Source organism: Bacteroides sp. AM54-2NS, assembly GCF_003602935.1.
Lineage (GTDB): Bacteria > Bacteroidota > Bacteroidia > Bacteroidales > Bacteroidaceae > Bacteroides > Bacteroides xylanisolvens.
The window spans coordinates 112,524-227,866 of sequence record NZ_QTMZ01000003.1 but is presented as its reverse complement, the minus strand read 5'-3'; the positions used below and the strand labels follow the sequence as shown (position 1 = coordinate 227,866).

Sequence of the window (115,343 nt, the reverse complement as noted above, 5' to 3'; positions counted from 1 at the left end):
TAGCCATCTCCTTCCACAGGGAACATTTCGGAGAAAGTAGTAGTATGCATTCCTTTGTTGTGGTAAGAAGAAATTTCGCCGGTCTTGGCTGCTATGCCCGGCAGTATGGAATTGATAAGAGTCGATTTGCCGACTCCCGAATGTCCGGAAAATAAAGTAATCTTGCCTTCCAGTGCTTTTTTGATTTCAGCCACTCCAGTGCCGCTCTTTGCGGAAACTTTGAAGCAAGGGTAGCCGATTTGTGTGTATAAGTTGATAAGTGCGTCCAGATAGCGGAGTTCATCTTCGTCGTAAGCATCTACCTTATTAAATACCAGTTTTACAGGGACGCGATAGGCCTCTGCGGATGCAAGAAAGCGATCAATAAAAATAGTGGAAGTTTCCGGATAATTGATGGTTACCACCAGCATACACTGGTCGAGATTGGCAGCAAGGATATGAGATTGTTTGGAAAGATTGGACGAGCGGCGGATGATGTAGTTCTTTCTATCTTCTATTTCACTGATAAAAGCAGTGCCTTCCTGATTAAGTATAATCCGGACACGATCACCCACTGCAACAGGATTAGTACTGCGAATCCCCTTCAACCGGAAATTCCCTTTGATTTTACATTCAATAGATTGTCCGTCATCGGTTTTCACCTGATACCAACTACCCGTGTTTTTGATTACTAATCCTTTCATATAAATTATAAATTAAAAATGAAGAATGAAGAATTCAGGCTGTGTTTCAACTGAATAATACAGCATTATAATTCCTCATTCTTCATTCTTAATTCTTCATTATTTTTTAGACGGTCATAATTTCTTTATCCTTTTCAGCCAGCATATCATCGATTTGTTTGATATACTTATCATGGATTTTTTGCAGTTTGGCTTCCGCATTCTTCTGCTCGTCTTCTGCCAATCCGTCTTTTACGGCCTTTTTCAGTGCGTCGATGCCGTCACGACGCGCGTTGCGTACGCTTACTTTAGCCGTTTCGCCTTCTCCTTTACACTGTTTTGCCAGTTGTTTACGACGTTCTTCCGTCAGGGGAGGGATGCCGATACGGATCATTTCTCCATTGTTTTCGGGCATGATACCGAGGTCAGAGTCGATGATTGCTTTTTCGATGACACGGAACATGCTTTTATCCCAAGGCTTGATTACGATACTGCGGGCGTCCGGAGTAGTAATTGCTGCTACATTGCTGATAGGTACCATACTTCCGTAAGAATCTACGCGGATACCATCTAATAAGCGTGCACTCGCTTTTCCGGCGCGGATATGTGCCAGTGCTTCTTCCAGATACATGATGGCCATATCCATCTTTTCTTGTGCATTGTCAAGGCAAGTCTTTACGTCTACCATATTTTTTGAGATTTAAAATTGCATTTTGATTGATTAAGTAGCAAAAGTATATTATTTTTTGTTCATCTGCAACAGCATACCCATCTTTTTTATGAGTGACTTGCCAATGATAATCAGGGTAACGGCGGTGATAATCATTAAAATACCCATCATTAAGCGGGGAGTCAGTTTTTCGTGAAACAGGAGAACACCGAAGAATAAAGCTGTCACCGGTTCCAAAGCACCCAATATTGCCGTTGGTGTAGAGCCTATATAATGGATGGCCAGTGCGGTACAGACCAGTGATACGGCAGTTGGCAGGATGGCGAGTGATAATACATCGGCCCAGAGCCAGGCAGACGGTATTACTTGCAGTTCCGTACAGAAATTTAAACGGACGATATAAACCGATAGTCCGAACAAAATGGCATAGAAGGTAAGTTTCGTGGTCGGCAGGTTTTTCAATGTCGAACGGTTTACACCTACTATATATATAGCATAAGAGAGAGAAGACAACAGAACAAAGATAATTCCCAAAGTCGATAGCGGTTTGTTGCCGTCTCCCTGATAAAGCAAGGCAATGCCTGAAAGTGCCAGCAGGATGGAGAAAACGGTAATGGCGGAAATCTTTTCCTTGAAGAATATTCCCATAATGACAGCTACCATCACCGGATAAACAAACAGAATCGTTGAAGCAATTCCGGCATCCATATAATTATAGCTCATAAACAAAAGCAGTGATGAAAAAGAGAATAACAATCCCATAATGACTAAGGGCAAAACGTCTGCCTTATGAAGTGCAAAAGACTGATGCTGCATTTTCATCAGAATACCCAATACGATTGTCGCAAAGAAGTACCGGTAGAATAAAACGGTATCGACACTCATTCCGGCTGCATAGAGCGGAAGTGCAAAAAGAGGATTCATACCGTAGCTCGCAGCGGCAATCGCTCCATAGATAAAACCTTTGGTTTTGTTAGTCATTGTTTTGCTTTTTTTAATGGCGTGCAAAAGTACGCAGTTCACCAATGATAAACAAGCGTTTAGGCGGTTGGTAGTATAATTTAATCTTTCGTATGCTAAAAACTATTTCTTAGTGAAGAGGATACTAATCTTGTTTATGCATAAAATTAATCGTCTGACAGTTGTTAAACTTGCGTCTGACTACTGTTGAACTTTCGTCTGACAACTGTCAGACGAAAAAGAATCAACTGTCAGACGACTAATTTTATTCGATCGGGAGATTAGTTATACGCAGTCTGAGGAATAATTAACAGGCAATAGTCAATCAGGTTTTTGCATAAACACTTGCATATATCTTGGATTTTCCCGAATATTGTATCCGAATTATCGAAAAACACAGATGACCAAAGCTAACTTTCTTGTTATTTATTGCCTGTTTATATCGGGACTTTGTTGCATGGCAAATGTGACAAAGGATATCAATATGCGTTTTAAAGACGTGAGGCAAGGACTTTCGCATCAAACGGTCAATTGTTTCTATCAGGATGAATTCGGATTTTTATGGATTGGTACTCAAGACGGACTGAACCGCTTTGACGGTCGTAAATTTGAAGTCTTCAAACCGGATAACGCCAATCCCTATTCAATCAATATAAATAATATCCGGCAGGTTTGCGGAAACAAGGAAGGATTGCTTTTTATCCGTAGTTTGCAGAGTGTGACTCTTTATGACATGCGTTTGAACCGCTTTAAGGTGTTGCGTGAAGGAGAAGTTGCAGGAATCTGCTATGCGCACGACGCATTGTGGATAGCTACCGGAAAAGAAATCTACCGTTATCGTGATCTCAACCAAGTGCCCGAGTTATTCTTTTCATTCCCTTCGGACGGAGAGGATATATTGATGAACAGTCTAATGGTTCGTCAGAATCAAACCGTGGTGGTGGGTACTTCTTCCAAGGGTATTTACTGTATCGATCAGGCTGCTCATATCACCCGTCATATTGATGTGGGGGCTGTTAATTCGATTACGAAAGACAGAGACGGGAGCATCTGGATAGCTACCAGAAATCGGGGACTTACCCGGTTGGAGGCAAATGGGGAGCTTACTCATTACAGATATAATAAAGTGGCTGATAATACAATCAACCATGATAATGTGCGTCATGTGACACAAGCCAATGATAGTCTTCTGTATATCGGAACTTACGCCGGTTTGCAGACTTTAAATCTCTCTACCGGAGAGTTTACGGATTATGAATATGACTTGAATGTGGAGGCAGCCGATATACGTTCCATCATTTCGATGCATTACGACACTTCGGGAACTTTATGGCTGGGCACTTTCTATCAGGGAATACAATATTATAATGTAGCGAATGATGCTTATCACTTTTACCGTTCGTCTACGGCTGTTGGCGGGCATTTGAATTCCTATATCATCAGTTCCATTGCCGAAGACTGTTCCGGGCGGATCTGGTTTGCAAGTGAAGGAAGTGGATTGAACTACTATGATAAATATGCCAAACGCTTTTTTCCGCTTAAACATTTATATGCTCAAGAGCTGTCTTTTAAGATTGTGAAGTCTTTGTATTATGAGAAAGAACCGGATTATCTTTGGGTAGCTTCGCTTTATCAGGGCATCAATCGGATTAACCTGTCGACCGGACATATAGAATCTATTACGGAAAATATCGATACTCCGGAAGGAAAAACAGTCGACAGGGCCTATAATCTGGTAAAAATGATAGAGTTTGCCGGTCATGATTCCTTATTGATAGCAGCCAAGGGTGGGCTGCTTGTATTGGATAAAAAACATCTCCGGTTGCATCATTTCGAACATCCTTCTTTAGCTTCCAGACATTTGTCGCAGGTTTGGGATATGACGTTTGATAAAGAAGGGGATTTATGGCTGACCACTTCTTTTGATTTGATACGGGTCAATTTGAAAGCGGGTACTTCCCGTAGTTATCCTTTCTCCCAAATAGCGCAGAGCACGGCACAGCATCACATTAATCATATTCTATGTGATAGAAAAGGACGTATATGGCTGGGATCGACGGGATCGGGAATTTATCTATTCGATAAGAAGAAAGACACCTTTGTAGGATACGGAGCGAAGCAGGGATTGGAGAATGGATTTATCACCGGATTGGTAGAGAGTCCGCTGGACGGTTCCATTTATGTGGCAACGAATGGCGGTTTCTCTAAATTCAATCTAGCCACTACCACATTCGAGAACTATAACAGGCAGAGTGATTTTCCCTTGAATAACGTGAATGACGGAGGGCTGTACATTACGTCCGACCACGATATTTATGTCTGTGGACTAGCAGGTATCGTTTCCATAGCCCAGGAGAAACTGAACAAGCAGTCTGTGGATTATAATGTGTTCGTAAAACGAGTGCTTGTGGATAATACGGAAATACAACCACTTGATTCGTTGGGACTTATCAAGGAAACGGTATTGTATGAACATCAATTAGTATTGCCGCCCAGGTATTCTTCCGTCACTTTTGAGATAGCGAGCAATACCCTGAATAATATTTCCAATATCGGTCTGGAATATAAACTTGAAGGATTTGATAACGAATATATGAGGCGGGAGATAATACGATGGTTACTTATACCAATCTTCATCCGGGGCGTTATACTTTTCATGTTCGTGGCGACCAGTTGCGCATTCACGACCAGGAAGCACCTTCTGCCAGTTTTGAGCTGATAGTGGAGGCGCCCGTTTATCAACGAGCATGGTTTATTTTGCTGATGATATTGGCAGGTATCCTTATTGCAGGTTATATTATCCGTATGTTCTGGATACGGAAAACCTTGCAACATTCTCTATTGGCCGAGAAACGGGAAAAAGAGTATATCGAAAATGTGAATCAGTCCAAACTACGTTTCTTTACCAATGTATCGCATGAGTTCCGTACTCCGTTAACGCTTATATCCAGTCAGCTTGAGATGCTCCTGATGCATAAAGACATGATCCCCGAGGTGTATAATAAAATTTTGGAGATTTATAAGAACTCCCGCCGGATGAATAATCTGGTGGATGAAGTGATTGATATCCGTAAGCAGGATCAGGGATATCTGAAATTGAAAATTTCCAAAGAGAATATTGTTGCGGTGATAGAGGAGATTTGTTGTTCTTTCTATAGTTATGCGCAGCTGAATAAGATCGATCTCCGCTTTTCTTCCACTTTCAAAGAAGCGGATTTGTATATTGACAAGACGCAGATAGAGAAAGTATTCTATAATCTATTGTCCAATGCTTTTAAATATACGAAGCCCGGTGACTGGATTTCTGTAGAATTGGTAGCGGAAGGAGAGAATGACATTGTGATTTCAGTCAATAATCTAGGTGTCGGTATCGAAAAGTCCAAGATCAAACATGTATTTGAACGGTTTTGGCAGGATGACTCGGCAACAACTACACAGACAGTCAAAGGATCGGGTATCGGGTTGGCAATGGCGAAAGGAATTGTGGAATTGCATCAGGGAACTATCGGAGTGGAAAGTGAGCCGAATGGAATAACGTCTTTTATCGTTACTCTTCACCGGGATGCAAATGTGAATGTGGAAGCATCTTCCTCTGCAGATGAACGCGTTGCCGGACATTATGTAATAGAGCCTCAAGAAATCTCGGAAATGGTGAAGCCGGATAAAACGGTGAAAATACTGATTGTGGAGGATAACCCGGAGATGCGTAAGGTGTTGGCACAGATTTTTGAACAAATATATGATGTATATACGGCTGCCGACGGGCAGGAAGGATTGGAGCAGGCTTCTTCACTACAACCACAGATGATTGTGAGTGATATTATGATGCCTGTTATGTCCGGCCTGGAGATGTGCGAGAAGTTGAAAAGCAATTTGCAGACCAGCCATATTCCTGTGGTATTGCTGACTGCCCGCAACCGGGAAGAACATACCTTAGAGGGCTTGCAGACGGGAGCGGATGATTATATCTCCAAACCTTTCAATATCAAGATATTGGTGGCCCGTTGCAACAATATCATCCAGACTCGTAAACTGCTCCAGCAGCGGTTTGCCCGGAATGATGAACCTAAAGTGGAAGACCTTCCGTTTAATCCGATCGATAAAAAGATGCTGATGGATGCTACCGCGATTGTGGAATCTTATATTGATAACGCAGACTTTGACGTAGCCACTTTTGCACGTGAGATGTGCATGAGCAGAACTTTGCTTTTCACCAAACTGAAAGCATTGACCGGACAGACCCCGAATGACTTTATTTTATCTTTGAGACTGAAAAAGGCAACAGAAAAATTAATCAATGATCCCAATGCCCTGATTGCTGATATAGCATTTGATTACGGTTTTTCTAATCCAAGTTATTTTATCCGATGTTTTAAGAATGCTTATGATATTACTCCGGCTGCTTACCGGAGGAAATACACAAACGCTTAATATATAGCGTCTTATGTATTTGTCTCCTGGTGAGAATTGTACTATTTGAACTTTTATACGGACGATTCTATTATTCGAAATCACTAATTATTTGGATTTTTGCACTGTAATCATTCAAATTATTACATAGTATGAAAAACATCGTAATTAAATGGGCTGTGTTCCTGACAGCCTTTCTTATCTCTTTAGAGGTTAGTGCTCAAAACGTCAGAGTTTCTGGAGTTGTGACAGACGCACTTGGACCAATCCCCGGAGCTAATATTATGGAGGAGGGGACTACTAACGGTACAGTGACGGATGTAAATGGAAAATATTCAATCAGCGTATCTGCAAAATCTACCCTTGTTTTCTCTTGTATAGGATATAAGGAACAGAAGATACGTGTCGGTACGAAAACGGTACTGAATGTGGATATGGTAGAAGAGTCGAAAATGCTCGATGAATTAGTCGTTGTCGGCTATGGCGTTCAGCGTAAAAGTGACGTGGCAACTTCGGTAGCCTCGGTCAAAGCGGATGAAATGAAAACCTTTCCTGCCGGCAATGTGGCTGATATGCTGCGTGGACGTGCCGCAGGTGTGAATGTAACGAGTAGTTCCGGACGTCCGGGATCGACTCCTTCGATCACTATTCGCGGTTCCCGTTCTATCAGTGCGGACAATGCTCCTTTATATATCATAAATGGTTCTCCTTCTAGTGCAACGGAGTTTAGCACGTTGAGTGCGGACGATATTGAGTCGGTTGAAATTCTGAAGGATGCTGCGTCGCAGGCTATTTATGGGGCACGTGCCAGTGACGGTGTGGTATTGGTAACTACCAAGCGCGGTAAAGCCGGAAAGGTGGAAGTCAGTTATAATGGTTATCTGGGTATCCAGTCTCTCTGGAGGAATTTTGATTTCTATTCTCCCGAAGAGTATATGCAGCTTCGCCGTGAAGCGAAGGCACATGATAAGGGAATTGTTGATGCACGTGAGATTTCGATAGCCGAGGCATTGGAAGACGAGGTTATGCAGCGGGTATGGGCCAGCGGAAAGTTTATCGACTGGGAAAAAGAAATGTTCAGAAATGCAATTTACCATAATCATGATGTCAGTGTACGTGGAGGAACAGAGAAAATCAAAGTATCGGCAGGTGCCAACTATTTTGACCAACAGGGAATGGTGGTTACCGGATCGGGATACCAGAAGTTTTCTTTAAGGTTGAATCTGGACTTTGAAATATCAAAGTGGATTAGTTTTGGCATCAATTCTTCTTATGCGATGACTAAACAGGATCGTGAGGATGGTAACTTTAATGATTTTATTACCAGTTCCCCATTGGCGGAAATATATGATGTGGATGGTAAATATACAAAGTATATCAACTCGGAAGGAAATTATAATCCTTTGTACCGTGCTCAACATTACGGACGTGAAGTTTCTCGTGATAATTACCGCCTGAACTTTTTTATGGATGTGAAGCCTTTCAAGGGATTCAATTATCGTCTGAATACTTCCGTTTATAATCAGACATCTGAAGACGGTTCCTATAAAGATTCCCAATATCCGGGAGGCGGAGGAACAGCTGTGCTCGACGAATCACGCACGCAGAACTGGCTGGTTGAGAATATTGTGACTTATAAAGTGCCTATCCGCAATAAGAAACATCAGTTGACGTTGACCGGTGTGCAGTCTGTCGACCATAATGGCTCGAAGTCTATCGGCTATTCAGTAGAGAATCTTCCGGTAGATAAAGATTGGAATTTCATTTCTCAAGGTGAGTTTACAGGCAAGCCCCGTCGTCAGTTTAATGAAAATAATCTGGTGTCGTTCATGGCTCGTGCACAGTATTCGCTTTTAGACCGTTATCTATTGAATGTGGCTGTTCGTCGCGACGGTTCCAGCCGTTTCGGAAAAGAAAATAAATGGGGTACATTCCCGTCAGCTGCTTTTGCCTGGCGTGTCAATCAGGAGAATTTCCTGAAAGATGTGTCGTGGATTGATAACCTGAAATTACGTGTCAGTTATGGTATTGTTGGTAATCAGAACGGTATCGGCAATTACACTACTTTGGGACTGGCTGATAATAAAGGATATGAGTTTGGAAATGTTTTTCAAATGGGATATTTGCCGGGCAAGGAACTGTCTAATCCAAACCTGAAATGGGAACAGTCTGCAACAGCTAACTTTGGTGTTGATTTTAGTTTCTTCAATGGGCGTCTGAATGGTACGGTTGAGTATTATAATACTCATACGAAGGATTTGTTGGTGAAACGTTCCCTGAATGCGTCACTCGGATATACTACCATGCTAGATAATCTGGGAAAGACGAAATCCAGTGGTATCGATCTTTCTTTAAATGGTGACGTGGTACGTACAAAGGAGTTTACCTGGACACTCGGAACTAATTTCAGCATGTATAAGAATGAAATTGTCCGTATTGACGATACTCTCGATGAGAACGGGAAACCGGCAAGTCAGGTAGCCCAGGGGTGGATTATCGGAGAACCGATCAATGTATACTATGATTATCTGATAGATGGAATTTTTCAGTATGATGATTTTGATATCACTCGTGATGGTACGGGAAATCTGGTCTATACACTGAAAAACACCTATGATAGTGATAATGACGGTGTGGCCGACAGTCCGATTAATTACGGTGGCGCTATTGAACCGGGAATGGTCAAGGTGCGTGATAACAACGGGGATGGAAAGATTACAGCTGATGACAGGGTACCTATCCGTAAAGATCCGAAGTTTACACTCTCTCTTTCTTCTACATGGAACTGGAAAGGATTTGACCTGTTCATGGACTGGTATGGAGTTTCCGGCAGAAAGATTAAGAACGGTTATTTGTACGAGTATAATTCCGGTGGTTCTTTACGTGGAAAATTGAATGGGGTGAAGGTGGATTATTGGACTCCGTTCAATCCTTCGAACAAATTCCCACGTCCTTCTTATAGTGCGGACCCTGCATATTTGAGTGCCATTGCCATTCAGGATGCTTCTTATATCCGTTTACGCACCTTACAACTGGGATATACTTTCCCCACCCGACTATTGAAGAATACTCCGATTCATAAATTACGATTGTATGCAACAGCTACTAACTTGCTGACATTTACGGAGTTTAAATCTTATAGTCCCGAACTGACTCCAGGGTCTTATCCGGAGTCCAGACAATATGTGTTTGGTGTCAATGTTTCATTCTAAAATAAAGAATCCTTATGAAAAAGTTAATATATACAGCCTTTGTCATTTGCGGAATGTTGACCGCTTCCTGCTCGGATTTATTAAATCTGGAATCAAAAACAGACGTGACGAATAATTATCTGTTCACTACTCCCGAAGGGTTGAATACTGCCGTTACAGGATTGTATTCCCTGGCACGTGAATTGCCGGGTGGAGCGGATAATAACGAATCTAATCTGTACATCGTTACCATGTGTGACTTTAATACGGATATTGCCATACTTAGAGCAGGTGTTTCTACCTCAATCGGACGTTTGAATACAAGTTTTACTCCAAGTACTGGAGATGTCAATAAGTTCTGGAAACATCACTATGGGATTATCGGAAAAGCAAATGAAATTATTGTAGCGGCAGAAGCCTTGGGACTGGATGATAGCGATGTATTGCACGCATGGAGTGAAGCGAAATTCTTCAGAGGACGGAGCTATTTTGAACTTTGGAAACGCTTTGACCGCCTTTATCTGAACGTCACTCCAACCACTGTCGATAATCTGAAACGGGAGTATAAACCGGCTTCTCATGAAGAACTGATGACACTGATGACGACTGATTTGGACGATGCAATGAAAGGTCTGGACTGGTCGCTTCCTCAAAATAACGGAAATGTATTGTATGGACGGGTAACGAAAGCGACTGCCAAACATGTCCGTGCACAGGTTGCCATGTGGGAATCGGATTGGGATACAGCCATTGAGGAATGTGAAGACATCTTTAAACAGGAGGGCATCTACTCGATGGAAAAGAAAGCCGAGAATGTATTTAATAGCGCAGATTTGAAATCCCCGGAAGTGTTGTGGAGTTTCCAATATTCACAAAACTTGGGTGGAGGAGGTTCCGGAACTCCGGTTGCCGGACATCGTATCTCTATTCAGACTACTACCCGAATCAATAAAATTGCAGGTTGTATCAATACGGCCGATCAGGGTGGATATGGTTGGGGACGTATTTATCCGAATACCTATTTATTGAGTTTGTATGATCAGGCTAAAGATACACGATACAATGAATTGTTTGTACACCGTTTCAAATACAATGATCCTACTTCTCCTAAATATGGCGAATTGATTCCCCTTGCGAAAAGTTCCAGTTATTGTGAGACGTTGCATTTCATGTCGAAAAAATACTTTGATCAGTGGACTATGGCCGATAATCCGGACCGGACAACGGGATTCAAGGATTTGATTGTCTATCGACTGGCTGAAACTTACTTAATGGCGGCAGAAGCGTATATGCGCCGTGACGGAGGAATGAGCACGGATGCTCTGCGCTGTTACAATAAAACATGGGAACGTGCCGGGAATGATAAATTTGCGGGACCTCTAACGCAAGATATTCTTTTGGATGAATATGCCCGTGAACTGAACTTCGAGGGAGTCCGCTGGCCTTTATTGAAACGTTTGGGGCTTTTGGGTGAAAGGGTGAAAGCGCATTATGGCGAGACAAAAGCTGAAAATCCTTATTTAGATAAAGATTATGCGGAATGTCGTACCAGTTTTGTAGTTGGAAAGCACGAATGTTGGCCTATCCCACAGGAGCAGATTGACTTGATGGGGAAAGAGAATTTTCCGCAGAATGAGAATTGGTATTAAGCGATTGATTATCTGTAAAACATGAATGAGTATGAAAAAAATAATATATCTGTTATTGATTTTAAATCTGGGGCTGCTTTCCTGTGTCGATGATGCGTCGGTACGTGTGATGCCTGAATTTAATTGTAAAGATACAAAAGTAAACCTGGCAAAAGCGGCGGGTTCTTCCGTCACATCGCTATTATATACTAATGTCGGTCAGGTTGTTGCTCAATATCAAGCGGAGTGGCTTTCTGTAGATGTAAACGCTAAAAGTGTAATATACACTGCCTTGACGCAGAATGACGGTGAGGATGCAAGGAGTACTGTCGTGAAACTGACTTGCGGTTCATATACAGTGGAAGTGACGGTTACACAGGATTCCAAAGAACCGGACCTTTCTTTGAAGGTAGGACAAAGTGTAGATGATGGTATCGGTATGATTTTCTGGGTGGATCCTTCGGACAAGATGGTAGGAAAAGCTGTATCTGTAAAACGTCAGGGAGGAAATCCTTTTGAGGCTTCTGTGATGTCTCATAATGCGCTTTCTACAGTGAATGGATATGCCAACACGGCTTTGTTTACTGCTCCTGCTGCAAATGATGCAGTGGCATACTGTCAGTCGTTGGGTGAGGGATGGTATCTGCCTGCACGTGATGAGTTATGGGAGTTGTTTGATGTTTACAACGGTATTGGACATGCTGATCCGGATTTTGCTTCGGTTGTACCTGATAAGTTGACGGAAGTAGAGAAAGCGGCACGTGCGGCATTTGATAAGATGTTGACCGATTTACAGGGTGATGTGATAAACGAGGCTGCCGGTTCGGGCAATGGGGAAAGCTATTGGTCGAGTACGGAAAATGCAGCAGGGGATAAGGCTTATTGGGTACGTTTCGGAAAGTCTGGTGCTGATGCAGGAAATAAAACAGCTACCAACCGTTTTGTGAGATGTATGCGCACAGTTGGTGATTATACTTATCCTGAAGAGCCGGCAACTCTGACGGTGGCTCCCAATCCTGTGACATTGGAAGGTGCTAACGAAGCGGAAGCAAATGTTACGTTGACATCCAATAAGAGTGTATTCAGCGTAGTGTTGGCAGATGATTCCTGGCTTTCATATACTATTTCAGGCACAACAGTTACGTTCAAGGCAAAATCAAAAAATACCACTGGTAATATTCGTACGACAATTGCTACAATAACAGCCGGTACTGGCGCAGCCGCAAAAGCAGTGGAGGTAACGGTGAATCAAAATGTAGCTGCCGAGGGAGACGCTTCCCTCGAATTGAGTACCAATACGGTGACTATTACGCCTGATGCGGTAGCAAAATCAGAGGTAATCACAATGATTTCTGATGAGACGGAATTTGCAATAAATATCACTGATGAATCTTGGGTGAAAGCGTATGTTGATGTAACAAATAAAACTCTTTATTTTTGGACATTATCTCCCAATCTGAATAGTTCTAACCGGGTAACGACTGCTACGGTAACAGCCGGAAGCGGAGCGAATGCACCTAAACAAGAGGTTACGATTACACAGAGAGGACTTTTAAGTTCCGAGTTTGCGGTGGGACAGGTAATTGCGGATAATGGTTCGTTAAAAGGAGGCATTGTGTTCTGGGTAGATGGAACTAATCGTGGTAAGGCTAAGATTATGTCGTTGGACAGAGAGAATTTGGCATGGTCTACAGCAGGCACTCCGGCTTCTACCGGAGTGGATTTATCCGGAGATGATGGATATACTAATACTATGGCGTTGGCTGCATTACCAAATGCATCGGAAATGCCTGCCATTAAGTTCTGTATGGACAAGGGGACAGGTTGGTATTGGTCGGGGAGAAAAGACTTGGAACAAATGTTTGAAACATATAATGGGACCACTGTAGCAAATGCAACAAATGATAATCCGAATGCGATTACTGATTTTGAAAAAGCCAATCGTGCAGCATGGGATCGGGTTGTCAGCAATGCGGGAGGAACTATTATGAATGAGGCTGCGTCATCTTCTACAGGAGATACATATTGGGCTTGTCGTGAGGCTTCGAATGGTGTGAATGGATTTTATGTACGTTTTGGAAAGCCTATATCTTGGAGCAGTGCAACCTCTAAAAAGAGTTCTTTAAGATATATTCGTGCAGTTCGTTCAATCTCGAAATAATGGTATTAGGTATGTATAAGGTATATAGAAAAATAATCTTAGCCTGCTTGTTATTGATTGTTGCCGGCACGGTCTGCGGTCAGCGTGTGACGCAAACGATCAACGATGGCTGGAAGTTCTCCCTCTTTGAGGGAGAAGCGTTCGCTGCTGACTTTGATGTGTCCGGTTGGACTGACGTTTCCATTCCTCATACTTGGAATGCAAAAGATGCAGAAGATGAAATCCCCGGTTATTTCCGGGGAAAAGGCTGGTACAGGAAAGCCGTGACAGTGGAGGAACTGATTGTCGGTCAAAGAGTTTATCTTTGTTTTGAAGGGGCCAATCAGGAGACAAATGTATTTGTGAATGGAAAGTTGGTAGGGAATCATAAAGGTGGTTATTCTGCTTTTACGTTTGATGTGACTGACTATGTTCATACCGGACGCAATCTGGTAGCAGTGAGTGTTGACAACTCTTATAATCCGGATATTGCTCCTCTTTCGGCAGACTTTACTTTCTTCGGCGGACTTTATCGGGATGTTTATCTGGTGTATACTTCGCCCGTGCAACTGTCTACCACCCATTATGCTTCCAGTGGAGTATATCTCAAAACTGTTGGAATAACAGACGCTCAAGCGGAAGTGTGTGCAAAAACATTCTTGTCCAATGCTTTGAAAAGTAATCAGGCATTGATTCTTGAAACGGAGATTTTGGATGCAGACGGTAATAGAGTGGCACTTTCCGCAAAGAAAGTGAATGTGAAGGCAGGAGAGAAGAATGTAGCCTTTGAAGCGTTGATGACTATTGCGCAACCCAAACGGTGGGATGTTGATTCTCCTTATTTATATAAGGTGTATAGCCGTTTGAAGAATAAAAAGGGAGAAGTTCTCGATTGCGTTGTTAATCCGCTGGGAATCCGTGAATATCATTTTGATGCGGAGAAAGGTTTTTTCCTGAACGGGAAATATCGGAAATTGATTGGTACCAGCCGGCATCAGGATTACAAAGGAATGGGGAATGCCTTGCGGGATGAAATGCATATCCGGGATATACAGTTGAGTAAGGATATGGGAAGTAATTTCCTGCGAGTGGCTCATTATCCGCAAGATCCGGTTGTGATGCAGATGTGTGATAAGTTGGGGCTGTTGACTTCGGTTGAAATTCCGATTGTAAATGCCATTACTCAAAGTAGGGCGTTTATGGACAACTGTGTGGAACAGGCTACGGAAATGGTTTATCAGAACTATAATTATCCGTCTGTCATCATTTGGGCTTACATGAATGAAGTGCTTTTGCGTCCTCCCTTTAATCCTGACAACAAGAAAGAACGGGCGGAATATATGAAGTCTCTTCATCAAATAGCTTCGGCTGTTGAGGCGCAGATCAGAAGTCTGGACTCGGAACGCTATACCATGTTGCCTTGTCATTCTGCTTCCCAAATCTATCAGGAAGCAGGGATTACTGATTGCCGATGTTATTGGGATTTAATCTTTATAATGGATGGTATGGTGGTAATTTGGACGGATTTGAAGAGAAACTGGAAGAACTTCACAAGGAGTTTCCTCATAAACCGTTGCTTATTACCGAATATGGGGCGGATGTAGATACTCGTATTCATTCTTTTTCGCCTGTGCGGTTTGATTTTAGTTGTGAGTTTGGCTCTGTCTATCATGAACATTATTTGCCTGAAATTCTAAAGAGGGATTATATCGTGGGGGCTATGGTCTGGAATTTGAATGATTTTTATTCCGAAGCCAGAAGAAATGCCATGCCTCACGTGAACAATAAAGGGTTGGTAAGTACGGATAGAGAACGTAAGGACGGATATTATCTTTATCAGGCTTATCTGAAAGAGTTACCTGTTCTGCATATTGCTTCTAAATCTTGGAAGAATAGGGCAGGAGCCAGTCGGGATGGAAAGAGTTGTACACAACTCTTGAAAGTTTATACTAACGCGGATAAGGTGGAGGTCTTTTTGAATGGAAAAAGTTTGGGAGTATATCCGGTAGCAGATAAGGTGGTTTCCGTGGACATTCCTTTTGTAAACGGAAAGAATGTGGTGGATGCTGTGATTGAAAAGGAGGGACGTGAATATCGTGACCAGTATGTTTGTGATTTTAAATGTGTCAATGTGAAGAATGGCTTTACGGAAATCAATGTACTACTGGGTGCTCGACGCTATTTTGAGGACCGGATAGCAGAGATGTGCTGGATACCCGAACAGGCTTATGCAGAAGGTTCATGGGGATATATTGGTGGGGAAGTGGCTCCGAACAAAACTCGTTACGGTTCTTTGCCGGCCAGCGATACAGATATACTGGGGACGGATCAGGATCCTGTCTTCCAGACACAGCGAGTAGGCATTGAAGCTTTTAAGGCAGATGTACCGGATGGTGTTTATGCTGTATATTTGTATTGGACAGAACTTACTTCTGAAAATAAAAGAGAGGCTTTGGTGTATAATTTAGGAAATGATGTAGTGAGGGAGGACTATATTAACCGGGTATTTTCTGTGGATATAAATGGAGTATCTGTTGCCAAACAAATGAATATTGCAGAAGAATACGGTTCCGAACGTGCGGTTATTAAGAAATATATTGTTCCGGTTTCACAAGGAAAGGGGCTTGTCGTTCGTTTTGGAGCGGTGGAATCTGTGCCTATTTTAAATGCAATACGAATCGTAAAAGAATATTAGATGATGAAAAATAGTATAGTTATATTGTTTTTACTGCTGTTATCCCAGTTTGGTTATGCGCAGGGAAGCACATTTAAGGTCACTGCCCGTCCGTGGGTGAAAGGACAGAAAAATCTGCCTTGGAAAGAGTATGATACTCGTACTATTGCTCAATTGGATGGGTTCAAACCTACTGGTAAAGTACGTGTGAATAAGTATGGAAGTGATTTGGATGCTCCCAGGCATCGGGCTACAGGATTTTTCAGGGTAGAACGTACCGGAGATCGATGGTGGATGATTGATCCCGATGGGTATCGGCATTTGCAGAAAGTGGTGGTAGGAGTACGTTTAGGTACTTCCGAACGCAATAAACAAGCAATGCTGGACAAATTCGGTACGGAAGAAAAATGGATCGAAGGAACGGCACGGATGATTCATTCGCTGGGCTTTTCCGGGGCCGGCTCCTGGAGTAATGAGGAAGCTATTGCCTCTTACAATGCCTCTCATAAGGAGGTACTGACTCGCTCAATCATTCTGAACCTGATGAGTGGATATGGGAAGAAACGAGGAGGAACTTATCAGTTACCTGGTAATACGGGATATCCTAATCAGTGTATTTTTGTTTTTGACCCGGAGTTCGAAACCTATTGCGATGAGATGGCACAAAAACTGGTCGCAAATAAAACGGATAAAAATATCATCGGCTATTTTTCGGATAATGAACTGCCGTTCGGGCCGAAGAATCTGGAGGGGTATCTGACTTTGAAGAATCCCAATGATCCGGGAAGATTGTATGCAGAATCCTGGTTGAAACAGCAGGGTATTACTTTGCAGCAAATTACGGACGAACATCGGGAAGAGTTTGCGGGGGTAGTAGCGGAACGATACTATAAAGTGGTGTCGGAAGCGATTCGGAAATATGATCCCAATCACCTTTATTTAGGTAGTCGTCTACATGGAAAACCTAAGTTTATCCGCCAGATTGTGGAAGCGGCAGGCAGGTATTGTGATGTCGTTGCTATTAACTACTATGGTGCATGGACACCGAGTGAGAAGACCATGAAGCATTGGGGCGAATGGGCTCAAAAACCTTTCATCATCACGGAATTTTATACGAAAGGAATGGATTCAGGGCTGGCAAACACAACAGGGGCAGGTTTCACCGTTCAAACCCAGCAGGAACGTGGATATGCCTACCAGCATTTTGTTTTGGGATTATTGGAAAGTGGGAATTGTGTCGGATGGCATTGGTTCCGTTATCAGGATAATGATCCGACAGCAAAAGGGGTAGATCCTTCGAATCTGGACTCTAACAAAGGGCTGGTAGATAATGAATACAATCTTTATAAACCGTTGGCTGATGCTATGAAAGAATTGAATATCAACGCTTATCGTTTGGCTGACTGGTTCGATCAACAATCAACTAATAATAAATAAAATACATACCATGAAAAAACTATTTATATTGGGAACTTTTCTGTTTATAAGTTCTATTCCTATGGTGTCTTGTACGGATGATGATGATAAAGATCCTAATTTTATGCCTCCTGACATAGTGATGGGAGGGGGAGATGTAGAATCGGAATATCCGGAAGATTTGCCTGCTCCCGGAGCTTCTGTGATGTATACTCCGTCATTAAATGCCAATATGTATCGCCCTATCAATGTTAAGTATTCCAGTGCTTATCCGCCTATATCTAGTTGGAAAACAGAGAATACACGTATTATTGCGTATATGGACGGGTATAAGCCGGCTATTAAAACGTTGAAAGCGTATCAGGAGTCGGTTAATAAATACGGAAGTTCGACTACGCTTCCGAAACAGGCGGCTACGGGAAGATTTTATACGAAGAAAATAGACGGACGTTGGTGGTTGGTTGATCCGGAAGGTTGTCTGCATCTGGAACGTAGTGCGACTTCTTTGCGTAAGGGAACTTCCAGTCGTAATAAAACGGCCTGGAATAGCAGGTTTGGAACTGATGAGAAATGGTTATCTACTACTCAACGTGAATTGAGTGAGATCGGCTTTCACGGTACAGGTGCCTTCTGTACAGGAACTTATTCACTGATTCAGACTCATAATGCTTCCAATCCGAGCAGTCCGTTAACTTTGGCGCCTTCATTTGCTTTTTTAAGTCAGTTCAAGAGTGCGAAGTCTTATAATTACCCTGGAGGAAGCGATGATAACGCAGCAGGTCTTGTGTTTTATAATGGATGGAGTGAATGGTGTGAATCATATTTGGCAGGTAGTGCTTTCGCAGATTATTTGCGTGATCCTAATGTGTTAGGTTTCTTTTCGGATAATGAGATAAACTTCTCTTCAAACAGTTCCCGGATTTTAGATCGTTTTCTGGCTATCAGTAACTCAAGTGATCCGGCTTATGTTGCGGCGAAAGCTTTTATGGATTCTAAAGGTATGCAAAGTGTGACGGATGACTTGAATAATGAGTTTGCCGGGATTGTAGCAGAGAAATATTATAAAGCAGTGAAAGAGGCAGTGAAGAAAGTAGATGATAAGTTGCTTTATCTGGGAACAAGATTACATGGAACTCCTAAATATATGGAAGGAGTAGTGAGAGCTGCCGGAAAATATTGTGATGTTATTTCTATCAACTATTATAGTCGTTGGAGTCCTGAACTGACAACAGCGATTGCTGATTGGGCTAATTGGGCGGACAAACCGTTTCTTGTAAGTGAGTTTTATACGAAAGGGGTGGAGGACTCTGATCTGAATAACCAGTCGGGAGCCGGATATTCTGTTCCTACACAAAACGAGAGAGCTTATGCTTATCAGCATTTTACATTAGGATTGCTTGAAGCTAAGAATTGTGTTGGCTGGCATTGGTTCAAATACCAGGATGATGATGGTACGGACAATTCGTCGAAACCTGCTAATAAAGGTCTTTATGATAATTCTTATCAACTCTTTCCTTATCTATCTTTCTTTGCCCGCGAATTGAATTTTAATGCGTATGATTTGATTCAGTATTTTGATAAATAGGTGTTTGTTTCTATATAATATTTGAGAGGAAAAACAAAGTGCGAATTTTACAGGATTAGTTTTGGTTAAAGCTATACTGCAAAATTCGCACTTCTTATTTTTTAATGAATAATCAATGTCTTATCAGATCAGAGTATCATCTGATAGACAAATGAATATCGGTAGTGAAAAATTAGTTATGTACTAACGTACCTATCTCTTCTCCACTGATAACCTTCTTTAAGTTGCCTACTGTGTCCATATCAAATACGACGATTGGCAGATTGTTTTCTTTACACATACAAGTCGCTGTCAAATCCATGACTTTCAAACCACGTTTCAGTACTTCATCGTATGTAATATCGTCGAATTTGGTAGCGGTAGGATCTTTCTCGGGGTCAGCTGTGTAAATACCATCTACACGAGTACCTTTCAGCATAACGTCTGCTTCGATTTCTATGCCTCTAAGTGAAGAACCGGTGTCAGTAGTAAAGAAAGGATTTCCCGTTCCAGCGGACATAATGACTACTTCGCCGTTCTCCATACATTCGATAGCTTTCCATTTACTGTAGAATTCACCGATAGGTCCATCCGGACTGCTGTCAACACACGTGCCTTTACACCGGTAGCCACAAGAGCAGAACTTAGAGCGAGACTGTTGATTACAGTAGCCAACATTCCCATTTGGTCTCCTTTCACGCGGTCGAAACCTTTATTGGCTCCGCTTAGTCCGCGAAATATATTGCCTCCTCCGATAACGATACCGATCTGTACCCCTTGTTCGTGGATTTCTTTGATTTGTTCAGCATATTCTGCCAGTCTTTTTTCATCAATGCCATATTGCTTTTCGCCCATTAAGCTCTCTCCACTAAGCTTTAGTAAGATTCTTTTATACTTTGCCATACCTTTTGCTTTTTATTGTTTGCCGCAAATATAGAGATAATTTATCGGATAGCCTCACCGGGATACGATTACTTTTTTCATTATTTGTCTTCCCAAAGGGGTTTGTATAATTCCCCGCAATGAAAGATAAACGAGAAAAGCCAGCCACAGGGCATGATTTCCTAAAAGGGGATGGAAAGCGTAATAGACTCCAAAGAAGCTGGCAGAGGCAACTAACATGGAGTAAAGCATTTGTCGGGTAGCAGTGGCACCGATGAAAATGCCATCCCATAAGAAAGCGGAGAAACCGGCTAACGGAATAATGAGTGCCCAGTAAAAATAAGTGTCTGAAGCGCTGATTACTGAAGTGTCATTGGTTAGTAATCCTAGGAATTCTTTTCCGCCAGCTGCATAGAGAATTGTGAATACCAGTGAAAGACCGAACCCCCAATAGAAAAGGTGATGTACTGTGTTACGTAAGCCTGTTTGGTTTTTGGCACCAATGTAACGGCCGGCCAGTGCTTCACCGGCATAAGCGAATCCGTCCATAATGTACGAAAACAAGGTAAATAATTGCATGAGCAAGGTGTTCACGGCTAATACGATTTCTCCTTGGGCGGCTCCTGCAGAGGTAAAAAACATAGTGACTATAACAAGGCAGAGGGTGCGGAAGAATATGTCCCGGTTGACTTGAAAGAAACGGTACATGGCTTGTTTCTGTATGATTTCTTTCCATACGATTCGTTTTTTAAGCGCACTATAGTAACGCATGTATAGCAGAATAGCCATGAAGAAACCTGCATATTGGGCAATTAAAGTCCCTGTTGCCACTCCTGCCACTTTCATGTCCAATAAGTAGACAAAACATAGACTGGCTACAATGTTGACAATATTTTGAGTAATAGCGATATGCATGGGAAAACGTGAATTCTGCATCCCGATAAACCAGCCGGCGAATCCATAAAGCCCTAATGTGGCTGGGCTCCCCAGATACAGATATAGAAATAGGTTGTTGCCAATTGCTTGACCTCCGGTGTGGTTTGTATCAGTGTAAATGCCAGTTTCAGAATAGGGTATTGGAGTATCAACAGGCAAAGTGCTATAAATAATCCTACTCCAACAGAACGTAGCAGTAACCGGGTGATTTCGTTTAAATCATGTTGACCGTACGCTTGTGAAGTCATTCCGCTTGTTCCCATGCGTAGGAATCCAAAAATCCAGTAGATAATGTTGAATAACATTCCCCCTACTGCAATGGCTCCAATGTACGCCGGAGAACCGAGATGTCCTACGATCGTGACATCGATAAGTCCCAGTAGCGGAACGGTAATATTCGATATAATCGATGGGATGGCTATCTGTAATATTCGTCTGTTTACGGAGGATTTTTTTTTATCTGTCATTGTATAAAAACACTTTTATCAATTTGATTGTTCTTTTCGCGAACAAAGGTACATTTTTTATTTTTTTATTGTATCTTTGTGTGTCACGAACTAAATAGCAATCAGATGGATTATGAGGACCTTAACTATTTTTCTTATCTCTTTATTTTCATTGCCGCTGGTGCTGAATGCGCAGTCGGTTGATGAGATGTTACAAAAAGTGTCTGCTGCCATTGAGGCAGGGCAGAATGGGCAGGCTGTGAGCTATTTCCGGCAGACTATCGCTCTGAATATAGACCGTACGGAAATGTATTATTGGACGAATGTAGACAAGAACAGTGAAATTAGCTCCAAACTGGCTACAGAATTAGCGCTTGCCTATAAAAAGAATCGGAATTACGATAAAGCCTATTTATTTTACAAGGAATTACTGCAAAAGACTCCTAATAATGTAGATTGTTTGGAAGCTTGCGCAGAAATGCAGGTATGTCGTGGGCAGGAGAAAGATGCTTTGCGTATGTACGAAAAAATATTGCAACTTGAGGCGGATAATCTGGCGGCTAATATCTTTTTAGGAAACTATTATTATTTGACAGCAGAACAGGAGAAGAAAAAGTTGGAGATGGATTATAAAAAACTTTCTTCTCCCACTAAAATGCAGTATGCCCGCTACCGGGATGGATTATCGAAGTTGTTCACTACCCGGTATGAGAAAGCGCGTAACTCTTTGCAGAAAGTGATTCTGCGTTTTCCATCAACAGAAGCTCAAAAGACATTGGATAAGATATTGAGGATAGAAAAAGAGGTGAATCGCTAAGCGGTTCACCTCTTTTCAATTATATTCAATTTGTTATTTTATAGTTCGTATTGGTAAATCCAAAGGCCCTTCATTAAGCGCTCGGGTATCAATGTCTCCTTTCTTCGGTCCGGGTATCAGAGGACTATAGGATAAGACATGTCTGATACGTTCACGTTGATTTTGAGTGAATTGGTTTGAATAACTAATAGCATAATCCATGATATTATAAGAGATAAACTCTATACCATCACATCCTGTTCGTTTTACCAAATTTTTAAATGTGTATTTTTCTCTCTCATTCTCATATATGTAATCACATTTGCTATCATACTCTTGTTTATTATAGCTTTTGGTATCTTTGCAATAATCCGTATCTTCACACGTGCCATTATCGGTTTCGGCAAAGACATGATGTAGTCCCAGGTAATGTCCTAATTCATGAGCTAGCGTGACAGCAATGTCTGCTGTACTATATTCTGTTGGAGTAGACTCTTCATTAATATATAGGCTATTAATGGAGACAGATAGTGGGAATTGTAAATTTGCTAATGTTAGATGAGAGTAGTCTGTTTCACCAAGCCCTTCTAAATAATGCTTGCCTGTAGTAGAAAAAGGAATATGAGAGATACCTAATGTTACTGAATTTGAATTCGGTTCAGTTGTAAAATTATAACCATAATGTTGATATATGAGTTTGGATCCCATAAGTATTTTACATATTTTCCCGAATTATCCTTCATAAAAGCTTCACAATCGATAGGGTATGACTCTGGCCATTGGATATATTCTACGCCAGGATTGGGTAATGTTTCTCCATTTTTATCTGTTGTTGCCAATGTAAAAGTAAGATTCATGTCTACACTGTTATTCTTGCTTTTATACAGACTGTTCACTTTGTCTAGTATATGGGATAAACGGCTTGAATTTACTTTTTGTAGAGAATTCTCATCTTCTTTATACAATACATGAAAGATTACAGGGAGTTCATAATGGTATTCTTCAGCCGTATTGGTAGAGCCATTTTGAATGATTTGAACAGTTTTGCTAACCTTATGACTTATGATAGTGACAGTTGCTGTTCTGGATTTGGATTCCAGATTTGCATTAATAGATAAGATTAACTTTCCATCGTTTTCTCCTTTTTGTGTATTGGGAATGCACCATTGTTTATTACTTGTAACAGTCCATGAGGAACTACAAGTAATATCTATCGTTAATGATTCACCGCTTGCGCTGATGTTATCAAACTTCGATTCTGATATATGCAATGTTGCAGAATCTGAATCATCGCATCCTATTAATATCCATAACAATGGAAGGAGGAAAATTAATTTTGTTTTCATAAATGAAAGAGTTTTATATAAAAACGCACGTTTCAAAGATAATGTTTTGATCTGGAATAGAATAGCTTATTTCAGTAAATATTCTACTTCCTTAAACATATACCCTCTTTTAATCAGCTTCTCATCTTCTAATATCAACTTTCCTTCAGGTTCTACACAAACGATTCGTGCAAGAAATTCTCCATTGGCATCTTTATATCGATGCATCCCTTCCCTTCTGAAAAGAGATTTTTCATATTGACAGGCTATTGATGTCGTATCGCCTTTTTTGAGCAAGCTATAATAAGATTGGATACGCAGCATGATATTTTTCAGTATTTCAAATAGATCATGCTCTTCTTCTGTGATTTGTAGCAGTGAAACGGGGTTAGGAGCAGAACTGTGAAATATCTCTTGATTAATATTGATTCCGATTCCTATAATGCTCTGACTGATATTCCGCCCCATCAGATCGTTTTCTATCAACATCCCACATATTTTTTTTTCTTTCCAATAAATATCATTCGGCCATTTGATAGAAATGTCGGTGGTATAGGTATCCAATTCTTCTTTAATAGCTAAAGATATAATCTGTGAAATAAGAAACTGACGTCGTGCTTCCAAAAACTCGGGGAAGATAACGGTGCTGAAAAGAAGATTCTTGCCAGGAGCTGATTCCCACGAATTTCCACGCTGTCCCCGACCGGAAGTCTGAAAATCGGCGACAACGACAGTTAATTCCTCCACCTTCTGTTCAGAACAGAGAGATTGCAGATAATTGTTGGTCGAGTTCGTCTCGTTGATATGAATCAATGGAACCGGGAATGTATCAGGGGAGGGCATCATATTCTGCGCGTAACTTTTTAGTAAATTTTTTGATTACCTCATCATAAGAGTGGTCAATAAGCTCTTTCATCAATTTATCATCTACGTCACTGTCAAAGCGGACACTATTCCAGTACTTTTTATTAAAATGATAAGCCCCTTCAATTCCCGAATAATGTTCACGCAATTCGATTGCTTTTTCCGGATCACATTTTAGTGCGATGTGATTAGCTTCTTCCAGGTCAATGAGAGCAAACATCTTGTTCATTACCTTTACAACCAGTGATACATCATCGAAAGGAAAAGATTCGGTGACTCCTTTCTTGTTCAAGCAGTATTCTCTGACAGTTTCTACATTCATAATGAATTAATAATTATAGTATGTTTTCATAATTGGTTATATCATAAATTAAAGCGCAGATTGCACGAATTTCACGGCTTTTATAATGATGAATATCTAAATCCACAGCTTTCTTTAATATAAAGGAGGATAAAACGCTTCCTCTATGTGTTCAACCTTGAAATTCCCGTCGTTGCCTACTACAGTGATGATATCGAAGCGTACAGGAGTGTCAATCTGAAACAATCTGATATAGGCATCTGCTGCACGTACTGTACGTTTTATTTTGGGTAAATCTACAGCATCTTCCGGGGCTGCAAACAGAGTGTCACTGCGCGTCTTCACTTCTACTACAATTAGTTCATTGTCTTTTGCAGCTACAATGTCCAGTTCGAAATGTCCTCTTCTCCAATTCCGGTCACGAATAAGATAACCTTTCTGCTCAAGATAAGCTACGGCGGCATTTTCTCCGGATTTTCCTAAATCATTATGTTCAGCCATCTTTTTTTGCAAATTTACTGCTTTTATTCTTTGTTTTTACAGAAGTAAAAGTAATTTTGCAGAAGATATGAGAAAAAGGAGTAAGAAGTGCCTGAAAATGCATGTCGAATGTACCAAAAGGGAACGACGGATGAGCATTTTATTGAGCGACGAAGAACAGCTGATTGTAGATCGTTATCTTGAGAAATATAAGATAACGAACAAGTCACGTTGGCTTCGTGAAACAATTCTCATGTTTATCCATAAGAATATGGAAGAAGATTATCCCACCCTTTTTGGTGAACATGATATGAGACGATAGTTGAAAATTAAAAATTAAAGAGGGGAATGCTGGACGATATTTACTTCATGAAACAAGCCTTGATAGAGGCAGGTAAGGCTGCCGAGCGAGGAGAAGTTCCCGTTGGAGCTGTCGTGGTTTGTAAAGAGCGGATTATTGCGCGTGCCTATAATCTCACAGAAACATTGAATGATGTAACGGCTCATGCTGAGATGCAGGCTATTACAGCTGCTGCCAACGTGCTTGGTGGTAAGTATTTGAACGAATGTACCTGTATGTCACCGTTGAGCCTTGCGTGATGTGCGCAGGGGCTATTGCTTGGGCACAAACAAGCAAGCTTGTGTTTGGTGCCGAAGATGAAAAACGCGGCTATCAGAAATATGCCGGTTCGGCTCTACATCCTAAAACAGTGGTTGTAAAAGGGATAATGGCTGACGAATGCGCTGCACTAATGAAAGAGTTTTTTGCAGCGAAACGGAAATGAAAGCAGTGTAATGGCTATTTGATTTCCTCAAAATCTACATATTCGCCATCATCCTGGGTGAATATTTTTTTATGTCTTTTCTCCGGAACATTCTCGGAATATATTTCTTCTTCATCATCATTTGAACGGCGATTCGTTTGGTTATAGCTTTGTTGGCTTGTACGTCCTGATTCCGTCTGTTTCGGGCGGGATGAAGAAGAACTACGTCCTAATCCGAAAATCGTTCTTAATATGAAGCCGACAATAGAAAGGCCAAATACGAAAATGGCAATGATAAAAATGAGTATGAATAAAAGTATATGCATCGGACTATGATTTTTATGTTGTTACTTTGATAAAACTCATAGTACAACAAACGTGCCAAGAGATTGTTTATTTACTTTTTCTTGTAAAAAGTGAAAGTAAAATATACCATACAATAATGGCGGCAAAACTGCTAATTCCAAGAAGTAGAAGAAGAGGAATGCAGATAATCAGGAATATAAAACTGATTTTGTTGTCATTCCATGACAGGTTTTTAAATTTCAAAGAAAACATCGGTATTTCTGATACCAGTAGTCCGGAAAACAGACAGACAAGTATAAGAAGGTAGACAGGATGGCAGTTGTCTGATATCAGGAAGTCATGTGCCCCTGCCACTAATGAGCCCCAAAACAGAGCATTGGCTGGTACTGGGAGTCCGACAAAAGAGCTGGTCTGCCGTGTGTCATTGTTGAATTTAGCCAGGCGCAAGGCAGAAAAAACAGAAATCAAGAATGCCAAATAGGTAGATAAGGAGCGATGAACTCCATATTTGCCGGATAGTACATTTCTTTGAACAAGGAGAATACGATCAGTGAGGGAGCAACTCCGAAGCTGACATCATCTGCCAATGAATCCAGGTCTTTTCCGATAATGGAATGTGCATTAAGTGCACGAGCCAACAATCCGTCAAAGAAATCAAAAATAGAACTTAAAGCGATGAAAAGTAGAGCCAGTTCATATTTTGCTTCAAAAGCCATGACGCAAGCAATACAACCGGAGAAAAGGTTCAGGCAGGTTACGGTATTCGGAATACTATTTTTAATAACGTTTGTCATTGTGACAGAATTATTTAAGTTTGGCGATAACCGTTTGGTTACCGGTCGTTAATTGTCCCATTTTGACACAAATCTCCGTGCCAATGGGTAAATACACATCCACGCGGGAACCGAATTTGATAAATCCCATGTGTTCGTCAATATAACATTCTTCTCCTACTTCAGCGTAGGTGACAATACGGCGTGCCACTGCTCCGGCGATTTGCCGGGTGAGTATTTCCACTCCTTCCGGAGTTTCGATCACTACCGTAGAACGTTCGTTTTCTGTGCTGGCTTTCGGCAGCCATGCTTTCATAAAATTGCCATTATGATGCGCTACCTTTTTAATAGTACCATCTACCGGATACCAGTTGGCATGTACATTCACGATGCTCATAAAAATAGATACCATTAAGCGGCGGTCATGGAAATATTCGTTTTCATCCACTTCTTCGATGACGACGATTTTTCCATCGGCGGGTGCTACGACAATCTTTTCAGTGTCCTGCCCGAAGAGACGGATCGGACATCGAAAGAAATTCACCATCAGCAGATAGACTGCTATACTCGCTACTGCTACCACATAAAAAGGTATTTTGCAATCGATTCCCCAATAAAGAGCTGCATTAATCAATAGCAATAGCAAAAAGCTTGCCCATAATATATGTGTTCCTTCGCGGTGAATACGTATTTTCTTCAATTTCTTTAGTCGGCCCATGAATGCTGTTTAATGATATTGTCTGCAAAAATATACTTAATTTAAAAAATCAGCAAGTAAATGGGCATAGAAATGCGAATGTTGATAACTTTTTGAGGATTATTTTTGTTTATAACCCAAGAGGTAGTAATTTTATGCCTTCAAATTAACTACTTATCATTATGCAGGATTTCGTTCATTTACATGTCCATACTCAATATTCTCTGTTGGATGGTCAGGCTAGTGTAGCTCGTCTGGTCGATAAAGCCATGCAAAATGGGATGAAGGGTATTGCCGTGACCGATCATGGAAATATGTTCGGTATTAAGGAATTTACGAACTACGTTAATAAAAAGAACAGCGGTCCGAAAGGTGAAGTTAAAGACCTGAAGAAGCGAATTGCGGGAATTGAGGCCGGCACAATAGAGTGCGCGGATAAAGAAGCCGAGATTGCTACTTGCAAAGCTAAGATAGTGGAAGCGGAAAACAAGCTTTTCAAACCTGTCATCGGTTGTGAAATGTATGTTGCGCGCCGCACTATGGACTTAAAAGAAGGTAAGCCCGACCAAAGTGGTTATCACTTGATTGTATTGGCTAAGAATGAAAAAGGTTATCATAATCTTATTAAATTAGTATCGCACGCATGGACACGCGGATATTATATGCGCCCGCGTACTGATCGTAGCGAACTGGAAAAATATCACGAAGGACTTATTGTTTGTTCGGCCTGTCTTGGTGGTGAAGTGCCGAAGCGGATTACTGCCGGGCAATTTGCAGAAGCCGAAGAAGCCATACAATGGTATAAGAACCTGTTTGGGGATGATTATTATCTGGAGATGCAGCGTCATAAAGCGACTGTTCCCCGTGCCAATCACGAATGTTATCCGTTGCAGGTAAATGTGAACAAATATCTGATTGAATATGCTAAGAAGTTCAATGTCAAACTAATTTGTACGAATGATGTTCACTTTGTAGATGAAGAGAATGCGGAAGCGCACGACCGTTTGATCTGTTTGAGTACCGGTAAGGATTTGGATGATCCTAGCCGTATGCTTTATACCAAACAGGAATGGATGAAAACACGCGAAGAGATGAACGAACTCTTTGCCGACGTTCCCGAAGCGTTGAGCAATACGCTGGAGATTCTTGACAAGGTAGAATATTACTCCATCGACCATGCACCTATCATGCCTACTTTTGCTATTCCCGAAGATTTTGGGACGGAAGAAGGCTATCGGGCGAAGTTTACGGAAAAAGACCTGTTTGATGAGTTTACTCAAGATGAGCACGGTAATGTGGTATTGAGTGAAGAGGATGCAAAAGCAAAAATCAAACGCTTGGGTGGCTATGATAAACTCTATCGTATTAAACTTGAAGGAGATTACTTGGCGAAACTAGCTTTTGACGGAGCTAAGAGAATTTATGGTGAACCTCTGTCGGAAGAAGTCAAAGAGCGAATGAACTTCGAACTGTATATCATGAAAACGATGGGTTTCCCAGGATACTTCTTGATTGTACAGGACTTTATCAATGCGGCACGTAAGGAATTGGGTGTGTCGGTCGGTCCGGGACGTGGTTCGGCTGCCGGTTCGGCGGTGGCCTATTGTCTGGGAATTACGAAAATCGACCCTATCCAGTACGATTTGCTGTTTGAGCGTTTCTTGAATCCGGACCGTATCTCCTTGCCCGATATCGATGTGGACTTTGATGATGACGGGCGTGGAGAGGTACTTCGTTGGGTAACGAATAAATATGGTCAGGAAAAAGTAGCTCATATCATCACTTATGGTACAATGGCTACCAAGTTAGCTATCAAGGATGTTGCCCGTGTGCAAAAGTTGCCTCTATCGGAGTCTGACCGATTGGCTAAATTAGTGCCGGATAAGATTCCTGATAAGAAACTGAACTTGCGGAATGCGATTGAATATGTTCCCGAACTACAAGCTGCGGAAGCATCATCCGATCCGTTGGTACGGGATACGATCAAGTACGCTAAGATGCTCGAAGGTAACGTACGTGGTACAGGTGTACATGCTTGTGGTACGATTATCTGTCGTGATGATATTACCGATTGGGTACCTGTCAGCACTGCTGATGATAAGGAAACGGGCGAAAAAATGCTTGTTACCCAGTATGAAGGTTCGGTGATTGAAGATACCGGATTGATTAAGATGGACTTCCTTGGTCTGAAAACTTTGTCTATTATCAAAGAGGCCGTTGAAAATATCCGTTTAAGCCGTAATGTTGAAGTAGATGTCGATGCGATAGACATCTGCGATCCGGCTACTTATAAATTATATAGTGACGGACGGACGATTGGTACATTCCAGTTTGAATCTGCCGGCATGCAGAAGTACCTGCGCGAATTGCAGCCTTCTACATTCGAAGATTTGATTGCCATGAATGCCCTTTATCGTCCGGGGCCGATGGATTATATACCTGATTTTATCGACCGTAAACATGGGCGTAAGCCGATTGAGTATGATATTCCGGTAATGGAGAAATACTTGAAGGATACGTATGGTATTACGGTTTATCAGGAACAGGTGATGCTTCTGTCGCGCTTATTGGCGGACTTTACCCGCGGTGAGTCTGATGCACTCCGTAAAGCGATGGGTAAGAAGCTGCGTGACAAGCTGGACCACATGAAACCTAAATTTATTGAAGGTGGGCGTAAGAACGGACACGACCCGAAAGTTCTTGAAAAAATCTGGACCGACTGGGAAAAGTTTGCGTCATACGCTTTCAATAAATCACATGCTACTTGTTATTCGTGGGTAGCTTACCAAACCGCTTATCTAAAAGCTAATTATCCTCCTGAATATATGGCTGCTGTGATGAGCCGAAGCTTGTCGAACATTACCGATATTACGAAACTGATGGACGAATGTAAGGCAATGGGTATTCAGACGCTGGGGCCGGATGTAAACGAAAGTAACCTGAAGTTACAGTAAACCATGATGGTAATATCCGTTTTGGACTAGGGGCTGTCAAAGGTGTAGGTGAAGCTGCTGTCCATAGTATTATGGAGGAACGTAGTAAGAATGGTCCTTTCCTCGGTATATTCGATTTTGTGCAACGTGTCAACCTGAATGCCTGCAACAAGAAGAATATGGAGTGTCTGGCATTAGCCGGAGGGTTTGATAGTTTCCCGGAACTGAAGCGGGAGCAATACTTTGCTGTAAATTCTAAGGGTGAAGTATTTCTGGAAACATTGATGCGCTATGGTAACCGCTATCAGGCAGATAAGGCAGCTGCTTTCAACTCTTTGTTCGGTGGTGAAAACGTTATTGATGTTGCAACTCCTGAAATTCCTCAAGGTGTAGAACGTTGGAGTGATCTTGATCGCTTGAACCGCGAACGTGATTTGGTAGGTATTTATCTTTCCGCTCATCCGTTGGATGAATTCTCTATCGTGTTGGAACACGTCTGCAATACCCGTATGGCAGATTTGGAAGATAAAGCTGCACTTGTTGGTCGTGAAATAACGATGGGAGGAATCGTGACTAGTGTTCGTCGCGGGGTCAGCAAGAATGGAAATCCGTATGGTATCGCCAAGATTGAAGATTATTCCGGTTCTACCGAAATCCCATTTTGGGGAAATGACTGGGTGACTTATCAGGGATACCTCAACGAAGGAACTTTCTTATATATTAAGGCTCGTTGCCAAGCCAAACAATGGCGGCAGGATGAATTGGAAGTGAAAATCACCTCTATGGAGCTTCTTCCCGATGTGAAAGAAGAACTGGTGCAGAAGATCACGATTATCATTCCTCTGTCAGTCTTGAACTCGGCTTTGGTTACTGAACTTGCCACTTTGACTAAGGAACATCCGGGAAATACGGAACTGTATTTTAAAGTGACGGATGATGCCGATGTAAGTCACATGTCAATTGATTTGATTTCCCGTCCGATCAAGCTTTCAGTGGGGCGGGATTTAATAACATATTTAAAGGAACGTCCCGAACTGGGATTTCATATAAATTGATTATATTTGTGGCGAGAATAAGCTAACGAAATAACGTTTAATAATTAATACTTAAAAAAATGGCTTTAGAAATTACAGACAGCAACTATAAAGAGGTTCTTGCAGAAGGAAAACCGGTTGTTGTAGATTTTTGGGCTCCTTGGTGTGGCCCATGCAAGATGGTGGCTCCTATCATTGAAGAATTGGCTGCGGAGTTTGAAGGACAAGTAATCATCGGTAAGTGCGATGTAGACGAAAATGGTGATATGGCTGCTGAATATGGTATCCGTAATATTCCTACTGTATTGTTTTTCAAAAACGGTGAAATAGTAGACAAACAGGTAGGTGCAGTTGGCAAACCGGTATTCGCAGAAAAGGTGAAGAAGCTTTTATAGTCGATAATACTTAATACTTATCACTTAATACTTAAAAAAAATGGGACTGGAAGACGATTTTTTATTAGCAGATGCCGATGACGAAAAGACCATCGAGTTTATCAAAAACTATCTGCCTCAAGAACTGAAAGAGAAGTTCTCGGACGATGAATTGTATTATTTTCTCGATTTAATCGACGAGTATTACTCTGAAAGTGGCATTCTCGACGCTCAACCCGATGAAGACGGCTATGTCAACATCGATTTGGAAGAGGTTGTGGCTTACATTGTAAAAGAAGCCAAAAAGGATGAAATAGGGGAATACGATCCTGAAGAAGTCCTCTTTGTGGTTCAGGGAGAAATGGAATACGGAAACTCTCTGGGACAGGTGGACTAAACGACGTCCGGTCTCATTGCAGATAAAATTAAGATAAGGGGTGTGCTCTGTGAGTATACCCCTTTTTTTTTGCGGGATTTTTCTCAAACAGTTTTATGCTATGAGAAAAAGTTCTCACTATAATGAGAAAAAATACTCATTGCTATGAGAATTAATTCTCACTACAGTGAGAATAATCCCTTGCCTGAATAGTCTGAAACAGCGTATTCTGGTTATATTTCTTCCAATGCATAATACTGATAATCGCGAAGTATCGTCTGAAGAAATTTCTCTTGATTACCTCACGGGGAGTAACGGAAAGTAATTCCTGTACTTTTTTGGCAAGTGCCGTGATACGTCTTGCCCGGTCTTTTTCGCTGGATTCCAAAGTCCGGGTAATTACATTCACTTGTTCGAGAGATAAATCAGCCGACTGGGGATATACCGGATGATAATTTTGGGTCAGATAGTCGAATTCATCCAGGCTGACATGTATCTTACGATAGTTTTTCTCTTTAATTACCATAGTGCCGGCAGCTAGATCCCCTAATCGTTGGTTGTTCTTATTCAATAAAACGACCAGAAGTCCAAGGCCACTTGTGATGGGACCATCAATTGGGAAAAGAAGCCATCGTAACAGATAAGAGCCGATGCTTGGAGTAGAACCGTCTACTTTTACGACACGGATATTGATGAGTTTTTTGCCAAAGCTCTGTCCGTGATTGAACATCTCGCAAAGAAAAGAATAACCGAGAATCGGTAAATAAACGACGCACAGAAAAAAGAACAAACTGAATCCTGACGGTAAACTTAATTTAGACAAGAGCGTAATAGTGGACAAGATGTAAAGCCCGATCAGAAAATAATCGATGATTAAAGCCATCAGTCGTTCGCCGATACTGGCGGGCGTTTGGCTGATACGAACGAATTGTCCGGTTATTATCGTAGATTCTGCCATTTCAGGTTAAACATTTTTAGGATTCCGTTGCAAATATATCATAATTCTCTTATTTTTGCTTCCGGTTTCGGACAAAACTTATCCGAAATCTATTGAAAAGCATGAAAGAAGTAACGTTTATTCGTCGGAACATTGAAAAATGGAAGGAGACAGAGAAAGTTGTGGAGCGGGCGGCAAGTCTGTCCCCCGACCAACTAGCCGATGCGTATACGGACTTGACAGCTGACCTGGCATTTGCCCAAACACATTTCCCAACTTCCCGTATTACTATTTATCTGAATAATCTGGCTTCAGCGTTGCACAACGAAATCTACCGCAATAAACGCGAGAAGTGGACACGGATTATTACCTTCTGGACACAGGAAGTGCCACGAACCATGCACGATGCACGGCGCGAATTACTGACCTCCTTTTTGATTTTTGTTGCCAGCGCATTAATCGGCGTATTATCAGCAGCGAATGACCCGGATTTTGTCCGGCTGATATTGGGAAACGGTTATGTGGATATGACACTCGACAATATTGCCAATGGGGAGCCGATGGCCGTATATAATGGTTCTTCCGAAGTACCGATGTTCTTGGGCATTACACTTAATAACGTGATGGTCTCTTTCAACTGCTTTGCAATGGGATTGCTGACCAGCTTTGGAACAGGGTATATGCTTCTCTCCAATGGTATCATGGTAGGAGCTTTTCAAACATTCTTTTATCAACACGATTTGTTGTGGGAATCCAGTCTTGCCATCTGGTTGCACGGAACGCTTGAAATCTGGGCGATTATCGTGGCCGGTGCCGCCGGATTGGCTTTGGGCAACGGCTGGCTGTTTCCCGGCACTTATTCCCGACTGGAATCTTTTAGGAGAGGAGCGAAGCGAGGCTTGAAAATAGTGATCGGCACTGTTCCGGTGTTCATTATGGCAGGCTTTATAGAAGGTTTTCTTACCCGGCACACAGAGCTTCCCGATGTGTTGAGGCTTGGCGTGATATTCACTTCTCTGGCATTTATTATATTCTACTATATTTATTTACCAAATAGAAAAAAACATGGAATCACAGAAACCTAAGATTGCGATGTACGTGAAACGTCCTTTCGGTGAGAAGTTGAACGCTTCTTTTGATTTTATAAAAGAGAATTGGAAACAATTGTTTAAGTATTCAACTTATCTGATACTCCCTATATGCTTAATTCAAGCCGCAAACTTTAGTGGTTTAATGGGAAGTATGACAGATATTACTGCTATGCAGGCCTCCGGAGGAATAAGTGATAATCCTTTAGCTGCTCTGGGACCTTCATTTGCACTGAATTATGCAGGAGTTATCTTTTTTTCATGTTTGGGAGCTTTGTTGATGACTTCCTTGATTTATGCGATGGTACGATTGTATAATGAACGGGAAGAACGCCTGAACGGGATTGTATTCGGCGATATAAAATCGTTGTTGCTCCGTAATATTAAAAGACTGTTTTTGATGGGGATCGCCTGCAGCTTTTTATTCATCTTTGCGGTGATCTTTATTGTCTTATTGGCTGTATTGACACCTTTCACACTCATTCTGACCATCCCGCTTTTATTCGCCTTTATGGTTCCTTTGGCATTAATGGCTCCCATCTACTTATTTGAAGACATTTCGTTGGGTGAGGCATTTGCAAAAACATTCCGGTTGGGATTTGCTACCTGGGGAGGCGTCTTTCTAATTTTAATTGTGATGGGGATTATTGCCAGTGTGTTACAAGGAATCGTTTCTATACCCTGGTATGTGATCTATATTGTAAAAATGATCTTTACGATGAGTGACGGAGGTGCAACCTCTTCATCAGTCGGACTGAACTTTGCGCAATATTTGTTCTCTATCCTGATGTTGTATGGTTCTTACTTATCGGCTATATTCGGTATCGTCGGTCTGGTTTATCAGTATGGTCATGCATCGGAAGTGGTGGACAGCATAACGGTAGAAAGTGATATTGACAATTTTGATAAACTCTAAACCAAACCTCTACTAGATGAATCTCACTTCCCCGGCTGATACACTAGTTTGTGATACGGCGCAGATTGCCCTCTGGCAGTCTGATCCGGCATACAACTATAACCGTGAACTGATTACTCCGGAGATGAATGTCTTTGAGTGGATCAGTCGGCAGTTTGGGGAGTTGTTGCGCAAAATATTCGGCAGTCATTTTGCTGAAGAGTATTCAGGCTTATTCTGGTATGTATTGCCATTCTTCTTTTGTTGCTGATTGTTTGGTTTGTCTATCGGAAACGCCCGGAATTGTTTATGGTCTCGCATAAAAATGTGTTGCCTTATACAGTTGAAGAAGACACCATTTACGGAGTAGATTTTCCGGGAGGGATTGCGGAAGCGCTTTCCCGTCAGAATTACCGGGAAGCAGTACGTTTGCTCTATCTGCAAACTTTGAAACAACTTAGTGACGCTGAACGTATTGACTGGCAACTTTATAAAACGCCTACCCAGTATATCAATGAAGTCCGGCTACCGGCTTTCAGGCAACTGACCAATCATTTCCTGCGGGTACGTTATGGCAACTTTGAGGCGACGGAAGAACTCTTCCGGACAATGCAGGTCTTGCAGGAAGAAATAGAGAAAGGAGGCGTCGCATGAAAGGAAGTCGCTGGTTCATTGTCTTTATTGTCGCTTTTCTATTCATCATGTTTGCAATAGAATATCATTTGCCGAAGAATTTTGTGTGGAAGCCCACTTTCGGACATCATGACGAGCAACCTTTCGGATGTGCAGTATTCGATAGCGTATTGTCTTCTTCTTTGCCACAGGGCTACACTTTTTCGAGGAAAAGCCTCTATCAATTGGAACAGGAAGATACGACGCAACGCAGAGGTATATTGGTTATCTCTGATAATTTGCGATTGTCGGACGTCGATGTAAACGCTCTGTTGAAAATGGCGGAACGCGGAGATAAGATCATGTTGGTGAGTACCTTGTTCGGCAGATATTTGGAAGATACCTTGCAGTTCAGGTCTTACTATTCTTACTTCAGTCCGATGGCTTTGAAGAAATATGCAACTTCATTTTTGAAAAAAGATAGCTTGCATTGGATAGGAGATTCGACGGTTTATCCCCGTCAGACTTTCTATTTTTATCCCCAGTTGTGTTCCTCTTATTTTTGGGGAGATTCACTTCCGGAAAGGGTGTTGGCACAAAGAGTTTTTGAGTCGAATGAGTTCCGGTATGAAACCGAGGCGGACTCGTTGACAACGGATAGTCTTGTTTATATGCCTGTAGCAATGTCCCGTCGGTGGGGGAAAGGAGAAGTTATTTTAGTTTCCACTCCTTTGATTTTTACCAATTACGGAATGTTGGACGGCAAAAATGCAACCTATATCTTCCGTTTGTTGTCGCAGATGGGGAAGCTTCCCATCGTTCGCACGGAGGGGTACATGAAAGAAATGGCACAGGTGCAGCAATCACCTTTCCGTTATTTTCTAGCACATGAACCGCTTCGTTGGGCTTTGTATCTGACGATGATTACCATCATACTCTTTATGATATTCACAGCGAAGAGGCGGCAACGGGTGATCCCTGTTATTCACGAGCCGGCCAATAAATCTCTTGAATTTACCGAACTGATAGGCACGCTTTACTTTCAGAAGAAAGACCACGCGGATTTGGTTCGCAAGAAGTTTTCCTATTTAGCCGAAGAACTTCGGAGAGAGATTCAAGTGGATATTGAAGAAGTGGCCGACGATGAACGCTCTTTCCACCGGATTGCCCGGAAAACCGGAATGGATGCCGGAGAGATTGCTAAATTTATCCGCGAAGTCAGACCCGTGATTTACGGAGGACGTGTTATTGATGCGGAGCAGATGAAGGTATATATCGATAAAATGAATGAAATAATCAATCATATCTAAAGAAGAAATTTATGGAAGAGAATACAGAACAGCGAGTAGATTTAACTCTCTTTTCCGAGAAGATACAAGAGTTGAAAGACCGGATTGCTTCCGTCATAGTAGGGCAGGAGCAGACAGTCGATTTGGTACTGACAGCGATTTTGGCGAATGGACACGTATTGATAGAAGGTGTTCCGGGAGTTGCGAAGACACTGTTGGCCCGTTTGACAGCTCGTCTGATTGATGCAGACTTCAGTCGTGTTCAGTTCACTCCGGACTTAATGCCGAGTGACGTATTAGGTACGACTGTGTTTAATATGAAAACCAACGGTTTTGATTTTCATCAGGGACCGATTTTTGCGGATATTGTATTGGTCGATGAAATCAACCGTGCTCCTGCCAAAACACAGGCTGCCTTGTTTGAGGTAATGGAAGAGCGCCAGATCAGTATTGATGGAACGACTCACCGGATGGGAGATCTTTATACGATTTTGGCTACCCAAAATCCGGTAGAGCAGGAGGGAACATACAAACTTCCCGAAGCACAGCTCGACCGTTTTCTGATGAAGATAACGATGGATTATCCTTCATTGGAAGAGGAAGTGAATATCCTGGAACGTCATCATACCAATGCCGCATTGGTGAAGTTGGACGACATCACTCCCGCTATTACCAAAGAAGAACTGTTGTCGCTTCGTGCTTTTATGAATCAGGTATTTGTAGACCGCACGTTGCTCCAATATATCGCATTGATTGTACAGCAGACCCGTACCAGTAAAGCTGTATATTTGGGAGCTTCTCCACGTGCATCTGTAGCCATGCTGCAATCGTCGAAAGCGTATGCTCTTTTGCAGGGACGTGATTTTGTGACACCGGAAGATATCAAGTTTGTAGCTCCTTATGTACTTCAGCACCGTCTGATCCTGACTGCGGAAGCTGAAATGGAAGGCTATTCACCGGTGAAAGTGACACAACGCTTAATTGATAAAGTGGAAGTACCAAAATGAAAAGATTTATGATTTATGAGTTCTGATTTATGATTTATGATTTGGGCTGCGCGTTGGATGTCTGACACTATTCATAACATAAATCGAAAAAATCATAAATCGTAAATTATAAACTGTACGTAAATTGTAAGTTGAAGAAATCGTAAACCCAAGAAATTATAAATCATAAATCATAAATCATTTGTTTCTAACTCGTCGTTTCTATATTGCCCTTGTCATAGTTATCCTGTTGTTGGGTAGCGGATATGTTTTTGCCCCGTTCTTTGTTATCGGGCAGTGGGCACTCTTTGTCTTGTTTTTGGTGGTACTGGCAGACGTATATTCTCTTTATCGTATTCGTGGAATCCGTGCTTTCCGCCAGTGTGCCGACCGTTTCTCTAATGGCGACGAAAATGAAGTAAGTATTCGGGTAGAAAGTAGTTATCCACATCCTGTATCTTTAGAAATCATAGATGAGATCCCTTTTATCTTTCAGAAACGTGATGTCGACTTTCAGGTGAAGCTTGGAGCAAACGAGGGAAAAACAGTTACCTATCGTCTTCGACCTACTCATCGTGGTGTTTACTCTTTCGGTCATATTAGAGTTTTTGTGACCGGAAAAATCGGCTTTATATCCCGGCGCTATACTTGTGCAGAACCTTTGGATATCAAAGTGTACCCGTCATATCTGATGCTGCATCAATATGAATTGTTGGCAATAAGTGATAATCTGACTGAATTGGGAATAAAGCGTATTCGCCGGGTTGGGCATCATACGGAGTTTGAGCAGATTAAAGAGTATGTAAAGGGGGATGATTACCGTACGATTAACTGGAAAGCAAGTGCCCGCCGGCATGAACTTATGGTGAATGTGTATCAGGACGAACGCTCACAGCAGATTTATAATGTGATCGATAAAGGTAGAGTGATGCAGCAAGCTTTCCGTGGAATGACCTTGCTGGATTATGCAATTAATGCTTCGCTGGTGCTTTCGTATGTTGCTATGCAGAAAGAAGATAAAGCCGGATTAGTGACTTTCGATGAACACTTCGATACTTTTGTGCCTGCTTCCAAGCAATCGGGATATATGCAGACATTGCTGGAAAGTCTTTATAGTCAGCAGACCACTTTCGGGGAGACAGACTTCTCGGCTCTTTGCGTTCATTTGAACAAACATGTCAGTAAGCGTAGCCTGCTGGTACTATATACTAACTTCTCGAGCATAGGAGGAATGAACCGTCAATTATCTTACCTGAAACAACTAAACCGCCAGCACCGTTTGCTCGTAGTCTTTTTTGAAGATGTCGATTTGAAGGAATATATCGCCCAACCGGCAAAAGATACGGAAAGCTACTATCGGCACGTGATTGCAGAAAAGTTCGCTTACGAGAAGCGGCTGATTGTATCTACTTTGAAACAACATGGCATCTATTCTTTATTAACTACACCGGAGAATCTTTCGATTGATGTGATTAATAAGTATCTGGAGATGAAGTCACGACAGTTGCTTTAGACATAAGAACAAAAGAACATATTTTTGTAGTCTTTTGTACTTATGTTCTTTTGTCTGAAAAAATGTCTCAAAGAGTGATGGCTTTCCGTGTTTCCACAAAGAAGAATATAGCCATTCCAATGATGATAATTCCCAGTATCCCATAGAAGAGTCTTGCCCGGTTGCGTCCTACATTCCGGACAATGGTTTGTGCGTTGCGCGTTGTAAAGAACCAGTCCCAGTTCAGCAATGACGCCAGCAGGGAGACGATTCCTGCCAGCGCAAAGATTCCTTGTACGATATATTGTCCGGTCATAGTCTGATCACTCTATTTCCGTCTTCCAGTTCTTCAATCGTTACTTTTACGGCATTTCCCGGAAGTAGTTCTTCTACCAGTTCCGGCCATTCGATAAAGCAGAGAGCACCACTGTAGAAATAGTCTTCGTAGCCCATGTCGTACACTTCACTTAGTTTCTTGATGCGGTAAAAATCGAAGTGATAGATTAATTCTCCGGTTTCGTCCGAACGGTATTCGTTGACAATGGCAAAAGTAGGAGAAGTGATAACATCCGTTACGCCCAATTCTTCGCAGAGCGCTTTGACAAATGTCGTTTTGCCGGCACCCATCTTTCCGTATAAAGCAAATACAGTGTTGTCGCCCATAGCAGCGATAAATTCACGGGCTGCTTCATGGATACTTTCCAGTGATTGAATTTTGATTTCCATATACTATCTATTATTATGACTTTTTCCTGCAACAACTCTTTCCGATTTTACAAACAGCGTAAATCAGGATAGAGAAGAATATGATGGAAGCTCCCGAAGGGACTTTCCAGTGATAAGAAATAAATAATCCACCCAAGCAGCCCAAGAAACCGATGCCGATTGATAACCAGATAATCTTCTTGAAACTATAGGTGAACAAGTTGGCTGTCATCTGTGGAATGGTGAGAAGAGAAATGGCCAATACGATGCCTACCATTCGCAGGCAGGCTACAATTGTCAGCGCAATGAACATCATCAACACATATTCAAATATCTCTACCGGAATCTTTTGCGAACGTGCAAACTCACGGTCAAAAGCAATATATAGGATAGGGCGGATAAACAGATAAAAGAATCCGGTCAGTATTAGTGCCAATATGCCGAGCATCCATAAATCGATTTGGTTGATGGTCAGGATATTGCCAAAGAGGTAAGCCGACAGGTCAGGCGCAAATCCCGGCGACAGGAAGCTGAACATAATTCCGAGTGCCATCCCTAACGTCCAGAATACTGCAATGGCAGAATCTTCGCGCATATCTTTCCGTCTGCTAAGCCACTCGACACCAAAAGCCGATAATACCGAGAAAACGGCTGCCGAGAGTATCGGGGAAATTCCGGCAAACAATCCTAATCCGATCCCTCCGAAAGAAGCATGAGTGATTCCTCCGCTGATAAATACCAGGCGGCGGGTTACGATATATGTACCGATAATCCCACAGGCAATGCTTGCCAGCAGACTTCCCAATAGGGCGTGTTGAAAGAATGTATATTGTAGTAAATCCATCACATCACCTGTCATCTGCCTTTTTTACTTCTACGTTTCTTCTTTCTCCGATAATCAGAAAAACTTCGTCTTTGAGATCATCCGGTAATTCAATGCCACGGAGCTGAAGGCTACGTATCCATCCGGCCACTTCTACATCCAGTGTCGTATACAATACATCCCGAAACATTTCTGTTTCTTCTTCTGTATACGCATCTCCTGCCCTGCCAATGAACTGATCCAGTTCTTCGTCATCGTAATATTCTATTTTTTGCTGACAGCTGCCAGCAGGCTATCCCGTTCGCATACTTCGTGTTGTCCGCAGCATTCCACATCTACTTCCTTCACTTCCGGCATACGGTCCAGTTCGCCCTTTTCTATTTTCTTTTGCAGTCTTTTGTTGCGGATAATTCCGGCTATCAGCGCAATGACACCCAGCAACACCAGACTTATAATAAGTATCCACATGACAATATAACAGTTACCAATCAATTTTGTGCAAAGTTACTTATAAATTTGCATTCTATCATGTATGCTATCTATTTCTTTCGTACTTTTGTATGTTACCTACAAAATAAACATTGGCGGGTGAATTAAATTTCACCAATCAATGAAAATGACTTAAGATATTTGAAGTACAATGAAGAGAGATTATTTACTATTAGCGTTACTGTTGGTTGGAAACATTACTTTTGCCCAATCTCCTATTGAGAGGGCCTTGAATACAATCAACCGTTCCTCTGCCGAAGCTACTATCAATTTTTTGGCTAGTGATGAATTGCAAGGGCGTGAGGCGGGGTTTCACGGTTCGCGTGTGACTTCGGAATATATTGTTTCTTTGTTGCAATGGATGGGAGTATCGCCTTTGGCTGACAGCTATTTCCAGCCTTTTGATGCTTACCGTAAAGAACGTCAGAAAAAAGGACGTCTGGAAGTACATCCTGATTCCATAGCAAAACTGAAACAGGAAGTTCATCAGAAGCTTACCATGAGGAATGTATTGGGAATGATTCCCGGTAAAAATACCAAAGAATATGTGATTGTGGGGGCTCATTTCGACCATTTAGGTATTGATCCTGTACTTGATGGCGACCAAATATACAATGGTGCTGACGATAATGCTTCCGGTGTATCGGCAGTGCTGCAAATTGCAAGAGCCTTTTTAGCCAGTGGACAGCAACCCGAAAGAAATGTAATCTTTGCTTTTTGGGATGGAGAAGAAAAAGGACTGCTAGGCTCTAAATATTTTGTACAAACTTGTCCTTTCCTATCTCAAATCAAAGGCTATCTGAACTTTGACATGATTGGTCGTAACAACAAACCTCAACAACCCAAACAAGTCGTTTATTTCTACACAGCCGCCCATCCGGTCTTTGGGGATTGGTTGAAAGAGGATATCAGAAAATACGGTTTGCAATTGGAACCGGATTACCGCGCCTGGGAAAATCCGATAGGAGGAAGTGATAACGGTTCGTTTGCCAAAGTAGGTATTCCGATCATCTGGTATCATACGGACGGGCATCCTGATTATCACCAGCCTTCCGATCATGCCGACCGATTGAATTGGGATAAGGTCGTAGAAATCACCAAAGCCTCTTTTCTCAATATGTGGAAGATGGCAAATGAGAAGTCTTTTTAATGAAGCAGATAAAATACAATCCTGATAATTAGCGGGAAAAGTCAGGATTGTATTCCTTATTTTTTGAGTATTCTTTTTAAATAGTCGATAGGTGGCAAATTCACAGTCTCAAAACTTCCTTTATAAAATACAGCAAAATTATTAAAAACACACGGTAACTCTTTTGCTTTCTGTAGCGTATCTACTTGAATAAAAGAAACAGGGACATCATTTGTTTCACAATATTGTTTGATCATTTCAATGTATTTATAGATGTAGGGGCATTGCATATCATAATAAATCGTCAGTTCCTCACTTTCTATTTTCAGATTCTTGGCATTTGGCGCAAATTGCGGTACTGTTCCGTCGAAAGAAAGAGCAAGCAATTCATATCCGTTATCAGTAGTGTCAACCACCTCAAAACCAAATTTCTTTGCAAATGATTGGTCGGAAAGCCAGCTCTTCTGTTTTTTTGCCCCAAGCATACAAATGCCGGATCTACCTTTTTCTTTGGCATCAGCTATACAGTACTCTATTAATGCTTTCCCATATCCGTTTCCTCGAGGGCTACCTAGCACCCATAAACAATACAGATAATAATAGTTGTCGCCGATGACGGGAACCCAAGCTGTTTCAAGAGGGGCATATTCAATAAAAACCGTAGCTTTGGCGTTTAACTTTCTAAAGACATGGCCTTCATTCAGCCGGTCGGAAAGCCATTGCCGTTTTGCTTCAATACCAGGATGAGACTTTTTGCTGCGGATAATGCAGCATAAATGCTCATTAGAAAGATTTTCTGTTGTCAAGTTTGTAAAATCAGTATTCATATACACCTTTGTTTCAGTTAGGTATTATCAGTCGGTCCATGTAGCAATTATAGTCCTTTGTTGGTCTGTTGACGGGCTATCTTTGCAAAGATAGTGAATTTGTGTAGATAATCTTTGTTGCCGGGTTGTAGAATTCACGAAAGTTTCTTTTCTTACTATATAGAGAGGTGGCGAACAGGTAGAACTTTACATCCGGCAATAAATAGCAGATGGCAACAGACGAAACAGGATAGTTACATATCTCCATCTTTTGGAAATGAAAGCTACTTTTTTCTTTTTAGAAATAGCCTTTTTAATTTGTTTCACAGCTTTATCAACGGGAGTAACCCAGAACAATCCTTCTCCTTTTGCCATAGCGGTGTCTACAAATCCGGGACGAATATCGGTAGTGTAAATAGAATAAGGAGATTTAGTTGCTTTTTGTCGTAATCCTTCCATATAGTTGATTTGATAGGCTTTCGACGCATTGTAGGCGGGAGCGATGCCACTGCCGCGCGTACCTCCAACAGAGGAAATAGTAACCAGATGCCCGCTTTTTTGCTGTTCGAAATATCGGAAACCCCAGTCTGCGATGTTGGTGAATCCTATCACGTTCGTTAGTAAGGTAGGTTCTTCCAATTGGTAGGAGAGTTCGGGGTTTAGTTCTCCGGTCCCGGCACAGATAATCAATATATCCATTCCACCCATTTTTCGAGTGAGAGTTTCGAGGGATGAAATGGTAGCTTGTGTATCGGTGATGTCGCACACTTGATAGAATAGTTTGTCTTTGTCCCGGGCGCATACCTCTTCTAATAGATTTTCTCTGCGACCGGTAATGCCGATAAGATAATCTTCTTGAGAATAGACTTCTGCCAATCCGCGACCGATGCCGGAAGTTGCACCTATAATTATAATTTTTTTCATGAAATACAATATACTTTGTTTGCCCGCAAAAGTAAGGGTAGGGAATAAATAAACTCTTGATTGAAATCAAGAATTTATTTTTGTACGACTTTTCTTCGGATACGACTTAATGTTTCGGGACGAATCAGAAGATAGGAAGCCAGTTCTTTTAAAGTTATCAGTTTCAGTAAGTCGGGACAACGGTTGATAATTTCAAGATAGCGTTCTTCCGGTGTCAGGCTGTACATTGAAATCATCCGGTCGTAGACTTCCCACAATAACGTTTCTGCGATGCGGCGTCCTAACTTTTGGTGAGCGTCGTTGGTATCGTAGAAGTCTGCCATTTGCTGATAATTGATTACGTATACCGAGCAGTCACACAAGGCTTGTATATCTACATTTGATTTGTCCTGTAACTGAAAAGCCGGATAGTTGCCAACAAAAGAATGATCGAAAGTATAGCCTACAATGCTGTTTTCGCCTACACTGTTGGTGCAACAGTACCGGAAAGAACCGGAACTGACGAACCCCATTGTTTTGCATACTTCTCCCTGGCGGGAAAAGTAGTCTCCTTTCTTATAATAGGTCTGCTTCCCCTGTTGTAATACAAAATCTACAATAGGGGAGTAGTTGATGTGGGAAGTATATTTGTTGAAATCTTCCACAGCGTATGAAAATTAGCCTTCGTTTATAACCTGAAATCCGGCCTGTTTCAAATCTTCCCAATATCCGGGATATGATTTGGTAACGACTTGCGGATTGGCAATAAGTAAATTGGGATGGCGGATAATTGCCGGTGCAAATGCCATTGCCATCCGATGGTCTTCGTAGGTTTCAATCACCGGAGTTTCTTCCGGTTCACATCGTTCGCCATTCCACATTAATATACTGTCATTTTCTTCCTTGATCATATATCCCAGCTTTTTAAGCTCGGCTCGCAGGGCGGCAATACGGTCAGTCTCTTTTATTTTCAGGCTTTGTAATCCGGTGAAACGGAAAGGGATATTCAGCAAGGCACAGGTAACAACGAATGTCTGTGCCAAATCCGGAATGTCGATAAAGTCTTCTTCCAGTCTTTCCGGCGCTTTGCCTGTTTTTTTCAGTTTCACACCTTGCGATGTAAATTCGGTAGTTATACCTAAGCGTGAGAAAACTTCTGCTCCCCGGCTATCTCCCTGATAACTGTTATGAAACAACCCCAATAATTCAATTTCTGCTTTGGGAGATAAGGCGGCAATCTGATACCAATAGGAAGCTGCGCTCCAGTCATTTTCCACTTTGAAAGGAATGCTCTGATAGAGTTGTGGAGCAACGGAAATGCTACTGGGAGAAGTCCATGCGGCTTTGGCTCCAAAGTCCTGCATCAGTTGCAATGTAAGATTGATATAAGGACGGGAAATTATCTCACCGCTTAAATGCAAAGTCAAACCGTCTTTGAGTGCCGGACCTATCATCAATAGAGCAGATATATATTGGGAACTGACATTTCCTTTCAGTGTTATTTCGTTTCCTTTCAATTCTGCACCTTTGATGCGGAGGGGAGGATATCCTTCATTGCGGGTATACTCTATTTCAGCTCCTAACTCACGAAGCGCATTGACTAATATCTGTATCGGGCGTTGCTGCATACGGGCTGTTCCTGTGATTGTCCGTTCCCCCGGGGTCACACTTAAATAGGCGGTAAGGAAACGCATAGCAGTGCCCGCAGCCATGATGTCAATCGTCTCTTTCCCTTCGGTGAGAGCTTTTATCATCACCTGTGTATCGTCACAATCGGACAGGTTTTCAGGAGGATAAATACCTTTGCCCAGCACATTGATGATTAATGCACGATTACTGATACTTTTAGAAGCCGGCAACTGGATGGTTGCTGTTACTACTGAAGGAGGGATGAGTTTATAGAGCATCATTTCTATTTTCTTTGGTTTGAGATGACAAAAATAGACATAAATTGGTATATATGCAGTTATAAAGTCAGAAAAACAATAGAAAATTTGGAATGGGGAAATTGCAATCGTATTTGAAGTAGAGGATAAAATCTCAAGAAATTACAATTGTATTTAAAATAAATGCTATATTTGTGATGTATTGCAATCGTATTTAAAAAGAAGTAGAATGAAAATACCTCGCATAATTAAACAAAGAAACACTTATGTTGACCGCATAAGACCTTTCATGAGGAAAACATTGGTAAAAGTGATGGTTGGTCATCGTCGTGTCGGTAAAAGCTTTATTTTGTATCAACTCATGGAGTTGATACGGAAAGAAGAGAGTGATGCGAACATTATCTATATAAATAAGGAAGATGTCAATTTTATAGATATAAAGACTTATAAAGAACTGAATGATTATATTCTTTCAAAATCGGTAGATGATAGAATGAACTATATTTTTGTCGATGAAATACAGGAAATACAAGATTTCAGGTTGGCTATCCGTTCGTTGGCATTGGATGATAATAATGATATATATGTGACGGGCAGTAATTCAGAGATATTTTCCAGTGATTTAGCGAATGAATTGGGAGGTCGGTATGTTGAATTTGTGGTTTATAGTTTGTCGTATATTGAATTTCTGGATTTCCATGAACTGGAGAATACGGATGCGTCATTGGAGAAATACATTCATTATGGAGGATTGCCTTATCTGATACATTTGCCGATGGAAGAACCTGTTGTTATGGAGTATTTGAGGAGCATTTACTCTACCATTATATTAAAAGATGTGATTCAGAGAAAGAATATAAGGAATACGGTCTTTTTGGAACAACTAGTTTCGTTCTTGGCAGGTAACATTGGCAACTTATTTTCCAGCAAGAGTATCAGTGATTTTCTGAAAAGTCAGAAAGTGGATATTTCTCCTTATGTTGTGAGTGAGTATGCGATGGCATTATCGGATGCTTTTATTGTACACAGGGTAGGAAGGTATGATATTGCCGGAAAGAAATTATTCGAAAGGGGGGAGAAGTATTATTTTGAGAATATGGGGATTCGTAATGTGATTACGGGGTACAAGCCACAGGACAGAGCGATGCGTTTGGAGAACTTGGTTTATAATCATTTGGTATATAGTGGATATGATGTAAAAATCGGGACATTGGGTACGGAAGAAATAGATTTTGTCTGTAAACGGAATGGAGAGATTCTCTATGTGCAAGTCTCTCTTGAACTTTCTAAACAGGAAACTATTGAAAGAGAATTCGGGAATTTATTGAAGATTAAAGATAATTATCCGAAAGTGGTAGTGTCCGGAGAAAAAATGTTTGAAAATACTTATGAAGGGATAGAACATATTTATATTAGAGACTTCTTGTCTTCTGTTTTGTTACATTCCATTACTCGTGTCATTTAATCAAAGAACAACTGTTTTTTCTTTTATAAATAAGTATGATGAAAATACCGAATATACGTTTACTCAACCAACAGTTATTAAGTCCTCTTTTCTTTCAACCCAAGGAACTTGTGTCCTGGATGGGAGCTATGCAGGCACAGAATTATTCCATGGTGAAATGGGCAGTAGGAATGCGTTTGAAGTCAGCAACGATTCAAACTGTGGAAAAAGCGCTCCGTGATGGTGAAATCCTGCGGACTCATGTAATGCGTCCGACATGGCATCTCGTAGCAGCAGAAGATATCCGGTGGATGTTGAAACTTTCCGCCGGGCGTATTATATCTGCTAATGAGTCTTATGCGAAAGGGCATGACTTGGAGATTTCTGAAGAACTCTATACGAAAAGTCATAATCTGTTGGAGAAAATTCTTTGTGGGAAAAAAAGCCTGACGAGGCAGGAGATTGCCGAGCATTTTAACCGTTCGGGGATTGTAGCGGATAATCATCGTATGACCCGCTTTATGGCTCGTGCGGAGCAGGTGGGGATTGTATGTAGTGGGGAAGATAAAGGAAGTAAATGTACGTATGCGCTTTTGGAAGAGCGTGTTCCGCCGGTGCCGGAATTGACCAAAGATGAATCTTTGGCTCGTTTGGCTAGAAGCTATTTTCGTAGTCATGCTCCTGCTGTTTTGCAAGATTTTGTCTGGTGGTCGGGGCTGCCTATTACAGATGCACGTCAAGCTATTTATTTGATTGATTCGGAATTAACGGCAGAAGAATGGAATGGACAGACATGGTATATTCATGAAGATTGCCGGACTCGTGGAAAAGTTACCGGCAGTTTGCATCTTCTTCCTTCTTATGATGAATATTTGCTTGGTTATAAAGACCGGACAGACGTTTTGCCTAAAGAGCATTACTCGAAAGCATTTACCAATAATGGTCTGTTTTATCCGATTGTTCTTCATGAAGGACAAGTGATAGGAAACTGGGATAAGTCTGTTAAAAAGAGAGGCTCATTGATAGAACATTCATGGTTCCGGTTGGATGATTGTGTTGATGAAGGTGCGTTGGATCGTGAGAAAGATAAGTATATACGGTTTTGGCGATAATATATGAAAAAACGTATATTTTATCGTTGTATAATTCCATATATGCAGGATATATTTAGGCATGAGTTGAAAATGAGAAGGATTTGCTGTTTTCGAATTTAGAAAAGAAATAAATCGATTGTGTTTTGGAATAATTTGTTTTAGTCTGTGTCTTTTATAGAATAGATGTATAGAACTTGCCTTTATTTTGTCTCAAATTGATATGTGGAGTGTTGGCTGTTTCAGGTGTAGGTTAGCTCTGGGATAGCACTTAAAATAAAGTTTTATATGCTCCTTTTAAAGGAATAAAGTGTTTCTCACCGATCAATGAATCGTTCCTTTAAAAGGAACTGGTTATTCCTTTTAAAGAAACGATTGTCAATAAGTTTATTATAGTGTATCTTTTGACTGTTTTTATGTAAAAAATTCCTCGGGAACTGTATATTCTTGCATTATTTTATACAACAGAACTGCTGGAAGAGGAAATCCGTGTGATGCTATTTATACTCATCATATTAAAAATAGAACATTTAAAGTAAGATATACTACCGCATTTATATTATAATAGAGCTTTCTCTCTATTTAAATAAATAGCATCAGGACTGATTTTATTTGTTCATTTGCCTTTTTGCCCATTCCAGTCTTCGTTGATCGGCTAATGGAGTCACTTTAAATTCTTCGAATGTAGCGGTGAACCCTTTCCCGTCCGGACAAGCTCCCATTAATCCTACCATGACAGGACAATTATCTTGCAACCAACAAGTGCGCATCATAATATATTCTTTATCATCACGTGAGAAAAATATTTCTACTGCATCCAGGCGACGGACTGCTTTTATCCATATAGAGCGGGGAGCATCCGGCAATTGTACTACACTCCAGTCACTAGTCCGATGCGTAACTACGGCACTTACATTCTGTTTGCCATCAACGTATTCCACACCTGCTTTTATCCAGTTTTCATGGTCGATGCGCAGCATTAATCCCATTTGGTCAAAGGTGGTGACATAGTTGCCGGTTATTTTTACTTTGGCTTTAAATTCTCCACCATAAGTCGCATAATAGAAAGGTCCGTCGTCCACTGTGAACCCATAATGGGAAATCCTCCAAAAGTCTGTTTTTGCAGGAACATCCATCACTAAGGTTTTGCCATCTTTTATTTCCCATTGTTGAGGCTCGTTCAGCCAATTCATTTTATTCAAACTTTGTGCCATAGAAGAAGTTGTTACTGCCATAAAGGCTATTGACATCATTTTGATTTTTAAATGTTTCATGATCATTTCTTATTTGATTATCTTTATCTTTGTGGTGCAAAGATAGGTCATACCTCCGTGTGCAACAATACTGAATAATAACCATTTTATAAGATGGACGTATTACAAAAGGAAATAGATGAAGTTTATGCGACACAACTGATAGCCGATGAAATATTGGACAATGGAGTTGTAGAGCAACATCAACGCTTTATTCATTCATTGACGGAGATTAATGGTGGATGTGCTGTTATTTCAGATCTTTCGAATAGGAAAAGTTACATTGCCGTTCATCCTTGGGCGCATTTTCTAGGCTTAACTCCCGAAGAAGCTGCTTTGAGTGTGATTGATTCTATGGATGAAGATTGTATTTATCGGCGTATTCATCCTGAAGACTTGGTAGAAAAGCGGTTATTGGAGTATCAGTTTTTTCAGAAGACCTTTTCGATGTCTTCTGAAGAACGGTTGAAGTACCGGGGAAGATGCAGAATACGTATGATGAATGAGAAAGGAGTCTATCAGTATATTGATAATTTAGTGCAGATTATGGAAAATACTCCTTCCGGAAGTGTATGGTTGATTTTTTGTCTTTATACCTTGTCTGCAGATCAACGAACGGAGCAGGGGATATATCCCACTATTACCCATATGGAACGTGGAGAGGTCGAAACGCTCTTTCTTTCGGAAGAACATCGTAATATCCTATCCGAACGCGAAAAGGAAATACTTCGCTGTATACGTAAAGGACTATCTAGTAAAGAAATAGCAGCTGCCCTTTATATTAGTGTGAATACAGTCAATCGACACCGGCAGAATATTTTGGAGAAACTCTCTGTCGGTAATTCGATAGAAGCGTGTCGGGCTGCTGAATTGATGAAACTGTTGGATTTGTAATCCAATAAGATGGCATTGTTTACTGATTTCTTTCTTCAGATTTGAAGCTTATCTGAAGAAAGAATAGAACTTATTTAAAACAAAAGCAGCAACTCATCAAATCTTTTCACCTGTTTCAGATGGTCATGTGTGAATGTGTCTACTACTTCATGTTTCCACATCACTTCAAAAGGAATATGTATGCCATATCCTCCCAGCGATAGAACAGGTTGAATGTCCGATTTCAGAGAATTGCCAATCATGACAAATTCAGAAGGAGCAATCTGTAAGATATTCAACATTCGTTGATATTCTTTCTCTGTTTTATCGGACATCACTTCAATGTGATCGAAATAAGAGGCTAATCCGGAACGTCCCAGCTTATTTTCCTGATCGAGCAAATCTCCTTTAGTGGCAACTACTAATTTGTATTTACCCTTCTCTTTCAACACTTTAAGCGTTTCTTTTACTCCCGGCAATAGTTCAATAGGCATTTTCAGTAATGATTTGCCTAATTCAATAATATGTTGGATGTCTGTACCTGAAATCTTTTGTCCACTCACATGCAAAGCTGTCTCTACCATAGAAATGGTGAAGGCTTTGGCTCCATAGCCGAGATATTTCAGATTATTCATTTCTGTTTGAAATAAAGCGGCTGAAATATCTTCAGAAGTGCCATAAGGCTTTAATAGGTCTGTGTATTGTTTCTCTATTTCCTGGAAAAAAGGTTCATTGCTCCACAAGGTATCGTCTGCATCAAAAGCAATGACTTTAATAAGTTCTTTCATCGGTTTTCGTCGTTAATGGTGAATTTTAGATCATTTGTTTGGTATTTCGTATGCAAAGTTACAATAAAAAGAGGAATAAAGGCAGACGGTTTGTTTTTAGAACCGAATCTCCATTTAATTTCATAGAAATCTCTATCTTTGTTACTCGTTTTTTTGAGTTTGAATTTTAATTGGATATACAATAATGAAAATAGGAGATAAAGTACGCTTTCTTAGTGAGGTAGGCGGTGGAATCGTAACTGGATTCCAGGGAAAGGATTTTGTGTTGGTAGAAGATGCAGATGGGTTTGATATTCCGATGCCGATACGCGAGTGTGTCGTGATTGAAACAGATGACTATAATATGAGGCGTAAACCCGGTTCGTCTGTGCCGAAACCGGAAGAACCTGTTAAACCGGTAAAACCGGAGATGCCTGTTATTCAACGTCAGCCGGAGGTGCGTGGAGGAGATACTTTGAATGTATTTCTGGCTTATGTGCCCGAAGACGCAAAAGCGATGATGACTACTCCTTTTGAAACTTATCTGGTAAATGATAGCAATTATTATTTGTATTACACTTATTTGAGTGCAGAAGGAAAAGCATGGAAGAACCGTTCGCACGGTTTGGTGGAGCCTAATACAAAATTGCTGTTGGAAGAGTTCACCAAAGATGTACTGAATGATATGGAGCGGGTGGCTGTTCAGTTGATCGCCTTCAAGGACGGTAAGCCTGCGGCTATCAAACCGGCTGTTAGTGTGGAGATACGGATCGATACCGTGAAGTTCTATAAACTTCATACCTTTAGCGATTCTGATTTCTTTGAAGAACCGGCTTTGATTTATGACATTGTGAAAGATGATATGCCTGCCAAACAAGTATATGTTTCGGCGGAGGAGATTCAAGAGGCTCTGCTGCAGAAGAAATCTGTAGATAAACCGAAGTCACAACCTATTGTGAAACCAAACCATACTACTCATGGCGGAAAGAGCGGAATTATTGAAATAGATCTTCATATTGATTCTTTGCTGGATGATACTCAAGGGATGGGCAATGCTGAAATACTGAATTATCAATTGGATAAGTTTCGCGAAGTGATGGAAACTTATAAGAATAAGCGTGAACAGAAGATTGTCTTTATTCACGGCAAGGGAGATGGGGTACTTCGAAAGGCTGTCATTGATGAATTGAAACGGAAATATAGTAATTGCCGTTATCAGGATGCTTCTTTCCAGGAATATGGGTTTGGGGCTACGATGGTAACTATTAAATAATAGTATAAAAAGTAGGAAGCCAACCGGCTTCCACCCTCTCTCTCTTTTACATATTAATCATTTTACTTATTCAGTTCAATACCTTTATTCTGTAAAGTGATATTCATCAAAGCTGCATACTTGGCGTACTGTTCAGCACTAAGAGTCTTTCTCATCAGTTTCAGTTACCATAAACAGCGTTGCGCAATTTTGCTTCTTTATCTTTCTTCGCTGTTGTGGCTCTTGACATCTGTGTGGAGAAATAATCGCAAATATTGGCTACTTCTTCACTCTGATCGGAGTTTAACTTTAAATATTTGCCTAGTTTACTTACATTGATGTTACCTTCCCATTTTGCAGTTGTAGGCTGATTTCCGGCTGCAAATGTTGAAGCAGCAAGGCAGAGCGCTGCCACTAATGTTAATCCTAAACGTTTCATAATACCTACTTTTTTAATTGTTATACCTAAAAACTATTCCTAAAAACAAATCTAATACCTATTGAAAATACTGTCTAAGCGCTTAGTTTTTTCTTTTTACCTATGCAAATATAAGAATATGTTTTATAGCATAAAAATAAAGAAAAGGAAAAGATTCTTTTTAGGCTGATTTCTTGATGTAAGTCAAGAGATGATCTGCTTTTTGATATAAAAATACCTTTTTATGAAACATTTTTGTAATACGTGTGCGAAAACGATAGTAGAGTATTTCTCTATTTTAGGATTTATTGCTGTTAAAATGATATTGAGCAAAGGAATGTGACTAGGAACGGAACGCTGAAATCGACAACAAAGCCATGGAAGATGGAAATGATTACAAATTCCTTTCCCGAATATCGGGTAATGATAGGAAGAGTGGTATCCATCGTTGTGGCTCCACCAACAGAAATAGGAGCTAGCTTTCCAAAATATTTCACTAATAAGGGTGCACACAGCAAAGCGATAATTTCACGCATAATATTGGAAAGTAATGCGATAGTTCCCAATTCGGGACCTTTATATTCGGTGATAAATATGCTGGAGAGCGAGTAATAACCAAATCCGGCTCCAACTGCCATACAGTCTAAAGGACTTCGCTGGCTCATAAAAGCTCCCGCTATGGCGCAGCCTGCTAATGTGCCGAGTATCGTCATGATAGGAAGGAATACAAGCCGGGGATTCAGGGACCGAAAACTCTTCAGGGTGTTCGGATCGTTACCGATGCTGATACCTACGCAGAACATGAGTCCGCAGAGGGCATAGTAACTAAGTTACTGTCGGTGAAGTCGTATGGGATAAGATGGTAAACTCCACAAAGAGTGCCGATAATGAAAAAAGAGACAATAATCAAACTACCTTTCATGCTTTTGTCTCCTTTCCTTTACTATATAATAGGTACCACAAGCCCCATGCACATAAAGTACTTCCTATGACCGCAGCTCCCGTGATGACAACAGCTTCCAGTCCAAGAGTGTGTAATCCTTTGATGATAGATTCATTACCCCCTACATCTATTCCGAGAAGAAAGAGAAGAATCCATATAAGGAGAGTGATTATCTTGTGTATCCATGATAGTCTTTTACTGCGTAACAAGTAGCCAAGAAGCATGCCTGTCAGCATAATTCCAATAATGATAAACATAGTTAGTGCCTGCTTTTTGGCTGCAAAGATAGTATTAAATGTAAATCTTGGCTAATCTCTTCCACGATTTCTTTCATGGCTATTGACAGACATTCGACCATATCATCCACGCAAGCGGCATTGACAGACGGTGAATCTTCAAACTACGGTTTATCGCAGTCTGCTATCCATAATTTATGATTTGTTTTCATCGTTGTGGTTTTTCTATATGAATGATCTTACTTGTCTCCGTACTGATTCCAATCATCCCAATTCCTCCATGTACATTGCTGGGGTACTTGATTGGTTCATTTATTGTTTCATCGTAAGCGTCGGAATCTACCAGGTTAAGTGCTTTCAGATAGTAATATTCTGTTTCCGTGATGCTTAAAAGACGTACAATAATATCCATCTTTACATTGGTGCCGTATTCAGGAAATCCGTCAATATCTGTCTGGTTGTAAACCGTCATTGTGTAAGATGTATTTTTGAATCGTGAGTCGTCGAATACACCATATATATTCTTTACGGTGTCGAACATGCCGTTGTCTTCGTCATCGCTGTTGGTGGGCTGTCCGTCTGTCAGCACAATATCCTCGCGGGATATAAAATGATAGCGATGTATTGTCCGGCTGACAAATTCCCCTGTTTCTTCATTATAGTCTTTCACTGTCATTTGCTTATCCATGATAAGCCGGTAGTAATTATCTTCGTTGGATCGATCTTTGATATTGATTTTGTATCGGAGAAAATTCTGCGTATAATAATACTTTGTCATTGGAATGGTGACCGTATCGATATCAGCTATTTCATGTGGACGCTGTGGTACGGTCACTTCAGCCCATGCGTGATATTGTCCGTCGTCTGTGAGGGCGTCGATACGAACTACATCTTCGGGAGTAAATTTGCTGGAAATATGGAAACGGCATTGCATATCTCCTTCCGTTTGGGGTGGGAGCGGACGTAAACTTTCTGATAACTGTCCGTTAACGCGTACTTCCACGGTGGCTTTTTCTGCATGAGTGGCGTATCCTCTTCCCGTGAAATTGAGGTAAAGAACATTGGTCAGACTATCTGCGTTGATTAGTGCGTTCATCACTAGTTTGGGGGGATTGTCCTTTACACTAAACGGGAGTTCGTTTTCGCAAGATACTGTTGTCAGTAATGCTATTAACAGGATAAATGGATAATATATACGAGTTCTCATAATGGGTTTAGAATTTATAAGTGTAAGTGAATGATGGAATTAATGGAAGTATAGTATACTTCTTGATAATCGGTTTGTAGGGATCGTTTTTGCTGGTGCTGCGATATACGAAGGTAGGATTCATCGCATTATATGCATTATACAGACTGATATTCCAGGTACGCATACCATGTTTGGTCTTTTTGTTGAAATTGACTCCCACATTCAACCGGTGACTGGCTGGTAACCGGTAATTATTACGATGCTCCACATACGAAGCTTCTCCGATGGTGGGTGAAGTTATGCCTGAATCAAAATAATCTCCATATCCATATCCTCCTCCAAATCCGTTGTTTGTGCCATCGCTAGGACGGATGACAGCGGTTTTCTCTTCAGGGATTGTACTTGTTCCACCTGTATAAAACACCCAGGAAGCACCGATGTCGATACGGTCGCTGAACTTATGGTTGATTGTCAGGTTGATATTGTGTCTTCGGTCATATTTATATGGGAACCGTTCACCGTTGTTGATACCGCCTTTGGCAAACTGACGATCACTTTTGGATAAAGTGTAGGACAACCATCCCGTTGTTCTTCCAAGGGTTTTCTGTGCCATAAACTCAATGCCGGCCGAACGTCCTTTGCCCATTTCCACTTTGTTTTCCCAACCGGAGGAAGAACCGAAGAAACTGACGCCTTCCTTATATTCCAGCACATTATACATATCCTTATAATACCCTTCTACCGAGAATTCCCATCCTTTGATTCCCGTATAGTATCCGCCCAATGAATATTGGTGGGAGCGCATTGGCTTGATCTTTTTAGTGACCGGAACCCATAAATCCGTAGGCATGGCAATGGGCATTGACGATAGTAAATGTACATATTGGCTCATTTGGGTATAAGATGCTTTCAGGGTTACATCTTTTCCCAATTGATAGCGTGCGGAAACACGTGGTTGCAAGGAAAAGTAACTTTGTTTTTGCACATGAAACAATGAGAAATGCAGTCCGAGATTCAGGCGCAGACGATCATTCATCTTGATGTTGTCTTCCAGGTAAGCGGATAACTCATGTCCGTAAATCCGGTTGTTGGCTATGCTGTGGTAGGTTGTGTCCAGGTCTATTTTATCTCCTGTCTTATTGGAGATTTTAGAGGTCATAACTTCCGGGCGGAAACGATGATAGATATATCCTGTTCCAAATTTGAGGTGGTGTTTGGGAGATGGATTATAATCGAAGTCGATCTGGTAATTCCAATCATTGATTCCCGAACGGTAATCGGCTGAATACCGGTTGGTAAATGATGTACCGCTACTGCCGAGATATTGATTGTTGGTATATGAGTTGATGTCGAATAAATAGTTGCTGTAGGAGACTGTCGTATTGCAGAATAAACGGTTGTTGAATACATAGTTCCATCTGGCAGAAAGAATCGTGTTTCCCCAATTCATTTTGCTTCCGTCTTTGAAATCTGTATTTCCATCATAATTGGCAGCAAAATGATCCTTTCCATTGTAGGCAGATAGATAGACGCGGCTCCGGTCGGAGAATTTATGATTGATTTTGGCATTGATGTCATAAAAATAATAACTGTATTCCTCGTCATCCGGCATGAATGGTTTAGCGATGAGGTCGAGATACGAACGTCTGGCGGAAATATTGAAAGACGTTTTCCCTTTCACAATCGGACCCTCCAGGTTGATTTTGCTAGTTAGTAGTCCGATACTAAGTGTACCGTGGTATTTCTGCATATCTCCGTCATTGGTACGGACGTCGATGACAGAAGAAAGCCGTCCGCCGAAACGTGCCGGAAAAGAACCTTTGAATAGTGTTACTTTTTTGACGGCTTCCGGAGTAAAAACCGAAAAGAATCCGAACATATGGTCTACGTTATATACAGGAATCCCGTCAAGTAAGATTAGATTTTGATCCGGGCTTCCACCACGTATATACAGTCCGGCAGATCCATCTACTCCAGCCTGTACGCCGGGCATCAGTTGGATGGCTTTCATTACATCTGCCTCTCCCAGTATGCTCGGAGTATTTTTTATTTGCGTCATTGGAATCTCGATAGATCCCATCTGGGTGGCTATAGTTCCTGTCTCGGTTTTGTCGGAAACGATGACTACTTCCTGCAATTGCGTGTTACCCTGCATGCGGATATTTAGTAATGTGTCTTGTGAGAGCGTAAAATGATGCGCTTCTGTGGCATAGCCCAGATAGGAGAAACGCAGTTCGGTTTCTCCTTCGGGCAGGGTGATGCTGTAAAAACCGTAAGGATTGGTGGTTGTTCCTTGATTTTGATGACTCTCAATGATGTTGGTTCCAATCAACGTCTCGGAAGACGTCCCATCAGTGACATATCCGCTGATAGTGAACTTGCGGCTTACAGTTTTTGATTCTTTTTTCTTTTGCAGGAGGATATGCCGGCCGGTGAACTGATAACTGATCTGCTCATTTTTGAACGCGAGGTCAAGTATCTCACGCAAAGGCTTATCTTTTACCTGCAAATTGATTTTATGTTTTATGGTAATTTCCTCACTGTAGATAAAAGAATATCCGGTTGAATTCTCAATCCGTTTGACGAATTCTTTCAATGTGGCGTTTCGTAGTGTCAGCGAAAGCCGGGCGTTTGCGTTTTGTGCGTGTACGTGGGCAGTGATAAAGAACACCATACCTATCAGAACAAAGGTTCTGACAGGCAGGTGGCCTTGGTGAATAGTTTTCATTTTAAGTCTGGTTTAGCAGTGATAATAATCTGTTTATTGTTTTGTGAGTAGTCGAAATAACCGGCATTATGTAATACAGATAAAATAGTTGCCAGGTCTTCTCCATTGCGGAAGCGTGCTGTGATCCGGTAATTTTGCAAAGCCGCGTCGGCTATGTGGATCGTTGCTCCGAATGAATTGGATAGTTCGCGGGCAATCTCCTGCAAAGGTAGGTCGTCGAATATAAACTCTCCCTGCCGCCAGGAAATTTCATCTTCTACGTTTTCTAAAACCTTGCGGGTGAGTTTTTCTTCCACCTTATTATATATAGCAATCTCATTCGGTTTCAAAATCACACGAACTGACTTGCTTTTATTGCTGACTGCTACCGAACCTGTCAATAACGTTGTCTTTACATCCGGGTTGTTCTGATAGGCATCTACGTTGAAGTGAGTTCCCAACACCTGAACGTCAATCGTTTCAGTCTGCACGATAAACGGATGTTTCTTGTTCTTGCTTACTTCAAAATAAGCCTCCCCATTTAGTTTCACTTCCCGCTTGTCCGATTTGAACTTTTCAGGATAAGAAAGTGAAGAATAATGGTTGAGTGTGACGGTGCTGCCATCAGGAAGACAGACCGTGCGTGTCTCTGCCAAGGTGGAAACCGTTTGTATCGTGACCGGTTGCATATATAAATAGGCTGTCCATACCGATAGGCAAAGTAGAGTTACTGCCGCCGCTGCCGAGAAAGTACGTATCAGTGTCAGACGCCGGGTATGTGACTTCAGTCTTTTCTCTAGTTCCGGGTAACTGGTTGTTGCTGAAAACCGTCCTCGCGGTGAACGTGTGGAAGCGACGAGCTTGTTCAGTATTTCTTCTAATTCCGTATCGGTGTATTTCATCTTTTTTCTGTATTGCTCTTGATCTATTATTTTCGTTTCAACAGAATGGTCAGTTTGCTGATTCCTCCTTCTTTCCACTGGGGAGTGCAGGATAAAGTGACATTCTGCTTCTTCAATATCATCTGTTTAGGATAGATTTTTATGACAGTTGTTGCTGACTTCTTACCCGCTTTGATGATTACTTTTTTTTCTGTTAGCTGTACACTGCTGCTTGTCCTACTACCGGAGGGGGTGTGGCAAGTACTACCGTCCGGTCTTCTTTTGTTTTTTCTGTTGCAACAATTTTAATTTTCAACTCACATTCGGGTTTGTCGCTTTCACATTCTACTGTTTCCTTCGAATGTTCAAATCCTGTATAGTCCTTTGGTAGGTTGTCGTTGTCATTGTTGCATGAAAACAGGCACAGACAAACTGAAAGAAGGACAAAGATTCCCATGTTTGCGTCATTTAGCTTTTTCATTTTCTGTCTTTTTTAGTGATTGATTGACTTATTTGTTGATAAAGACCGGAGGGGGACAGAAACTCCCTACGCTCTTTGTCTAAAAGAATGTTAATCTATTTCGGCCCGGCTAATCATCTCTTTTAAACGTGTGATTGCTTTCTGAAGTTGTGCGTCCACTGTATTCATGCTGATGCCTAATTCTTCTGCTACTTGTGCGTAACTCTGTTTTTCTTCACGGATGCGGATGAACACTTCCCTGCAACGATCCGGAAGCCGGTCGAGTGCTTTTACGTAAAGAGCGAACAGCTCTTCACTGATGAGCGATTCTTCCGGTGAATAGCTCTGTTCTTGAGGCTCCGGCAGAGAATCGGGATGAATAAGCGTATGTCTTGATTCTTTTTCCAGATAATTGAGCGAAGCATTTTTGACGAGAATGAAACAATAATCTTCAATGTTTCTCACATCAAGCAAATTGCTGCGTTGCTTCCATAGTTTCAGGAATACATCGAGAACGATTTCCTGCGACCATTCTTCCTGTTTCACATAATAATAGGCAATACGAAAGAGACGGTCATAAGTCATGTTGTAAAAGTCCCGGAAAGCAGTTTGCGAATCCAGTTCTTTCATTTGCCGCAATAACTTTCTTACTTCTGATTCGGTCATCGGCTTTTTGTTTGTTTGGTTAGTCTACCCAAAGTAAATCACTCATTATACTGTCGGAAATAAAAATCCCTTCACGCGTCAGGCGCAAAGCCCCGTTGTATTCCTCCAGTTTACCATTTTTCAGATAAGGTGCAGCCATTTTTTGACAATACTCCCACATTTCATTGCCGAACATCTGTTTCAGTTTCTCTATAGGTGTTCCCCATACGGTACGTATGGTAGTGATAATAAATTCGTTGTAGCGGGTCGTTGGGTCCAGATACTCTGTCTCGAAAGCACGGCAGTCTTCTTCTATACCTTTTATATAGGTGTCGATTGAAGACACATTCCATTCCCGTGTCATTCCGTCAAAAGAATGTGCCGATGGTCCGCATCCCAGATAAGCTATTCCTTTCCAATAGGAAGTGTTGTGGCGGGAATATTTTCCGGGGCGGCAGAAATTGGAAATTTCATAGTGTTCAAATCCTGCTTTCTGCAAATGCTCTATCAGTAATGTGAAAAATTCTAAACTGGAGTCTTCGTCTACCTCGGATATTTGGTGCTGTTTTAACATATTATATATAGGTGTATCTTCCTCATAAATCAAGTGATAGGCGGAGATATGTTCTACATTCAGACTGATAGCTTGACGGAGATCGTTTTCCCATCGTTCTTTTGTTTCTCCGGGCAATCCGTAAATTAGGTCGATACTGATGTTCTGGAAATCGGCTTTCCGGCATCTGTCAATTGCTTCGATGGCTGTACGGGCATTGTGGCGGCGTCTCAATAGTTTGAGCGTAGCGTCATCAAAAGTCTGTATTCCCATGCTGAGGCGGTTGAAAGGAAGTGAGGAAAGCATTTCCAGATATTCCTGCGATAAATCATCCGGATTAGCTTCCAGAGTGATTTCCTGACAATGATTCAATCCGTAGTGCTCGCGGATGGTATCAAATATTTGTTCAAAATCCTCTTTTTCCAGTTGAGACGGGGTTCCGCCACCGAAATAAATAGTTTCTATATCTTCTCCTTTCAGGTATTCTTTACGCATCGTCAACTCCCGGCAGAGAGCCTGTACATAACGGGGTTTGAGTTCGCTGCGAGTGGTTGAGTAGAAGTCGCAGTAGATGCAGCGCGTTTTGCAAAAAGGAATATGAAGATAGATACCTGCCATAGTTATGCTGTTTGGGTTTGTGGGTGTAAAAGTAAGACTATTATTAGATATATCAAAAAAGCAGTTGACGGAAATTATTTATAGTGGGGCGGGAATACGCTAAATAGATAATTCTCCCATCGATTAGTAGAAGATAATTTCCTGCAATGCTGAATTTAAGATCTTTTCTTTTATAAATAAGATTCGAACTTGTAGCCGGGTTTTCGTTTGACTTAAGTCAAACGATAGAATGACTTAAGTTAAACTATCGCTTGACTTAAGTCAAACGAAAACTAATTAGGCAACGGGGAAACTATTGTATGAAAGGAAAACAACTAAAAATAACATCGTGCCGGATTACTCGTTGCAACTATGAAATTAGTTTATAGCCATGCGAAAATAATTTTTAACCCGTTTCGAAAATGTTCATGTTAAAGATGTGTTACATAACATTGTTTAGTAACACTGCCATAAGTGTTGCTTTTCCCCCAATTAATCCCTAATTTGCGCATCACAAAATTAATGGTATGTGAGAAACATACTGAGTAATTACTAAAATCTTATATATTATGAAAGTATATCAGACTAATGAAATCAAGAACATTGCCTTGTTGGGAAGTTCTGGCTCTGGGAAAACCACTCTCGTGGAAGCGATGCTTTTCGAGAGTGGTGTTATAAAACGTCGCGGATCTGTTGCCGCAAAAAACACAGTTAGCGATTATTTTCCTGTTGAACAAGAGTATGGTTACTCCGTTTTCTCCACCGTTCTCCATGTAGAATGGAATAACAAAAAACTTAATATTATTGACTGTCCGGGATCGGACGACTTCGTAGGCAGCACAGTGACTGCACTAAATGTGACCGACACAGCAATTATCCTTCTCAATGGCCAATACGGCGTCGAAGTCGGTACACAAAATCATTTCCGTTATACAGAAAAGCTGAATAAACCTGTTATTTTTCTAGTCAACCAGCTTGATAATGAAAAATGCGATTATGATAATATCCTCGAACAGCTGAAAGAGGCATACGGCTCTAAGGTTGTTCCTATCCAATATCCGATAGCTACCGGTCCGGGCTTTAATGCGCTGATCGACGTATTGTTGATGAAGAAATACTCGTGGAAACCCGAAGGAGGGGCTCCGACAATCGAAGATATTCCGGCAGAAGAAATGGATAAGGCTATGGAGATGCACAAAGCATTGGTAGAAGCTGCTGCCGAGAATGATGAAAATCTGATGGAGAAATTCTTCGAGCAAGATTCCCTGTCAGAAGACGAAATGCGTGAAGGCATCCGTAAGGGATTGATCGCCAGAGGTATGTTCCCTGTATTTTGCGTCTGTGGAGGTAAAGATATGGCGTTCGCCGTTTGATGGAATTCTTGGGTAACGTTGTTCCTTTTGTATCTGAAATGCCGAAGGTACAGAATACGGAAGGTAAAGAAGTGGCTCCGGACTCCAATGGACCGGAATCTCTTTATTTCTTCAAGACAAGTGTGGAACCGCATATCGGTGAAGTTTCCTATTTTAAAGTAATGAGCGGTAAAGTTCATGAGGGAGACGATTTGCTGAATGCCGACCGTGGTTCGAAGGAACGTATCGCGCAAATCTATGTGGTAGCCGGTGGTAACCGTGTCAAGGTGGAAGAATTGCAGGCCGGTGATATCGGTGCTGCCGTGAAACTGAAAGACGTGAAAACCGGTAATACGCTGAACGGTAAGGATTGTGACTACAAATTCAATTTTATCAAATATCCGAACTCTAAATATACCCGTGCCATTAAGCCGGTGAATGAAGCGGATGTGGAAAAGATGATGAGTATCCTGAACCGTATGCGCGAAGAAGATCCTACCTGGGTGATTGAGCAATCAAAAGAACTGAAACAGACTTTGGTACACGGTCAGGGAGAATTCCATCTTCGTACCTTGAAATGGCGTTTGGAAAACAACGAAAAACTTCAGGTAAAATATGAAGAACCGAAGATTCCGTATCGTGAAACGATTACAAAGGCTGCCCGTGCCGACTATCGTCATAAGAAACAGTCCGGTGGTGCCGGTCAGTTTGGTGAAGTTCACCTGATCGTAGAACCTTATAAAGAAGGTATGCCTATACCTGAAACGTATAAGTTCAATGGACAGGAATTTAAGATTACCGTGAGAGGCACGGAAGAGATACCATTGGAATGGGGTGGTAAACTGGTGTTTGTTAACAGTATCGTCGGTGGTTCTATCGATGCCCGCTTCTTGCCTGCTATTATGAAAGGTATCATGTCTCGTATGGAGCAAGGACCGTTGACGGGTTCGTATGCTCGTGACGTGCGCGTTATTGTTTACGATGGTAAGATGCACCCGGTAGATTCGAATGAAATCTCCTTTATGCTTGCCGGACGTAATGCCTTTAGTGAAGCCTTTAAGAATGCCGGTCCGAAAATTCTGGAACCGATTTATGATGTAGAAGTGTTTGTTCCGTCTGATAGGATGGGAGATGTGATGGGAGATCTGCAGGGACGTCGTGCCATGATTATGGGTATGAGTAGTGAAAAAGGTTTTGAGAAACTGGTTGCGAAAGTACCTTTGAAAGAAATGTCGTCTTATTCTACGGCGCTTAGCTCTCTCACGGGTGGACGTGCTTCGTTCATTATGAAATTCTCTAGTTATGAGCTTGTGCCGACGGATGTTCAAGATAAGTTAATGAAGGACTTTGAAGCTAAACAAACTGAAGAATAAGTATAAATGATAGGTGATAATTGATTGAATATTCACTATAATATTCGGTATTTATCATCTGTTAGGCATAAAGAATCAACTAAAACGTTAAAACCGCCGCCTTTTTTAAGTAAAAGGGGGCGGTTTTTGTTTAACTATGATTAATAAAGATGGAAAAACACAAGGAGAAGATTTAATTTTTTATTAAATTTGCAAACCAAAGGAGGGGTTTTATTGTTGTAGTAATCAGAATACAACCTAAATAGCTCCTTACGGTTAATTTCCGGGAAGTTCCGGTTAAATCAAGTTAATGCATTAGGAGTGTTAATTAGGGAGTGTTAATTTTGTTGCTATGAAGAAGTCAACAATTTGGATATTAGGTATTGTAATGGGGCTTTCCTTCCTTAGCTTGCTGTATTTGCAGGTAAGTTATATAGAGGAAATGATGAAAACCCGTAAGGAACAGTTTGATTCGGCTGTACGCAATAGCCTGGATCAGGTTTCCAAGGATGTGGAATATGCAGAGACCAGACGTTGGTTGATCGAAGATATTTCAGAAGCAGAAAGAAAAGCGCTGATTGCGAATAATGCTTCCATACAACAAGACAACTTGATTCAGCAAACGCAGCGGTTTACAGTGAAGTCTAAGGATGGAAAAGTATATTCGGATTTTGAGCTGAAAGTGATGACCACTAAGCCCTCCGAGCTTCCGAAGGCTATGATTTCTCCTTACAGGGGGACAAAGACCATTCCGGAAACTTCGCGTTCATTAGTGGAAGCCATCAAGAATCGGTATATGTATCAACGGGCATTACTCGATGAAGTGGCCTGGCAGATGATTTACCGGGGAAGTGACAAGTCGATTGGAGACAGAGTACGGTTTAAAGAACTGGATGACTATCTGAAATCGAGCTTATATAATAATAGTATAGATTTGCCTTATCACTTTACGGTGATCGACAAAGACGGAAGGGAAGTCTACCGTTGTGCGGATTATGAGGCAAAGGGAAGTGAAGACGCTTATCAGCAGGCATTGTTCAAGAATGACCCGCCTGCCAAAATGAGTATCTTGAAAGTGCACTTTCCGGGGAAGAAAGATTATATCTTTGACTCCATCAGTTTCATGATTCCGTCGCTGATATTTACACTGGTATTGTTAGTGACATTCATCTTTACGATTTATATCGTATTCCGGCAAAAGAAACTGACGGAAATGAAGAATGATTTTATCAATAATATGACGCACGAATTTAAAACACCGATATCTACCATTTCATTAGCAGCCCAGATGTTGAAAGATCCCGCGGTGGGGAAATCGCCGCAGATGTTCCAGCATATATCGGGAGTGATTAATGATGAAACCAAGCGCTTGCGCTTCCAGGTGGAAAAGGTGCTCCAGATGTCGATGTTTGAGCGTCAGAAGGCAACTTTGAAGATGAAGGAGATTGATGCGAATGACTTAATTGCAGGAGTTGTCAATACCTTTGCGCTGAAAGTGGAACGGTATAATGGTAAGATAACATCGAACCTTGAGGCCACCGATCCTGTTATATTTGCAGACGAGATGCATATCACGAATGTAATCTTTAATCTGATGGATAACGCGGTGAAATATAAGAAACCGGAAGAGGATCTGGAACTGAAAGTGAGAACGTGGAATGAGTCGGGGAAACTGATGATTTCGATACAGGATAACGGTATCGGTATCAAAAAGGAGAACCTGAAAAAGATATTTGAAAAGTTCTATCGTGTACATACGGGTAATCTGCACGATGTGAAGGGCTTTGGACTGGGATTGGCTTATGTGAGAAAAATTATATTGGATCATAAGGGAACCATCCGGGCGGAAAGCGACCTGAACGTGGGAACTAAATTTATTATTGCATTACCTTTATTAAAAAATAATTGATATGGACGAGAAACTGCGTATTTTATTGTGCGAGGATGACGAAAATCTTGGCATGCTTTTAAGAGAATATCTACAGGCAAAAGGTTATTCTGCTGAGTTATATCCTGATGGAGAAGCCGGTTATAAGGCTTTCTTGAAGAATAAATATGACTTGTGCGTGTTTGACGTGATGATGCCTAAAAAAGACGGATTCACACTGGCACAGGATGTCCGTGCAGCAAATGCTGAAATTCCTATTATCTTCCTGACGGCCAAAACGCTGAAAGAAGATATCCTGGAAGGCTTTAAAATCGGTGCGGATGATTATATCACCAAACCGTTTAGTATGGAAGAATTGACATTCAGAATTGAAGCAATCTTGAGACGTGTTCGTGGAAAGAAGAACAAAGAAAGCAATATCTATAAGATTGGTAAGTTTACTTTCGACACACAGAAACAAATTCTGTCGTCAGAAGGCAAACAAACTAAGCTGACTACCAAAGAGTCTGAACTGCTCGGATTGCTTTGCGCACATGCCAATGAGATTTTGCAACGTGACTTCGCTCTGAAAACAATCTGGATTGACGATAACTATTTCAATGCCCGTAGTATGGACGTGTATATCACGAAACTACGTAAGCACCTGAAAGAAGACGATTCAATCGAAATTATCAATATTCACGGAAAAGGCTATAAGCTGATTACTCCGGAAGTTGAATCTTAATGATTGCGTTTGAGATAACTCCAAATAAAAAATCCCGGGAACATTCGTTTCCGGGATTTTTTATTGATTTTGCGAAATTAATCAGCGATCTTCTTATTAATAACAATATAAGAAATGAGTCCCAGTACTACAAGTACTACTGAAGTACCCAGGATGGCGTTGTTGTTTACATTTCCTGTAAAGGAACAAGCCAGCAGGATGACTACTCCGACCAAGATTAATATCAATCCTAAGTTCTTTAATAAACCTTTCATGTGTGTGTATTTTAATAGATTATAATATTCCAGTCACAAATTAAAGCATAATTCTTTAACGGGCGAAATTATTTGGATAAAAATTCCATTATAAATGCACGATTTAGTGGATTTTATGATTTGGAGAGAAGTTCTTCTATCTAATCTTTTGTATTGTAGAACACCTTTTTCAGTACCTCCTGTCCAATGCTCAATTCGTCGAGAGTGATACCGTGAAGAGCCTCTTTCAGAGTCTGTCCGGCAATGACACGCGCTTTTTCCTCCAGTTCTTTTCCGTCTTTGGTCAGATGGATCAAGTTGGTGCGGCGGTCTTTTTTATCGGAAATGCGCACAACAAGATGTTGCCGTTCCATATTATCTATCAAACGGGTCATGCTGGGCTTGTCTTTAAAAGTTGCATTACACAACTCTTGTTGCGTCACGCCGTCTTTTTCCCACAGGAAAATGAGTACCGTCCATTGTTCGGGACTGATTTCCAATCCGTTCTGACGGAAGTTACGGTACAGTTTCCGGTTGATTGCCGCAGAAACTTTGCCATTTAATATGGCAAATATAAGTCGAATGTCGAAATTAAATTGCTCTATCATGAAATTATTGTTTAAACAACTTTGCAAAGGTAAGTCTCTTCCCGGATAAATCCTATCTTCGGATACAAAAAAAGATTAAATATTTGTAGTTTAAAATAAAATGTCTAACTTTGCACCCGCATTTAAAATCAAATAATTTATTTATTTAATTAAACGAAGTATGAATCAATACGAAACCGTTTTCATTTTAACTCCCGTTTTATCTGATGTTCAGATGAAGGAAGCGGTAGAAAAATTCAAAGGCGTTCTTCAAGCTGAAGGTGCTGAGATTATTAATGAAGAAAACTGGGGACTGAAGAAATTGGCTTACCCAATTCAGAAAAAGTCTACAGGTTTTTATCAACTGATTGAGTTCAATGCAGATCCTACTGTAATTGACAAGCTGGAAATTAATTTCCGTCGTGATGAACGCGTAATCCGTTTCTTGACTTTCAAGATGGATAAGTATGCTGCTGAATACGCTGCAAAAAGAAGAAGTGTTAAATCAAACAAAAAGGAGGATTAATCATGGCACAACAAGTTCAATCAGAAATCAGATATTTAACTCCGCCGTCAGTAGACGTTAAGAAGAAAAAGTACTGCCGTTTCAAAAAGAGTGGTATTAAGTATATCGACTACAAAGATCCTGAATTCTTGAAGAAATTCTTGAATGAACAAGGAAAAATCCTTCCGCGTCGTATTACAGGTACTTCTTTGAAGTTCCAACGTCGTATCGCGCAGGCTGTGAAGAGAGCTCGTCACTTGGCATTGCTGCCTTATGTAACTGACATGATGAAATAAGAAGGAGGAAAAGTATGGAAATTATATTAAAAGAAGACGTAGTAAACTTGGGTTATAAGAACGATATCGTAAACGTGAAATCCGGATACGGTCGTAATTATCTGATCCCGACTGGAAAAGCTATCATCGCTTCTCCTTCTGCAAAGAAAATGTTGGCTGAAGAACTGAAACAGCGCGCTCACAAACTTGAGAAAATCAAGAAAGATGCTGAAGCTATGGCTGCTAAGTTGGAAGGCGTTTCTTTGACTATCGCAACTAAAGTTAGCTCAACCGGTACTATCTTCGGTTCTGTTGGTAACATCCAGATTGCTGAAGCATTGTCTAAACTGGGTCATGAAGTTGACAGAAAGATCATCGTTGTAAAAGACGCTGTGAAAGAAGTTGGTAGCTACAAGGCTATCGTTAAGCTTCACAAGGAGGTTTCGGTAGAAATTCCTTTCGAGGTAGTTGCTGAATAAGAGCAAATTTACTTCATATATGAAAAGCGATTTGTTCTGAACGAATAAATCGCTTTTTTTTGTTATCTTTGCTATTACTATTATGAAATTCAACTATTGTTTTCTAAAGAAGAGGTTTTTGCTTCTGCTGATTGCTTTGGGAATTGGCAGTGTTCTTTATGCAAATAATGAGTTGAAACTATTGACTGATTCTTTGCGTAGAGTGATAGATGAAAAACACGTCTTTGTTAAAGAGAAAGAGGATCGGATAAACCGGATAAAATGTATGTTGAGAAGTCCCGGTTTGACTCTTGAAGGAGAATATAGAATCAATCTACGGTTATATAATGAATATAAAAAGTTTCATATTGATTCAGCCATCCATTATGTTGATCGCAATATTGAGATTTCCCGCCAGTTGAATAGACCTTATTTCACCAACCAGTCGTCTTTACATCTTAGCCTTTTATATTCGATGTGTGGCAGGTTCCGCGAAGCGAGATTATTTTGAAAAGTATAAAGACTTCAGAACTTCCCAGAGATTTATTAATAAACTATTATCAAACTTATTCCAGCTTTTGGGGACACTATTCGATTTCTGTCGCCAATAATCTGTATGGCAAGCAGCAGGCTGCTTACCAGGATTCGTTGTTTGCCCTCATTGACCACACTTCTTGGGATTATCGAATGTCCCAGGCTTCTTATTATATTTGGCGTGATACGCTGAAATCGAAAGAAATTTATAAAGAACTGCTGGAGATTGAGGAAGTGGGGACGCCCAATTATGCTATGATAACTCATTCATATTCTAGGTTATGTCACCATCAGAAAAAGTATGATGAAGAAAAAAAATATTTGATGTTGTCGGCAATAGCCGATACCCGGAATGCTACGCGGGAAAATGCATCCCTGCAATCTCTTGCATTGATAGCTTATGATGAACAGAATTTAGCTGATGCCTTTAAATTTACACAGTCCGCTATCGATGACGTTATATCTTCCGGTATTCATTTCCGGGCCATCGAAATTTATAAATTCAATTCTATTATTAATACAGCTTATCAGGCGGAGCAGGCCAGATCACGGTCGCATCTGACTACTTTTCTTATTTCTACAAGTATTATCCTTTTTCTTTTAGTCCTGTTGGTGCTTTTCATCTATATTCAAATGAAAAAGACGTTGAAAATAAAACAGGCATTGGCACAGAGTAATGAGGAGCTTTTGCGATTGAACAACAAGCTGAATAGCATGAACAGCCAGCTGAATGATACAAATAATCAGTTGTGTGAAATTAATAGTATAAAAGAGTATTACATAGCCGAATTCTTTGATGTCTGTTTTAGTTATATCCATAAAATGGAGAAATATCAGAATATGCTGTATAAAATAGCTATTAATAAATACTATGATGAACTGATTAAGAAGCTAAAATCATCTGCGCTTATTGATGAAGAGCTTGGCGCTTTATACACTCGTTTTGATAAGGTCTTTCTGGGTTTGTATCCCACCTTTGTATCTGATTTTAACGCTCTGTTGAAAGATGAAGAGAAAATTATTTTAAAACCGGACGCTTTATTGAATAGAGAACTTCGTATTTATGCTTTATTACGCTTGGGTATTACGGATAGTGGAAAGATAGCGAACTTTCTCCGTTGCTCTACAAGTACGGTTTATAATTATCGTACGAAGATGAGAAATAAAGCAGCCGTCGACAGGGATGAATTTGAGAATGAAATTATGAAAATTAGTTCAACACAAGAGATATAATTATTATTTTAACATTATAATACTTTCCAAATCATCTACATTTTTTTGATGTGTCAAGTTATCTAAGTTGTTGATTAATAGTAAAAAGAGCAGATTTTATATCTACATAAAGTAGTGTAAGTCAAATAAGCCGTTATTTATTTGGCTAGATTTGCAATATCAGTTTTTAGCTCATCAGTTTGGTAGTTAGAAGTTGATGTTTTATCTATTATTTGTACTTAAATTCACTATGTTTAATTATGAACACGCAATCTTCAGTAGACACGAGAATTAAAGTTGGAATTATCGGTTTTGGTAGGATGGGAAGATTCTACTGGGAAGCGATGACTAAAAGTGATCGGTGGAATATTGCTTATATTTGTGATACCGATCCGGCATCACGTCAGTTGGCTAAAAAGCTTTCCCCTAACTCTATTATAGTAGAAGATAATCAAAAGATTTTTGAGGATGAAAGTGTGCAGGTAGTCGGGCTTTTCACTTTGGCTGACTCGCGGATGGAACAAATAGAAAAAGCTATTCGTTACGGCAAACACATTATTTCAGAAAAACCAGTTGCAGATACAATGGAAAATGAGTGGAAAGTTGTAGAAATGACAGAAAACACAAATCTCATTTCTACGGTAAATCTGTATCTGCGAAATTCCTGGTATCATAATTTAATGAAGGAATATATCCAGCAAGGGGAAATCGGAGAGCTGGCTATTATTCGTATTTGTCACATGACTCCCGGCTTGGCACCAGGTGAAGGTCATGAGTATGAGGGACCTGCTTTCCATGATTGTGGAATGCACTACGTAGATATTACCCGTTGGTATGCAGGATGTGATTATAGAACATGGAATGCCCAGGGAGTGAATATGTGGAACTACAAAGATCCTTGGTGGGTGCAATGTCACGGAACTTTTCAAAATGGGGTCGTTTTTGATATTACCCAAGGATTTGTTTATGGGCAATTATCTAAAGACCAGACACATAATTCGTATGTAGATATTATAGGTACAAAAGGGGTTGTGCGTATGACGCATGACTTCAATACTGCTGTTGTCGACCTACACGGTGTCAATCAGACCATCCGTGTAGAGAAACCTTTCGGCGGCAAGAATATAGACGTGTTGTGTGACCTGTTTGCTGATTCGGTAGAAACCGGAAAACGCAGTTCACGATTACCGCTAATGCGCGATTCGGCTATTGCATCCGAATATGCATGGACATTCTTGAAAGATACCCGCAAACACGATTTGCCCGCTATTGGTAATTTGCGCACTTTGGAGCAAATACGCGAACGAAGAAAAAACATGAAAAATGGATATGGATTGTTGCACGGCAACCTTCCAAAGATTATTAACCCTTAAACAAATAAAATCATGTCAAACATTTCGAGGAGAAAATTTCTCAAAACGGGAGCCGCTGCTTTAGCAGGTATAACCATTGCTCCCAGTACAATTTTAGGTATGAGTCACGGGCATATTTCGCCTACTGATAAACTGAATCTTGCAGCTGTGGGTATTGGTGGCATGGGACATGCCAACATTAATCACGTAAAGGGCACTGAAAATATTGTGGCTCTTTGTGATGTGGATTGGAAGTACGCAAAAGGCGTGTTCGACGAATTCCCCAAGGCTAAAAAATACTGGGACTATCGTAAGATGTATGATGAAATGGGTAAATCTATCGACGGTGTGATTATCGCAACTGCCGACCATACTCATGCTATTATCACTGCTGATGCAATGACAATGGGAAAACATGTATATTGTCAGAAACCATTGACCCACTCTGTTTATGAATCTCGTTTGTTGACAAAACTGGCTGCATCAACGGGCGTGGTTACCCAAATGGGTAATCAGGGGGCATCGGATGAAGGTACGGATTTAGTATGTGAATGGATTTGGAATGGTGAAATCGGTGACGTAACGAAAGTTGAATGTGCAACAGACCGTCCTATTTGGCCTCAAGGATTGAATGTTCCTGAAAAGGTTGATAAAATTCCTAGCACATTGAATTGGGATTTATTCACAGGTCCTGCTAAAATGAATCCTTATAATGCTATTTACCATCCTTGGAACTGGCGTGGATGGTGGGATTACGGAACAGGTGCATTGGGTGATATGGCTTGTCATATTTTGCATCAGCCGTTTAAAGCATTGAAATTGCAGTATCCTACCAAAGTGGAAGGTTCATCGACATTATTGTTGAATGCTTGTGCTCCACAGGCACAACACGTGAAAATGATTTTCCCTGCTCGTGAAAATATGCCGAAAGTAGCTATGCCTGAAGTGGAAATACATTGGTATGATGGCGGTATGATGCCAGAACGTCCGAAAGGATTCCCAGAAGGAAAACAACTGATGCAGAGCGGTGGTGGTTTGACTATTTTCCACGGAACAAAAGATACATTGATTTGCGGATGTTATGGACAGAATCCTTGGTTGCTTTCAGGTCGTAAACCAAATGCACCGAAGGTTTGCCGTCGTGTTCCTAAAGCAATGAATGGTGGTCACGAAATGGATTGGGTACGTGCATGTAAAGAAGATAAATCTAATCGTATCATGACTAAATCTGACTTCTCAGAAGCCGGACCTATGAATGAAATGGTAGCAATGGGTGTATTGGCTATTCGTTTGCAAGCTCTGAATAAGACTCTTGAGTGGGATGGAGCTAACATGTGTTTTACAAATATCGGTGATAACGAAACCATTCGTACTGTTATCAAAGACGGATTCAAGATTCATAATGGTCATCCTACATTTGATAAGACATGGACAGATCCGATCAATGCAAAACAGTTTGCGGCTGAATTAGTGAAACATAATTATCGTGAAGGCTGGAGACTGCTGATATGCCAAGATAAAAGTAGATTAAAAATTAAAGATTAAAAATTAAATAGTTGATATCATGAAAAAAGTATTTTATCCATTAGCTTGTTGTTGTCTTGCTGCAGGCGTTTTCGCTTCTTGCGGTGGTCAGAAGAAAGCAAATGCTCCGGAAGAGCAAAAAGTTGCGTTGACTTACTCTAAATCATTGAAAGCGGCAGAAACAGATAGCTTGAATTTGCCTGTTGATGAAAATGGTTATATCACAATCTTTGATGGCGAAACATTTAACGGATGGCGTGGTTATGGAAAAGACCGTGTTCCTTCTAAATGGACAATTGAAGACGGTTGTATCAAATTCAACGGTTCTGGTGGCGGTGAAGCTCAAGACGGTGATGGTGGTGACCTGATTTTTGCTCACAAGTTTAAAAACTTCGAACTGGAGATGGAGTGGAAGGTTTCTAAAGGTGGTAACTCCGGTATTTTCTATTTAGCTCAGGAAGTTACATCGAAAGATAAAGACGGTAATGATGTGCTTGAACCTATTTATATTTCCGCACCTGAATATCAGGTATTGGACAATGCCAATCATCCGGATGCAAAATTGGGTAAGGACAACAATCGTCAGTCAGCTTCTTTGTATGACATGATTCCGGCAGTTCCTCAAAACTCTAAACCGTTTGGCGAATGGAACAAGGCTAAGATTATGGTTTATAAAGGTACAGTTGTTCACGGACAAAACGATGAAAACGTACTTGAATATCATTTGTGGACAAAACAATGGACTGATATGTTGCAAGCAAGTAAGTTCAGTGAAGAAAAATGGCCTTTGGCATTTGAATTGCTGAATAATTGCGGTGGCGAAAATCACGAAGGTTTCATTGGTTTGCAAGATCACGGTGACGATGTTTGGTTCCGCAACATCCGCGTGAAAGTTTTGGACTAATCGAATAGCAATAAAGAAAGGCACGGGTTACGTGTATTTCACGTTTTTTTTGAATGGCGATTGCCATGGAGTAACCGTGAAGTCTGTGTAATCCGTGCCTGTTTTTTCTATGTAAACCTGAATAATTGTAACCCACTAATATCTATTATATGAAAACTAGAATTTATATCTGTGCATTGGCTGCTCTTTTTATTATTCCACTGGCAGTAACGGCACAAACCAAGAAAAAAGCTAAAAAAGAAGTAGCAATTCAGCTCTATTCTGTCAGAGATATATTAAACAAGGTAGACAACAAAAATGGTAAGTGTGACCCCACTTATACTGCTCTTCTGAAGAAATTGGCAAACATGGGATATACCGGTGTTGAAGCAGCCAATTATAACAACGGTAAATTTTATGACCGTACTCCCCAACAATTTAAGAAAGATGTCGAATCGGCAGGATTAAAAGTCTTGTCTTCACATTGTACAAGACAATTGTCTAAAGAAGAATTGGCTTCCGGCGACTATTCAAAGTCACTTGAATGGTGGGATCAATGTATTGCCGATCACAAAGCTGCCGGTATGAAATATATTGTAGCTCCGTGGATGGATGTACCTAAGACACTCAAGGATTTAGAAACATATTGTGCATATTATAATGAAATAGGCAAGCGTTGCAAACAACAAGGTTTGTCGTTCGGATATCACAATCACGCTCATGAATTTCAGAAGGTAGAAGATAAAGTGATGTATGATTATATGTTAGAACATACGAATCCTGAATATGTTTTCTTCCAGATGGACCTTTATTGGGTAGTTCGCGGACAAAACAGTCCTGTTGATTATTTTAATAAATATCCCGGTCGCTTCCAGATATTCCATGTGAAAGATCACAGAGAGATTGGACAAAGTGGAATGGTCGGTTTTGATGCTATCTTTAAGAATGCAAAAACTGCAGGCGTTAATTATCTCGTTGCTGAAATCGAAAAGTATAGTGTTCCGGTAGAGGAAAGTGTAGAAGAAAGTCTGGATTATTTATTGAACGCTCCCTTTGTGAAAAGTTCATACGCTAAATAACGTGTGGCTTGCTAAAATAAAGGCATAAAAAAAAGTCTGTGCATGCTTTCGCATGGCAGACTTTCAATTCTCTCTAGCTGTTTCTGAATTATTCAGCTACAGTTTCAGTTGCAGTGCTATCAGCATTCAAAGAATCTGCTGCTGCGGCTGCTGCTTGTTCAGCTTCAAGAGCTGCTGCTTCTACTGCTGCGATTGAGTCAGCGATACGGATAGAATCTGCAGTTGCTTTTGCTGCGTCAGCTGCTTTGTTACCACATGATGCGAATGATACTGCTACGATAGCTACGGCCATCAAAACTAATTTTTTCATTTTCTTTGCTTTTTAAAAACGTAATACAATCAATTGCTTTATTAAAACGATGCAAAGGTATGTACTTTTTCAATATGTTGTTCTCGAAACGCCAACTTTTTTTATATTTTTTTTTGTAACTGGCCACTTTTCTCCCCTTTTTATATGTTTTAGAACATGCTAATCGACAGCAATACTGTTATATAAGTATCTTTTTATGCTTCTTTTGGGCGTTTTTTCAAATTCAGTAGGGTAGAGTTGGATCTTGCTGATTTTCTCATAAGCGGCTACGTTGCTGTTCAGGTTCTTAAGATTTTCATCCATGATTGTTTTCAGGTTATCCGGATTATTTAATCCGAGAGAATCCAACGCTTCGTAATCGGCATAAACAAGTGCCACTAATTTTTTATTGCGTTCGATAACAAGACTTTCGAGAATGAAAGGCAGGTTATTCAGTTTGGTTTCCAACTCTTCGGGGAAGATATTCTGTCCGCTAGAACTTAAGATCATAGTTTTGAGTCGTCCCCGGATGAAAATATTTCCGTTGCTGTCCATGGAACCGAGGTCACCGGTACGTAGCCAGCCGTCCTGCGTGAATACTTCCTGTGTTGCTTCCTGGTTCTTGTAGTAGCCCACCATCACATTTTCTCCCCGAACCTGGATTTCTCCGGTTTCTGCTTCCGGGGTTTCCTTATAGATACGTGCTTCCATTATATCTAGAATCTTTCCGGAAGAACCTAGTACAAATTCATCCCAGGGGGCGTAGCTGATAAGCGGACCGCATTCTGTCATTCCATAACCGATGGTAAAAGGGAATTTGATTTTGTAGAAGAATTCTTCTACTTCCTTATCCATAGCGGCGCCACCGATAATGATCTCTTTAAACCGTCCTCCCAGTGCATCAATCAGTCTTTTACGTATCTGGTTGTAGATTTGGGTGTCGAGCAGAGGGATATTGAGTGCCCACTTCATACCTTTTTTATTAATGAGTGGCTGGATAATATTCTTATATATCTTTTCAATCACTAGCGGGACAGTAATAATAAGGTTAGGTTTCACTTCCTCAAAAGCTTTCATTATAATTTTAGGAGAAGGCGTTTTTCCAAGCAAAGTGACATGGGTGCCGACAGCCGTTGCTGTCAGAAAGTCGAATGCGCAACCGTATGCGTGGGCGAGGGGAAGGAAAGAAAGCACTTTATCCCCTTTTTTAAGGAGTTCGGTACGAATACCGAAAGTGACATTGCCGGCAAGATTGTTTCCTGTCAGCATCACACCCTTACTGAAACCGGTGGTTCCGGAAGTGTAATTTAACAGCATCACTTTGTCATTGGATAAAGTGGTGTACTGAACATCTTCACGGGTAAATCCTTTCGGATACAAAGCATGCATCTCTTTATCGGTATTTTTCAGAAACTTCTGTATGGTTTCCCCGTCACGTTGATAAAGACACCGGAAATCAGTCAATGAGAATACTCCCCGTAGTCCCGTTAATTTTTCCTCTTCCAAATTCTCCCAAATGCTGTCGCTGGTGAACAGGAATACAGATTCGGAATGATTGACGATATGATGAACGTCATTAGGCGTAAAATCTTGAAGGATAGGGACAATGATCGCTCCGTATGTGATCGTTGCCATATAGGCGATGCACCAATGAGCGTTATTTTTGCCGATAACTGAAATCTTATCTCCTCTGCGAAGGCTACAATGTTTGAATAACAGATGTAAACGGGCGATTTTTTCAGCTACCTCACCGTATGTATATTGGGTATCTTCTCCATAATCAGTATAACAAGGCAGATCCCAATTCTCACGAAAACTATTTTCGTATAGTTTAATGAAATTCTCTTTAATCATTGCACGTTTTTTAGTGGATTGTGCAAAAATAGGAATAAACTTTCGTATCCTAAAGTGTTTTACTGATAATAATGTGTAACTTTGCAAAGTTAATGTGTTTATAACAGCTTATGATAGATACCACTGTATTTCAAAATAAGACAGCCGTTTATTATACTTTAGGCTGCAAATTAAATTTTTCAGAGACTTCAACTATCGGTAAAATCCTGCGTGAGGCAGGAGTCCGGACTGCGCGCAAAGGAGAGAAAGCAGATATCTGTGTGGTAAATACCTGTTCGGTGACAGAGATGGCGGATAAGAAATGCCGGCAAGCCATCCACCGCTTGGTAAAGCAGCATCCCGGTGCTTTTGTGGTAGTGACCGGATGTTATGCGCAATTGAAGCCTGGCGACGTGGCAAAGATAGATGGAGTAGATGTAGTGCTGGGAGCGGAACAGAAGGGAGAGTTACTTCAATATCTGGGCGACCTCCAAAAGCATGAAAAAGGAGAGGCTATCACTACTACAACCAAAGATATCCGTTCGTTTTCTCCCTCGTGTTCACGGGGAGACCGTACTCGTTTCTTCTTGAAGGTGCAGGATGGATGCGATTACTTCTGTTCATATTGCACGATTCCTTTTGCCCGCGGGCGAAGTCGTAACGGGACTATTGCTTCCATGGTTGAGCAGGCCGGGCAGGCAGCTGCTGAAGGCGGAAAAGAAATCGTTCTGACCGGAGTGAATATCGGAGATTTTGGTAAAACAACAGGAGAGAGTTTCTTTGATCTGGTAAAAGCATTGGATCAGGTAGAGGGAATCGAACGTTATCGTATTTCTTCCATAGAACCCAATCTGTTGACTGATGAGATTATCGAGTTTGTGTCTCATTCCCGTAGTTTTATGCCTCATTTTCATATCCCTTTGCAATCCGGTTGCGATGAAGTTTTGCAGTTAATGCGTCGTCGTTATGACACTGCTCTTTTTGCTTCGAAAGTGAAGAAGATAAAAGAGGTGATGCCGGATGCTTTTATCGGAGTGGACGTGATTGTGGGAACCCGTGGAGAAACACCCGAATACTTTGAACAGGCTTATCAGTTTATTGATGGTCTGGATGTGACGCAGTTGCATGTGTTTAGCTATTCCGAACGTCCCGGAACGCAAGCCTTAAAAATAGAATATGTGGTTTCTCCGGAAGAGAAGCATCAGCGTAGTCAGCGTCTGTTGGCACTATCGGATCAAAAGACACAGGCTTTTTATGCACGTCATATCGGGCAGACAATGCCGGTATTGATGGAAAAATCGAAAGCTGGTGCTCCGATGCATGGATTTACGGAGAATTATATTCGTGTAGAGGTGGAAAGTGATGACTCGCTGGATAATCAGGTAATTAATGTACGTCTGGGAGAGTTTAATGAGGAGATGACAGCACTTAAAGGTACAATTTTGATATAAGTTATGAGATCAAAACTTATCTATTGGTTGGTATACAGTGGAATGTGGCTGTTTTCAGCTCTTCCGTTCCGGGTTCTATATATGCTTTCGGATTTTAATTATCTGCTGATGTATCGTGTTGGAAAATATCGTCGGAAAGTAGTTCGGGGAAATCTATTGAGATCATTTCCGGAAAAAACTGATGCGGAGAGATTACAGATAGAACGTAAGTTTTATCGCTATTTGTCGGATTATATGCTTGAAGATTTGAAATTGTTGCATATGTCTGCCGAAGAACTTTGTGAGAGAATGACTTATAAGAATACGGAACAATATCTTGAACTGACAGAAAAGTATGGAGGTATTATAGTAATGATTCCTCATTATGCCAATTATGAGTGGTTGATAGGCATGGGAGCAATCATGAAACCAGGGGATGTTCCCGTACAGGTTTATAAACCGTTGAGGGATAAATATTTGGATGAGTTGTTTAAACGTATTCGTTCTCGTTTCGGGGGGTATAATATTCCGAAACATTCTACAGCCCGTGAAATTATTAAGCTCAAACATGATGGAAAAAAGATGGTAGTCGGTTTGATTACTGATCAATGGCCCAGTGGATATGATAAATATTGGACTACCTTTTTAGGACAGGAAACCGGTTTTCTGAATGGTGCGGAGCGAATTGCCAAAATGATGAATTTCCCTGTTTTCTATTGTGAGCTTAGTAAGAAGCGCAGAGGATACTGTGAAGCGGAGTTCAAGTTGATGACGGAAACACCGAAAGAAACAAGAGAAGGAGAAATCACGGAAATGTTTGCTCATAGATTAGAACAGACGATTCGTAAAGAACCGGCATATTGGTTGTGGTCTCATAAACGTTGGAAAATGACTCGTGAAGAAACCGATCGATTAGAAGAGAAAGAGCTGAACAAGAAAAAAGAATAATAATGAAAGTTTCAGTTGTAATTTTAAATTGGAACGGGTGTGATATGCTCCGTACTTTTCTTCCGTCTGTCGTCCGGTATTCGGAAGGGGAGGGGATTGAGGTCTGTGTGGCTGACAATGGTTCTACGGACGCTTCCGTTACTTTGCTTCAACAGGAATTTCCTTCTGTCAGAACGATTGTTCTCGACCAAAATTATGGCTTTGCGGATGGATATAATTTAGCATTGCAGCAGGTCGACGCAGAATATGTAGTTCTTTTGAATTCGGATGTCGAGGTGACGGAACATTGGTTGGAACCAATGATTGCTTATCTTGATAAGCATCCGGAGGTAGCTGCTTGTCAGCCGAAGATACGAAGCCAGCGGCAAAAAGAATATTTCGAATATGCCGGGGCAGCCGGTGGCTTTATTGATAAATACGGTTATCCTTTTTGTAGGGGGCGTATTATGGGAGTTGTGGAGAAAGACGAAGGCCAGTATGATACGGTAATTCCTGTTTTCTGGGCCACGGGGGCAGCGTTGTTTATCCGGCGCACTGATTATGTGAATGTCGGGGGATTGGATGGACGTTTCTTTGCTCACATGGAAGAAATAGATTTGTGCTGGCGACTCCGTTCACGGAATCGTGAGATTGTCTGTATACCTCAAAGCATTGTCTATCATGTGGGGGGAGCTACTCTTAAAAAAGAGAATCCTCATAAGACTTTTCTTAATTTCCGTAATAATCTTGTCATGCTCTATAAGAATCTTCCACAGGAGGAGTTAAATAAAGTGATGCGTATCCGGACTTGTCTCGATTATCTGGCGGCGTTCAATTTCTTGTTGCAAGGGCACTGGGATAATGCTAGTGCTGTGATGCGTGCGCGGAAAGAGTATAAACGATTATGTCCGTCGTTTTCTTTATCCCGTGAAGAGAATATGAGAAAAAAAACTTTGAATCCGATACCTGAACGGACAAAAAGTAGTATCTTGTGGCAGTTTTATGCGAGGGGATGCAAACGATTCTCTCAATTGTCGGATTTAAAAGGATAGCAAATGAAATCAAAGGTTAGAAGAGGCATCGGGCTGGTAGCGCATGATGCAATGAAAAAAGACCTCATCGAATGGGTACTGTGGAACTCGGAACTGTTGATGGGTAATAAATTCTACTGTACAGGTACTACGGGTACTTTGATATTGGAAGCATTGAAGGAGAAACATCCTGATGAAGAGTGGGATTTACGATTTTAAAATCAGGTCCGTTAGGTGGTGACCAACAGATGGGATCACGTATTGTGGATGGGCAGATTGATTATCTCTTCTTCTTCACGGACCCTATGACATTGCAACCGCATGATACGGATGTAAAAGCATTAACCCGTTTGGCCGGTGTAGAAAATATTGTTTTTTGTTGTAACCGTTCTACGGCGGACCATATAATTTCCAGTCCGTTATTTATGGATCCTGATTACGAACGCATTCATCCGGACTATTCCAGCTATACAAAACGTTTCCAGGATAAACCTGTGGTGACGGAAGCTGTCGAATCGGTAAATAGAAGAAAAAAGAAGAGAAAATAAGCCGGTAGTTTACGGCTGTGAAAATAGAAGCAGATCTTGCTTAAAAAAGGAATGCAGATGATACGGATTACTTTATTAATATCGTATTATCTGCATTTCGTCATTTATGTTTCATTTCTAGCTGTGATTATCTTATTTCTTGCTGCAGTGTAGCTCAATTCCTGCGGACTCTATATCTGCTCCCATCGGTGGGTTTCGTTTGGAAAGCCGGAGTTCGATTTCTTCAATACAGGGGAATTGGTCAAAGAGTTTTTGTATAATCCGTCCGCTAACGTGTTCCAGCAATTTCGAGGGAACAGCCATTTCATTTTTTATCACTTGATGTACTTCGGCATAGTTGACGGTGTCGGTAACTTCATCTGTCTGGGCAGCTTTGCTGATATCTACTTTCAGTTTCAGGTCAATGAGATATTCATTCCCAATCAGATTTTCTTGCGGTGCGACTCCATGATAGGCGTAACAACGAATTTCTTTCAAAAGGATATAGCTACTATTTATCTTCATATACTGTCTTTTTAGTGTGATCTTGTTTGACTTTTAACAGGTCTTTCTGTGCAACCATTTGTGGAATCACTTTAAGAAAGACGGGTGTGAGCAGAAGGCAGATGCTTAATGTTATAAGCAGAAGTGCGCTTGCTTGTGCCCAACTATTGTGAATATAACGGCTGACTAATGGACCTAAAAAATGAAGTATCGGTCCATGAATACTCAAGGTGATGATTGAATATCGTCCCAAGTAAGAAACAACCTTTATCTTCTTCACTTTTTTGCAAAGTAACATAATCATAAATATTCCTGCAAACGCAGCGATATATACTTGAAAAATATTTCCCGTATAATTGTTGGTACGCATGCCCAATGTGGTAGCGGTAAAGTACATTACCACCAGTGCCAATACAACAAAAAACGGTATCAGTTTGTCGAAACGATGGCTGGGATATAGAAAGAAATTATACCGTCGGATCCAGAAACCGGCTACATAGAAGGGGAGGGCAGTCATGGAAACATCTATATACAGGGGTAACTCTATCTGTAATTTTCCGAGATAAAATCCTGCGCAACCAATCAGGATTGTCACAGCGAACATGACAGGCAGATGCTTTTCGCGCAGAAAGTGAATTAGATAAAACAGGATGTTGCAATTGAATAATGCGAGTAGAAACCAGATCGGTGGATTGAACTTGATAAGGTCGTGTCCATGAAATACAACCAAGAGTTCATTCCACGACACAGGCAGTTGAAATACCCCCGGAGCAATCTTCCAAACAATGTATTTCATTAGAAATGCACTTAGATAGAAGAAAAGAAAAGGAATAATCAATTTGTTTATTTTTCGTAGGATGAATCCGAACAGGCCTTCGTATGATTTGAAAAACACTCCCGAGATAAAGAAGTAAAGCGGCATGCGGAAACAGGATAACATCGAATTCGTATCCAGTTGTTCGAAGGCCCCTCCAACGTGTGCCATTACCACAAGGATAATGCAGACTCCTTTGGTTAAGTCCACAAAATCGATACGTCTGCTCTGGTTGCCTTCCATTATCTCTTTTAATTTCTCTTTTTCGGCGCAAAGATACTTTATAAATCGGAATAAAAAGAGGAACATTGAAAAAATAAACGAATGATGCGAAAAGCGAAAAAGTATGATATATAGTAATGATATTATTGCGAAAAAAACGGTTGACTATGTTTTGAAACTCCTTATTTTACCTCTGTTATCAATATATCCTTGAAAAACGAATGACGCGGATCACATAGATTTTTAGCGTTCTTAATCTAGTGTTATCCGCGTCGGTAGTGTCCGGAAAATATCCTTTTTGAAAGTTACTTGTACCTTTTATTCTATTTATTCGGATCTCTTCCTGTGTATTTAATCAATTCGCTAATCTTATCATTGAGTGTTTTTGCTTTCATCAACTGTTCCAGAGTGAGATGCATCCGGTATCTCCAGTAGTTTCGTGGATTGGATGGAACATTAATTCGCTCTTCCGCCACATTCGGATTTCTCCATTTCCCGTCTATTGATAACCAATCCTGGAAAGACAAGATACAGAGAATGGAATTACTGTTGAGATGGTTGCGTACGATTTCCTCGCACAACTCCGGGGTGGCAGTTGTCGGTGCAACTCCGTAATGTCCTAACGTTGCATTATAGTAACGTTGGGTCTGTTGATAATCTTCTTCCCACCAGCCACGCAACGTAGACATATCGTGAGTGGAGATTGTGCAGACAGACCGGTACGGATACTCATTTAAATGCCCGAATTCATGCATCGGATTCTTAGGCATTCGCTGAATTTCCAGACTAAGAATCCGGAGCTCATTCATCACCGACGACACACAAGCAGGAATCATCCCCAAATCTTCTCCACAAACCAACATGCGGGTTGACTGTGTCAGTTGAGGTAACTTCTTCATAGCCTGTTGATACCAGAACTCGTTGTGCCGATGATAATAATATTGATCGTATAGTTTGTTAAACGCATTTTTCTCTTCTTCGTTCAGCGACCGGAATACGAAATCCCGTTGCACACCGATGCGCGGGTGGTATTTACCTTCCTCTTTCTTATCCGCAACAAATAAGACGTTGCTGATTAATGAATAAAGCCCTTCCCGAATCCATACACTATCTTCATCATTTCTACCGGCAAAGAATTGTTCTACCTCCCGTTGTGTTTCGAATCCCGGTTTCATCCGATAAAGTCCGGAGTCATCAACCAATTGAAGAAAGTCCTGTTTGACTAAATGGGTATGCGGTCCGAACAACTGTCCGAGGAAAGATTCATGGATGAATGGTAGCAGATATTCATCGCGGAACGTTAGACCATAACTTTCGATTTCTTCCCGGCTCATCGGCAAAGAAGGATCAAACTGGCCTAACAATCCGTGTACAGCGTGCATCGGTATTTCCCAAATACGGAAGAAACCGAGGATATGATCGATCCGGTAAGCATCGAAGTATTCCGCCATTTTTTGAAAACGCTTCATCCACCAGCGGTATCCGTCTTTTTCCATGACATCCCAGTTGTATGTGGGGAATCCCCAGTTTTGCCCGTTGATCGAGAAATCATCGGGCGGAGCACCCGCTTGTCCGTCGAGATTGAAGTAATGGGGTTCTGTCCAGGCTTCCACGCTGTTGCGGCTGATACCAATCGGAATATCCCCCTTTAATACAACACCGTGTTGGCGGGCATATTCGGTTGCAGACAACAACTGCAGATGCAGATGATACTGGATATAATAATACAACGAGATGTGAGGATAATCTGCCGTTCCCGGTTGGCACATTTTTTCTATATCTTCCGCTTGGTAAACAGAGTGTCGCGGCCATTGGCGGAAATTGGGCGTTTTGTAGGCATCGCGCAGATAACTAAAGACTGCATAAGGTTGCAGCCATTCCTTGTTCGTTTCAAAGAAATCTTTGAAACCTTTGGAAGCCAATACCTTTTCTCCTTCCTGTCGGAACAGTAAGTTGAAAAACTCCCATTTAGTTTGGTTGACCGCTTCGTAGTCAATAGCAGGGAGGCTGTTCAGTTCCTTTTGCTTCTTGCTGAATTTCGATATCGCTTCTTTATCTTTCAGAGTTCCCATTTGCCTGATATCCGCATACATCGGATGGAAAGCATAAATAGAAATGCTGTTATAAGGATAAGAGTCCGTCCATGCATGAGTCATGGTGGTGTCGTTGACCGGTAAAATCTGAATAACTTTCTGGCGAGTATTTACTGCCCAGTCGACCATACGTTTCAAGTCGCCGAAATCACCTACTCCGAAACTTTTCTCTGATTTTAAAGAAAATACGGGTATAGCGATTCCTGCCCCTTTCCATGCGGGAATGTCGAAATAAACATATCGGTCGGAAATCACGAGCGTTTCGTTGGTCTTCAGTTCCGGGTCTGCCAGATAGCGGTTAGGGTTTTTCTCCCAGCAGTCTGCTTTCTTTTCCTGTTTGTTGTAGAGGATGAATTTATATTCCAGCGGATATTTTAGTTTGCTGGCGTCCAGCTCTATCTGCCATTCCGGGAAATTGGTATCACTCATCAGCACCGCTTTCTCCGGGTCCCAGTGACCTAATGATTTCTGGTTGCCACAAATTGCCAGGCAATAATCTTTGTTGATACGTGGGGCGTAGGCTTGATAACCAGTCCCTTCTTATATCTTTGCGGGATATTCTCTTTTTCAGGATGTGCCAGTAAGGCTTCTGTAAAAGCAGAACTATAAAGATACAGTTGTTCCGGGATATTTTTCCAGCAATCATTGATTCTGTATATCTTCCTGGAGCTGCCTGATAAGAAAATAGATCTCGAAAAACTGTCCCATCCTTGCGGATAACTATTCCGTTTTGCTCTATCTGATAGCTATAATTGATAGTCATCCCTTCTTGAGGGACTTCAAGCTCAAGTTCTGCCGTCCAATAGATACCATCGGTGGTGTGTAAAGGAATTGATTCCGGAAATAAGCCGGAAATCCTTACTTCTTCTCCCCAATTGGTGCGGTATTCAATATTAAATGATAGAATCATATATATTAGATTTTGATTGTATATGTAAGACACTGCAAGTATAAGACATTTTTTTGAATAAAAAATAAAAGGAGCCGCACCGGACTCCTTTTAATCTTTTGTTTATATATTAATTAACATACGTAGGACTATTATCCACATCTGGAAGCGCCGCAAGTAGTACAAATCAGACAGCCTTCCTGATAAACCAATGTCTCGTTGCCACAGTTCGGGCACTTCTTACCTTTGGCTTCCGTTCCATCCTGAATATACTTCTTCAATGCACGTTCTACACCGTTTTTCCAAGTGTTGATACTTTCACTGTTCAATTGCAGAGAGCCAACCAGTTTGATAACCTGTTCAATCGGCATCCGGTAGCGAAGCACGCCGGAAATCAATTTTGCATAGTTCCAGTATTCCTTGTTGAACTTCTCTGACAATCCTTCAATGGTCGTCTTATATCCGCGTTTGTTCTCGAATTGGAAGTCGTAACGTTTGGTACCGTCTTCATCCACATTTTTAATGATACGTCCGCAAGTCACGCTCTTAGGCAGCAAGATACCTTCGTCGTCATCTTGCAAACCAGTGAATATTTCATAAGGGTGTCCGTCCAATAATCCGACAAAAGCTACCCATTTTTCCTTGTTGTTCTGGAAACGGACAACGTCTGCTTCCAATATTCTCGGACGTACCTCTACAACCGTAGGCGGTTTGCAAGGAGGAAGTCCTTCTTTCTTGTCCTTATCCGATTTCGTAGAGATCAGCACTCCGGAGCGTGAACCGTCACGATATACGGTACAACCTTTACAGCCGGATTTCCATGCTTCTACATACAGGCGGTTTACTAAATCCTCGTCCACATCGTTCGGCAGATTGATGGTTACGCTGATAGAGTGGTCTACCCATTTCTGGATTCTTCCCTGCATCTTCACCTTCATCAACCAGTCGACATCGTTAGAAGTCGCTTTGTAATAAGGAGATTTGGCAACCAGTTCGTCAATTTCTTCCTGGGTGTAACGTCTGGCCGGATCGTATCCGTTAGCTTCCATCCAAGTAACAAATTTATGATGGAATACGATGTATTCTTCGAATGCGTCCCCTGTTTCGTCTACAAAGTCTACATGAACATTCGTATCGTTCGGGTTCACCTTTCTTCTACGTTTGTAAACAGGCAGGAATACAGGCTCGATACCCGAGGTGGTCTGCGTCATCAAACTGGTCGTTCCGGTTGGAGCAATCGTCAGGCAGGCAATGTTGCGGCGACCATATTTCTTCATGTCCTCATACAGTTTCGGGTCGGCTGCTGCCAAGCGTTGGATGAACGGATTGTTCTGTTCACGTTCGCTATTGTATATTTCGAAGGCACCGCGTTCTTTGGCCATTTCCACTGAAGAACGATAGGCGCCGAGAGCTACTGTCTTGTGTACTTTTTCAGAGAATTCCGTTGCTTCTTCCGTTCCGTAGCGCAATCCTAATGCAGCAAGCATATCACCTTCTGCAGTGATACCTACGCCGGTACGACGACCTTGTCCGCTCTTCTTGTAGATTTTCTCCCAAAGTGCACGTTCCGCATGTTTCACTTCTTCGTTTTCCGGATCTTCGTCAATCTTGGTCATGATACGTTCGATCTTCTCTAGTTCGAGGTCGATAATATCGTCCATGATCCGTTGAGCGAGAGCACGTGTTTTTGGAACAGGTCGAAATCAAAATAAGCATCCGGTTTGAACGGATTTACCACATAAGAATATAGATTGATAGCCAGTAAGCGGCAAGAATCGTAAGGACATAGAGGAATTTCTCCGCATGGGTTGGTAGATACCGTTCTGTAACCCAGGTCTGCATAGCAATCAGGCACAGATTCACGGATAATCGTATCCCAGAACAAAACACCCGGTTCTGCCGATTTCCATGCATTGTGAACGATTTTCTTCCACAAGGTAGAAGCGTCGATTTCCTTGGTGAATGTAGGTTGGGCAGAGTCGATAGGATATTGCTGTACATACGGCTTTTCGTCTACGGCAGCCTGCATGAAAGCGTCGTCCAACTTGACAGAAACGTTTGCTCCGGTCACTTTACCTTCGGTCATCTTGGCATCAATGAATGCTTCCGAATCCGGATGCTTGATAGACACGCTCAACATCAATGCACCGCGACGTCCGTCTTGAGCTACTTCACGAGTGGAATTCGAATATCGTTCCATGAACGGAACAAGACCGGTAGAAGTCAACGCCGAGTTTTTAACGGGAGAACCTTTCGGACGGATGTGTGATAAGTCATGACCTACACCACCGCGTCTTTTCATTAGTTGTACCTGTTCTTCGTCGATTTTGATAATAGCGCCATAAGAGTCGGCTGCACCGTCCACTCCGATAACGAAGCAGTTGGATAGTGAAGCAACCTGGTAGTCGTTACCGATTCCTGTCATCGGGCTACCTTGGGGGACGATGTACTTGAAGTGATCCAGTAAATCATACAGTTCTTTTGCTGTCAACGCATTCGGATACTTCGATTCTACGCGTGCCACTTCATTTGCAATTCTCCAATGCATGTCTTCCGGGGATTTTTCATAGATATTACCGAAAGAATCCTTTACTGCGTATTTGTTTACCCAAACCCTTGCAGCAAGCTCGTCGCCTTGAAAATATCGTAAAGATTCTTCATAGGCTTCGTCGTAAGAATAAATCTGTTTTTCCACGATTCAATTTGTGTTAAATCTCGTTTTTAATAAGTAATATGTAGAAGTTTACTTATCGTTAACAAATGTAGGCGCAAAGCTAAGAATGTTTTTTCATCTATCAAAATAAAAATGAATTAATTTATTAACAGGTTGCAAGTTTTCCATTTGTTTATGCTAAGTGTTTGATAAACAGTTAGAATTGAATTTTGTTCAAAGGTTAAAGTTTTCCAAAAAGAAAACTATTCTATTCCACTAGTGTGGTGGATTATTTTTTTCTTTTTATATCTTTGCAAAAAAAAGATATGTTTGAAACCGTAAAGAACAGAAGAACTATCCGGAAATATCTGCCTAAAGATATAAATCCGATTTTGTTAAATGATTTGCTTGAAACCTCTTTCCGTGCTTCTACGATGGGTGGGATGCAACTTTATAGTGTGATTGTGACTCGCGATGCGGAAATGAAAGAGAAACTTTCGCCTGCTCATTTCAATCAGCCGATGGTAAAAAATGCTCCGGTCGTACTGACTTTTTGTGCTGATTTCCGTCGTTTCAGCAAATGGTGTGAACAGCGGAAAGCTGTGCCGGGCTACGATAATTTAATGTCTTTTATGAATGCGTCTATGGATACTTTGCTTGTTGCGCAGACTTTTTGTACGCTGGCGGAAGAAGCAGGACTCGGCATTTGTTATTTGGGAACTACCACTTATAATCCTCAAATGATTATTGATACCCTCCAACTCCCCGAACTGGTATTCCCTCTTACCACAATAACGGTAGGTTATCCGGATGGTATTCCCGCACAAGTAGATCGTTTGCCTTTGGAAGCTGCCGTGCACGATGAAAAATATCACGACTATACACCGGAAGAAATAGATAAACTCTATGCCTACAAAGAATCGTTGCCGGAAAACAAGCAGTTTATCGAAGAAAATAAAAAAGAAACATTGGCTCAAGTCTTTACGGACGTGCGTTACACAAAGAAAGATAACGAATTTATGTCCGAAAACCTATTGAAAGTACTTCGCCAGCAAGGATTCTTGAAATAAGTATTAAGTATTTTTCAAGTATAAAGTATTAAGTATTACCCTGGTGCGAAACCGCATAATAAAGCCTGTCCGCATGGATAATACTTAATACTTTATACTTAATTTCAGTTTCTCTTTTTCAGTAACGATTCTATTTCCTGTACTTCTGCACTAAAGCTTTTGTCCACCTCCAATTGTCCTTTTACGGTTTTGCAGGCGTGAAGTACCGTTGCATGGTCTTTGTTACCGATAAACTTACCTATCTTAGAAGTTGAAAAGTCTGTGTGGTTTTTAGCTAGATACATGGCAATCTGTCGTGCTTGAACGACTTCCCTTTTTCTGGATTTTGTATGTATGGCAGACGGTTCCAGATCAAAATGCTTGCATACCACTTTGAGGATATCATCGATGGTAACCGCTTTTGTTTCGTTATGAACCACGCCATGTACAATGTGTTGTGCCAAATCCAAATCTATTTCTTTGTTGAAAATAGTGGAACGAGCCATGATAGCAATGACGATACCTTCCAGATCGCGTACACTTTCATTCACATTTTCGGCAATATAATCGATCACTTCTGGCGGGAATTGTAACCCGTCGCGGTGTATCTTGTTGCGTAGAATGTTTTTGCGAAGTTCTACCGTCGGCTTTTCAAGCTCGGCTACCATACCCCATTTGAAACGGGTCAGGAGGCGTTCTTCAATACCTTGCAACAATACAGGAGCACGGTCTGAAGTTAATATGAGCTGTTTGCCGTTCTGGTGTAAATGATTGAAGATATGGAAGAAGTTGTTTTGAGTCTTGGTGACACCGGCAAACTCCTGAATATCATCAATGATTAATACATCAATCGTCTGATAAAAGTTAATAAAGTCGTTGGTCGTGTTATTGCGTACAGAATCCGTATATTGTACCTGGAACAAATGTGCCGAAACGTACAATACTCTTTTCTCTGGATAAATTTCTTTGATTTTCGTGCCTATTGCGTTTGCCAGGTGCGTCTTTCCTACTCCGGATGCTCCATAAAGGAATAACGGGTTGAAAGCAGTCCCTCCCGGTTTTTGCGCTACGCTTCCGCCACACTTCTTGAAAGTTTATTGCTGTATCCTTCAATGAAGTTCTCAAAATTATAATTGGGATTCAAATGCGGGTCCAAATCCTGAACGGCAGGAGCCTGTAGGAAGCTGGGAGCTTTGTTTCCTCCGATTATGCTTTTGGGAGTAACAGCCGTAGAACGATTGCTTGCTTCGAGATTCACGGTTTGATTCGGAATCGAAGTCTTGTCCACCATGACATTGTACATCAACTTGGTTCCTTCGCCAATGACCTTATATAATGTCTTACGTATAAGATCTACGAATCTCTCTTCCAGTATTTCATAGAAAAACTGGCTCGGGATCTGTAAGATCAACGTTTTGTCCTCATATTTCAACGGAACAATAGGGGCAAACCAAGTATTATATGTCGTCTCGGGAACATTGTCTTTAATAACGTCGAGACAGCGGTTCCAAAGTACGACATGATTTGATTCAATCATAGTAACTTTTAATACATTTATTAATTAAGCAAAACTTCTACGTTTGCAAAATTGGGAATCTTATTCGGAAAAAACAAATCTATTTTTTCTTGTTTTTTTCATGCTAACAATAATGTGTTTACTTTCAATGACTTATGCGTTTGTTGTCGGACACACTCTGTTTACCCTCTCTTGCAGTTTTGTAAGTATCTGTATGTTAATGTCTTATATATATAATTTTAGCCTTTTTTCTCACTTTTGTACGTTTGTACGGGAATATTATTTCGGTTTGTAGATAGACATTTGAAGAGCAATCTACTTTCTTTTGAAAGCCCTTCGTTATTTAGATAAAATCTATATAACGATAATTTGCTACTTGTCTTTCTTGCCGAATAATGAGAAGTGAACGTACCGTTTCGGATGCTCTTTCAGGTCTTCTAATAAGCTGGCTGCATTTTCAGTTGTTGCATTCAGATTATTGTATAAAGTCGGGTCGTTGAAGAGCAGTCCGATTGTGTTATCTTTGCTGTTTAATTTTTCTGTAAGTATTTTTACGTTAGCCAGCGTTTCGTCTATTTTTTTGAAAGTGGCTGCATAGTCTACTTCTTTCAAATTTCCGCTGATAACAACGAAGTTGTCTCCGATGGTGTTCAGTTTACTGGTGAGTTGAGGTATGTCATTACTCATCAGCCCTTTTACCTGCGAACTGACTACTGCCAGGTTGGCGGTTGTCTTCTCTATCGAGTGCAGGGTGGCAGGGATGCTCTTGTCTCCTAATATATTGTTCAGAGAGATGAGGATAGAATCCAGTTTCGGAAGCATTTCTTCTACCTTTGGGATCAGTTTCGCCGCGCTTTCCATCATTCCGTTGTTCAGTGTGCCGGGGATCGTATCTCCTACGGCATATTTTTCGCGCGGGTTGTTTGCCAGAAGAATATTCATGCGTACGCCTCCCATAAGTTCGGATACAAGCTCGGCACTACTTCCTTTGGGAATCCGCAGTTCCGTGTCCAGTTCCACTTCGACAATTACATTTCCGGGTTTGGCATAATCATAATAGATGTCACGCACGATACCTACACGAACACCGTCGGCAAATACCGGGCTTGATTTGGTGAGTCCGTTTACATTTTCAAATTTGGCATAGAAATAGCTGGAAGGTTGAAACATGTGTATACCTTTCAGCCAGTTAATTCCGTATATAAGCACACATAGTGCAACGATACCTGCAATACCTATTCTGACTTCTTTTGTAATGTACTTCATTTTATCTTTTTATTTATTTCTTCTTTTCTTGAATTCGGCAATCGCTTCATTGACGTTCATTTTCTCGCCGTTCCGGAAAGCGATGATAAAGGCGTCTTTGAATTGTGCCGTAATGGTGCGCTTCGTACGCAACACCTTGTTATAATCGGCGGAGGCTCCATACGTATATTTGTATATTCCCCCTTCCTTATAATAGTCTACATCTTTCAGTCCTTTCAGCCGTTTGTCGTTTTTGGCGAGAGGTTTGGAAGAAGTAAGTATCTGTATCTTAAACGTAATTTCACTGTCATTGGTTGCACTCTCTACTACAATTGGGCGTTTCGGTGCTGTTTTTGCTGTCGCGGCAGGTTTTGTTTTTGCTTCGGCCAATAGCTTTTCCTGTTGGGGAGCTGTGTTCACACTTTCGGTATCCTTTTGGGCAATTGCCGGGGCATTGTCTTCTTCCTGTTCGGTTGGGACGATCGTTTTGCTGACTCCTGTTAGGCGCAGTTCATGTTCTCTCTTATAATTTAAGAAAGCACGGTAGATGCCTTTTGCCATGGTGCCGGCCCCTTCTTCAGAATTCAGATAGCGCTCCTCTTCGGGCGTAGAGATAAATCCTAGTTCTATCAGAATGCTCGGCATGGCACTCGCTTTTAAGACAAGGAATCCGGCTTGATGCACTCCACGGTCTGCCCTTCTACAAGTTTGGCGAAATTGTTTCTGCATCAGAGAAGCCAGGTGTACACTCTGTTCCATGTATTTATCTTGCATGAATTCAAATATAATATATGACTCGGCAGAGTTCGGGTTGAAACCGGCATATCTTGTTTTGTAGTCACTTTCGTAGAGGATTACGGAGTTCTCTCGCTTGGCAACTTCCAGATTAGCGTCTGATTTGGCTAAACCCAGTGTCCAGGTTGAAGCACCTTTTGCGGTACGGTTGTTAGCCAGTGCGTTGGTGTGAATGGAAATGAAGAGATCAGCCTTCGCGTTGTTCGCGATTTCTGCGCGTCGGTCTAAAGGGATGAATACATCTTTGCTACGAGTGTAAATCACTTTGACGTCGTCGCAATTCCTTTTAATCAGATTTCCCACTTTCAGGGCAACGTTCAGATTGATATTTTTCTCTTTCGAGATTTTGCCGATGGCGCCCGGATCATGTCCGCCATGTCCTGCGTCGATAACTACTACAAAATCCTTCCCCCATAAGTGGTTAGTACATGAGGGTAGAAAAAGTAGCCAGAGGCAAATGAATATGTATAATATGTACGGTCTATTCAGTTTCATATCTATAATACGGTGCAAATGTAGTAGAAATTTGTAGAAAACTCATTATTTGCCATTAAGTTTTGTGTTTTTTTCGGTTTAATGGTAGCTTTTTTCCTGAAATCTCCGTTACTTTGTGCTTCGAAGTTAAAATGTACGACGATGCTTAAGTTTTTGAAGAATTGGACGTTACCTATTGCTATGCTGGTAGGTGCTATAGGTTATCCGCTGTTTATCAGCCTTTCTTTTCTGACTCCCTATCTTATTTTTACGATGTTGCTATTGACCTTCTGTAAGGTATCTCCTCGTGATTTGAAGCCTAAACCTCTCCATTTGTGGTTGTTATTGATTCAGATTGGCGGAGCGTTGGCTGCTTATTTGTTGCTTTATCGCTTTGATAAAATAGTAGCAGAGGGAGTGATGGTTTGTATTATTTGTCCTACGGCTACGGCTGCTGCGGTGATTACTTCCAAGTTGGGTGGGAGTGCAGCCAGTCTGACCACTTATACATTGATAGCAAATATCGGTGCGGCTATTGCTGTGCCTATTCTTTTTCCTTTGGTGGAGGTGCATCCTGATGTCACTTTTTGGGAGGCGTTTCTTGTTATTTTAGGTAAGGTATTTCCGTTGTTGATTTGTCCTTTTTTGGCTGCCTGGTTGTTGAGTAAGTGTTTGCCAAAGGTGCATCAGAAGTTATTGGGCTATCATGAACTTGCTTTTTATTTGTGGGCTGTATCTTTAGCTATCGTAACAGCGCAGACGTTGTATTCCTTGCTCAATGACCCAGCGGATGGTTTTACGGAAATCATGATTGCTGTCGGAGCACTGATTGCTTGCTGTTTGCAGTTCTTTTTGGGGAAGATAATCGGCTCAATTTATAATGACCGTATCAGTGGCGGGCAGGCGTTGGGACAAAAGAATACGATTTTGGCTATTTGGATGGCACATACTTATTTGAATCCATTGTCTTCTGTGGCTCCCGGTTCGTATGTGTTGTGGCAGAATATTATTAATTCGTGGCAGTTGTGGAAAAAGAGAAAGAAAGAGGCTGAGATTTCTGCATAATACTAAAAAACTGAGATTGAAATTAAGGGCAAATGTGGTGGAGCAAAAGATATTTGAAATAGAAGACTTAAAAGAACTGGAAGAATTTTTGCAGTCTCAATCAGAAATAGAACAGTTGCGCGAACGCTTGTTTGCCGAGTTTCTGAAATATGCGGATTATAAAAATGCCGGAGAATGGAATAAAGCCGTTCGCCTTTGCGAGAGTCTGGCTATTATCGGCTGGGGAAATCACGAACCCGTCGAAGCATTGAGAGGACAATTCTTTAATGGAAATCCCGCGACTTGTTTTCAAAATAAATTTGGAGAAACTCGTTTTGTCGATGCCATTTGGTCGAAAAGAGTCAACGGTTTTACTATGGAGCAGGGAAGGACAAGTTATTGTTTCAGTCCTGACGACCCGAATCAAAAGCAATCCGTATTTTGGGAATATGAGATAAAGGAAGATATACAGGATATAAGGCTTGAAAGCCAGAGAAACTGGATTCCTAAAAATCCGGTTTGGATAAAGCGGACAATTGGTAACTGCTATGAAAACTCCAAGGTAGTAATCGAGAGCGTTGACAAAGAACTGAAACCGGAGTTGGATAGAAGGATGCGCCCCGAAATATACGGACGTGCTATTAATCGAATTATAATTAATTGTTCGTATAGTTATTATGACCACGACCATTGTAAAACAAACTATATCATAGCCGATGAAAAGTTGAAATTGAAACAAAAAGATTTCTATCGGACACTGCTCACTATGTTTACCAGGCAAGAAATAGAGAAGAACGGATATTTCCTTCGCAATCGTTTTGAATTTGGACCATTCAGGGCAGATACCGGGAAAATTAGAATCGGACTAAACCTTGAAAAAGAATTCAGCGAATTAAGTCATTCCGAACAGAGGTTAAAGCTAAGTGAATATATTCTGTTTGCTTTAAACCACGTAACTGACAAGCTAAAAAAGAAGAAGCTGGATTATGACTTCGACTTGATGCTTGAAGATTTTAATTCAATACTAACCGAGTGGAAAGCATGAAAGATATAATAGAGTTATTACAAAACGAAAGAACAAAAACAGTTGACGCTTTAAAACAAGGCGAGCAGGATAAGTTATCTCATCTTCAACAGTTAGACAAGGCTTTAGGCTGGCTGAAAGTCGTTGAAGATAATGAGTTGGCAACTGTAGGGAGCTATAAGATTCATAGATTGCCTGATCCACGCTCTGGCTTCTCTTATTATCATTTAATGATAGACAACGAAAGTGGCGATCCGAAAGATTGGACAGAGTATAAACCCGATAATCAGTCATTGGAACTCTGCTTTGATGATATTATAATAACACGAAAGTAATCTTTTACGTCAGTTATATTTTAGAACTGGTTCTTTTTTGTTATCTTTGCGTCGAAACATTGTAACACACAAAGAAAACATGAAAAATAAAGCCGTTGTAGTTCTTGTTATTTTAGGAAGTTTGATTATATCGATATTTGCAGGTTGCCAACAATCTCCTTTGAAATACATTCCCCCGACAATAGATTCTGTCAATAACGACAAAAGCAGGATGGGGTTGAACGGAAAAGTCAAAACGTTGGATATCTATTATTATCGTCCGGAAAATACATCGTCTTTCTTCTCGGTGAAATTCAAAAAAGGCGAGAAATGGGAAGAGGACGGAATACATCACTACCATTTTCATTTCAATATCGACGGCAATCTTGCTCAATGCAACGAGTACGACAAACAAGAAAATATTATCCGAAAGACCGATTATACCTATGAGACTTGGGGATATACATCTACACTTAGCTTTCCGAAAACTAACAGTACGATTGTCAGTAAGTATAATACTGACGGGAAACTACTGGAAATTGTGTATAGTGATTCCCATGGGGAGATAAATACTTATGACGACAGGGGAAATCTTATCCGAACCAAACAGATTGACGGCACGATTGACAAACCGGCTATGACCGAATATGATTATAACGAACATGATTTGTTGGTAGAGAAGAGGGAATATTATAATATAGGGGAATTATCGGGAAAAACAGTCTATGAGTATGATACAAATGGCTTGTTGGCGCAGACCCAAGTGTATGATTTGTTGAGTCGTGATAGGCCGGAAACGCATTTCATCTATGAATACAGTGACAGTAACCGCGTTGTGAAAAAATATAGGATTGACGATGAAGGTAATAAAGAGTTAGAGTCCTGGTGTAAACGTGAATATTATCCGAACGGTAAACTGAAAACCGTTGTTCGTAATAGTATCGTGCAAGAGAAATACGATGAACAAGGACGACCGATTGACGAGCGGCCAGGATTTGAAATACTCTACAAAGACTTCCAAGACTACGGCTGTGATGCGAATGGCAACTGGATTGAAACAAAGAATTTCAAAGATTATGTTGATTTTGGCACGGGGCTCGGTCGTATATTAAAACCTTATGTCGAGCGTATTTTTACTTATTACGAAGAATAAAAACTTAAAATTGAACAATATGCACACAAACACACCCACATAGCAAGCGGTAAGATTCCAGAAATCATAGTAACATTGTTAGTGCATACTAAAAAAAAGAAAACGATGGGAAAAGTAATGAAAGTATTCAAGACACTGATAAACGAGTTGTTTGGAACTAAGAGAGAGTATAAAGTGGAAGGTTTGGGCATCTTTACCTGTAAGGTTTGTGATTGGTGGCGAGATAAATGCTGCCTTTGGAGTGGTGCAGTGCAATTGCCCTTTTACTCGGTAGAAACTCTTGTTTTGATAGAAGGGGACGCTTCTGCTCCGTTCTCCAGGCAATTATTGGAATTACAGGTGCTATTGCAGAACTGGGTACCTATGGCAGAACAACTAGATAGCATGCTGTCCAGCAAAAGTCAGCAGAAACATAAAGAAAAAATATACGGATCCTGGCAGAATGATTTTTATCCCTATACGATCGTGCCGGCTGTACTATATAGTGACAGTTGGGAGATTGTGTTTTACAGGAATAGTGGTGTAAATTATAATTTCACTGTTTTTTGGAAAGACAACAGAGTACAGGATTTACGTTTAGGAGGTTCTTGAATCCTTCCTTTATTTATAGCATTTCCCGTTCTTTCTTTGTCAAACTTTTGACTACAATATCGTAGGAGTTGCTTACAAGCTCTTTGATTTTCTCATCAGGTACATCTTGGTTGAAATAGACACTGATCCAATATTTCTTGTTCATGTGCCATCCTGGCCTTATGCCGGTATATTCAGTTTGCAGTTCTCCGGATTCGTCAGGGTTGCATTTGATACAACAAAAATCGAAAATCTCAATGTTAACGAAACAGAACCATTTGTCCGCTACATAAAAGCATAGAACGTCACGGCTATATTTGTCGGGCACATTGGGAAACGGCATCTTCTCATGGACTCCTTTAAAAGATAAGCAATATTCTCTAAATTCTTCGATATTCATTTCATTTTTTTATGTTCGGTTATCTATGTAAAAATAGTTAGAATAAAGGAGTGGATAACCATCTTTCTATGAAAATATTCAGGTGAGATGTGTTTCCACGTCTTTGTTTGGTTAGTCGACTTTTTCAAATGAATAGCCGATCTTAAAAACTACTTGACGCTCCACCGCCACCGCTACGTCCACCACCAAAACTGCCGCTACTGCTACTGCTGCCGCTACTACTACTGCTGCTACTGCTACTGTGACTATTACTAGGACTGTCACTATTTGGGGGTGTCTTGCGGGGATCTTCTGTGTTGTCTGCTTTTTATCTCCGCACATTAAGCAAAGATAGTCGGCAACCTCCAATCCGGCATCGGAATATGTGGCTTCTTTAACTGTTTTCCACGGACTGATACGCTTGGAAGCAATGGTATGGCATTGATTACACATCTTATATTCGCTTCCGACGACAGATTTATACCGCAATATCCAGCCGCAGGAAGTACATTGATAAATACGGTGGATGGCAGAACCTAGTTTGTGTTCCATTTGCTCGGAAGCAGATAATAAAGGGGTTGCAAGCTCATTGGATAAAAGTTGTAAAGCCACAGCTTTGCAAGAGTCGCAGGTCTTACTCTGCAAAATAACACGTTGTTTTTGGTAGAACTTATACCATAAGGATGCCGCAATAAGTGCAGGCCAGACCGGAAAAAACAACACAAGACATCCAAGTGGGCTGTAAAGTGTCAGGACTTTGATTGCTGCTAATGCTGAACCGTCTTTGGGGCGAGCTTTATTTACCTTCATGCGATAAGTGAGAACATTTACCAGTATCAAGAATATCCAAAGCATAGGCGACTGATTTGCCAGAAAATTCCACAACGTATTGCCGGCACTTTTCCAGTAATTATCAGAAATGCCTTGAGAAACTGGTTCATAGTCGCTTCCATAGAGCACTAATGTTACAGCCCGGACTCCCTCTGTCATTCCTCTGTCAAAGTCGTTTTTTCTAAACCACGGAACCATTTCATTCTGTTGAATGCGAAAGCATAAAGCGTCGGGAAGTACTCCTTCTAAACCGTATCCGGTTGCGAAAGTGACTTTACGTTGATCGAGTACTAAAAGAATCAGTAATCCGTTGTCGTCCGCTTTCTTTCCGATGCCCCAGTGCTCAAAAAGCTTGTGGGCAAACTCTGCTGGAATATCTTCTCCAATAGAAGAGAGCGCAACAACCGCCACTTCAATACTCAATGAGTCTTCTAACTGTGACAACATATTATTTATCTCCCACACATAACTTTCATCCAATATCTGATTCGGATTGCTAACCCAATTGGAAGAGCTTTCATTACGCGGATTGGGGACATCTGTTACTTTATAAATTTCTACTGTTTGTTCGTGCTCTAAAGCCAATGCAAAAGCATGACTACCAAAGGCATAACAGAAAACAAGAAGTAATGTCCGGGCTATTTCCCTGAAGCTTTTTTGTGTTTTATCTTTCATTGTTTTGTTATTAACTGATTGTTCTTAGAGTAGAAAATAACTATCACAACTCTCATTCTTTTTGCTAATATAGTTATAATCTGATGAATAAGAATGATAGATGTCTCTGAAATTTTGTATCCATCATACTTTCTTCATGAAATATGGGTATCTATCATTCTTATTCCACTGTTTTTACTGTTTAATCTTTCATGGTATTAACCCGCACATAAATTTTATGACTGCCGCTTCCAATGGTGTCAAGTACTCCTTCTTTTACCCAACCGTTCAATTCATTCAGCGCTTTGTTCTTTAGTAGTCCCGTCAGTTGCGTATACTCTTTGCGTCGTATCATCGGTCGTTCATCCAGAAACCTCTCCAACCTGCGCCGACGCTCTTCCACCGGAACTTCGGCGGAATGTGCAAATCCCGACTTCGCTTTTTCCACAAATCCGCGAACCTTCTTTCGGAAAGAAGATGATGGACGAAAATTTACATTATCGAAATAAATGGACTGTGCATGTATCTCTTTGGCATCCATCACCGGACGTGCTTTCAGCTTGGCTGAAAAATATCCTAGGTTCCCCAACTGGACGTGATGTCCGCTGACTAAATATTCGGATATTTTATTTTCAATAGCCAGCTGAACTCCTTCAATATCTGCCGGCGTAAAGCTGGAAGCTTGAGCGATCTCTTTTACAATTTGTTGAAAGTCGATGGTTCCGTTCGATACGATGCGGGGATACAACGGCTGTTCGTCTTCGTCTTCTTTCGAAGACGGTTTTTTGCGAAAATCATACTTTGCGTACATGTCTTTTCTATTATGGGTTAATGTGGCTAAAACGCCTTTTGAAAGGCATTTTAATGATTGTTTTGCAGCAAGATAACCTACAATTGAAGCCTGGATAATCAACTGGAATCAGTGGCTTTTCTTGGGCACACATTTGTGGGCTCTACAGCCCACGAATGTAAACTATACAGCGCATAGGTGGGCTGTACGGCACACTTATGCGGGCTGAAGTCTTACTGCCTGCAAAGATATATCATCCTGCCTTTATTCGCAAATTTAGTAAGCATTATTTCTATAAAATAAAGTCGTGTGGCGTAGCAAATAAAAGCAGTGAAATTTGTTTGGACGAAGAGCATGTTGTATCTTTGTATGGCTGTAGTGCAGCTTTCCTTTTACTGGAAATAATAATAAAAAAAGATGAAAATAACATTAGTCAGAGACGATGGCAAGGTAAAAACCTTACGGACGTTGAAAATGGAGCTCCTTTTGGAGCAGATGAAAACGGAAGTTAAGGCGCAGCCCGTCTCAAAGATGAGGGAAGTCTTGCGGTATACTCTTCCGGGAAATTCGATTGAAGAGGTGCGTAAAGTTCCCAAAGTGATGCCTGCCGCAGCTTTTGTCCGTAAAGAAGGGGTAATGACCTTGAATGAATATAACGGCATAGTGATGATGGAAGTCAATAACCTTTCGGGGAGGGCGGAAGCCGATGAAATAAAGGAACTGCTCAAAGAGCTTCCGCAAACATACCTTGCTTTTACCGGATCTTCCGGCAAATCAGTAAAGATATGGGTACGGTTCACCTATTCGGACGACCGCTTGCCGACTTTACGCGAGCAAGCGGAACTTTTTCACGCGCATGCTTATCAGACGGCTGTGAAATATTATCAGCCACAACTGCCTTTTGATATCGAACTGAAAGAACCGTCGCTCGAACAATATTGCCGGCTGACGTATGATCCTGAACTTTATTTCAATCCGAAAGCAATGCCCATTTATATGAAGCAGCCCGTCAGTCTTCCGTCCGAAACGACTTTTATCAAACGAACGCGGGAAACTGATTCTCCTTTGCAGCGAATGGCGCCCGGATATGAAAATTATGAAGCATTGTCGGTGCTTTTCTCTGCTGCATTCAACAGGGCGCTCGAAGAACTGGACGGATATCGGGAGGGAGACGATCTGCAACCGCTACTAGTGTGTTTGGCGGAGCATTGCTTTCGGGCAGGTATTCCCGAAGAAGATACGGTGCGGTGGACAAAGGCGCACTACCGGCTCCCTTCGGACGAGTTACTGATTCGCGAAACTGTGAAAAGTGTCTACCGTTCCGCCAAGGGATTCGGCAAGAAGAGCAGTCTGACGGCCGAACAGCTTTTCGCCATGCAGATGGACGAATTTATGAAGCGCCGTTATGAATTTCGATACAATACGCTGACCACGGAAGTGGAATATCGCGAACGGAATAGTTTTAATTTCTATTTTCGTCCGGTAGACAAGCGGGTGCTGGCGAGTATCACGATGAATGCCATGTATGAAGGGGTGAAAATGTGGGATAGGGACGTAATCCGCTATTTGGATTCCGACCATGTGCCTGTTTATCAGCCTGTGGAGGATTTTTTGTATCATCTGCCTCACTGGGATGGTAAAGACCGGATTTTGGAACTGGCCAACCGTGTTCCCTGTGATAATCCGCATTGGGCGCCGTTGTTCCGTCGGTGGTTTTTGAATATGGTTGCCCATTGGAGGGGAATGGATAAGAAACACGCCAACAGTACGTCACCTTTGCTGATTGGTCCACAGGCATATCGGAAATCGACTTTTTGCAGAATGCTTCTTCCTCCTGCTTTACAGGCGTACTATACGGATAGCATTGATTTCAGTCGGAAACGGGACGCGGAGTTGTATCTGAATCGCTTTCTGCTTATCAATATGGATGAATTCGACCAGATTAGCCCTACCCAACAGGCTTTTCTGAAACATATTCTGCAAAAGCCGGTGGTGAACACACGTCGTCCGAATGCTTCGGCAGTGGAAGAGCTTCGCCGGTATGCATCGTTCATTGCCACGAGCAATCATCGGGATTTGTTGACGGATACTTCCGGTAGCCGTCGTTTCATCGGTATTTACATGACGGGAGCTATAGATGTGTCGCGTCCTATTGATTATGAACAGCTTTATGCACAGGCGTTGGAGTTGCTTTATCACAACGAACGTTATTGGTTTGACTCCGAAGAAGAGGCTATCATGACGGAAAACAACCGGGAGTTTGAACAATCTCCTGCCATCGAACAGTTATTTATGGTTTATTATCGTAGGGCGGAAGAAGAGGAAGAAGGAGAATGGCTACTGGCTATTGATATTTTGCGCCGGATTCAGAAAGCGAGTAAGATGACATTTTCCGCCAGGCAGGCATCTTATTTCGGGCGTATCTTGCAGCGGCTCGGAGTGAAATCTAAACGGAAAACGTATGGTACGTATTATCATGTTGTACCTTTGGAGGTAGAATAGAATTTGTTATTTATTTATTATTTACATCATATATATAATGCTATGACTAAAAAAGATGCTATAAAAGTATTTGAAGATAAAAAGATCCGTGCTGTTTGGGATGACCAAAAGGAGGAATGGTATTTTTCCATTGTGGATGTGATTGAAGTATTAACAGACAGTGAGCGTCCTCGTAAGTATTGGGGGGGATTTAAAAAAGAAGTTGAAAACAGAAGGAAGTCAGTTGTCCGAAGAAATCGGACAACTGAAATTACCCTCTTCTGACGGCAAACTGTATAAGACAGATGTAGCTACAACCCAACAACTTTTCCGTCTAATTCAGTCTATTCCCTCGCCCAAAGCGGAACCCTTTAAGATGTGGATGGCTCAAGTCGCCAAAGAGCGTCTGGATGAAATGCAGGACCCCGAACTGACTATAAATCGGGCGATGATGGAATATAAATCTTTAGGTTACTCGGACAATTGGATTAATCAACGATTGAAATCAATTGAAGTACGGAAGGAACTTACTGATGAATGGAAAAGAAATGGGATGCAAGAGGGCGTTCAGTTTGCTGCATTAACGGATATAATTTATCAGACATGGGCTGAAAAGTCGGCAAAAGAATATAAGCAGTTTAAAGGATTGAAGAAAGAAAATCTCCGTGACAATATGACGAACACTGAACTGATCCTTAATATGCTTGCTGAAACGGCTACTACGGATTTGTCCAAAGAGAGAAACCCATCCGGTTTTGCTGAAAATGCCGAAGTGGCAAAAGATGGGGGAAATGTGGCAAGAGTTGCTCGCAAGCAATTGGAAAGTCAGCTAAAACGCCCTGTTATATCTCCACTTAATGCAAAAAGTGCATTGCAAGTTGGTGATGAACGGGAAAAAAATGAAACTTCAGGAGAGAGCGTGGATTAATCAAGTATGATAGATACCCCGTTTTTGATGGTCTAAGTATGATAGATGCCGGAAATAATAGTTATCTATCATACTTATTCTTTTAATTATAAGTGGTTTATGAAAATGAATGAGAGTATGATACTAGTTTTTTTACTCATAGAGAAGATATTTTTTTCTGATCTCCTTGTAATCCTGTAATTCCTTTTGCCAACTATTCCGGATAGCCTCTTCCGATTCTCCTTTGAGGATAGCTTTGCGTACGCTGTCAGTTCCCATCAGCAAATCAAACCATCGGGCACGGGAGAAGAAAGCTGCGTTTTCGCCGGATAAGCGATAAAAGTTCAAGAAGTAGCGAAGCGTAAATCCATTTACATCGGTTACATTCCGGAGATCTTCCCCATAACAGGTGATACCTTTGTGCATCGGATTTTTGTCAAAACCGGGTAAGGAGCGGGGAGTAAAAGTGAAACTTCCGTATTTCTTATTAGGTGCGCCTAATACCTGGAAAGGGAAAGTTGTCCCCCGTCCCACGCTGACGCGAGTGGCTTCAAAAGGACAAAGTGAGGCATACAATCGGATAGACTGGTCGTTCGGGAGGTTGGGCGACGGTTTGATGGGAAGTGAATAAGGTGCTCCGTGTTTCCATCCGGTCATTGGAATTACCTTTAATGAACAAGGATTTTTCTTGTTGGCAATCCATCCTTCCCCGTTTATCATCTGTGCCAGTTCGCCGATGGTACATCCGTGGAGAACCGGAAGAGGTAACATGCCAACAAAACTCCGGTAGGCAGGTTTGAGTATCGGACCATCCACATAATCGCACGGATTGGGGCGATCCAGTACAACCATTTCTTTCTTGTTCTCTGCGCAAGCTCCATCACATAATACATCGTGCTTATATAGGTATAAAAGCGTGCCCCTACATCCTGAATGTCGAATACAATCAAATCGACATCTTTTAGTTGGGCAGCAGACGGCTTTTTGTTGTCACCATAAAGCGATACGATAGGAATGCCGGTGCGGGAATCTTTTCCGTCTTTCACTGTTTCACCCGCATCTGCGTTACCACGGAAACCATGTTCGGGAGCAAATACCTTGACCACCCGGACGTCTCTCTTTAATAAGGTATCGAGAAGATGAACCTGCTTTCTTCCTACAACAGAAGTGTGATTGACCACCATTCCGATGCGTTTTCCTTTCAGCAACGGCAGATATTGATCCATCTGTTCTGCTCCCGTGACAATTTGACTGTTTACACGCATTGGCAACAACATAATGAACAAAAATATAAGAATGAAGGAAACTCTAGTTTGCATATCGGTAATTTTTTTGTAATATTGCACAAAAATATTAATTTCTCATCAAGAGAGCAAAAAATAAAGCACATGAATCCATACGAAATCATTGATAAGTATTATCCGGAGAATACCCAGCAGAGACAAATATTAGTAATACATAGTTTGGCCGTGTCCGGAAAAGCAATGAAAATGCTGGATGCTCATCCCGAATTGCGTTTAAACCGGAGTTTTGTAAAAGAAGCCGCTCTGTTGCATGATATTGGTATTTTTCAGACGGACGCTCCAACCATTCAGTGCTTTGGCACTCATCCTTATATCGCTCACGGATATTTGGGAGCCGAAATCTTGCGGGCGGAAGGTTTTCCCCAACACGCATTGGTGTGCGAACGCCATACGGGAGCCGGGCTTTCGTTGGAGGATATCATTGCCCAGCAACTTCCTGTTCCTCATCGCGAGATGCTGCCCATCACCCTGGAAGAACAATTGATTTGCTTTGCGGATAAATTCTTTTCTAAAACCCATCTGGATGAAGAGAAAACAGTGGAGAAAGCACGGCAAAGTATTGCAAAATATGGTGAAGAAGGTCTAAGCCGCTTTGATAGATGGTGTTCTCTCTTTTTATAGCACTAAAAAATAATTAAATAACGAAGATTCTAACTCATATTTGGTGAAGATTGTGTACTTTTGCCACTTCAAGCGTAAACTATTAGTTAATGGCGCCATTGAAAGCAAAAATACTTATATCATTCATACTGCTGATTGTCTTACTGATGCTTCCCGATGAGGCTACGTCTCAGCGTCGAAGAAGAGGAATGATTGCCTCCAATACCGCACAAACGGATTCCCTTCAGGGAAATGATTCGTTGAAAGCAGATACGGTAACGGTACGCATTGATTCCATCGCACCGGTAAAGAAGAAACAACCACTCGATGCACCGGTTGTTTATGAATCCAACGACTCCACTGTCTTTACTTTGGGAGGAGCCGCTACACTTTATGGTAGCGGAAAAGTGAATTATCAGAACATCGAACTGGCTGCGGAAGTTATTTCGATGAATCTGGATAGTAGTACTGTGCATGCTTATGGTATCAAGGATACTACCGGAGTGGAAAAAGGTAAACCGGTATTTAAAGAAGGTGATACCTCGTATGATACGGAAACAATCCGATATAACTTCAAAACCAAGAAAGCGGGAATTACTGATATCGTCACCCAGCAGGGAGAAGGATATGTGACCGGAAGCAAGGCGAAGAAAGGGGCCAATGATGAAATTTTCATGGAGCATGGGCGTTATACAACCTGCGATCATCACGATCATCCCCACTTCTATATGCAGCTGACGAGAGCTAAGGTGCGCCCTAAAAAGAATGTAGTGACAGGACCTGCCTATCTGGTTGTGGAAGATGTGCCTCTGCCGTTGGCTGTGCCGTTCTTCTTCTTCCCATTCTCCAGCAGTTACTCTTCCGGTTTCATTATGCCGACTTATATGGATGACTCCAGTCGTGGTTTCGGTTTGGCAGAAGGAGGATATTACTTTGCCATGAGTGATATCATGGACTTGAAAATAACGGGAGATATCTTCACGAAAGGTTCATGGAGATTGTCTGGATTGACAAACTATAATAAACGCTATAAATATTCCGGTACGCTGCAAGCGGACTATCAGGTCACCAAGACTGGAGATAAAGGGATGCCGGACTATACAGTTGCTAAGGACTTTAAGGTGGTATGGAACCATCGACAGGATGCTAAAGCCAGTCCGAACACTACATTCTCTGCCAGTGTGAACTTCTCGACCAGTAGTTATGAACGTTCTAATATCAACAACCTTTATAATTCGCAGTTGTTGACTCAAAATACCAAAACATCAAGTATTAGTTATTCTCGTAGTTTTCCCGATATCGGTCTGACCTTATCCGGAACTACCAATATCGCACAGACAATGCGTGACTCTTCTATTGCGGTCACTTTGCCTGACTTGAATATTACGTTGAGCCGTCTGTTTCCGTTCAAGCGCAAGAAAGCGGCAGGAGCCGAACGTTGGTACGAGAAGATTTCCATTGGTTATACGGGACGTCTGACAAACAGTATCCGTACTAAAGATGACCATTTGTTCAAAGCCGGACTAAGCTCATGGGAGAATGCGATGAACCATAACATTCCTATCAGTGCTACTTTTACGCTGTTCAAATATTTGCAGGTCAATCCTTCTGTGAATTATACAGAACGATGGTACACCCGTAAAATCAATCAGCATTATAACGAAGATACTCACAGGCTGGAATCATTGCCGGGCGATTCTCTTAACGGCTTTTATCGTGTATCCAATTACTCGGCTAGTTTGGCTCTAAGTACGAAATTGTATGGTATGTATAAACCGATCTTTGCGAAGAAGAAGGAGATACAGATTCGTCACGTATTCACACCGCAGGTGAGTTTGAGTGGTGCTCCGGGATTTGGCAAGTACTGGGAAGAATATACCGATTATAATGGTAATACACAATATTATTCTCCTTTTACCAATCAGCCTTATGGCGTGCCTTCTCGTGAGGGGTCGGGAACGGTTAGTTTCTCGATAGCTAATAACTTGGAGATGAAGTATTATGACGCAAAGAATGATACAGTCAAGAAAGTTAGCCTTATTGATGATTTGAGTGCCAATATGTCCTATAATATGGCGGCAAAGGAAAGACCGTGGAGTGACTTAAGTATGAACCTCCGTCTGAAACTGACCAAGAATTATACTTTCAATATGAATGCCCAATTCGCTACGTATGCTTATACATTCGATAAAAGCGGTAATGTAGTGACCAGTAACCGTACAGAATGGTCGTATGGTCGTTTTGGGCGTTTCCAAGGATATGGTTCTTCTTTCAACTATACCTTTAATAATGACACATGGAAGAAATGGTTCGGTCCGAAAGAGGAGGATGAAAAAGGAAAAGATAAGAAGTCGGAGGATAGTGACGATGAAGAATCTGACGGAACGGAAGGAGATGGTACTACACCTAAGAAAGTAGAGAAAGCACAGGCAGACCCGGATGGTTATCAGGTGTTTAAGATGCCTTGGTCGTTAAGCCTTAGCTATTCGTTTAATATCCGTGAAGATAGGTCTAAGCCTATTAACCGTTATTCCATGCGATATCCTTATACGTATACGCATAACATCAATGCAAACGGAAATATAAAGATTTCTAATAACTGGTCGCTCTCGTTCAACTCGGGCTATGATTTTCAGGCAAAAGAGATTACGCAGACTTCTTGTACAATCTCCCGTGACTTGCACTGTTTCAACCTGTCCGCCAGTCTTTCTCCTTTCGGACGCTGGAAATATTACAATGTTACCATCCGTGCGAATGCAAGCATCTTGCAAGACTTGAAGTATGAGCAGAGAAGCCAAACGCAAAGTAACATTCAGTGGTACTAGGATAAGTTGAGAGTTGAGAGTGGAAATTCGGACGTGTAATTGTTTTGCTAGAATATAGAAAAGAAAAATGGCTGCGCTATCATTCGACGAATAGTGCAGCCATTTTTTTTACTCTTTACTCTTTATTCTCAACTCTCCATTCTCAACTTCTCCAACTACCATGCGATTTCTGTTTTTCCATGGGTTTTCAGGTAATCGTTTGTACGGCTGAAATGTTTGTTTCCGAAGAAGCCGTTGTAAGCTGAAAGAGGAGAGGGGTGGGCAGAGGTGAGCACCAGATGCTTGTTGCGGTCGATAAACGCCCCTTTCTTTTGAGCGTATGATCCCCATAAGATAAATACCAGGTTTTCTTTTTCTTCTGTCAGGGCACGGATTGCAGCATCGGTAAATGTTTCCCAGCCACGATTCTGATGTGAACCTGCTTGGTGGGCACGTACCGTCAGAGTTGCGTTGAGTAATAATACTCCTTGTTCTGCCCAGCGAGTCAGGTTTCCCGTGGTCGGGGCATCTGAACCGATGTCGGCTTTGATTTCTTTGAATATGTTCACTAATGAAGGGGGAAAAGGCACTCCGTCGTTTACAGAGAAACAGAGACCATGTGCTTGTCCCGGTCCATGGTAAGGATCTTGTCCTATAATTACAACTTTCACTTTGTCGAAAGGACAAAGGTTGAAAGCATTGAAGATCAGTTTTCCCGGAGGGAAGATCTGATACTGGCTATATTCGCTTTTGACGAAATCGGTCAGTGTGCGAAAGTAGTCTTTGTCGAATCGGGTTTTAAATGTGCTTTCCAGCTTTCTTCAATTTGTACGTTCATAGTCTGTTATATAAGGTGTATATCAAGTTCTTCACATTCTTTGCGCATATCTTCGGGCCAGATGCTGGCTTGTATCTCTCCAATGTGAGCTTTGCGAAGGTAGAACATACACAAGCGGGATTGTCCGATACCTCCTCCGATAGATAGTGGAAGGGTGTCATTCATCAATCGCTTGTGGAAATAAAGTTCCAGTCTTTTTTCTTCTTTTTCTTCTTTCAACTGACGTTGCAAGGCTTCTTTGTCAACACGGATTCCCATAGATGATAATTCGATGGAGCGTTGCAGTACATTGTCCCACAGAAGGAGGTCGCCGTTTAGTCCGGGCAAGTCGTTCAATCCTTTGGTTGTGTAGTCGTCATAGTCCGGTGCGCGTCCGTCGTGTTTCTTGCCGTCGCTAAGTTTGCAGCCTATGCCTATGATAAACACAGCTCCGTATTTCTGACAGATGGCATGTTCGCGACATTTGGGTTCCAGATCCGGATAAAGTTGGCGCAATTCTTCTGAATGGATGAAATGTAGCTTTTGTGGCAGGCACGGCTTGATTTGCGGATACATTTCGTATACCATATATTCTGTACGGATCATAGCCGCATAAATACGGTTGACGATCTCTTTCAGGAAGTTTACGTTCCGGTCTTCATTGGTGATGACACGTTCCCAGTCCCACTGGTCTACGTAGAGAGAATGCAGGTTGCCCAGTTCTTCGTCTGAACGGATTGCGTTCATATCCGTATAAATACCATATCCGGGTTCGATATGATAGTCAGCTAAGGTCAACCTTTTCCATTTAGCCAATGAATGAACCACTTCGGCTTGTGCATCGCCCAGATCTTTAATAGGGAAAGAAACGGGTCGTTCTATTCCGTTCAAATCGTCATTGATACCCATTCCTTTCAATACGAAAAGGGGGGCAGTCACACGTCTAAGGCGTAGCTCGGATGACAAGTTTAATTGGAAGAACTCTTTTATTTGCTTGATTCCCAGCTCGGTCTGTTTGAGGTCGAGTAGCGGATTATAGTTCTTAGGTTTTATCAAGTAACTCATAGGTTTGTTAAATGTTAATTGTCGGCAAAGATAGGAATAAAATTGATATATGTAATGGATATTCTCTAAAAGATTGTCAATTTGATAAAGTAAATGCTCTAAAGCATTTCAAAATAACAATGTCTTAACATGGGGAAGTGCCTTAAGAACTATAAAAAAAGAAGAATCATTAGGAAGATGAGAAGATTTTTTATACTTTTGTCCTCACATTTAGAAAGAATGGCTTCTTTATTTAAGCGGATGAAGCGTTTTTTCTAGCCTGATAAATTTGTATAAGCACCTGTAGTTCAATGGATAGAATGGAGGTTTCCGGTTCGTCCACCACCTATGGGAACAAAATTTGAACGAAAATTTTAAGAAAATTTCATATTAACATACTACTCTAGCCAGTGTAATTAGCATAAGCACCTGTAGTTCAATGGATAGAATACAAGATTCCGGTTCTTGAGATGAGGGTTCGATTCCCTCCGGGTGTACTTTAAGCCACGCTTTTAACATAGCGTGGTTTTTTTATTACCGCACTTTACCAATGAAAATTTATATATTTGCGGTGGAATGTTCTACTATTGTTCCACAACTTAAATAAAATACTATGGCAACTTTTAAGGCAGAGGTGTATAAACATCAAAAACGTTCTGACGGAACTTGGAATGTGAAAATTAGAGTGACGCATAACCGGCAGAAAAAATATCTGTCTACTCCTATCTATGTAAAGCAGGACGATATCACCCGTTCCTCTTTTAAACTAAAAAAGAACATAACGGATAAAACGGACAAGATGATAGAAGAGTATGAAGCGATTTGTACCGAACTTGGCTTGAAGTTGAAGAGTATGCCTATTGATGATTTGATTAAAGAGCTGGAAAATGGAGTAAAACCAAAAGTAGAGAACATAGATTTTATAGCTTTTTCTGTCCGGAAAATAAAAGAGATGGAAGAGGATGGGCATGGCGGTTCCGCCAGAAGCTATAAAACGACTATTGAAAGTTTGAAGCGATTTATCAAAAGAGATACTTTAGCTATTTCAGAAATAACTTCTGTTTTTATGGAAGATTACGAGAAATGGCTGAAAGATAGAAAGCCGTTGAGTAATCGTGTACTTGGTGATCGGGCACTATCTTTATATCCTGGTTATATTCGCGCATTACATAATTTGGCAAAAAAAGAATATAATGATGAGGAAATGGGGATCATTCGGATTCCCTGGTCTCCATTCCAAAAGTACCATGTGAAGAAACCTACTCCTGCAAAAAAGAGAAATCTATCGGCAGAAACAATAAGGAAGATATTAACTCTTCCGGACCAGCCTTCTACGAATATTGGATGTACACGTGTGAACTTGGCAAGAGATGTGTTTGCTTTATCGTTTTATCTTATCGGAATGAATACAGTTGATTTGTTTAATTGTGATTGTATAGCTGATGGCCGTATTACTTATCAGCGAACTAAGACAAAAAATCGTCGAGAGGATAAGGCGGAGATTAGTGTTAAAATAGAACCAGAGGCTATGCCGTTGATTGAAAAGTATATGGATAAGACAAGGCGTAGAGTCTTTAAGTTCTATTGTATGTACGCATCAAAGGATTGTTTAAATACTGCTGTAAATAAAGGTTTGAAAAAGATTGGCGAAATTCTAGGTATTGAAGATTTGGAATTTTATGCAGCCCGCCACTCATGGGCGACTATTGCCCGCAATGATCTACGTATAAATAAGTATGTTGTACATGAAGCTCTGAATCATGTCGATGATGCAATGAAAGTAACAGACATGTATTTAGAAAAGGATTATTCGCAGAATGACGATGCCAATCGCCGTGTAATAACGTATGTTCTTACAGGTGACAATGGGGTAAAAAGGAGAAAAAATAAATAGATTATCTGATAGTTCTCCAATAATCAAGTATTAATGATTTATTATAGGTGTCAGATTCATTGTAATTGTGAGTTATAAATTCTTTAGGAATAATTATGCCAAAATATTCTTTGGGTAAGTATTCTGGTGTGATTACTTTGTTAAGAGTATAGTCTAATACAGTTTCATTTTCGAGATTGAATGCGTGTATAAGATAATGATCCGGCAAGAGTTCTTGATTAAATGGATAAAGGACAAAACCTTCTGCATAAGTGTGATTGTACTTATTTGTTAAATATTGGGAATTGCCGAAGCATCGATTTCTTTGGATATTTTCATCATATATTTGTTCAAACGTAAATGTCTTCTCTATGGATGTATAAACATTTGCATTTTCTAAAAACCATTCCATAAATTTATCTTCTTCTCCTGGAGCGAAATTGTGCATTTCTTTATCCCATGGGTCTTTATACAGGTTTATTTCTATTTTTTTGTTGCTGTCTATTTTTGTCATAATATTATTTTTTGAACATATCCCCTTTGCCGGTCATTAACCACTCTGCAGAAATTTTGAAATCCTTAATTAGGCCCAACAACCAGGAAACTTGAAAGAAGCCTAAAGAATGATTCTTTGACTGCGCATCGAAATTGCGACGATCAATGTTGTATAGCCTACAGTAAGTAGCCTTTCCACGTATCTGTTTGGCTGATACGAGGAAATCTATTGTCTGGAAGAATCTTGCAATTATAGACAAGGTTTCTTCTGTATATGCTCTTGGTTTACTCATCTTCCTTTTTATTTTCTTCCTCTTTGGGCTTGTTATCTACTTGTAGTACGCTCTTTGCGTTAAGTGGAGAAATGACCGAACGGCCGAGTTGGCTTTCTAATTGTTCCCGGGCGACTTGTGCAACTTTTCCTCCTTCATGTGCCACTTGTGCATTTTCAGTAAATCCAGATGGGCTTTTCTCCTTCGATAAATCAGTTGTAGCAGTTTCGGCAAGCATGTTAAGAATAAGTTCGGTATTCGTCATGTTATCGCGAAGATTTTCTTTTGTTAATCCCTTGAACTTCTTATATCCTTTCGCCGATTTTCCGGCCCATGTTTGATAAATGATATCTGTTAGAGCGGCAAACTGAACACCTTCCTGCATTCCGTTTCTTCTCCATTCGTCTGTGAGTTCCTTGCGTACCTCAATACTCTTCAAGCGTTGGTTTATCCAATTATCGGAGTAACCTAATGCTTTATATTCCATCATGGCACGATCAATCGTTAGCTCCGGGTCCTGCATCTCGTCCAGACGTTCTTTTGCAACTTGTGCTATCCAGAGTTTGAACGGCTCCGCTTTGGGAGAGGGAACAGATTGGATGAGACGAAAAAGCTGTTTTGTAGTAGCAACATCGGTTTTTCTCATCTTGCCATCTGGAGCAGGCATTTTCAACTGTACGATTGAATCGTACAGTTGGCTACCTTCCTTTGAAAGTTTTATTTTTAGATCGCTCCAATATCTTCTCGGATTGGTAGTGTCTGTTAGGGCTTCGATAACATCAATCACGGAAAAGTACCATTCTTCCGTTTTATCGTCCCAAACAGTACGAATCTTCTTATCTTCGAATATTTTGATAGCGTCCTTTTTAGTCATAATACACTATTTGTTTGATGAGGTTGATTCTCTTTTTTTTTCGAGTTCTTTTTTTTCCTCCTTATCGAAGAACTCCCCACAAATAGGGCATACATATTCTCCTGTTTTTGATTGAAAGTTATCAATGTACTCTACTAATAGTTCTCTGGGATGATCGCATGGGCTATTTCCCCATCGCTTGCGAAGCTTAGCAGCTTCTGATACTGAAATTGTTGTTGCCATATTGTTTCTATTTATAAAAGTTCATATCTTATATACTGTAAATCATTTTTTAGACTTTCTAAGGCTGTTGTATTCTCATTGGATATAAGAGCCTTGTCGATAGCCTTGCTTATCTCTGAAATACCGTTATCGAGTTCTGTATCATTTATAGTTCCTGTTGCTGCATATTGAGTAAAGGAACTTTTAATTAAGTCTATGGTGAATCGGTTATAATCCATAAGCTATTTTTCTAATTTGGAGAACTCTTTTGACCCTAACATTAAGTTTCCCCATTTGTACATGCCTATTCCTATAGTTTTTTTTGTTCCATCTTTTAGGGTATATTCCATTATATAAGGGTCTCCAGTTGTTCCGATGGTATAAGTGAATTTGTAATAGGTATCCATAGATCCTGCTTTGTCTATGAGTTGGTAGGAACCATTTGTTTCATCATTAAACTTGTAATAATAATACTTTGCTCCATCTTGTCTGCCCCATAGGCCTACTATTTCAGTAGGGGTTGTTGGCTTGAAATCAAGCTCAACTTCTTTATCTTCATCTTTACTACATCCTGTAAATAGTAAAGTTGTAAAGAAAATGAATAGCACATGTTTCATAATCATTAGTATTTTGGTGTTTTATATGTTATTTCTCCAATCCTGACCCACTTGCATCGGCACATTCGGCAGCACTTTCCATGCGGGCAGCCGTT

82 protein-coding genes, 1 tRNA gene and 24 pseudogenes (2 of these 107 cut by a window edge) are annotated in these 115,343 nt (G+C 41.1%); 51 read left to right on the top strand and 56 right to left on the bottom strand.

Features of this window, described 5'->3' with window-relative positions; all coding sequences use genetic code 11:
- The 3 genes from rsgA to DXA05_RS03395 all read right to left on the bottom strand — a co-directional run.
- A protein-coding gene (rsgA, locus tag DXA05_RS03405; RefSeq protein WP_004299197.1) for a ribosome small subunit-dependent GTPase A crosses the window boundary here: on the bottom strand, nt 1-683 show its 5' portion. Its footprint begins 250 nt before the window's first position; the window shows 683 of its 933 coding nt (coding positions 1-683); the start codon lies at nt 681-683; its stop codon lies beyond the left edge, outside the window.
- A 106-nt stretch (nt 684-789) separates the two neighbouring features.
- Nucleotides 790-1,350, bottom strand: a complete 561-nt coding sequence (gene frr, locus DXA05_RS03400; RefSeq protein ID WP_004299198.1) for a ribosome recycling factor — start codon at nt 1,348-1,350, stop codon at nt 790-792.
- A gap of 51 nt (nt 1,351-1,401) precedes the next feature.
- Entirely contained in the window at nt 1,402-2,313 is a 912-nt protein-coding gene (locus DXA05_RS03395; RefSeq protein WP_004299199.1) for an EamA family transporter, read from the bottom strand.
- Nucleotides 2,314-2,692: 379 nt separating this feature from the next.
- Between DXA05_RS03395 and DXA05_RS03390 the strand changes: the two are divergent.
- The 7 genes and pseudogenes from DXA05_RS03390 to DXA05_RS03360 all read left to right on the top strand — a co-directional run bounded on the left by DXA05_RS03390 (nt 2,693) and on the right by DXA05_RS03360 (nt 19,336).
- Nucleotides 2,693-6,723, top strand: a pseudogene (locus tag DXA05_RS03390) (response regulator).
- Between the two features lie 131 nt (nt 6,724-6,854).
- Nucleotides 6,855-9,914, top strand: coding sequence for a TonB-dependent receptor (locus tag DXA05_RS03385; RefSeq protein WP_128858789.1), 3,060 nt, complete (start codon nt 6,855-6,857; stop codon nt 9,912-9,914).
- Nucleotides 9,915-9,928: 14 nt separating this feature from the next.
- The gene (locus tag DXA05_RS03380) at nt 9,929-11,542 is read left to right on the top strand and encodes a RagB/SusD family nutrient uptake outer membrane protein (protein WP_015531347.1); all 1,614 of its coding nucleotides are present in this window, start codon (nt 9,929-9,931) and stop codon (nt 11,540-11,542) included.
- Nucleotides 11,543-11,567: 25 nt separating this feature from the next.
- Entirely contained in the window at nt 11,568-13,682 is a 2,115-nt protein-coding gene (locus tag DXA05_RS03375) for a BACON domain-containing carbohydrate-binding protein (protein WP_128858788.1), read from the top strand.
- An 11-nt stretch (nt 13,683-13,693) separates the two neighbouring features.
- Nucleotides 13,694-16,356: pseudogene (locus tag DXA05_RS28290) on the top strand (glycoside hydrolase family 2 TIM barrel-domain containing protein).
- 3 nt (nt 16,357-16,359) lie between these two features.
- Complete coding sequence (locus DXA05_RS03365) at nt 16,360-17,772, top strand: agarase (RefSeq protein ID WP_118407625.1); 1,413 nt, start codon at nt 16,360-16,362, stop codon at nt 17,770-17,772.
- Nucleotides 17,773-17,782: 10 nt separating this feature from the next.
- Nucleotides 17,783-19,336 (top strand): hypothetical protein, encoded by a 1,554-nt coding sequence (locus DXA05_RS03360; RefSeq protein WP_008025077.1) that lies wholly within the window; start codon nt 17,783-17,785, stop codon nt 19,334-19,336.
- A 172-nt stretch (nt 19,337-19,508) separates the two neighbouring features.
- Here the strand turns inward: DXA05_RS03360 and pyrH are convergent.
- Nucleotides 19,509-20,218: pseudogene (gene pyrH, locus DXA05_RS03355) on the bottom strand (UMP kinase).
- A 54-nt stretch (nt 20,219-20,272) separates the two neighbouring features.
- Nucleotides 20,273-21,600: pseudogene (locus DXA05_RS03350) on the bottom strand (MATE family efflux transporter).
- A gap of 112 nt (nt 21,601-21,712) precedes the next feature.
- Between DXA05_RS03350 and DXA05_RS03345 the strand changes: the two are divergent.
- Complete coding sequence (locus DXA05_RS03345) at nt 21,713-22,396, top strand: tetratricopeptide repeat protein (RefSeq protein WP_008770696.1); 684 nt, start codon at nt 21,713-21,715, stop codon at nt 22,394-22,396.
- A 33-nt stretch (nt 22,397-22,429) separates the two neighbouring features.
- Here the strand turns inward: DXA05_RS03345 and DXA05_RS03340 are convergent.
- From DXA05_RS03340 to DXA05_RS03325, 4 genes and pseudogenes are all read right to left on the bottom strand, one after another.
- Nucleotides 22,430-23,721 (bottom strand): annotated as a pseudogene (locus DXA05_RS03340) (zinc-dependent metalloproteinase lipoprotein).
- 66 nt (nt 23,722-23,787) lie between these two features.
- On the bottom strand, nt 23,788-24,546 hold the full coding sequence (locus DXA05_RS03335; RefSeq protein ID WP_074705848.1) for a biotin--[acetyl-CoA-carboxylase] ligase: 759 nt from the start codon (nt 24,544-24,546) through the stop codon (nt 23,788-23,790).
- A complete protein-coding gene (locus DXA05_RS03330) occupies nt 24,530-24,886 on the bottom strand; it encodes an MmcQ/YjbR family DNA-binding protein (protein ID WP_004316305.1) in 357 nt (118 codons plus the stop codon). Before DXA05_RS03330 ends, DXA05_RS03335 begins: the two co-directional genes overlap by 17 nt.
- Before the next feature lie 114 nt (nt 24,887-25,000).
- Entirely contained in the window at nt 25,001-25,366 is a 366-nt protein-coding gene (locus tag DXA05_RS03325) for a YraN family protein (RefSeq protein WP_008025070.1), read from the bottom strand.
- 67 nt (nt 25,367-25,433) lie between these two features.
- On the opposite strand from DXA05_RS03325, the gene DXA05_RS03320 reads away from it, so the two are divergent.
- Nucleotides 25,434-25,667: a hypothetical protein gene (locus tag DXA05_RS03320; RefSeq protein WP_004299215.1), complete on the top strand. Its 234-nt coding sequence runs from the start codon at nt 25,434-25,436 to the stop codon at nt 25,665-25,667.
- A 26-nt stretch (nt 25,668-25,693) separates the two neighbouring features.
- A pseudogene (locus tag DXA05_RS03315) lies at nt 25,694-26,130 on the top strand (nucleoside deaminase).
- A gap of 14 nt (nt 26,131-26,144) precedes the next feature.
- Here the strand turns inward: DXA05_RS03315 and DXA05_RS03310 are convergent.
- The 3 genes and pseudogenes from DXA05_RS03310 to DXA05_RS03300 all read right to left on the bottom strand — a co-directional run bounded on the left by DXA05_RS03310 (nt 26,145) and on the right by DXA05_RS03300 (nt 27,906).
- Entirely contained in the window at nt 26,145-26,435 is a 291-nt protein-coding gene (locus DXA05_RS03310) for a DUF4834 family protein (protein ID WP_004316302.1), read from the bottom strand.
- A gap of 67 nt (nt 26,436-26,502) precedes the next feature.
- Nucleotides 26,503-27,209: pseudogene (gene pssA, locus DXA05_RS03305) on the bottom strand (CDP-diacylglycerol--serine O-phosphatidyltransferase).
- A gap of 10 nt (nt 27,210-27,219) precedes the next feature.
- Nucleotides 27,220-27,906, bottom strand: coding sequence for a phosphatidylserine decarboxylase family protein (locus tag DXA05_RS03300; protein WP_004316298.1), 687 nt, complete (start codon nt 27,904-27,906; stop codon nt 27,220-27,222).
- Nucleotides 27,907-28,067: 161 nt separating this feature from the next.
- On the opposite strand from DXA05_RS03300, the pseudogene dnaE reads away from it, so the two are divergent.
- The 3 genes and pseudogenes from dnaE to DXA05_RS03285 all read left to right on the top strand — a co-directional run bounded on the left by dnaE (nt 28,068) and on the right by DXA05_RS03285 (nt 32,623).
- Nucleotides 28,068-31,873 (top strand): annotated as a pseudogene (gene dnaE, locus DXA05_RS03295) (DNA polymerase III subunit alpha).
- 59 nt (nt 31,874-31,932) lie between these two features.
- On the top strand, nt 31,933-32,247 hold the full coding sequence (gene trxA / locus DXA05_RS03290) for a thioredoxin (RefSeq protein WP_004306576.1): 315 nt from the start codon (nt 31,933-31,935) through the stop codon (nt 32,245-32,247).
- A 40-nt stretch (nt 32,248-32,287) separates the two neighbouring features.
- A complete protein-coding gene (locus DXA05_RS03285; protein WP_004306577.1) occupies nt 32,288-32,623 on the top strand; it encodes a hypothetical protein in 336 nt (111 codons plus the stop codon).
- A gap of 212 nt (nt 32,624-32,835) precedes the next feature.
- On the opposite strand, the pseudogene DXA05_RS03280 reads toward DXA05_RS03285, so the two are convergent.
- Nucleotides 32,836-33,560, bottom strand: a pseudogene (locus DXA05_RS03280) (RDD family protein).
- Between the two features lie 101 nt (nt 33,561-33,661).
- On the opposite strand from DXA05_RS03280, the gene DXA05_RS03275 reads away from it, so the two are divergent.
- The 6 genes and pseudogenes from DXA05_RS03275 to DXA05_RS03250 all read left to right on the top strand — a co-directional run bounded on the left by DXA05_RS03275 (nt 33,662) and on the right by DXA05_RS03250 (nt 39,922).
- Nucleotides 33,662-34,624 (top strand): stage II sporulation protein M, encoded by a 963-nt coding sequence (locus tag DXA05_RS03275; protein WP_004306579.1) that lies wholly within the window; start codon nt 33,662-33,664, stop codon nt 34,622-34,624.
- Complete coding sequence (locus DXA05_RS03270) at nt 34,605-35,543, top strand: hypothetical protein (RefSeq protein ID WP_004316290.1); 939 nt, start codon at nt 34,605-34,607, stop codon at nt 35,541-35,543. Before DXA05_RS03275 ends, DXA05_RS03270 begins: the two co-directional genes overlap by 20 nt.
- Nucleotides 35,544-35,559: 16 nt before the next feature.
- Nucleotides 35,560-36,176, top strand: a pseudogene (locus DXA05_RS03265) (DUF4129 domain-containing protein).
- Nucleotides 36,173-37,444: a DUF4350 domain-containing protein gene (locus DXA05_RS03260; protein ID WP_128858787.1), complete on the top strand. Its 1,272-nt coding sequence runs from the start codon at nt 36,173-36,175 to the stop codon at nt 37,442-37,444. The pseudogene DXA05_RS03265 and the gene DXA05_RS03260 overlap by 4 nt, the downstream one beginning before the upstream one ends.
- Before the next feature lie 11 nt (nt 37,445-37,455).
- On the top strand, nt 37,456-38,430 hold the full coding sequence (locus DXA05_RS03255) for a MoxR family ATPase (protein ID WP_004306583.1): 975 nt from the start codon (nt 37,456-37,458) through the stop codon (nt 38,428-38,430).
- A 181-nt stretch (nt 38,431-38,611) separates the two neighbouring features.
- Nucleotides 38,612-39,922, top strand: a complete 1,311-nt coding sequence (locus DXA05_RS03250; RefSeq protein WP_120067872.1) for a DUF58 domain-containing protein — start codon at nt 38,612-38,614, stop codon at nt 39,920-39,922.
- A 67-nt stretch (nt 39,923-39,989) separates the two neighbouring features.
- Here DXA05_RS03250 and DXA05_RS03245 read toward each other — a convergent pair whose 3' ends face one another.
- From DXA05_RS03245 to DXA05_RS03230, 4 genes and pseudogenes are all read right to left on the bottom strand, one after another.
- A complete protein-coding gene (locus tag DXA05_RS03245) occupies nt 39,990-40,217 on the bottom strand; it encodes an immunity 17 family protein (RefSeq protein ID WP_004307942.1) in 228 nt (75 codons plus the stop codon).
- On the bottom strand, nt 40,214-40,627 hold the full coding sequence (gene tsaE, locus DXA05_RS03240) for a tRNA (adenosine(37)-N6)-threonylcarbamoyltransferase complex ATPase subunit type 1 TsaE (protein WP_004307943.1): 414 nt from the start codon (nt 40,625-40,627) through the stop codon (nt 40,214-40,216). Before tsaE ends, DXA05_RS03245 begins: the two co-directional genes overlap by 4 nt.
- 13 nt (nt 40,628-40,640) lie before the next feature.
- Nucleotides 40,641-41,450 (bottom strand): metal ABC transporter permease, encoded by an 810-nt coding sequence (locus DXA05_RS03235; protein ID WP_120067918.1) that lies wholly within the window; start codon nt 41,448-41,450, stop codon nt 40,641-40,643.
- A gap of 4 nt (nt 41,451-41,454) precedes the next feature.
- Nucleotides 41,455-41,897: pseudogene (locus tag DXA05_RS03230) on the bottom strand (phospholipase).
- Between the two features lie 172 nt (nt 41,898-42,069).
- On the opposite strand from DXA05_RS03230, the gene DXA05_RS03225 reads away from it, so the two are divergent.
- Nucleotides 42,070-43,068, top strand: a complete 999-nt coding sequence (locus tag DXA05_RS03225; RefSeq protein WP_061447771.1) for a M20/M25/M40 family metallo-hydrolase — start codon at nt 42,070-42,072, stop codon at nt 43,066-43,068.
- A gap of 56 nt (nt 43,069-43,124) precedes the next feature.
- Here DXA05_RS03225 and DXA05_RS03220 read toward each other — a convergent pair whose 3' ends face one another.
- The 4 genes from DXA05_RS03220 to aroA form a co-directional block, all read right to left on the bottom strand.
- Nucleotides 43,125-43,874 (bottom strand): N-acetyltransferase, encoded by a 750-nt coding sequence (locus tag DXA05_RS03220; RefSeq protein ID WP_004299279.1) that lies wholly within the window; start codon nt 43,872-43,874, stop codon nt 43,125-43,127.
- Between the two features lie 186 nt (nt 43,875-44,060).
- The gene (locus DXA05_RS03215) at nt 44,061-44,777 is read right to left on the bottom strand and encodes an SDR family NAD(P)-dependent oxidoreductase (protein WP_118158767.1); all 717 of its coding nucleotides are present in this window, start codon (nt 44,775-44,777) and stop codon (nt 44,061-44,063) included.
- Nucleotides 44,778-44,851: 74 nt separating this feature from the next.
- Complete coding sequence (locus tag DXA05_RS03210; RefSeq protein WP_004306591.1) at nt 44,852-45,421, bottom strand: Crp/Fnr family transcriptional regulator; 570 nt, start codon at nt 45,419-45,421, stop codon at nt 44,852-44,854.
- A 12-nt stretch (nt 45,422-45,433) separates the two neighbouring features.
- Nucleotides 45,434-46,663: a 3-phosphoshikimate 1-carboxyvinyltransferase gene (gene aroA, locus DXA05_RS03205; protein ID WP_165861469.1), complete on the bottom strand. Its 1,230-nt coding sequence runs from the start codon at nt 46,661-46,663 to the stop codon at nt 45,434-45,436.
- A 208-nt stretch (nt 46,664-46,871) separates the two neighbouring features.
- On the opposite strand from aroA, the gene DXA05_RS03200 reads away from it, so the two are divergent.
- Together DXA05_RS03200 and DXA05_RS03195 are read left to right on the top strand one after the other, a co-directional pair.
- Entirely contained in the window at nt 46,872-48,107 is a 1,236-nt protein-coding gene (locus DXA05_RS03200; protein WP_004299291.1) for an ATP-binding protein, read from the top strand.
- A 38-nt stretch (nt 48,108-48,145) separates the two neighbouring features.
- Nucleotides 48,146-49,198: a winged helix DNA-binding domain-containing protein gene (locus DXA05_RS03195; protein ID WP_008640849.1), complete on the top strand. Its 1,053-nt coding sequence runs from the start codon at nt 48,146-48,148 to the stop codon at nt 49,196-49,198.
- A gap of 587 nt (nt 49,199-49,785) precedes the next feature.
- Here the strand turns inward: DXA05_RS03195 and DXA05_RS03190 are convergent.
- On the bottom strand, nt 49,786-50,457 hold the full coding sequence (locus DXA05_RS03190; protein ID WP_225449864.1) for a DUF1349 domain-containing protein: 672 nt from the start codon (nt 50,455-50,457) through the stop codon (nt 49,786-49,788).
- Nucleotides 50,458-50,544: 87 nt separating this feature from the next.
- Here DXA05_RS03190 and DXA05_RS03185 point away from each other — a divergent pair, with 87 nt between their 5' ends.
- Nucleotides 50,545-51,324 (top strand): LuxR C-terminal-related transcriptional regulator, encoded by a 780-nt coding sequence (locus tag DXA05_RS03185; RefSeq protein ID WP_004306596.1) that lies wholly within the window; start codon nt 50,545-50,547, stop codon nt 51,322-51,324.
- Between the two features lie 74 nt (nt 51,325-51,398).
- Here the strand turns inward: DXA05_RS03185 and DXA05_RS03180 are convergent, their stop codons facing one another.
- On the bottom strand, nt 51,399-52,091 hold the full coding sequence (locus tag DXA05_RS03180) for an HAD family hydrolase (RefSeq protein WP_128858785.1): 693 nt from the start codon (nt 52,089-52,091) through the stop codon (nt 51,399-51,401).
- 184 nt (nt 52,092-52,275) lie between these two features.
- Between DXA05_RS03180 and DXA05_RS03170 the strand changes: the two genes are divergently transcribed.
- Nucleotides 52,276-53,343, top strand: a complete 1,068-nt coding sequence (locus DXA05_RS03170) for a DUF2027 domain-containing protein (RefSeq protein WP_004307954.1) — start codon at nt 52,276-52,278, stop codon at nt 53,341-53,343.
- A gap of 62 nt (nt 53,344-53,405) precedes the next feature.
- Here the strand turns inward: DXA05_RS03170 and DXA05_RS03165 are convergent.
- From DXA05_RS03165 to hemW, 9 genes and pseudogenes are all read right to left on the bottom strand, one after another.
- Nucleotides 53,406-53,761, bottom strand: a pseudogene (locus tag DXA05_RS03165) (hypothetical protein).
- A 293-nt stretch (nt 53,762-54,054) separates the two neighbouring features.
- Nucleotides 54,055-54,662: pseudogene (locus tag DXA05_RS03160) on the bottom strand (lysine exporter LysO family protein).
- Nucleotides 54,659-54,940 (bottom strand): LysO family transporter, encoded by a 282-nt coding sequence (locus DXA05_RS03155; RefSeq protein WP_118219222.1) that lies wholly within the window; start codon nt 54,938-54,940, stop codon nt 54,659-54,661. The pseudogene DXA05_RS03160 and the gene DXA05_RS03155 overlap by 4 nt, the downstream one beginning before the upstream one ends.
- 187 nt (nt 54,941-55,127) lie before the next feature.
- Nucleotides 55,128-56,126 (bottom strand): DUF4249 domain-containing protein, encoded by a 999-nt coding sequence (locus tag DXA05_RS03150; protein WP_118219224.1) that lies wholly within the window; start codon nt 56,124-56,126, stop codon nt 55,128-55,130.
- A gap of 7 nt (nt 56,127-56,133) precedes the next feature.
- Nucleotides 56,134-58,836: a TonB-dependent receptor gene (locus tag DXA05_RS03145; protein WP_128858784.1), complete on the bottom strand. Its 2,703-nt coding sequence runs from the start codon at nt 58,834-58,836 to the stop codon at nt 56,134-56,136.
- Nucleotides 58,833-59,717, bottom strand: a complete 885-nt coding sequence (locus DXA05_RS03140; protein ID WP_128858783.1) for a FecR domain-containing protein — start codon at nt 59,715-59,717, stop codon at nt 58,833-58,835. The genes DXA05_RS03145 and DXA05_RS03140 overlap by 4 nt, the downstream gene beginning before the upstream one ends.
- Before the next feature lie 26 nt (nt 59,718-59,743).
- Nucleotides 59,744-60,177: pseudogene (locus DXA05_RS03135) on the bottom strand (hypothetical protein).
- A gap of 90 nt (nt 60,178-60,267) precedes the next feature.
- Nucleotides 60,268-60,822, bottom strand: coding sequence for an RNA polymerase sigma-70 factor (locus DXA05_RS03130; protein WP_004307962.1), 555 nt, complete (start codon nt 60,820-60,822; stop codon nt 60,268-60,270).
- Nucleotides 60,823-60,841: 19 nt separating this feature from the next.
- The gene (gene hemW / locus DXA05_RS03125; protein WP_128858782.1) at nt 60,842-61,972 is read right to left on the bottom strand and encodes a radical SAM family heme chaperone HemW; all 1,131 of its coding nucleotides are present in this window, start codon (nt 61,970-61,972) and stop codon (nt 60,842-60,844) included.
- A 548-nt stretch (nt 61,973-62,520) separates the two neighbouring features.
- Between hemW and DXA05_RS03120 the strand changes: the two are divergent.
- The 3 genes and pseudogenes from DXA05_RS03120 to DXA05_RS03110 all read left to right on the top strand — a co-directional run bounded on the left by DXA05_RS03120 (nt 62,521) and on the right by DXA05_RS03110 (nt 67,267).
- Nucleotides 62,521-64,676 (top strand): annotated as a pseudogene (locus DXA05_RS03120) (elongation factor G).
- A 331-nt stretch (nt 64,677-65,007) separates the two neighbouring features.
- The gene (locus DXA05_RS03115; protein ID WP_008025014.1) at nt 65,008-66,564 is read left to right on the top strand and encodes a HAMP domain-containing sensor histidine kinase; all 1,557 of its coding nucleotides are present in this window, start codon (nt 65,008-65,010) and stop codon (nt 66,562-66,564) included.
- 1 nt (nt 66,565) lies between these two features.
- Nucleotides 66,566-67,267 (top strand): response regulator transcription factor, encoded by a 702-nt coding sequence (locus DXA05_RS03110; protein WP_004299326.1) that lies wholly within the window; start codon nt 66,566-66,568, stop codon nt 67,265-67,267.
- Between the two features lie 77 nt (nt 67,268-67,344).
- On the opposite strand, the gene DXA05_RS26400 is transcribed toward DXA05_RS03110, so the two are convergent.
- Entirely contained in the window at nt 67,345-67,521 is a 177-nt protein-coding gene (locus tag DXA05_RS26400; protein WP_004299327.1) for a hypothetical protein, read from the bottom strand.
- 140 nt (nt 67,522-67,661) lie between these two features.
- On the bottom strand, nt 67,662-68,108 hold the full coding sequence (locus DXA05_RS03105) for a MarR family transcriptional regulator (RefSeq protein ID WP_004299328.1): 447 nt from the start codon (nt 68,106-68,108) through the stop codon (nt 67,662-67,664).
- Nucleotides 68,109-68,268: 160 nt separating this feature from the next.
- On the opposite strand from DXA05_RS03105, the gene rpsF reads away from it, so the two are divergent.
- From rpsF to DXA05_RS03065, 8 genes and pseudogenes are all read left to right on the top strand, one after another.
- Nucleotides 68,269-68,613, top strand: coding sequence for a 30S ribosomal protein S6 (rpsF, locus tag DXA05_RS03100; RefSeq protein ID WP_004299329.1), 345 nt, complete (start codon nt 68,269-68,271; stop codon nt 68,611-68,613).
- 2 nt (nt 68,614-68,615) lie between these two features.
- Complete coding sequence (gene rpsR, locus DXA05_RS03095) at nt 68,616-68,888, top strand: 30S ribosomal protein S18 (protein WP_004307964.1); 273 nt, start codon at nt 68,616-68,618, stop codon at nt 68,886-68,888.
- A gap of 14 nt (nt 68,889-68,902) precedes the next feature.
- Complete coding sequence (gene rplI, locus DXA05_RS03090; protein WP_004307965.1) at nt 68,903-69,346, top strand: 50S ribosomal protein L9; 444 nt, start codon at nt 68,903-68,905, stop codon at nt 69,344-69,346.
- An 82-nt stretch (nt 69,347-69,428) separates the two neighbouring features.
- A pseudogene (locus DXA05_RS03085) lies at nt 69,429-71,092 on the top strand (DUF6377 domain-containing protein).
- Between the two features lie 239 nt (nt 71,093-71,331).
- The gene (locus DXA05_RS03080) at nt 71,332-72,444 is read left to right on the top strand and encodes a Gfo/Idh/MocA family oxidoreductase (protein ID WP_004299332.1); all 1,113 of its coding nucleotides are present in this window, start codon (nt 71,332-71,334) and stop codon (nt 72,442-72,444) included.
- Nucleotides 72,445-72,456: 12 nt separating this feature from the next.
- Nucleotides 72,457-73,968, top strand: a complete 1,512-nt coding sequence (locus DXA05_RS03075) for a Gfo/Idh/MocA family oxidoreductase (protein WP_128858781.1) — start codon at nt 72,457-72,459, stop codon at nt 73,966-73,968.
- Between the two features lie 19 nt (nt 73,969-73,987).
- The gene (locus tag DXA05_RS03070; protein ID WP_004316253.1) at nt 73,988-74,851 is read left to right on the top strand and encodes a DUF1080 domain-containing protein; all 864 of its coding nucleotides are present in this window, start codon (nt 73,988-73,990) and stop codon (nt 74,849-74,851) included.
- A gap of 149 nt (nt 74,852-75,000) precedes the next feature.
- On the top strand, nt 75,001-75,909 hold the full coding sequence (locus DXA05_RS03065; protein WP_087317230.1) for a sugar phosphate isomerase/epimerase: 909 nt from the start codon (nt 75,001-75,003) through the stop codon (nt 75,907-75,909).
- An 88-nt stretch (nt 75,910-75,997) separates the two neighbouring features.
- Here the strand turns inward: DXA05_RS03065 and DXA05_RS03060 are convergent, their stop codons facing one another.
- Both DXA05_RS03060 and DXA05_RS03050 read right to left on the bottom strand, forming a co-directional pair.
- Nucleotides 75,998-76,219, bottom strand: a complete 222-nt coding sequence (locus tag DXA05_RS03060; RefSeq protein WP_004306615.1) for a hypothetical protein — start codon at nt 76,217-76,219, stop codon at nt 75,998-76,000.
- A gap of 159 nt (nt 76,220-76,378) precedes the next feature.
- On the bottom strand, nt 76,379-78,052 hold the full coding sequence (locus DXA05_RS03050; RefSeq protein ID WP_004299337.1) for a long-chain fatty acid--CoA ligase: 1,674 nt from the start codon (nt 78,050-78,052) through the stop codon (nt 76,379-76,381).
- 110 nt (nt 78,053-78,162) lie between these two features.
- On the opposite strand from DXA05_RS03050, the gene mtaB reads away from it, so the two are divergent.
- The 4 genes and pseudogenes from mtaB to DXA05_RS03030 all read left to right on the top strand — a co-directional run bounded on the left by mtaB (nt 78,163) and on the right by DXA05_RS03030 (nt 81,967).
- Nucleotides 78,163-79,482 (top strand): tRNA (N(6)-L-threonylcarbamoyladenosine(37)-C(2))-methylthiotransferase MtaB, encoded by a 1,320-nt coding sequence (gene mtaB / locus DXA05_RS03045; RefSeq protein ID WP_087320615.1) that lies wholly within the window; start codon nt 78,163-78,165, stop codon nt 79,480-79,482.
- 3 nt (nt 79,483-79,485) lie between these two features.
- The gene (locus DXA05_RS03040; protein ID WP_128858780.1) at nt 79,486-80,409 is read left to right on the top strand and encodes a lysophospholipid acyltransferase family protein; all 924 of its coding nucleotides are present in this window, start codon (nt 79,486-79,488) and stop codon (nt 80,407-80,409) included.
- A 2-nt stretch (nt 80,410-80,411) separates the two neighbouring features.
- On the top strand, nt 80,412-81,440 hold the full coding sequence (locus DXA05_RS03035; RefSeq protein ID WP_087317224.1) for a glycosyltransferase family 2 protein: 1,029 nt from the start codon (nt 80,412-80,414) through the stop codon (nt 81,438-81,440).
- A 3-nt stretch (nt 81,441-81,443) separates the two neighbouring features.
- Nucleotides 81,444-81,967 (top strand): annotated as a pseudogene (locus DXA05_RS03030) (methylglyoxal synthase).
- Between the two features lie 132 nt (nt 81,968-82,099).
- On the opposite strand, the gene folB reads toward DXA05_RS03030, so the two are convergent.
- The 4 genes and pseudogenes from folB to DXA05_RS03010 form a co-directional block, all read right to left on the bottom strand.
- Nucleotides 82,100-82,471 (bottom strand): dihydroneopterin aldolase, encoded by a 372-nt coding sequence (gene folB / locus DXA05_RS03025; RefSeq protein ID WP_087320610.1) that lies wholly within the window; start codon nt 82,469-82,471, stop codon nt 82,100-82,102.
- Entirely contained in the window at nt 82,458-83,507 is a 1,050-nt protein-coding gene (locus tag DXA05_RS03020) for an acyltransferase (protein WP_128858779.1), read from the bottom strand. The genes folB and DXA05_RS03020 overlap by 14 nt, the downstream gene beginning before the upstream one ends.
- Nucleotides 83,508-83,809: 302 nt before the next feature.
- Nucleotides 83,810-86,489, bottom strand: a pseudogene (locus tag DXA05_RS03015) (4-alpha-glucanotransferase).
- A gap of 131 nt (nt 86,490-86,620) precedes the next feature.
- Nucleotides 86,621-89,163, bottom strand: a pseudogene (locus DXA05_RS03010) (adenosylcobalamin-dependent ribonucleoside-diphosphate reductase).
- Nucleotides 89,164-89,447: 284 nt separating this feature from the next.
- Between DXA05_RS03010 and DXA05_RS03005 the strand changes: the two are divergent.
- Nucleotides 89,448-90,191: an NADPH-dependent oxidoreductase gene (locus DXA05_RS03005; protein WP_128858778.1), complete on the top strand. Its 744-nt coding sequence runs from the start codon at nt 89,448-89,450 to the stop codon at nt 90,189-90,191.
- Nucleotides 90,192-90,295: 104 nt separating this feature from the next.
- On the opposite strand, the pseudogene dnaA reads toward DXA05_RS03005, so the two are convergent.
- From dnaA to DXA05_RS02990, 3 genes and pseudogenes are all read right to left on the bottom strand, one after another.
- Nucleotides 90,296-91,707 (bottom strand): annotated as a pseudogene (gene dnaA / locus DXA05_RS03000) (chromosomal replication initiator protein DnaA).
- A 351-nt stretch (nt 91,708-92,058) separates the two neighbouring features.
- Complete coding sequence (locus tag DXA05_RS02995; RefSeq protein ID WP_004299349.1) at nt 92,059-92,952, bottom strand: MlaD family protein; 894 nt, start codon at nt 92,950-92,952, stop codon at nt 92,059-92,061.
- Nucleotides 92,953-92,961: 9 nt separating this feature from the next.
- Complete coding sequence (locus DXA05_RS02990; RefSeq protein WP_128858777.1) at nt 92,962-94,221, bottom strand: N-acetylmuramoyl-L-alanine amidase; 1,260 nt, start codon at nt 94,219-94,221, stop codon at nt 92,962-92,964.
- Nucleotides 94,222-94,302: 81 nt separating this feature from the next.
- Here DXA05_RS02990 and DXA05_RS02985 point away from each other — a divergent pair, with 81 nt between their 5' ends.
- The 5 genes from DXA05_RS02985 (at nt 94,303) to DXA05_RS02965 (ending at nt 98,326) form a co-directional block, all read left to right on the top strand.
- The gene (locus DXA05_RS02985) at nt 94,303-95,265 is read left to right on the top strand and encodes a transporter (RefSeq protein WP_070101908.1); all 963 of its coding nucleotides are present in this window, start codon (nt 94,303-94,305) and stop codon (nt 95,263-95,265) included.
- A 16-nt stretch (nt 95,266-95,281) separates the two neighbouring features.
- Nucleotides 95,282-96,289 carry a hypothetical protein gene (locus DXA05_RS02980; protein WP_008641035.1) on the top strand — a complete coding sequence of 336 codons (1,008 nt, stop codon included), beginning with the start codon at nt 95,282-95,284 and terminating at the stop codon, nt 96,287-96,289.
- Entirely contained in the window at nt 96,286-96,603 is a 318-nt protein-coding gene (locus tag DXA05_RS02975) for a hypothetical protein (protein ID WP_004316788.1), read from the top strand. Before DXA05_RS02980 ends, DXA05_RS02975 begins: the two co-directional genes overlap by 4 nt.
- A gap of 79 nt (nt 96,604-96,682) precedes the next feature.
- Nucleotides 96,683-97,735 carry a hypothetical protein gene (locus DXA05_RS02970; protein ID WP_022199229.1) on the top strand — a complete coding sequence of 351 codons (1,053 nt, stop codon included), beginning with the start codon at nt 96,683-96,685 and terminating at the stop codon, nt 97,733-97,735.
- Nucleotides 97,736-97,840: 105 nt separating this feature from the next.
- Complete coding sequence (locus DXA05_RS02965) at nt 97,841-98,326, top strand: hypothetical protein (protein ID WP_052587949.1); 486 nt, start codon at nt 97,841-97,843, stop codon at nt 98,324-98,326.
- 13 nt (nt 98,327-98,339) lie between these two features.
- Here the strand turns inward: DXA05_RS02965 and DXA05_RS02960 are convergent, their stop codons facing one another.
- The 3 genes and pseudogenes from DXA05_RS02960 to DXA05_RS02950 all read right to left on the bottom strand — a co-directional run bounded on the left by DXA05_RS02960 (nt 98,340) and on the right by DXA05_RS02950 (nt 100,980).
- Entirely contained in the window at nt 98,340-98,705 is a 366-nt protein-coding gene (locus DXA05_RS02960) for an MmcQ/YjbR family DNA-binding protein (protein WP_009038839.1), read from the bottom strand.
- 142 nt (nt 98,706-98,847) lie between these two features.
- Nucleotides 98,848-100,190 (bottom strand): annotated as a pseudogene (locus DXA05_RS02955) (TPM domain-containing protein).
- Between the two features lie 181 nt (nt 100,191-100,371).
- Nucleotides 100,372-100,980 carry an HU family DNA-binding protein gene (locus DXA05_RS02950; RefSeq protein WP_015531390.1) on the bottom strand — a complete coding sequence of 203 codons (609 nt, stop codon included), beginning with the start codon at nt 100,978-100,980 and terminating at the stop codon, nt 100,372-100,374.
- 396 nt (nt 100,981-101,376) lie between these two features.
- Here DXA05_RS02950 and DXA05_RS02945 point away from each other — a divergent pair, with 396 nt between their 5' ends.
- Both DXA05_RS02945 and DXA05_RS02940 read left to right on the top strand, forming a co-directional pair.
- Nucleotides 101,377-103,461, top strand: coding sequence for a BT4734/BF3469 family protein (locus DXA05_RS02945; protein ID WP_128858776.1), 2,085 nt, complete (start codon nt 101,377-101,379; stop codon nt 103,459-103,461).
- 42 nt (nt 103,462-103,503) lie between these two features.
- Nucleotides 103,504-104,368, top strand: a pseudogene (locus DXA05_RS02940) (Bro-N domain-containing protein).
- A 132-nt stretch (nt 104,369-104,500) separates the two neighbouring features.
- Here DXA05_RS02940 and DXA05_RS02935 read toward each other — a convergent pair.
- Nucleotides 104,501-105,666: pseudogene (locus DXA05_RS02935) on the bottom strand (DUF1343 domain-containing protein).
- A gap of 69 nt (nt 105,667-105,735) precedes the next feature.
- On the opposite strand from DXA05_RS02935, the gene DXA05_RS02930 reads away from it, so the two are divergent.
- Together DXA05_RS02930 and DXA05_RS02925 are read left to right on the top strand one after the other, a co-directional pair.
- A complete protein-coding gene (locus tag DXA05_RS02930) occupies nt 105,736-106,272 on the top strand; it encodes an HDIG domain-containing metalloprotein (RefSeq protein WP_004312347.1) in 537 nt (178 codons plus the stop codon).
- A gap of 89 nt (nt 106,273-106,361) precedes the next feature.
- A complete protein-coding gene (locus DXA05_RS02925) occupies nt 106,362-109,076 on the top strand; it encodes a putative LPS assembly protein LptD (RefSeq protein WP_015531394.1) in 2,715 nt (904 codons plus the stop codon).
- 155 nt (nt 109,077-109,231) lie between these two features.
- Here DXA05_RS02925 and ung read toward each other — a convergent pair.
- Together ung and asnA are read right to left on the bottom strand one after the other, a co-directional pair.
- Nucleotides 109,232-109,893: pseudogene (ung, locus tag DXA05_RS02920) on the bottom strand (uracil-DNA glycosylase).
- A gap of 6 nt (nt 109,894-109,899) precedes the next feature.
- Nucleotides 109,900-110,937, bottom strand: coding sequence for an aspartate--ammonia ligase (gene asnA, locus DXA05_RS02915; RefSeq protein ID WP_004299370.1), 1,038 nt, complete (start codon nt 110,935-110,937; stop codon nt 109,900-109,902).
- Nucleotides 110,938-111,341: 404 nt separating this feature from the next.
- Here asnA and DXA05_RS02910 point away from each other — a divergent pair.
- Together DXA05_RS02910 and DXA05_RS02905 are read left to right on the top strand one after the other, a co-directional pair.
- Nucleotides 111,342-111,413 (top strand) — tRNA-Arg (locus DXA05_RS02910).
- A gap of 116 nt (nt 111,414-111,529) precedes the next feature.
- Nucleotides 111,530-112,810 (top strand): site-specific integrase, encoded by a 1,281-nt coding sequence (locus tag DXA05_RS02905; RefSeq protein WP_128858775.1) that lies wholly within the window; start codon nt 111,530-111,532, stop codon nt 112,808-112,810.
- 1 nt (nt 112,811) lies between these two features.
- On the opposite strand, the gene DXA05_RS02900 is transcribed toward DXA05_RS02905, so the two are convergent.
- The 7 genes in view from DXA05_RS02900 to DXA05_RS02870 are tightly spaced (at most 28 nt apart) and all read right to left on the bottom strand, a layout consistent with a single transcriptional unit that may run on beyond the window.
- A complete protein-coding gene (locus tag DXA05_RS02900) occupies nt 112,812-113,303 on the bottom strand; it encodes a hypothetical protein (RefSeq protein ID WP_128858774.1) in 492 nt (163 codons plus the stop codon).
- 4 nt (nt 113,304-113,307) lie between these two features.
- On the bottom strand, nt 113,308-113,577 hold the full coding sequence (locus DXA05_RS02895; RefSeq protein WP_284515386.1) for a hypothetical protein: 270 nt from the start codon (nt 113,575-113,577) through the stop codon (nt 113,308-113,310).
- Nucleotides 113,570-114,430, bottom strand: a complete 861-nt coding sequence (locus DXA05_RS02890) for a Bro-N domain-containing protein (RefSeq protein ID WP_128858773.1) — start codon at nt 114,428-114,430, stop codon at nt 113,570-113,572. Before DXA05_RS02890 ends, DXA05_RS02895 begins: the two co-directional genes overlap by 8 nt.
- 6 nt (nt 114,431-114,436) lie before the next feature.
- Nucleotides 114,437-114,652, bottom strand: coding sequence for a hypothetical protein (locus DXA05_RS02885; protein WP_128858772.1), 216 nt, complete (start codon nt 114,650-114,652; stop codon nt 114,437-114,439).
- 11 nt (nt 114,653-114,663) lie between these two features.
- Complete coding sequence (locus tag DXA05_RS02880) at nt 114,664-114,870, bottom strand: hypothetical protein (protein ID WP_128858771.1); 207 nt, start codon at nt 114,868-114,870, stop codon at nt 114,664-114,666.
- 3 nt (nt 114,871-114,873) lie between these two features.
- Complete coding sequence (locus DXA05_RS02875; protein ID WP_128858770.1) at nt 114,874-115,248, bottom strand: hypothetical protein; 375 nt, start codon at nt 115,246-115,248, stop codon at nt 114,874-114,876.
- 28 nt (nt 115,249-115,276) lie between these two features.
- Nucleotides 115,277-115,343, bottom strand: partial view of a hypothetical protein gene (locus tag DXA05_RS02870; RefSeq protein ID WP_128858769.1) — the 3' end only. The gene runs 359 nt beyond the window's last position; 67 of the gene's 426 nt are visible here — the last part of the coding sequence; the start codon falls outside the window, past its right edge; its stop codon occupies nt 115,277-115,279.

Bases quoted from the DNA above. Each gene is read 5' to 3' on its own strand.
- frr (WP_004299198.1), bottom strand. From the start codon at position 1,350: ATGGTAGACGTAAAGACTTGCCTTGACAATGCACAAGAAAAGATGGAT.
- DXA05_RS03395 (WP_004299199.1), bottom strand. From the start codon at position 2,313: ATGACTAACAAAACCAAAGGTTTTATCTATGGAGCGATTGCCGCTGCG.
- DXA05_RS03385 (WP_128858789.1), top strand. From the start codon at position 6,855: ATGAAAAACATCGTAATTAAATGGGCTGTGTTCCTGACAGCCTTTCTT.
- DXA05_RS03380 (WP_015531347.1), top strand. From the start codon at position 9,929: ATGAAAAAGTTAATATATACAGCCTTTGTCATTTGCGGAATGTTGACC.
- DXA05_RS03375 (WP_128858788.1), top strand. From the start codon at position 11,568: ATGAGTATGAAAAAAATAATATATCTGTTATTGATTTTAAATCTGGGG.
- DXA05_RS03365 (WP_118407625.1), top strand. From the start codon at position 16,360: ATGAAAAATAGTATAGTTATATTGTTTTTACTGCTGTTATCCCAGTTT.
- DXA05_RS03360 (WP_008025077.1), top strand. From the start codon at position 17,783: ATGAAAAAACTATTTATATTGGGAACTTTTCTGTTTATAAGTTCTATT.
- DXA05_RS03345 (WP_008770696.1), top strand. From the start codon at position 21,713: ATGAGGACCTTAACTATTTTTCTTATCTCTTTATTTTCATTGCCGCTG.
- DXA05_RS03335 (WP_074705848.1), bottom strand. From the start codon at position 24,546: ATGATGCCCTCCCCTGATACATTCCCGGTTCCATTGATTCATATCAAC.
- DXA05_RS03330 (WP_004316305.1), bottom strand. From the start codon at position 24,886: ATGAATGTAGAAACTGTCAGAGAATACTGCTTGAACAAGAAAGGAGTC.
- DXA05_RS03325 (WP_008025070.1), bottom strand. From the start codon at position 25,366: ATGGCTGAACATAATGATTTAGGAAAATCCGGAGAAAATGCCGCCGTA.
- DXA05_RS03320 (WP_004299215.1), top strand. From the start codon at position 25,434: ATGAGAAAAAGGAGTAAGAAGTGCCTGAAAATGCATGTCGAATGTACC.
- DXA05_RS03310 (WP_004316302.1), bottom strand. From the start codon at position 26,435: ATGCATATACTTTTATTCATACTCATTTTTATCATTGCCATTTTCGTA.
- DXA05_RS03300 (WP_004316298.1), bottom strand. From the start codon at position 27,906: ATGGGCCGACTAAAGAAATTGAAGAAAATACGTATTCACCGCGAAGGA.
- trxA (WP_004306576.1), top strand. From the start codon at position 31,933: ATGGCTTTAGAAATTACAGACAGCAACTATAAAGAGGTTCTTGCAGAA.
- DXA05_RS03285 (WP_004306577.1), top strand. From the start codon at position 32,288: ATGGGACTGGAAGACGATTTTTTATTAGCAGATGCCGATGACGAAAAG.
- DXA05_RS03275 (WP_004306579.1), top strand. From the start codon at position 33,662: ATGAAAGAAGTAACGTTTATTCGTCGGAACATTGAAAAATGGAAGGAG.
- DXA05_RS03270 (WP_004316290.1), top strand. From the start codon at position 34,605: ATGGAATCACAGAAACCTAAGATTGCGATGTACGTGAAACGTCCTTTC.
- DXA05_RS03260 (WP_128858787.1), top strand. From the start codon at position 36,173: ATGAAAGGAAGTCGCTGGTTCATTGTCTTTATTGTCGCTTTTCTATTC.
- DXA05_RS03255 (WP_004306583.1), top strand. From the start codon at position 37,456: ATGGAAGAGAATACAGAACAGCGAGTAGATTTAACTCTCTTTTCCGAG.
- DXA05_RS03245 (WP_004307942.1), bottom strand. From the start codon at position 40,217: ATGACCGGACAATATATCGTACAAGGAATCTTTGCGCTGGCAGGAATC.
- tsaE (WP_004307943.1), bottom strand. From the start codon at position 40,627: ATGGAAATCAAAATTCAATCACTGGAAAGTATCCATGAAGCAGCCCGT.
- DXA05_RS03235 (WP_120067918.1), bottom strand. From the start codon at position 41,450: ATGGATTTACTACAATATACATTCTTTCAACACGCCCTATTGGGAAGT.
- DXA05_RS03225 (WP_061447771.1), top strand. From the start codon at position 42,070: ATGAAGAGAGATTATTTACTATTAGCGTTACTGTTGGTTGGAAACATT.
- DXA05_RS03220 (WP_004299279.1), bottom strand. From the start codon at position 43,874: ATGAATACTGATTTTACAAACTTGACAACAGAAAATCTTTCTAATGAG.
- DXA05_RS03215 (WP_118158767.1), bottom strand. From the start codon at position 44,777: ATGAAAAAAATTATAATTATAGGTGCAACTTCCGGCATCGGTCGCGGA.
- aroA (WP_165861469.1), bottom strand. From the start codon at position 46,663: ATGCTCTATAAACTCATCCCTCCTTCAGTAGTAACAGCAACCATCCAG.
- DXA05_RS03200 (WP_004299291.1), top strand. From the start codon at position 46,872: ATGAAAATACCTCGCATAATTAAACAAAGAAACACTTATGTTGACCGC.
- DXA05_RS03195 (WP_008640849.1), top strand. From the start codon at position 48,146: ATGAAAATACCGAATATACGTTTACTCAACCAACAGTTATTAAGTCCT.
- DXA05_RS03190 (WP_225449864.1), bottom strand. From the start codon at position 50,457: ATGATCATGAAACATTTAAAAATCAAAATGATGTCAATAGCCTTTATG.
- DXA05_RS03185 (WP_004306596.1), top strand. From the start codon at position 50,545: ATGGACGTATTACAAAAGGAAATAGATGAAGTTTATGCGACACAACTG.
- DXA05_RS03180 (WP_128858785.1), bottom strand. From the start codon at position 52,091: ATGAAAGAACTTATTAAAGTCATTGCTTTTGATGCAGACGATACCTTG.
- DXA05_RS03170 (WP_004307954.1), top strand. From the start codon at position 52,276: ATGAAAATAGGAGATAAAGTACGCTTTCTTAGTGAGGTAGGCGGTGGA.
- DXA05_RS03155 (WP_118219222.1), bottom strand. From the start codon at position 54,940: ATGTTTATCATTATTGGAATTATGCTGACAGGCATGCTTCTTGGCTAC.
- DXA05_RS03150 (WP_118219224.1), bottom strand. From the start codon at position 56,126: ATGAGAACTCGTATATATTATCCATTTATCCTGTTAATAGCATTACTG.
- DXA05_RS03145 (WP_128858784.1), bottom strand. From the start codon at position 58,836: ATGAAAACTATTCACCAAGGCCACCTGCCTGTCAGAACCTTTGTTCTG.
- DXA05_RS03140 (WP_128858783.1), bottom strand. From the start codon at position 59,717: ATGAAATACACCGATACGGAATTAGAAGAAATACTGAACAAGCTCGTC.
- DXA05_RS03130 (WP_004307962.1), bottom strand. From the start codon at position 60,822: ATGACCGAATCAGAAGTAAGAAAGTTATTGCGGCAAATGAAAGAACTG.
- hemW (WP_128858782.1), bottom strand. From the start codon at position 61,972: ATGGCAGGTATCTATCTTCATATTCCTTTTTGCAAAACGCGCTGCATC.
- DXA05_RS03115 (WP_008025014.1), top strand. From the start codon at position 65,008: ATGAAGAAGTCAACAATTTGGATATTAGGTATTGTAATGGGGCTTTCC.
- DXA05_RS03110 (WP_004299326.1), top strand. From the start codon at position 66,566: ATGGACGAGAAACTGCGTATTTTATTGTGCGAGGATGACGAAAATCTT.
- DXA05_RS26400 (WP_004299327.1), bottom strand. From the start codon at position 67,521: ATGAAAGGTTTATTAAAGAACTTAGGATTGATATTAATCTTGGTCGGA.
- DXA05_RS03105 (WP_004299328.1), bottom strand. From the start codon at position 68,108: ATGATAGAGCAATTTAATTTCGACATTCGACTTATATTTGCCATATTA.
- rpsF (WP_004299329.1), top strand. From the start codon at position 68,269: ATGAATCAATACGAAACCGTTTTCATTTTAACTCCCGTTTTATCTGAT.
- rpsR (WP_004307964.1), top strand. From the start codon at position 68,616: ATGGCACAACAAGTTCAATCAGAAATCAGATATTTAACTCCGCCGTCA.
- rplI (WP_004307965.1), top strand. From the start codon at position 68,903: ATGGAAATTATATTAAAAGAAGACGTAGTAAACTTGGGTTATAAGAAC.
- DXA05_RS03080 (WP_004299332.1), top strand. From the start codon at position 71,332: ATGAACACGCAATCTTCAGTAGACACGAGAATTAAAGTTGGAATTATC.
- DXA05_RS03075 (WP_128858781.1), top strand. From the start codon at position 72,457: ATGTCAAACATTTCGAGGAGAAAATTTCTCAAAACGGGAGCCGCTGCT.
- DXA05_RS03070 (WP_004316253.1), top strand. From the start codon at position 73,988: ATGAAAAAAGTATTTTATCCATTAGCTTGTTGTTGTCTTGCTGCAGGC.
- DXA05_RS03065 (WP_087317230.1), top strand. From the start codon at position 75,001: ATGAAAACTAGAATTTATATCTGTGCATTGGCTGCTCTTTTTATTATT.
- DXA05_RS03060 (WP_004306615.1), bottom strand. From the start codon at position 76,219: ATGAAAAAATTAGTTTTGATGGCCGTAGCTATCGTAGCAGTATCATTC.
- DXA05_RS03050 (WP_004299337.1), bottom strand. From the start codon at position 78,052: ATGATTAAAGAGAATTTCATTAAACTATACGAAAATAGTTTTCGTGAG.
- mtaB (WP_087320615.1), top strand. From the start codon at position 78,163: ATGATAGATACCACTGTATTTCAAAATAAGACAGCCGTTTATTATACT.
- DXA05_RS03040 (WP_128858780.1), top strand. From the start codon at position 79,486: ATGAGATCAAAACTTATCTATTGGTTGGTATACAGTGGAATGTGGCTG.
- DXA05_RS03035 (WP_087317224.1), top strand. From the start codon at position 80,412: ATGAAAGTTTCAGTTGTAATTTTAAATTGGAACGGGTGTGATATGCTC.
- folB (WP_087320610.1), bottom strand. From the start codon at position 82,471: ATGAAGATAAATAGTAGCTATATCCTTTTGAAAGAAATTCGTTGTTAC.
- DXA05_RS03020 (WP_128858779.1), bottom strand. From the start codon at position 83,507: ATGGAAGGCAACCAGAGCAGACGTATCGATTTTGTGGACTTAACCAAA.
- DXA05_RS03005 (WP_128858778.1), top strand. From the start codon at position 89,448: ATGTTTGAAACCGTAAAGAACAGAAGAACTATCCGGAAATATCTGCCT.
- DXA05_RS02995 (WP_004299349.1), bottom strand. From the start codon at position 92,952: ATGAAGTACATTACAAAAGAAGTCAGAATAGGTATTGCAGGTATCGTT.
- DXA05_RS02990 (WP_128858777.1), bottom strand. From the start codon at position 94,221: ATGAAACTGAATAGACCGTACATATTATACATATTCATTTGCCTCTGG.
- DXA05_RS02985 (WP_070101908.1), top strand. From the start codon at position 94,303: ATGGTAGCTTTTTTCCTGAAATCTCCGTTACTTTGTGCTTCGAAGTTA.
- DXA05_RS02975 (WP_004316788.1), top strand. From the start codon at position 96,286: ATGAAAGATATAATAGAGTTATTACAAAACGAAAGAACAAAAACAGTT.
- DXA05_RS02970 (WP_022199229.1), top strand. From the start codon at position 96,683: ATGAAAAATAAAGCCGTTGTAGTTCTTGTTATTTTAGGAAGTTTGATT.
- DXA05_RS02965 (WP_052587949.1), top strand. From the start codon at position 97,841: ATGGGAAAAGTAATGAAAGTATTCAAGACACTGATAAACGAGTTGTTT.
- DXA05_RS02960 (WP_009038839.1), bottom strand. From the start codon at position 98,705: ATGAATATCGAAGAATTTAGAGAATATTGCTTATCTTTTAAAGGAGTC.
- DXA05_RS02950 (WP_015531390.1), bottom strand. From the start codon at position 100,980: ATGTACGCAAAGTATGATTTTCGCAAAAAACCGTCTTCGAAAGAAGAC.
- DXA05_RS02945 (WP_128858776.1), top strand. From the start codon at position 101,377: ATGAAAATAACATTAGTCAGAGACGATGGCAAGGTAAAAACCTTACGG.
- DXA05_RS02930 (WP_004312347.1), top strand. From the start codon at position 105,736: ATGAATCCATACGAAATCATTGATAAGTATTATCCGGAGAATACCCAG.
- DXA05_RS02925 (WP_015531394.1), top strand. From the start codon at position 106,362: ATGGCGCCATTGAAAGCAAAAATACTTATATCATTCATACTGCTGATT.
- asnA (WP_004299370.1), bottom strand. From the start codon at position 110,937: ATGAGTTACTTGATAAAACCTAAGAACTATAATCCGCTACTCGACCTC.
- DXA05_RS02905 (WP_128858775.1), top strand. From the start codon at position 111,530: ATGGCAACTTTTAAGGCAGAGGTGTATAAACATCAAAAACGTTCTGAC.
- DXA05_RS02900 (WP_128858774.1), bottom strand. From the start codon at position 113,303: ATGACAAAAATAGACAGCAACAAAAAAATAGAAATAAACCTGTATAAA.
- DXA05_RS02895 (WP_284515386.1), bottom strand. From the start codon at position 113,577: ATGAGTAAACCAAGAGCATATACAGAAGAAACCTTGTCTATAATTGCA.
- DXA05_RS02890 (WP_128858773.1), bottom strand. From the start codon at position 114,430: ATGACTAAAAAGGACGCTATCAAAATATTCGAAGATAAGAAGATTCGT.
- DXA05_RS02885 (WP_128858772.1), bottom strand. From the start codon at position 114,652: ATGGCAACAACAATTTCAGTATCAGAAGCTGCTAAGCTTCGCAAGCGA.
- DXA05_RS02880 (WP_128858771.1), bottom strand. From the start codon at position 114,870: ATGGATTATAACCGATTCACCATAGACTTAATTAAAAGTTCCTTTACT.
- DXA05_RS02875 (WP_128858770.1), bottom strand. From the start codon at position 115,248: ATGAAACATGTGCTATTCATTTTCTTTACAACTTTACTATTTACAGGA.